The sequence below is a fragment of the Mesorhizobium sp. M8A.F.Ca.ET.207.01.1.1 genome (genome assembly GCF_004794715.1).
GTDB lineage: Bacteria > Pseudomonadota > Alphaproteobacteria > Rhizobiales > Rhizobiaceae > Mesorhizobium.
In genome coordinates, this window is record NZ_SRUS01000004.1 from 563,909 (window position 1) to 652,261 (window position 88,353).

Sequence of the window (88,353 nt, forward strand, 5' to 3'; positions counted from 1 at the left end):
ACGGCGACCGTTGCGTGCTGTGGGCCGAAGGCATCGTCCAGCAATCGGCGGTATTCGGCGAGGACCTCCATCTCATCCGCCGCATCGAGGCCGATGTCGGCGGCAACGAGATCCGGCTTTCCGACCATGTCGTCAATCACGGCTTCAACCGCACGCCGCATATGTATTTCTATCATGTCAATATCAGCCATCCCTTGCTGGATGAGGGCTCGCGTTATCTGGCGCCGATCCACGACGTCGTCTGGGCCGGCCATGCCGGCGAGCGCTACGCGGCGCAGAAGGTCGGCTATCGCACGGCGCCTGCGCCGCAACCGGGCTTCAGCGAACAGGTCTGGCAGCATGAGATGGCTGCCGATGCCAATGGCGAGGTGCCGGTGGCCGTCGTCAACGACCGCATCGGGCTCGGTCTCGAACTGGTGACGCGCAAGGACCAGTTGCCGTGTGCCTACCAGTGGCAGAATTTCCAGGCCGGGCAGTACGCGCTGGGGATGGAGCCTTCGACCCACCATGTGCTGGGCGATCTCGCCGCCCGCGAGCGCGGCGAGATGATCTGGCTGGAGCATGGCGAAAGCCGGGCCTACGACGCGGTGTTCCGGGTTCTCGACGGCGCCGGTGAGATCGCGGCGGCCGAAGCCAGGATCGCGGCTATCGCCCGACAGCCCGAGCAGGATTATCCTGAGCCTTCCGGAAACTTTCCAAGACTGGCCGGCAGGACATGAGCGCGACATTCATCCAAAGCAAGCCCTCCGGCCGGCGGACCGGATTGCCAGCGGTGCGCGACGATTGGAGGTCAGTGTGACGACGATGGCAAAGAAGCGCGACTACAGCCTGGTCGGCGAAAGCACCCGGGCCGCGATCGAGACCGGCCTGGCCTCGGCCGAGTGGTACCACACCGACGTGCCGCGCAAGGCGATGAAGGAGCTTATGCAGCGTTCCGACGGCCCGGCGATCCGCGACACCATCATCTGGCTCGCTGTCATCGTGGGCTCGGCCGCCGGCATCGTCGGGTTCTGGGGTTCGTGGTGGGTGGTGCCGTTCCTGTTCGTCTATGGCGTGCTCTACGGCTCGTCGAGCGACTCGCGCTGGCACGAGTGCGGCCACGGCACGGCGTTCCGCACGCGCTGGATGAACGATGTCGTTTATCACATCGCCTCGTTCATGCTGATGCGCAATCCCGTGCAATGGCGCTGGAGCCATGCCCGCCACCACACCGACACCATCATCGTCGGCCGCGACGCCGAGATCGCCGTCATGCGTCCGCCGGATCTGATGAAGGCGGGGCTGGCGTTCACCGGCATTCTCGATTTCCGCTATTCGCTGCCGACGCTGGTGCGACAGGCCTTCGGCAGGCTGTCGGATGAAGAGAAGAGCTATATCCCCGAGATGGAACAGCATAGGGCGGTCGTCGCCGCCCGCTGGCACGTCGCCATCTATGTCGGGACGATCGCGCTTGCCATCGCGCTGAGGTCGTGGATACCGCTGGTGCTGATCGGCCTGCCGCGCCTCTACGGCACCTGGCACATGGTGACGACCGGCCTGCTGCAGCATATCGGTCTGGCCGACAATGTCGTCGACCACCGGCTCAACACCCGCACCGTCTACATGAACCCGATCAGCCGGTTCATTTACTGGAACATGAACTACCATGTGGAGCACCACATGTTCCCGATGGTGCCCTATCACGCGCTGCCCAGGCTGCACGAACTGATCAAGCATGATCTGCCCCAGCCGAACCCGTCGATGTGGCATGCCTACCGCGAGGTTTGGCCGGTGCTGCTCCGGCAGCTGAAATACGAGGATTATTACCTCAAGCGCGAACTGCCGCCGACGGCCAGGCCCTATCGCGGCGAGTTCCACGAGGTCGATATGTCGGCGGCGGCCGAATAGGGATCGATAATGTCCGCAGGAGATTGAGATGGCCGAGTGGCTGGAAGCGTGCGCCGTGGACGATGTCGAGGAAGAGGATGTCATCCGCTTCGACCATGGTGGGCGGAGCTTCGCGATCTATCGCTCGCCGGATGACGAGTTCTTCGCCACCGATGGTTTTTGCACGCATGAAAAGGCGCATCTGGCCGACGGGCTTGTCATGGACGACATCATCGAATGTCCCAAGCACAATGGCCGCTTCAACTACAAGACCGGCCAGGCCAAGGGCGCGCCGGTTTGCGTCAACCTCAAGACCTATCCAGTCCGGATCGAAGCTGGCAGGGTGATGATCGAGATCGGCTGAAGAGCCGCCATCCAGAAACAGGGACAAGAGTTCAATGAGCCGAAAGAGACTGACCGTCGCCGATCTGCGCGCCATGAAGGGCAAGCGGCAACTGACCATGCTGCGCGTGCTGACCCTGGACGAGGCGGAAGCCGCCGAGCGGGCAGGGGTCGACATCGTCTCGGTGCCGCCCGAACTGGTGCTCAATCCGCAATACCGCGACGCGGCACCCAGCCTGTTCACCATGCCGGGCGACAATTTCTACGAGATCGGCACGTCGGACGATTTTCTGCGCTGGGCCTTCCGGCTCTACAAGGCCGGCGCCGACGCGGTCTATTGCAGCGCCGGCTACGCCACCATCCAGCGGATGGCGGACGATGCCATTCCGGTCATCGGCCATGTCGGCCTCATTCCATCGCGCGCGACCTGGACAGGCGGCTTCAAGGCTGTCGGCAAGTCCGCCGACACGGCCATGCAGGTGTTCGAGGCGGTGAAGCAACTGGAGGCAGTGGGCGCCATCGGCGCCGAAATAGAAGTTGTGCCGGTCGAAGTGGCGAAGGCGATCTCGGAGCGGACGTCGCTGATCATGCTGTCGATGGGCGCGGGCACCGGCTGCGACGCGCAATATCTATTCGCCGACGACATCCTTGGCCAGAACAGAGGCCACATGCCGCGCCACTCCAAGGTCTACCGCAACTTCGCCGCCGAGTATGACCGGCTGCAGGCCGAGCGGGTGGCGGCGTTCTCCGAATATGTCGCCGACGTCAACAGCGGCGCCTATCCCGAGGACAGGCACATCGTGCACATGGACCCGACCGAGCTACGCCTGTTTCTCGACAAGGTCGGCCGGAGCTAGGGCCGGCCGCCACGCATTGCCGGCCAGTGCGGCGTGGAGTGCTTCCGCATCGACGCCGAGCGGCCGGTCCTCCTTCAGGGAAGGGACCAGCGCGCGTATCGCCGTGTGGACGGCTGACGTGCCTGGTGCCAGCGTCAACCCATCACGCAGGTCGACGGCCTGGGCGGACGCCATCAGTTCGAAAGCGATCAACCGCCGCCACAGCACGATCATGTCAGCGCATTTCGAAACCGCCAGCGGCGTCTGCGTGGCGTGATCCTCGACGCCTTCCGAGACGGGCAGGAAGTCGAGCATCACCGGATTGGCCTTGTGACGGATGGCAGCCAGGATCGATGTCACCGTCTTCTGCAGCGGCACGAAACCGGCCGAGGCGCCGCCGACCGGCGACAGATATTTCGGCAGGCTGTTGCGGCCCGAGCCGGTGAGCTGGACGAAGCGGGCTGCACTGGCGGCCGCGCATTGAGCGATTGCCAGGCTGAGCGCCTCGAAGGCGAGCGCCAGCGAAGCGGTGTGGAAGTTGCCGGTCGACAGCACCAGCCCGTCGTCGCTCAGAACCAGCGGGTTGTCGGCGGCGGCATTGAGTTCGATCTCGACGGCGCGTTTTGCCTGGCCGATCGCCTCGATCAGCACGCCATGGATCGAGGGCATGCAGCGGATCGACAGCGGATCCTGTAGGGTGGTGGGCGCCGGCGCTTCGTCGCGGGCGAGAAGATCGTGCAGCGCCTTGGCGGCTTCCTGCTGGCCAGCGGCTGGCCGCGCCATGTGCAGGCGCGGGTCGAGGATGGTGCGGTTGGCGCCAAACCCTTCCATGGTCAGCGCGCCGGCCTGCTGCTGCTGGTCAAGGGCCGAAAACGCGTCCGTGACCACAAGCGAGCCGCCGCCGGCGGAGACGGCGGAAGCGTTGATCAGCGACAGCCCATCCTTGGGCGCCAGGCCGATGGGGCCGAGACGGGCCATCATCAGCGCCTTGACCGCCGGCATGCGCCTTCCCTGATAATCGGCTTCGCCTTCGCCGATCAGCAGGCGGGCGATCGCGGTCATCAGCACCAGGTCGCCGGCGCCGATGGAGCCGAGCGACGGCATCACCGGATGGACGCCGGCGTTGAGGACATCGACCAGGGCAACGAACACGGCGGGCGACAGGCCGGAGCCGCCCGCCGACAGCATCGTCAGGCGGGCGAGCATGGTTGCCCGCACGGTTTCGACCGGCAGGGCCCCGCCGACCGCGCCGCTGCGGCCTTCGAGCAACTGGCGCTGGAAGGCGCTGGCGTCACCCTCGACCGATGTGCCGAGATTGGCGCCGAGACCGGTGTTCAGGCCGTAGATCTGCTGGCCCGAGGCCGCGGCCTGGTCGAGCACCTTTCGCGCCTTCTCCAGCCTGCCGATGACATCGGCTCCGATTTCCACCTTGCGCGCCTCGCGGGCGACGGCGGCGACATCGCCGACGCTGACGCCGGCCCCGGTGAGGACGAGGGCGCTCATGCGAAGCGCAGCCTCTGGCCGATGCCTTGCGCCTGTGCCTTGGACAGCATCGCCTTGCCAAGCGCGATGTCGGACAGCGACAGGCCACGATGCCAGAACAGGATGGTCTCGTCGTCGCTCTGCCGTCCCGGCCTCAGGCCGGCGGCGATCTGGCCGAGTTCGGCATGCAGCGTCGTCTCGCTCAGCCGCCCGGTCTCGACATGGGCGCGCAGCGAGCCGAACTTGCCGCCCTTGCACTGGCCCCAATCGTCGACGACCATCTTCTGCATGATGTCGGTCAGCGACAGCTCCACCGCGCTCATCGTGCCATAGGGCACCACCAGCGCGCCGGGCTTGATCCATTCGGTCTTGAGCAGCGGTTGCGGCTCCGGCAGGCGCGAGGCCTCGACGACAATGTCGGCCCCTTCGACGCAGCTTTTCCAGTCGGCCACGGCGGTGACCGTCTTGCCGAGGTCGGCCGACAATTTGGCGGCAAAGCCGTCGCGGCTTTCCGGCCGGCGCGAGTGGACGCGGATTTCGTCGAAATCGAAGAGATGGTCGAGCAGGCGCACGTTCCAGTAGGCCGTGCCGCGCGCGCCGATATGGGCCAGCACCTTCGAGTTCTTGCGCGCCAGATGTTTGGCGCCGATGGCGGTGACGGCGCCGGTGCGCATGTCGGTGATGACGGTGGCGTCGAGGATGGCGCGTGGGGTACCGGTGCGCGGATCGAACAAATTGAGGATGCCGAATTCCGAAGGCAGGCCGTGAAGGTAGTTGTCGACATAGTCGCCGACGATCTTGACGCCCGCGGTATCGAGGGGCGCGACGTAGCCGCGCAGGACATTGAAATGGCCGTGGAAGGACGGGTCGGGTTCGAGGTGGACACGCGGCTCGATCACCGTCTGGCCCTTGCCTTGTGCGATGAGCCCGGCCTCGACGGCGCCGATGATCTCGGCATCGGTCATGGCAAGGGCTTCGATGTCGAGGGCATTGAGGTAGTCGATATAGATAGGCTTCATGCGTCTGCGTTCCTCGGCCACCCCGCTCATCCATAACAGGCCGCGACGCGACACGAAAGTTTGTTGGCTGTTGTCTGGACGCCATCGGCCAAATGCTGTTCAAGCGGTCCGTCATGACTGCCATTTCCGAGACCGAAGCTTCAGCCGACCCAGCCGGGAATTCGCGGCGCGTGGCGCTGATCGTCGCCATCGCCTTCTTCATGCAACTGCTGGATTCGACGATCATCTCGACCTCGCTGCCGCAGATGGGGGAATCGTTCGGCGTGCCGGCGGTGGCGATGAGCATCGGCATCACCGTCTACATGCTGACCATGGCGGTGTTCGTGCCGCTGTCGGGCTGGCTCGCCGACCGCTTTGGCGCGCGGAACATCTTCCTCGTCGCCATCGCGCTGTTCACGCTGGCTTCGCTTGCCTGCGGCTTTTCGCAGAACCTGACCGAATTCGTCATTGCCCGTGCCGTGCAGGGGCTGGGCAGCGCGCTGATGACGCCGGTCGGCCGCATCCTGGTGCTGCGCAACGCGTCGAAATCCGAATTGCTCAACGCCACGGCGCTGATCACCTGGCCGGCTCTGTTCGCGCCTGTCGTCGGGCCGGTGCTCGGTGGCTTCATCACCACCTATCTGTCCTGGCACTGGAATTTCTTCATCAACATTCCGCTCGGCATGATCGGGCTGGCGCTGGTCGCCCGCTTCATCCCCGGTGACCGTGAAGCCGATCCCAAGCCGCTCGATTGGCCGGGTTTCTTCCTGACGTCGCTGGGGCTCGCCTGCCTGCTCTATGGCCTGGAGCGCATCGCGCATCCGGAGGATGGCGCCTTGCCGACGGTGGGGCTGATCGCGGCGGGGATCGTCGTCGGATGGCTGGCGGTGCGTCATCTCCATCGCGCGCCGCATCCGCTGCTCGACCTGTCGTCGTTCAAGGTGCAGACCTTCGCCATCTCGACGCTTGCCGCCGGCACCATCTTCCGGGTTGCGATCAACGCCACGCCGTTCCTTTTGCCGCTGTTGTTCCAGGTCGGCTTCGGCCTCTCGCCCGTCGACGCCGGCATGATGATCCTGGCCTATTTCCTTGGCAATCTCGGCATGAAGACGGTGACGACGCCGATGCTGCGTCGCTTCGGCTTTCGCTCGGTGATGGTCGTCAACGGCATCATCGCGTCGGCATCGATCATGGCTTGCGCGGCGATCTCGCCGCAGACGCCGCAGGCGCTGGTGGTGGCGCTGATGCTGATTGCCGGCCTGTCGCGCTCGATGCAGTTCACCGCGCTCAACACGCTGGCCTTCGCCGATATCGCCGCCGGGCAGCGGAGCTCCGCAGCGACCTTGTCCTCGATGCTGCAGCAGGTGGCGATGCTGTTCGGCGTTGCCGTGGCGGCGGCGATCCTCAACCTGTCGCAGATCGCGAGAGGCCGGCCGGCACTCGATCTCGTCGATTTTCGAGCAGCCTTCCTGGTGATCGGCGTCATCGGGCTGGTGGCGTCGTTTCGTTTCCTGGTGTTGCCGAGGACCGCCGGCGCCGAGGTCTCGGGCCATATTGCCGGGAACTGAAATCGAATTTTCCCGCCCATGGCGGGGTTAAATTCCGTCTTCGCCTTTCGCCTTGGTGTGACGCTTTCGCGAATGGCTGCGATGGTGCAAACAATTGCCAAAAGCGTTTAAGTTTCCGGGCATTGCGCCAGATTCGGCAATCAATGCGTCCACTTTGCGAATCTCATCGCAAGCCCACGTTTTGACCGCGGATTCATTTGACGAAGCGACGCTGAGCCGATTAGTTTTCGACCCAGGGGTGGCAGCGCTGCCATCGGGGTGAAAGCAGACAATGAACATGGCCGGCTGGCTGAACTTCAGGAGCCTGAATCAGGAAGGCATTGTCTTTGCCATAGCGGTGGTGCTGTTCGTCGCCGCCGCAATTGGCCTGCCGGGTTTCATAGATCCCAACAATCTCGTCGCCATTGTCCGCTCGGTGTCGGTGCTGGGCATACTGGCGCTCGGCATGGCCGTCGTCATCATCGGCCGCGGCATCGACCTGTCGGCGGTGGCGATCATGGCGATGTCGGTCGCCTGGTACCTGCAACTGCTCAACATCGGAACGCCGGACGGGCTGGCCTTCGCCTATGTGCTGGCCGGCGTGCTCGCCATCGGCCTGCTCAACGGCTTTCTCGTCGCCTATGCCGATGTGCCGGCGATCTTCGTCACGCTGGCGACCGGCTCCTTCGTCTTCGGCTATGTGCGTTCGCAATTGATCACCCAGGATGCGGTGCCGGTGCCTCAGGGCCATTGGGTGGAACTGCTCGGCGGCCTGCGCTTTCTCGACGTTCCGATCGAGGTGTTCGTCTTCGCCGGGCTCGCCTTCCTGTTCTTCCTGTTCCTGCGCTACACCAAATGGGGCCGCTACATCTATTTCGCCGGCGACAATCCGGTGGCGGCGCGCAACATCGGCATTCCGGTGCGGCCGATGCTGGTGCTGCGCTATGTGCTGTCCGCTTTCGTGGCGCTGATCGCGGGCCTTTTGACGGCGGCCAGCCTGCACTCGATCAACACGCGGGTCGTCAACTCGACGCTGCTCTACGACATCGTGCTGGTGGCGGTGATCGGCGGCATCGGATTGTCGGGCGGGCGAGGCGGCGTGCGCAACGTGCTGGTGGGCGCAGCACTGATCGGCATCCTGCTCAACGCCATGACCATCATCGACATTCCGCTGCTCTACCAGAACCTGATCAAGGCGGCGATCCTGCTCGGCGCCATCATCGTCGACGGCATCATCAATCCGCGCGACGAACAGACCGCGCAGCAGGGCGATATTTAGGGCAGATGGGCTAGCCCATCTTGCTCGGGGTACCCGGTGCGATCGGAACGATCGGCCGGCAATGAAAACCGAACCAGAGGATGACACATGAAACTGATCAGAACACTCATGGCGGCTGTCACGGCCCTTGCCGTCACCGCCTTCGTGGCGCCGACCTTCGCCGCTGACGATCCAGGCCCTGCTGCCTATGCACAAGCGCTGAAAGGCAAGCGCGTCATGCTGGTACCGCTGGCGATGGGGTTCGACCTGGCGCAGGGCTGGGCGCATTACCTGAAGAAGGAGGTCGAGGCCTGGGGCGGCACGTTCGAGACGCGCGATCCGAACTGGGTGGTCGATGCCGGCGCGCAGGCGATCACCGATGCGATCTCGTCGGACACAAGGCCAGATGTGCTGATCATCCATGCACCGGACCTCAACTCCTATTCCAAGCTGATGAAGAAGGCGCAGGCGGCCGGCACCTATGTAATCCTGGTCGACAATCCGGCGAATTTTCCCGCCGACGCCTTTGTCGGCAGCGACTGGGACCGGCTCGGCCAGCTCGAGGCTGAAGCGGCGATCAAGGGTTGCGGCGAGGACTCGTCCAAGAAAATCGGATTGGTGCAGGGCGACCAGGCCAACTCTTCCAGCCTCTACCAGTATGCCGGCATCATGAAGGTGCTGGACAAGCATCCCGACTTCAAGGTCGTGGCAAAGCCCGACTCCAACTGGGATGCCACGACCTCGCGCAATGTGACCACGACCATGCTGCAGCAGAACCCCGACATCTGCTCGATCATCGATTTCTGGGATGGTGACGCGACCGGCGCATCCGCCGCGATCCGCGACGCCAAGCTCGACGGCAAGGTGTTTTTGGTCACCACCGGCGGCGGCGAAAAGGCGGCCGATTGCGACAAGCTGAACGACGGCACCTATGGCGCCGTGGTGATGACCGATCTTGCCCGCCAGTCGGGCGACATGAACGCCATCATAAAATTCCTGCTGCAGAGCGGCCAGCCGGCCGGCACCTCGCACACCTACATCTACACGCTGGAGAAGGCGACGACCAAGGCCGACCTCAAGCCCGACAGCTGCTGGGACCTGAAGGCGCTGCAGGCCGAGGCGGCGGCGAAATAGTGTCGCGCGGTTAATGTCAGCGAGGTGGCTTGGGCCATCTCTAATCGCTAGCGGTTTGCGCTGCCCTCACCCTTACCCTCTCCCCGTGAAGAACGGGGAGAGGGGGACGCCGACGTTGGTGCGCTTCCCTTCTCCCCGTCTCTATACGGGGAGAAGGTGCCGGCAGGCGGATGAGGGCAGCGGCGAGATCGAGAATTACCCGAAGCCATGCCTCGGGAACAACCCGGCCCTTTTTCTCATGGAATAGCAGCAGCCGATGACCTTTCGCGAACGCCTTCAGTCCTGGCGCTACAATCTCGTGCCCGACCATCTGGTCGGCGAGATCCTGACCAAGCGCTGGACCGACAACGCCATTCCTTTCCTGGCGCTGGTGGTGACATTGGCGACCTTCGGCTCGATCATTCCGGGCTTCTTCAAGCTCTCCTCGCTGCAGGAATCGACCCGTCAGCTCGGCGAGTTCTCGATGGTGGTCACCGGCATGACCGTGGTGATGCTGGGCGGCGGCATCGATCTCTCGGTCGGCTCGATCTTCGCGCTGTCCTGTTTCTCCGCCGTCTATGTCTTCTTCATCCTGGAACAGTCGATCTGGCTGGCGCTGGCCGCCTCGCTCGCCACTGGGTTGATCTTCGGTGCCATCAATGGATACCTCGTCGGGTACCTCAGGCTGCGCGCCTTCCTCACCACGCTGGTGACCTTCATCTTCGGGCGGGCGCTGTTCGACATCCTGGTCACCACCTATGCAGCCGATGTGCAGCTTTCGACGGCCACATCGGATGTGCTCGACTTCATCGGCGACAGCACCTTCTGGGGGCTCTCCGTCTCGGTGTGGCTGGCAATCATCCTCGCCATCGTCACCCATATCGCGCTGACGCGCTCGCGGCCCGGCTGGCATGTCCTGGCGGTCGGCGGTTCCCGCCGCTCGGCGCACAATGCCGGCATCCGGGTGCGCCGCACCGTGTTCATGACCTATGTCTTTTCCGGCTTCTGCGCCTCGATCGGCGGCTTTCTCATCGCCTGCCGGTTGAGTGGGGCAGGGCCAGGCACCGGCCTCAACCTGGAGATCATGGCGCTGACCGCTGCGGTGGTCGGCGGCGTCAGCCTCGGCGGCGGGCGCGGTTCGGTGATCAAGGGCCTGATGGGCGCCATCATTGTGCTCACCATGACCAACGGGCTGATCCGGCTCGGCTACGGCACCGGCACCAACCAGATGGTTCTGGGCATCATGCTTGCGGTGGCTGTGACCATCGACATCCGCTGGCTGAAGAACCGCCACAAGGTACTGAACGAGGTCTATGTCGCGCCGGTCTATCTCAAGATGGGCGAAACACAGTCCGCGGTGCCGGGCTCCGGCACGCCTTACGCGCTCGACAACCGGTTGTCTTCAGCCGACCATATCGGGCTTGGCGAACTGGAGGGGCCTGAAGACGTCATCCTCGACCGCGACGACAATCTCTATTGCGGCACCCGCCATGGCGAGATCGTCCGCTTCTTCGCGCCCGATTATGTCAGGTCGGAAGTGTTTGCCCATATTGGCGGCTTTCCGCTGGGGCTCGCCTTCGATAAATCGGGCAACCTGATCAGCTGCGTTGGCGCCATGGGGCTGTATTCGGTTTCACCGCAGCGCGAGGTCAAGCGTCTATCCGCCGAGACGTCGCGTTCCTGGACGTCGATCGTCGACGATGCACGGCTGCGCGATCCCAATGATTGCGATATCGCGCCGGACGGGCGCATCTACTTCACGGATTCGACGAAGCGCTATGATGCCCATGACTGGGCGCTGGACTCGATCGAGAACCGCGCCACCGGCCGCCTGCTGGTCTACGATCCCCGGGATGGCTCGACAAAGACGCTGCTCGACGGCTATCGCTACACCAATGGTGTGTGCATGGCGCATGACGGCAAGTCGCTGTTCTTCGCCGAAAGCTGGGCCTGCCGCGTGCATCGCTACTGGCTGGAAGGGCCGAAGGCGGGCACCGCCGAATGTGTCATCCGCGACATGCCGGGGTATCCCGACAACATCAACCGGGCCTCGGACGGCAATTACTGGATGGCGTGGCTGGGTATGCGCACGCCGAGCTTCGACCTCTCGCTGCGCCATCCCGACATGCGCAAGCGCATGACGCGCCGGCTGCCGCAGGACGAATGGCTGTTTCCCAACATCAACACCGGCGGCGTGGTGAAATTCAACGAGAAGGGCGGCATCGTCGAGGCAATGGGCGACTTGACGGGCGGCGCGCACCCGATGGTCACCTCGATGCGCGAGCACAAGGGATATCTGTTCGTCGGCGGCATCCTCAACAACCGCATCGGCCGCTACAAGATCAGGGGTGCCGACCCGAACTGGACCAGCCCCGCTTCCTATTGGGGGGCGCAACTGTGATTCTCGATCCGATCCTGGATATGTTTCGCGGCAAGGCGGTCACCATTCCGCCACTCGACGGCGCCTTCCGGCCCAACACGCGGCTCGATGATGCGCCGGCGTTCGCCGAACTGACCGAGCCGGACAATCTGCTGGTTGCCGGCGGCCGGCTGCTCGCCTCCAGTGGCAACGCCGTCTACGCGATCGCTGTCGGTGTGGAACCTGTCGTGGTCGAGACCTTTCCGTCTTCCGTCACGGCGCTGGCGCTGGCGCCTTCAGGCGAACTCACGGTGGGGCTGGAGAGCGGCAAGCTGTTCATCGCGGGCAGGGAGGCGTCGCTGCCAGCCGAAATCGGCTGCATCACCGCTCTTGGCTATGCCGAGGACGGCACGCTTTGGCTGGCTAATGGGTCGGCCGAGCATACGCCGTCGCAATGGGCGGCCGATCTGATGAAGAAGGGCGCCTCCGGTTCGCTTTGGAAGCGGGATGCGGCAGGCGGTGAGTTCCGCAAGCTGGCCGGCGACATCGCGTTCCCTTACGGGCTGCATCCGATCGGCAGGGATGTGCTGGTGAGTGAAAGCTGGCGCCATCAGCTCGTGCGCTTCGATGGCGCGACCGGCAATCGCTCGACCGTGCTGACGCATCTGCCCGGTTATCCCGCGCGGCTGTCGCCGGCCGGCGATGGTGGCGCGTGGCTGGCCCTGTTCGCGCCGCGCAACCGGCTGATCGAATTCGTGCTGCAGGAAACGCACTATCGCCAGGACATGATCGGACAGGTGCCGCCGGCCTACTGGATCGCGCCGGCGTTGGCCTCAAACCGCAGCTTCCTCGAGCCGCTGCAATGCGGCGGCATCCGAACCATGGGCATCCACAAGCCGTGGTCGCCGAGCCGCTCCTACGGGCTGGTGGTCAGGCTCGACCAAAACATGCAGCCGCGGTTCAGCCTGCACAGCCGCGCCAACGGCACGCGCCACGGCATCTGCAGCGTGGCGGAAAGGGACGGAGGGCTGTTGATCGCCTCGAAGGGCGGCGACTGCGTGCTGGCCGTCGACCTTGCCTCGGGAGGTTTCTGATGCAACCGATCGTTCGCCTCGAGAACGTCACCAAGAATTACCGCGGCGTGCCCGCGGTGAAGAACGTCACCTTCGAGCTACGCAAGGGCGAAATCCATGCGCTGCTCGGCGAGAACGGTGCCGGCAAGTCGACGCTGACCAAGATCATCGCCGGAGTGGTCGATGCCACCTCGGGCAAGATGTTCCATAAGGGCCAGGAGATCGCCTACGCCTCACCGCATGCCGCGCTCGAAGCGGGCATTGCCATGGTGTTCCAGGAGACCAGCCTGGTGCCGTCGATGACGGTGGCGCAGAACCTCTATCTCGGTACTGAAAAATTCCTCAACCGGCTGCGCGGCACGTATATCTCAGCACAGCAGTTCCTGCAGTCGCTGAATTTTCCGGTCGATCCGAACGCCATGGTGGCGACGCTGGGCGCCGCCAAGCGGCAGATGGTCGAGATCGCGCGCGCCGTGCACCACAATGCCGAGATCATCATCTTCGACGAACCGACAGCGACGCTGACGCCGGAGGAGAAGCGCCACTTTTTCGCGCTCATCCGGCGGCTGAAGGCGAACGGTGTCTCGATCGTCTTCATCAGCCACGCGCTGGAAGAGGCATTGATGATTGCCGACCGCATCACCATCCTGCGCGATGGCGAACTGGTCGTCACCGACGATACGCCGGCCTTCGACCGCGACAAGATCGTCGCCGCCATGGTCGGGCGTACGCTGTCGGGACAGATTTACCGCCAGCGCGATGAGGCCAGGCTGCGCAAGGCCGGCAAGAAAGTGCTGTCGGTGCAGGACATCTCGATGAGCAATGTCGTGCGCAACAATTCCTTCTCGATCTTCGAGGGCCAGATCACCGGCGTGTTCGGGCTGATCGGCTCGGGGCGCACCGAGACGTTCAAGATCGTGTCGGGCATCTACAAGCGCGATTTTTTGCGCGGCGGTGCGATCGAACTGGACGACAGGCCCGTGCGCTATCTCGTGCCGAGCCAAGCGGTGGCCGACGGCATTGTCTATGTCACCGAGGACCGCAAGAGCGAAGGCATCTTCGAGACGATGGGCATCGCCGAGAACCTGTTCGGCGGGCTGCTGGCGGCGGGCCGTGAAAAGGCCTGGGTGATCAACCAGCAGGAGATGCGGCAGCTTTCGGCGGAATGGACCAAGACGCTGAACATCAAGGCGATCAACGACAATGCGCGAGTCGTCGAACTCTCCGGCGGCAACCAGCAGAAGGTGGTGATCGGCAAGGGGCTGGTGCAGAAGCCGCGCATCGTCATCTTCGACGAGCCGACGCGCGGCGTCGACGTCGGCGCCATCGCCGAGATCCACCAGATCATCAACCGGCTGGCCGACGAGGGGTTGGCCGTGGTGGTCATCTCGTCCTATTTGCCGGAGATCATGAACCTGTCCGATCGCATTTTGGTTTGCCGGCAAGGGCGCATCGTCGAGGAGTTTTCACCGGCGGAGGCGACGGAGGAGAGGATCATGTACGCGGCGGTGCATTAGGTGGCGAGATAAAGTGGATGATCGCACCATTGGATCGAACACGGAGGCTAGCCGAGGCGTCCGTTATTTCGTCATCCTCGGGCTGAGCAAGGAGCGCAGCGACGCGGCGCAGACCCGAGGATCCATGCTGGGACTCAGGTGCACTGCTACGGTGCAGGATTATGCTCCGCTGCACTCCACGGTGAAAGTCGCGGCATGGATCCCAGGGTCTCCGCGACGGCGCTTCGCGCCTGCTTCGCCCAGGGATGACGAAGTTTAGGTGCTTCGGCCAACCTCCAAGGCGCCACGCCATTGAGCGCCAAAAACTGAGTCAAAAAAGTTGGTTAGCCGCCGCATTTGCTCGAAACTTGTTTCAACGACCTTATTCATCCAAACGAAAGGACCCGATCATGGCCACCACAAAGCTCCTCAGCGATGCCGAGGTCGAGAAAATCCCGGCGGTGAAGGCGGTGTTCGACGACATCAGGGCGACGCGCAAATCGGATTTCGTCAACAATTTCTGGCGTGGGCTGGCCAATGATCCGTCGGCGCTGAAGCGGATCTGGGAACAGTTGAAGGCGGTGATGGTGGCGGACAGCGCCATCGATCCGCTGACCAAGGAAATGATCTACATCGCGGTGTCGACGGCCAATGGCTGCTCCTACTGCGTCCACTCGCACACGGCGGCGGCGCGCGCCAAGGGCATGACCGACGCGCAGCACGGCGAGTTGGTGTCGATCATCGGGCTCGCCGGCCAGACCAATCATCTGGTTACGGCGATGCAGATTCCAGTCGATCCGCAATTCGAGGTGAAAAGCTAGAGCCATTCCGGGAAACGCGCATAGCGGCTTTCCACCTGAAATTACGCAAAAACAAAGAGTTGGAGCGGTTCGGCAATTCTATAACGCGCTGAACCGCGCCGGCGGCCAGCCGGCCGATCGGCGCGCAGCGCACATTTGTCCCCACGCTGTTAAGGAAGTGACATGTAACGGCACTAAGGAAGCCACACGCGAGGTCGCTCGGTGGTTTTCCGGCAGCCGGCTCTCGCAATGGAGCCGGCATGAAAATCGTCCAGATCACCGATACCCATTTCAGCCCGACCAAGCCGCATTTCAACGGCAATTGGCAGCCGCTCGCCGCCTGGATCGAGCAGAGCGGCGCCGACCTCGTCATCCATACCGGCGATCTCAGCGTCGATGGCGCCGACAAGGATGCCGACATCAGCTTCTGCATGGACCTGATGCGGGAAATCTCAGTCCCGATGCTGCTTGTGCCCGGCAATCACGATGTCGGCCATCTGCCCGGCTCCTTGCAGCCGGTCAATGCGGAACGTCTCGAGCGCTGGCGCCGGCTGGTTGGTCCCGACTATTGGATGGAGGACGCCGGAAACTGGCGGCTCATCGGCCTCGACAGCCTGCTGATGGGCTTTGATGATGCCGAAGAAGAGAACCAGTTCGAATGGCTGCGTGCGGCGCTGGAAAGCCGAGGCGGCCGGCGCGTCGCGCTCTTCGCCCACAAGCCCTTGTTCATCGATGAGCCGGGCGAGGGCGACACCGGTTACTGGAGCATCCGCCCGGCACAGCGGCAGCGTCTCTACGATCTGATCGCCGCCCATGATGTCGCGCTGTTCGCCAGCGGGCACTTGCACCGGGCATGGCAAGGCAAATACCAAAACACTTCGCTGATATGGGGTCCGTCGGCTGCCTTCGTCGTCGGGGACATGGAGCGCGACATGCCGGGCGAGCGGTTGCTCGGCGCCGTCGTGCTTGAGTTCGGCGACACGGTCACCAGCGAGATCGTCGCAATTCCCGGCATGACCGTCCATGTCCTCGATGACGTGGTCGAGGAGGTCTACCCGCACGAGGCGCACAAGGTCCGCAGGAAGGTCGCGTCATGAGCGCGCTCTCGCTTCGCGGCCTGAACAAGGCCTTTGGCGGCAACGCCGTCCTGAACGGCGTCAGCCTCGATGCCGAAGCGGGCGAGTTCATCGCTCTCGTCGGCCCCTCGGGCTGCGGCAAGAGCACCTTGCTGCGCATCCTCGCTGGGCTCGATCATGCCGACAGCGGCGAGATCTTCGTTGGCGGCAAGGACATGTCGGCGGTCGCCGCGGCCGACCGCAACATCGCCATGGTGTTCCAGTCCTACGCGCTCTATCCGCATTTGACGGCCGGCCAGAACATCGCCGTTCCACTGGCCATGAAGCGGCTGAGCCGGACGCAGCGCCTGCCGCTGGTCGGCTCGGCCCTGCCGGGCCAGAAGGAGATCCGGGCCGGGATTTCGCGCGATGTCCGCGAGATGGCGACGGTGCTCAAGATCGACCATCTGCTTGACCGGAAGCCTGGTCAGATGTCGGGTGGGCAACGGCAGCGCGTCGCGCTGGCGCGCGCCATGGTGCGCCATCCCAGCATCTTCCTGATGGACGAACCTCTGTCCAACCTCGACGCCAATCTGCGCGTCCATGCCCGTGGCGAGATCGTCGAACTGCACCGGCGCGCCGGCGTACCGACGCTCTATGTGACGCATGACCAAGCCGAGGCGCTTTCGATGGCCGACCGCGTGGCGGTGATGATCGGCGGCAATCTGCTGCAACTCGCCGCGCCCGAGGCGATCTACAACGATCCCGCTCATATCGAGGTCGCCCGCTTCGTCGGCCAGCCGAGGATCAACATCATCTCGGCGCTCGCCGAGAATGGCCGCGTCGATTTCTCGGGCATCCGGCTTGCCCTGCTGGAGAAAGTGGCGAACGGCCCGGTCAGCCTCGGCATCCGGCCTGAATTCGTCAAGCTGTCGCCCAGCGGCCGGAGCGGGCTTGCCGGACGGATCGAGCGCCTGGAATTCCTCGGGTCGGAAGTCATTGCCCATTGCCGGCTCGACGCTTCCGGCGACGTCGTCATCGCCAAGCTTGCGCCGCATGAGGCGAGGGACCTGATTGCAGGAATGCCGGTGGGTATCCTTCTGTCCCCCGAACAGGCCATGGTCTTCGGGCCGGAGGGACGGCGGCTGCGTACGGCAAGCGCCGCGCCCGCACGCCAGGAGCCGGCCTATGTCTAGCGTCGCGCTGGCGGGCCGCGCTTCGGATGCAGCGGCACTTCATCGGCGCAGCGATGACCGCACCGCCTGGCTGCTGGCAGCTCCGGCGATCGTGCTGTTGCTGCTGTTCGTGCTGCTGCCGGTGGTTGCCGTCATCTTTCTCGGCTTCACCGATTTCGAACTCGGCTACGGCAAATTTCGCCTGGTCGGCTTCGAGAACTACGCGCATCTGATCACCGATCGAACCTTCCGCAAATCATTGTGGAACACATCGGTCTATACGGCGATCGTGGCGCCGGTCTCGATCATGCTCGGCCTCGGCGTCGCCTTGCTGATCGAAGGCGAACCGCGTGCGCGCGGCTTCTTCCGCACCGTCTATTTCCTGCCGGTGGCGTCGCTGATCGTCGCCATGGCGACCGTCTGGCAATACCTCTTCCATCCGACGATCGGGCCGCTCAACGCGCTGCTTTCGCTCGCCGGCATTCCCGGTCCGAACTGGCTCGGTGCCTCAAACACCGTGCTCTACAGCCTGTCGATCATCGGCATCTGGCAGTCGGTGGGCTTCAACATGGTGCTGTTCCTGGCGGGCCTGACGGCTATCCCGCGCGAACTCTATGCCGCCGCACACGTCGACGGCGCGAAATCGGCGCTCGACCGGTTCTTCCTGGTCACCTGGCCGATGCTCGGACCGACGACGCTGTTCGTCGTCACCATCAGCATCACCAATGCGGTGAAGGTTTTCGAGACCGTGAAGATGCTGACCGATGGCGGCCCCAACAAGGCGTCGGAAGTGCTGCTGTTCACCATCTACCAGGAAGGTTTCGTCTATCTGCGTGTCGGCTACGCCTCGGCAATGACCGTCGTCTTCCTGGCGATCCTGGTCGTGCTGATGCTTCTCCAGTATCGCGTGCTCGACCGACGGGTGCACTACACATGACCAGCATCCCGGCCGGCCGCCTCATCCGCTTCGCGCTGCTTTCGCTCGGCGCGCTGATGATCCTTGCCCCCTATATCTTCATGATCTCGACGGCGGGCAAGACGCAGAGCGACATCTTCACCTCGTCGCTGTCGCTCATCCCCGAGCATTTCTACTTCGCCGAGAATTTCGCCAAGGCGTTTGCCAAGGTGCCGATGGCAACGCTGCTGTGGAACGGCGTCATCGTGTGCGGCCTGATCTTCTTCTTTCAGGTGCTGGTCGCCATCCCTTGCGCCTACGCCATGGCCAAGCTGAAATTCCGCGCGGCGCGATTGATGATGGTGCTGGTCATGCTCGGCCTGCTGGTGCCGATCCACGCCACGGCGCTGCCGCTCTATGTCGCCTTCGACCGGATGTCGCTGTTGAACAGCTACACATCGCTGGTGGCGCCTTTCACCATTTCGGTGTTCGCGATCTTCATGTTCCTGCAGTTCTTCCGCGCCATGCCCGACGATCTCATCCACGCGGCGCGGCTCGACGGCATGTCAGAACTCGGCATCGTCGCGCGCGTCATCGTTCCCAACGCCTGGCCGGCCGTCACCGCCTTCGCGATCTTCTCGGTGGTCGCGCACTGGAACGATCTCTACTGGCCGCTGATCGTCGTCAGCAAGCAGGCCTACGCCACGCCGCCGCTCGGCCTGATGTATTTCCGCGCCGCGGAGGCCGGCGACGACTACGGCGCACTGATGGCCGCAACGCTGATCATCACCCTCCCACTCGTCGTCGCCTTCCTGTTCGCACAGAAGCGCTTCGTCGAAGGCATCACCATGACCGGTCTCAAAGGCTGACCGGGTCGAACCAGGAGTACGAGCACATGAAGCAACTTCCCAGGATTCTTGCAGCGGCGGCGGTCTCGCTGACCTTCGCCCTTCCGGCCTATGCCGACACGACGCTGACGGTTCATTATCCGATGCCCGGCTTCTTCAAGAACGTGATGGACACGATCTCGAAGAAGTTCATGGCAGAAAACCCCGACATCAAGATCCAGTTCGCCAGCCCGTCCGCCACCTATGAGGAAGGCATCCAGACCATCCTTCGCCAGGCCGGCACCGACGAGATGCCCGACATCACCTTCATCGGCCTCAATCGCCTGCGCATGCTGAACGAGCGCGACGTTGCCGTCGATCTTGGCCCGCTGGTCAAGAAGGAAGGCAACATGGCGGAACTCGGTTTCTCCGACACGATCCTGAAGCTGGCGCAAGTCAACGACAAGCAGATCGGCCTCGCCTTCGCCACCTCGAACCCGATCATGTATTACAATGCCGACCTGGTGAAGGCCGCCGGCGGCGATCCGGATAACCCGCCCAAGACCTGGGACGAGGTCATCGCGCTCGGCGGCAAGATCAAGGCGCTCGGCAATGGCGTCGACGGCATCGACTTCCGCTGGCAGGGCGACGACTGGATGTTCTCGGCGCTGCTGTTCGGCGCTGGCGGCAAGATGCTGAACGAGGACGAAAGCAAGGTCGCCTTCAATGGGCCGGAAGGCGAGAAGGCCGTCGAGACCCTGGAGCGGATGGTGAAGGAGGGCGGCATGCCGGTCTTCACCAAGCCGGCTGGCGAGCAAGCGTTCGCGGCCGGCAAGGTCGGCTTCGAATTCCAGACCACCGGCGCCCTGGTCAACACCATCAAGAATGTCGGCGACAAGTTCACGCTGCGCACGGCCAAGATCCCGCTGATCGATCCGGTCAACGGCCATCTGCCGACCGGCGGCAACGCCGTGGTCATCCTGACCAAGGACGCGGCCAAGCAGGACGCCGCCTGGAAGTTCGCGAAGTTCGCCGCTGGTCCTTATGGCGCGTCGGTCGTCGTGCCCGGCACGGGCTATGTCCCCAACAACGAACTGGCGGCGAAATCGCCGGAATATCTCGGCGATTTCTACAAGAAGAACCCGCTGTTCCAGGCTGGTCTGAGCCAAATGCCGCTGATGGTTCCGTGGTATGCTTTCCCCGGCACCAACGGTGTGAAGGTGACACAGACCATCGTCGACAATCTGTCGCGGATCGTCGACCAGTCGGCAACGCCCAAGGAGGCGCTCGGCGACGCTGCAAGCGACGTCGAAGGCATGCTGCCCACGCAATAAGGAAGCACGGCGGCTCTTCCTTCTCCCACAAGGGGGGAAGGAAGACCGCTGCGTTAAGCCGGCCGATACACCCGCTCCGCCGTATTCCAGAAGATATCCGCCTCGGCGGCCGGACCGTGCTTCGCCACCGCATCGCGGTGCGCCTTGATCAGTTCGGCGTGGCTGGTCCACAGCTTTTCGATCGGGAAGTTCGAGCCGAACATCAGGTGATCGGTTCCGAGAATGTCGATCGCGTTGTCGACGATATAGGCGATGAGAGCCGGGTCGTTGCGGTGGACGAAAGTGCCGAGACCGGAGAGCTTGGCATAGAAATTGGGCGCAGCCGACAGCGTGCGCAGGCCGGCCTTCCAGGCCTCGGTGGTTTCCGTGTCCATGCCGGTCAGCATGCCGGCATGGGTGAGGATGAATTTGGTTTGCGGATTCTCGCCGACCAGCGCCAGTCCGTCCTTCATCTGGGCGGGGAAGAGCTGCAGGTCGAAGGACAGGTCGTAATCCTTCAGCCGCGCGACATTGGCGCGCACTCTCGGGTCGATCACCTGGTCGGCCGAGGCAGCGAAGCGGAAGGCCGGCGTCTCGTGCCAGTGCAGCTGCATGCGCACGCCGCGCAGCAGCGGATATTTTTTCAAGCGGTCGATCTGCGGCCTGACATCGTCGACCGTCATGTCGGCATAGCCGACGATAGCGTGCGGCCAGCCGGTCTCGTCAGCCGTTTTCTGCAGGAAGGCGACTTCCTTTTCGAAATCCTCCTTGGCCCAGTTGGTCTGGACATAGACCGCTTTTTCTACGCCGGAACCCTGCTGGTCGGCGAGAAACTCCTCGATAGGATAATCGCGGCGGATCGGCTCGTAAGGGCCGAAGATGCGCGGCACCATCGGCCCGACCAGCCAGGGCTGGTCCTGCTGGCGCCAGATGTGGAAATGCGCGTCGATGGCTTTCTGCATCACGATACCCTCTTCCAGATTGCCGCCGCCACGGGCGCGGGGCGGGCAAGCGACAGGATGAAATCGGTCAGACCGGCAAGTGACGAGCCGTCAACCAGATCGTCAAGCACTGGCAGGATGGCGCCGAGCGCGGCGGTCTCCGGCCGGAAGCGAGGGTCGCCGGCCAAAGGGGTCGCCAGCGACAGCCGGAAGGCGCGGGCACTCAGCCGGCGGATGGCCGTTTCCAGTTCGGCATGATCGCCGCGCTCCAGCGCGTCGGACAGGATGACGACGGCCGCACCGCGCGCAAAGGAGGAGAAACGCGGCACGGAGAGGAAGGCAAGCAGCGTCGGCCCCATGCGGGTGCCTCCGTCCCAGTCGTCGACCTGGGCGGCCGCGCGCGCCAGCGCCTGGTCCCGGTCGCGGACGCGCAACGCCGTGGTGATGCGGGTCAGACGCGTGCCGAAGGTGAATATTTCTGCCCGGTCAGCACCCTGCACGGCGGCATGCGCCAGCTTGAGATAGTCCGCTGTGTGCAACTTCATCGAGCCTGAAACGTCGATGAGGATCAGCAGCTTGCGCGGCACGGTCTGGCGGCGGCGCAGCAGCGGCGAGGGGACATCGCCATCGGCGCTGACGATTTCCCTGAGCGAACGGCGCAGGTCGAGCTTGCCGCGTGAATGGGTGCGCACCATGCGGAAGGAGCGGCGGGCGGGGAGCGCGGATGACAGTTGGCGGCGAAAGGCGGTCAGCCTGTCATCGTCGCGCTGGAAGGCGCGGGTGCTCAACTGCTCCAGCGCCGAGGACAGTTCGCCGCCTTCCTGTTGCTGCTCGGCCTCGATCCGTTCGTCGTCGGCGCCGCCATCATCCTTGATGCGGGTCTCGTCGTCGGCGTCGCCTTCGACAACGGCTGATGTGTTGCCGTAAAAATAGCGTTGGAAGTGGGCCTCGAATTCGTCGCGGCGATCCGGCGGCGGCGCCAGCGTGGCAAGGGCCGCCTCGCGGATATCGGCCATCGAGCGGGGGCCAAGCAAGGTTATCGCCTGCATGAAGCCGGAGGCTTGTTCGGGGGCAATGGCGAAACCGTACTGGCGCAGCAGCCGGGCGAAGCCGAGGAAGGGTGCCGAGGCCGGAGGTAGGCTACGGTCGCGCGGCATGGCAGAAATATTCCGACCGTTGCGTTCCTTCGCGCCCCCCTCTGTCCTGCCGGACATCTCCCCCACGAGGGGGGAGATCGGATGTCATCCCGGCTTTCGCCAATCTCCAACGTAGTAGGGTTGAGCGAAGCCCCGAGGTTGCTAATCTCCCCCCTCGTGGGGGAGATGTCCGGCAGGACAGAGGGGGGCGCTGTCCCGCCGACGTTAGAGACAGAGGCTTGTTGACTCCCCGCATCACGCCAGCGCCTCCTTGACGATGCGGCCGAGCTCCGGAGCAATGTAGGACAGGTCTTCCTCGTCCTTGATCAGCACGCCGATGGCGCGGCGGAAGGCTTCCGGCCATGGGCTGCCGCCTTTTTCGAGGATTGTCGAGGCATTGGCCCATTCGACGGCTTCGGCGATGCCGGGTGGCTTGGCGAGCGGCCGGGCGCGGATGGTCTGTACAGCCGCCGCCACGGCGCGAGCAGTGGCCTGCGCCACATCGCCGGCGCGCAGCATGATGATGGCGGCCTCGCGTTCGGCGTCGGGATAGCCGATCCAGTGATAGACGCAGCGGCGGCGCAGCGCTTCGGCGAGTTCGCGGGTGCGGTTCGAGGTCAGCACGACGATCGGCTGTGCCTCGGCACGGATGGTGCCGCGCTCGGGAATGCTGATCTGGAAGTCGGAGAGGAATTCCAGCAGCAGCGCTTCGAATTCATGGTCCGAGCGGTCGATCTCATCGACCAGCAACACGCGCTGCTGCGGCGCCTTCAGCACTTGCAACAGGGGACGGGCGATGAGGAAACGGTCGTCATAGATGTCGATCTCGTGCTCGCCGGCATGACGGATGGCGAGCAACTGGCGCTGATAATTCCATTCGTAGAGCGCGTGCGCGGCGTCGATGCCTTCGTAGCATTGCAGCCGCACCAGATCGCGCCCGAGCAGCGCGGCGATCGCCTTGGCCGCTTCCGTCTTGCCGACGCCCGGCGCGCCTTCGAGCAGCAGCGGCTTGCCGAGCCGGATAGCAAGAAAGATGGCGGTGGCGAGGCTTTCGTCGGCCAGATAGCGCGAGGCGGCGAGATGCTGTGCCACCGCCTCCGGCGAGGTCGCGACAGTCTCGGTGTTCACCTCGGGCATTTTCGGCACTCAGTTCGCTTGCGCCTTCAGCGCCCGCAAAATGCGCTCCGGCGTGATCGGCAGCGTGTCGATGCGCACGCCCACGGCGTCGAAGACGGCATTGGCGACCGCCGGTATTTGCGGGTTGGCGCACATTTCGCCCGGCCCCTTGGCGCCATACGGTCCGTCGCCGGACGGACGCTCCAGAACGATGATTTCGGTCTCGGCGAGGTCGCCGGGACCGGGCATCAAATACTGGTTGAAATCGGTGCCGCCATGGTCGCGGTTGGGATAATAGGGCTCGGTCGCCTCGTAGAGTGCGTGGCTGATGCCCATCCAGGAGCCGCCGACCAGCTGCTGCTCGACCATTTTCGGGTTCAGCGCGCGGCCGATCTCGAAGACGTTCTTCACGGTGAGCACGGTCACTTCGCCGGTCTCATCGTCGACCTCGACTTCAGCGACCGTGCAGGCATGCGCGTAGCAGGTCGACGGCTTCATCGCGCCGGTTTCCTTCTCCGGATAGGAGCGCGGGATCAGGAACATGCCGCGCCCCGATATGGAGCGCCCGCGTTTGAAATGCGCCGACAGCGCGACGTCGAAGATCGAGATCGATTTCTGCGGCGCACCCTTGACCAATATGTTGCCCTGGCCGTCGGTTTCGAGGTCCGAGGCGTTCACTTCCAGCTCTTCGGCGGCCACTTCCAGCATCACCTGACGGGCCTCCATGGCGGCCTGGATCACGGCATTGCCAGCGCGGTGGGTGCCGCGCGAGGCGAAGGTGCCCATGCAGTGCGGGCCGGTGTCGGTGTCGGCGGTGTCGACGACGACGCGGTCGGTCGGCACGCCGATTGTCTCGGCGCAGATCTGCGCCATGATCTGCTTCATGCCCTGGCCGAGATCGACACTGGAAAGCGTCACCATGAAATTGCCGGTCGGGGTCGAATGCACCAGCGCCTGGGTCGGATCGCCGCCGAGATTCATGCCCGTGGGGTAGTTGATCGCGGCGACGCCGCGTCCGCGCCGGATCGCCATCTCAGGCTCCCTTCTTGTAGGAGGACATCGCCATGTATTTCTCCGCCACCGGCCAGTTGGCGGCGCGCGCTGCTTCCTGCATGCACTCGATCAGTGCCGCGCCCTCGGTCGGCTGGCGATGCGCTTTCATGTCGCCGTCACGATAAGCGTTGATGAAGCGGAATTCGAGCGGGTCCATGCCGATCAGCCGGGCCAGCTTGTCCATCTGCACTTCCAGCGCGAAGTCGCCGATGGTGACGCCGAAGCCGCGCATGGCCGACGACGGTGTGCGGTTGGTGTAGACGCAGTAGGTGTCGATCCAGACATTGGGGATGGTGTAGGGACCGGGATAATGGCCCGCGCCCTTCTGCGCGCCATAGGGCGAGTGGCGGGAGTAGGCGCCGGCATCGGTATAGCCTGTGACTTTCCGCGCTACGATGCGGCCGTCCTTCATGACGCCGTCCTTGATGACGATTTTTTCGGCCGCGCGCGGCGAGGAGATCTGCATCTCCTCCTCCCGGCTGTAGATAAAACAGACCGGTCGTCCGGTTAATTTTGCGCCGAGGACGGCGATCGGCTCGACGATGACATCGACCTTGCCGCCAAAGCCGCCGCCGACGGTGCCGCCGACGAAATGCAGCTTCGAGCCCGGCATCTGCAGGATGATCGAAGTGTTGTCGAGGGTGAAGAACATCGCCTGGGTGTTGGTGTAGCAGGTGAAGCGATCATTGCCTTCGGGCGCCACCACGCAGCCGGTGGTCTCGGTCGGCGCGTGCTCGATGGGCGAGGATTGATAGCTTTGCTCCAGCACGTGATCGGCCCCGGCAAACCCCGCCTCGACATCGCCGAAGCGCACCTTGCGGCACTCGCCTCTGTCATACAGGTAATAATTCTGGCCGTGATATTCGTTGACGATGGGCGCGCCGGGCTTCAGCGCTTCCTCCATGTCGAAGACCGCCGGCAGCACTTCGTAGTCGACCTTGACCTTGGCGGCGGCTTCCTGGGCGGCCCGTTCGGTTTCGGCCAGCACCGCCACCACGGCCTCGCCCTTCCAGCGCACCTTGCCGTCGGCCAGCACCGTCTCATCCTCGGGTCCGATCTGGATCAGGATCAGGATGGTGTAGACATTGTGCGGCACGTCCTTGGCCGTCAGCACCTTGACGACGCCCGGATGCATCTCTGCCTCGGAGGTGTCGATCGAGCGGATGCGGGCATGGTGGTGCGGGCTGCGCACCATCTTCAGATGCAGCATGCCGGGGAAGTTACGGTCGGCGAAGAAGGTGGTCTTGCCGGTGACATGGCCGGGCGAATCCGAGCGTGGCCGGGCCTGGCCGATCTCGTGCAGATCGTCCTTGCGGACATCGGCGAAGTAGCTCTTGCGCAGTTCCATTCTTTTGGTCCTCAGGCCGCGTTCTGCGAGTTGGCGCGGGCGGCGGTGAGCACCGCCTGGATGATCGGCTCGTAACCGGTGCAACGGCAGATGTTCCCGGACAGCGCTTCGACGACCTCGTCGCGGCTGGGGTTGGGCGTGTGGTCGAGCAGCACCTTGGCGGCCATGATCATGCCCGGCGTGCAGAAGCCGCATTGGCTGGCGAAAGTGTCGAGGAAGGCGCGCTGCAGCGGGTGCAACACGCCGCCTTCGGCAAGGCCCGATGTGGTGGTGATCGTTGCGCCGTTGCAGGTTTCGGCCAGCGTCAGGCAGGAGAGCCTCAACTCGCCGTCGACGATGACGGAGCAGGCGCCGCACGTGCCCTGGTGGCAGCCGCCCTTTGGCGAGGTGTCGCCGATCTTGTCGCGCAACGCATTGAGCAGCGTCGTGCCGCTGTCGACGAATTCGGCCTTTTCAGAGCCATTGAGCGTGAATTGAACCGGGACCTTTGCCATTCTTCCTCCTTGCGCGCCTGCCCCGCAGGGCAAGCGCGCGCCCCCCGACGTGTTCATTTTTGTGCTTGTCGTTCTCCCAGAACCGCTTCACACTTTTGGGCGACAGGCATCAGCCGAGCAGCAGCCGGCCGAGATGGACCGGCAGCACTTCGGCGCGGTACCAGGCGCTGGCGATGGGATCGGTGATCGGCGCGGCGCCTTCGGTGCAGGCGGCCAGCGCTGCCGCGATGCCGTCTTGATCAAGCGTTTTTCCCAGCAGTGCGTTTTCCGCCGCCTTGGCGCGCACCGGCCGATCGGCCATGCAGCCGAGCGCGATCCGCGCCGAGGAGACGGTCCCGTTTCCAGCCTGTTCCAGAACGATCGCAATGCTCAGCACCGAGACCCCCTTGGGCTTGACCCGAGACACTTTGAGGAAGCGGAAACTGCCGGCCCTCGGAAGCATGAAACTGACCGACGTGACGATGGCGCGGCTGTTGTCCCGCCCGGCCAGGAAGGTTTCGATGGGCGTGTCGCCGTCATCGGTGCCGACCGTTGCGTCGAGCGCCAGCAGGGCTACGGCAAAATCACCATAGGGCGACGGCGCGAACAGATTGCCGCCTACAGTCGCCATGTTGCGGATCGCCGGACCGCCGACGGCGCGCGCGGCCTTGGCAAGGGTACCGAGATCCGGGTGGCGGGCGATCTCCGCCATGGTCACCGAGGCGCCGATGCGGACCTTGCCGCCGCTGACCTCGATGGCCGACAGGGCCGGTTCGGTCGACCTGACAAGCCCGGAGACCGAGACGTCGCCTTCATTGGCCGCGCGGACCACGAGTGTGCCGCCGCCGAGATAGCGCGTGCCGGCGGATTTCAGCGCGGCGTTCGCGTCCTTTACCGTTGCAAAAGTCTGCAGCGCCAGCGCCATGGTCCGCTCCTTCAGCTCTGGCCGGCGAAATGGCTCTTCAGGGCATTGAAGCCGCCCTGGAAGACATTGGCGCCCATGCCCTCGGCCAGCTTGTCCGCATCCTCGGGGGCGGCGTCGAAGCTGGCGGTCCATTCGGCATAGGTGCGGTCGCCGTCGGTGACGCGCCTGAGCTGCAGCGTCGCCTTGTGGTTGGTGAGCGGCTGCGGCGTCTCCAGGATGGAATAGCTGACGAGGAAATCGTCATCGGAAAAGTCGAGCAGTTTTTCGCGCAGGCGGGCACCGCTGGCGAGCTGGAAGTTGCGTACGCAGCCGATCGTGGTCGCATCCTTGCCGTCCTCGATATGGCTCTCGACCATGCGCGGGTGCCAGCCCGGCAGCCCGTTGAAGTCGCGTATGCGCGCCCAGACCTTTTCGACCGGCGCGTCGATGACGCTGGAGATGGTGACTTTGGGCATATGGTGTTCCCTTGCGGAGTTCGTTGCGGCAAGGGTAGGGCGCTGGAGCGGGCAGCGCTTATCAATGCGTCTTGAGCGCGTATCAACCAGTCTGAAAAACAGATGGCGCCGACTCAGGCCGTGGCCCGCGCGGCCTCGCGGTAGAGCGTCGGCGGCACCCCGACATGGTCGCGGAAGAAGCGCGAGAAATTGCCCTGCGTGGTGAAGCCAAGATTGCAGGCGACCGAGATCAGCGGCTCCTGCGACCATTGCAGCTGCCGCACCGCTTCCTCCATTCGCAGCGTGTTCCAGTAGACGTTTGGCGTCAGATTGGTCTGTTCCTTGAACAAGGCGAAGAAATGCGGCCGCGACAGGCCGACGCTGCGGGCTACATCGTCGAAGGAGATGCGCTCGCAGACATTGGCCTTCATCAGCTGGATCGCCTTGCGGACGCGGAAATCCTGCATGGTGCTGATGCGGCCGCGCGCTTCCTGCGGCGCCGAGGCGTCGGCGGCATCGAGCACCGAGTCGATGAAGCGCTCGATCTCGTAGTTGGCGACGTCGTCGACGCTTTCATTGTCGGTGAGATGATCGAGCAGGCTGGCGGCGGCCTGGTGCAGCCACGGCTCGAGCGCGATCGCCGCCTGTGAGAACAGCGGCGCGCTGGACGGCAGGTCGCGGCGCCGGCGCGCCCAGTCCGGGTCGATGTAGAAGGCCAGGAACAGGCCCGGCCGTCCGTCCTGGGACAGGACGTGGCTATGCGGCTGGAGCGAGTTGATGCCGGCGGCGGTACCCGGGCCGAGGCGGACCGTCTCACGGCCGATGGTCATCTCGCCGGCGGTGCCTTCGAGCCAGATGATCAGATGCGCCTCGACATGGGCATGGGTGACGAAGTCGCTCGCGACATTCAGGACAGAAACATGTCCGAACCGGCCCCAGTAGAGCCTGATCGCTTCCGTCATGGGTATATCCTCCCGCAGGCGACTGGCCTCCCTTCGCCTGCAGGGGGATTGTGCGGCCGGTTTTCGGTATCCGTCAAGGCATCGGTTGTTGGCCGGAACCAATGGCGGTCGGCTTCAGCCGATTTTCAGACTGAGCGATAGGAACCAGAACGAATAGCGCTTCGACGACGTGCTCTCAGTCGCTGCGCCTGAAATTGCGGATGCGGTCGAACAGAACCGCCAGCAGGATGGCGCCGCCGATGAAGGTGCCTTGCCAGAAGGCGTTGATGCCAAGCAGGCCAAGGCTGTTTCGGATCACCTCGATGAGGGCAGCACCGACAATGGCGCCGAAGGCGGTGCCGACGCCGCCGGCCAGATTGGCGCCGCCGATGACGGTGGCGGCGATCACTTGCAGTTCCATGCCGTTGCCGAGATTGGTGGTGACGGCGCCGAGCCACCCGGTCTCGATGATGCCGGCAATGCCGGCTGACAGCGCCGAGATCATGTAGACGGCGACCTTGATCTGCTTGACCGGTACGCCGGTCAGCGTCGCCGCGTGCTCGTTGCCGCCAATGGCGAAGATATGGCGGCCGAACTTCGTCCAGCGCAGGATGAAGCCGGTGATCAGCGCCAGGATGATCATGTAGAGCACCGGATTGGCGATGCCGAACACCCAGGCGCCGCCGCCGAGCGCCAGCAGCTTGTTGTGGTCCGGCCCGAACTGGAAGACGACGGTGTTGTTTGAGGCGACCATGGCAAGGCTACGGGCGATCGACAGCATGCCGAGCGTCACCACGAAGGGCGGAAAGCCCAGGTAGGCGATAAAAATGCCATTGAAGGCGCCGATGACGAGCGCGGTGGCGATAGTGGCCAGAATGCCGATCTCTATCGAATAACCGGCATGCATGGTGACCGCCAGCACCATCGAGCACAGGCACAGCACCGAACCGACAGACAGGTCGATGCCGCCGGTGATGATGACGAAGGTCATGCCGAGCGCGACGATGGCGACGAAGGTGATGTTGCGGGTGATGTTGTAGAGGTTCTTGGAGGTGGCGAATGCGTCGGTGGCGAAGGACAGGAAAATACAGGCCAGGATGACGGCGATCACCACCCAGAAAGTCTGGCTGGAGAACAGGCGCGACAGGAAGGTGTGCTGCTTCTGCGCGATCGTCTGGTCAAGGGTGACTGCCATTATCGACCTTTCCTGCGCTGCCGATGCGCGGTGAAATCCGGGTTCGCCATTCTCATGCCACCTGCTCGATGGCGCCGGTGATCAGCCCGGTGACTTCCTCGGGCGAACTCGACGCGATCGCCTTGTCGGCGACCTTCCTGCCGCGCCGCATGACGATGACGCGGTCGGCGACGTCGAAGACGTCGGGCATGCGGTGGCTGATCAGCACGACAGCGATGCCCTGGTCGCGCAGATGACGGATGAGGTTCAGCACTTCGGCGACCTGCCGCACCGAGATCGCCGCCGTCGGCTCGTCCATCAGCACGATCTTGGCCTGAGACAGCATGGTGCGGGCGATCGCCACCGCCTGGCGCTGGCCGCCCGACATCTGCTTGACGAGGTCGCGCGGGCGGGTCTCGGATTTCAGTTCGGCGAAGATCTGGCCGGCGCGCTTGTACATGGCGGCGTAGTCGAGGATGCGGAACGGGCCGACGCCGCGGCGCAATTCGCGGCCGAGATAGACATTGGCCGCCGCAGTCAGATTGTTGCAGAGCGCCAGGTCCTGGTGAACGATCTCGATGCCGTGCTGGCGCGCCTCGACCGGCTTATGCAGGATCAGCTCCTTGTCATCCATCCGCATCGTGCCATGGCTCGGCCGGAAATTGCCGGCTATCATCTTGACCAGCGTCGATTTGCCGGCGCCATTGTCTCCCATCAGGCCCACAACCTGTCCGGGCTCGATCGACAGCGACACGTCGTTGACCGCCTGGATGGCGCCGAAATGCTTCGAGATGTTGGTGAGTTCGAGAACCGCCACCAGTCTTTGCCTCCCATATCAGGCCCATCCGCCCGCGGACAGGCGACGGCATCCATTCGCCTTCCCAACTCCTCCCGGGACAGCGATGCCGTCATTTACGCGAATGGCGTCGCGGGCGTCAATTGTCGACGGGCAATTGTCAGACGAATAGTGGCGCGCTGTTTTTGAAAAATCAGTTTTGTAGGACAAATAGCAATTGACGTTGGCGGCAAGCCGTTATTAGTTGAGCGTCGGAGGAAGACATGCCGGCCTTGACGACGCCATCGGCGGCGCCACCGTTCGGAAGGTTTTGGCGATCGTGCGGCGTCATCGCTGAACTGGTCGCATCTGAAAATGCTTATCGGCCTGGCCGGATTGAATGAGCGCACGCGTCTCAGTCATCTCGCATCCTGGCTGGTTTGTGTGGCGGGCACGCCGTGTCCGTCTGTTTCCAAGGGAGGACTGACATGAGGAAAACAGTATTGCTCGCCGCCGTCGCCGCCATGGCGCTGGGCGCCGGGCCGGCTTTGGCCAAGAAGCAGCTCGTCATCGTGGTGAAAGGTCTCGACAATCCGTTCTTCGAAGCCATCCACCAGGGCTGCGAGAAGTGGAACAAGGAAAACGCCAGCTCGGAATATGAATGCTTCTACACCGGCCCGGCATCGACTTCCGACGAGGCCGGCGAGGCGCAGATCGTGCAGGATATGCTGAGCAAGGCCGACACGGTGGCGATGGCGATCTCGCCGTCCAACGCGCCGCTGATCGCGCAGACGATCAAGAGCGCCAATCCGTCGATTCCGATCATGACCGTCGACGCCGACCTCGCCAAGGAAGACGCGGCGCTGCGCAAGACCTATCTCGGCACCGACAACTATCTGATGGGCAAGAAGATCGGCGAGTACATCAAGAAGGCCAAGCCGAACGGCGGCACGATCTGCACCATCGAGGGCAATCCGGCGGCCGACAACATCCTGCGCCGCGCGCAAGGCATGCGCGACGCGCTGACGGGCAAGGAGGGCCTCGCGGCCCTTGCCGGCGAAGGCGGCTGGACGGAAGTCGCCGGCTGCCCGGTGTTCACCAATGACGACGGCGCCAAGGGCGTTCAGGCGATGACCGACATCCTCGCCGCAAATCCCAAGCTCGACGCGTTCGGCATCATGGGCGGCTGGCCGCTGTTCGGCGCGCCGCAGCCCTATCGCGACCTGGTCGGACCGCTGAAGGACCGGCTGGCCAAGAACGACTTCGTCATCGGCGCCGCCGACACGATCGGCGACGAGGTGGCGATCGCCAGGGACGGCCTTGTCACCGCGCTGGTCGGCCAGCGGCCCTTCGAAATGGGCTACAAGGCGCCATCGGTGATGATCGACCTGGTCACGGGCAAGAAGGTTGACGATCCGGTGTTCACCGGTCTCGACGAATGCACCAAGGACACGGTCGACACCTGCATCCAGAAGTAGGGTTTCGATCAGGGGCGCCCGCCAAGCGGGCGCCCCTCCACCTCGTCGGATGATTGGCGCAGACGCTTCAGGGGCCAGCGGCTCCGGCTTTGTCGCGCCCATGGTTTGGTTTTTCGGCAACGGGATCGGCGCGCCGCGCGGCTCCGGATCAATCCGGGCGACAGACGGCCGACCTATTGGAACGTGGATGCCGGACGAAAAGGCAAAGAAACAGGCTGGTCGGGCGAAGGCGCAAGCCAACCGCGATACGACGGTCGTCCGCAGGGCGGATGCGGCGCACTTTCCCGGATCCAGCGTTCATGCATCGCTCGCCAGCGAGATCGGGCTCAGAATCGTGCGCGGCGACTATCCGCCCGGCAGCATCCTGCCAAATGAGGCCAAATGGGCCGAAACCTTCAATGTCAGCCGTTCGGCGGTGCGCGAGGCGATCAAGATGCTGATGGCCAAGAGCCTTCTGGCATCGCGTCCCAAGATCGGCAGCTGGGTCGAGCCGAAGGAGCGCTGGAACCTGCTCGACCGCGACGTGCTGGCCTGGTACGCGACCGCACCGGATCGCGAGGCGTTCCTGCGCACCGTGCAGGAGTTCCGTCACATCATCGAACCGGAGGCCTCCGCCTTTGCCGCGATGCGGCGCAGCGACGAGGAGATGGCCGAGATCAGCCTGGCGTGCCGCGAGATGGGGGAGGCGGCCAACCTGGCCGAGCGCATCCGTGCCGATACGCGCTTCCACCTCGCCATCCTGCGGGCGTCGGGCAACGACCTGCTGGTGCCGCTCGGCGTGCTGATCGAATCGGCGCTCGACCATCTCTTCGCTTTCACCACGCGCCAGGTCGGCGATCAGCGGCGGGCGCAGAATCTGCACGAGGCGATCGAGAAGAGCATCCGCCTGCAGCGGCCGGCAGCCGCCCGCAACGCCGTGCACAAGCTGCTCGCCGACACCGATGAGGGGATCGGAAGGGGCCGGCGGTAAGGCCAGCCGTCCGGGGCCTCAGATCGTCTGCTTCTTGCCATCCTTCATCGGCATCAGGTCGATACCATTCACCTTGGCGATATGGGTCGCCAGCATCGGCACGAACTGCTCGGCCGGCCCGGTGGCATGGGCGCCGGCGAAGGAATTCTTGGTGGCGTTGCCGAGCGGGTTGGCGATGCCCGCCGCGCCCGCCATCGATTCCAGATAGGTCAGGTCCTTGAAGGCATTGGCGATGGTGAATTTGTGGGCGTCGCGGTCGCCTTCCAGCGTCCAGCGCATGAAGGTCTGGTAGAAGCCGCAATCCATGCGGCCGTTGCGGATGACGCTGTCGAAACGCGGCGGCGAGATGCCGACCTTCTCGGCCAGCGCCAATGCCTCGGAATAGATGGCGGCGTAACCGAGCGAGATGAAATTGTTGAGCAGCTTCATGCGATGGCCGTCGCCGGTGTCGCCGATATGGACGATGCGGCCAGCCCAGGTGTCGATCACCGGCTTGACCCTGGCGAAGACGGCGTCGGGCGCGCCGACCATGGCGTCGAGCGTGCCTTCCCACGCTTCCTTCGGCGTGCGGCTTAGCGGCGCGTCGACATAGTCGACGCCGAGCGCCTTGAGTTCGGCCGCGAGCGCCACCGTCGAGACCGGATCCGAGGTCGAGCAGTCGACGACGACCGACCCCTTCTTCAAACCCTCCTTGAGGCCGCCGGGACCGCGAATGATGGCCTCCACCTCGCGCGAGCCGGTGACGCAGATGAAGACGATATCGGATGCGGCCGCCACGTCTCGGGAGGTCGATGCCTCACGAGCGCCCCGGCCGAGAAGATCCTCCGCCGGCTTGCGGTTCTTGCGGCCGAGAAAGGTCAGGGAATAGCCCTTGTCGACGATGTTCTTGGCGATGCCGTGACCCATCAGGCCAAGGCCGACAAAGCCGATTGTCTCGCTGGTGGCGGTGGTGTTCATGCTGTCTGTCCTGTCCTGTGATTATCGATAATGTTGCCGCTGTTTTAGCCATAGACGGTTGCAGAAAGCAATATTGTCTGACAATAGACGTAAATCCCAGGACTTTCGTGGAGACCAGAAATGACCAAGCGGATCATGTTCACCGGCGGCAGCGGCAAGGCTGGACGCCACGTCGTGCAATATCTGGTGGAGCAGGGCTGCCAGGTGCTCAACATCGACACCAAACCGCTCGACAATCCCAAGGTGCGCACGCTGATCACCGACATCACCGACAGCGGCCAGGTGTTCAACGCGCTGTCGAGCTATATGGGGCTGCACGAATTCGATCCGTCGCTGCGGCCGCAGCCCGTCGACGCCGTGGTGCATTTCGCCGCCATCCCACGCATCATGATCACACCCGACAACGAGGTGTTCCGCATCAACGCGATGGGCACCTACAACGTCATCGAGGCCGCGGTGAAGCTCGGCATCCGCAAGGTGATCATCGCTTCCAGCGAGACGACCTACGGCCTGGTGTTCGCCAACGAGCCGCGCGACCCCACGCATTTCCCGCTCGACGAGGAGTATGACGTCGATCCGATGGACAGCTATGCGCTGTCCAAGATCGTCAACGAGAAGACGGCGCGCGCCTTCGCGCAGCGCAATGGCACGGACATCTATGCCTTGCGCATCGGCAACGTCATCGAGCCGCATGAGTATTCGCTGTTTCCGAAATGGTTCGCCGATCCGGGCTTCCGCAAACGTATCGCCTGGAGCTATATCGACGCGCGCGACCTTGGCCAGATCACGCTGCGCGCCATCGAGAAGGATGGGCTGGGCTACCAGGTATTCAACGCCGCCAATGACGACACCTCGTCCGATCTGCCGACCGCCGAACTCCTGAAGCGGTTCTATCCCGGCGTGCCGGTCAAGGGCGAACTCGGCGAATACGAGACGCTGCTATCGAACCGCAAGGCGCGCAACATGCTCGGCTTCCGGCCGGAGCATAGCTGGCGCAAATACGTCAAGACCGCCTGAGCGAGGTCGAATCGCGCTGGGTTGTGCATAGAAGCCGGCTTTGCCGCCCAATGGCCGCACCGCGCTTGACAGCTTCCCTAAACCGGCCTTTCTGGAATTCATGCGGGACGCGAGGCCGAACAAGGAAAAATCGCCCAAAAAGGCTGTAGCCGCCGAACGCCCGGCCGGTGTTCGCCGGCCCGACGCGGCGCGCATTCCCGGCTCCAGCGTACACACGTCGCTGGCCAGCGAGATCGGGCTCAGGATCGTGCGCGGCGACTATCCGCCCGGCACCATCCTGCCCAATGAAGCCAAGTGGTCGGAGACCTTCAGCGTCAGCCGGTCGGCGGTGCGCGAGGCGATCAAGATGCTGATGGCCAAGAGCCTCCTGGCATCGCGCCCCAAGATCGGCAGTTGGGTCGAACCGAAAGAACGCTGGAACCTGCTCGACCGCGATGTGCTCGCCTGGTACGCGACGTCGCCCGACCGCGAGGTGTTCCTGAGGACGGTGCAGGAATTCCGCCACATCATCGAGCCGGAAGCGACCGCCTTTGCCGCCATGCGGCGGACCGACGAGCAGATGGCCGAGATCAGCCAGGCTTGCCGGGAGATGGGCGAGGCGAAAAGTCTGCAGGAACGGACCCGCGCCGACACCCGCTTCCACCTCGCAATCCTGCGTGCCTCCGGCAATGACCTGCTGGTCCCGCTCGGTGTGCTGATCGAATCCGCCTTCGATCACCTGTTTGCCTACACGACCCGCGAACTCGACGATTTGCAGCTCGCCCAGAAGATGCACGAGGCAATCGAAAAGAATATTCGCCTGCAGCGGCCGGATGCGGCGCGCAATGCCGTGCGCAAGCTGCTGGCCAATACCGATAACGTCATCCGTTCGCGATAGGTTTCCGCGAGACCGCCGTTGGGCGTAGGTGTTTCCGTCTTGCCGGATCGAAGCAATTTCGGAGCCGCCACCGTCAAAAAACTCAAAAGCCTGTGTCGGATCGGCCGTGTGATAACCGTCCTTGGGGTATCGAACAGAGACCACGAAGGAGTATCGACATGCCCAGCACCGTTCGTCTGCATCGCGTTCTGACCACCAGCCCGGAGAAGGTCTACCGTGCGTTCCTCGAGGCCGATGCGCTTGCCAAATGGCTTCCGCCGAACGGCTTCACCTGCACGGTCCATCACTTCGAGGGCAAGGTCGGCGGCACGTTCAAGATGTCGTTCCGCAACTTCACCACTGGCGACAGCCACTCATTTGGCGGTGAGTATGTCGAGCTCGTCGCGGGCGAACTCCTGCGCTACACCGACAGGTTCGACGATCCCAACTTGCCCGGCGAGATCGAGGTGACCGTGACGTTGAAGAAAGTGTCCGTGGGCACCGAAGTGAACATCACCCAGGCCGGTATCCCGGATGTCATTCCGGCGGAAGCTTGCTATCTCGGCTGGCAGGAATCGCTGCGGAACCTGGCCAGGCTCGTCGAACCCGAAATCAAGCAATAGGACGCCCTAATCAGTCAGGAGCCATTGGCGGGCGAAGGCGGCTAGTCCTCCTTTGGCCGCCCGAATGCGGTGCGCAGTTCATCCTTGGCGTCCTCGAGGACCTTCTTGCGCGCCGCGGGCAGGTTCTTGCCGGCCCTGTTGATGTAGAAATTCAGCATCGACATGGCGGATTGGAAGGGCTCGGCCTTGCGACGGTGGCTGTGTTCGGCCGACCGCTTGAGCGAGGCGGCGATCTTCCTGGCGTCGTCGGATTCGAAGACATGCCGCTCGAGATCCATCGCATCGCTGTGCTCGGTTACCTCGGCCGACCATTTCTGCTTGGTGGCGGTCATGGCTGGACTCCTTTGCGGGGTTGCTGATCGGAAACTCCACACATGGATGTCGGTTCCCACCTGCCTTTCCGCTCTGGAGCCACGGATTTGCCTGTCGTGGCGCTGCTATGGACGGGGAATGCGCGGATAGTGGCGACAACGGCGACCGGTTTTCGAGACCGCCGACAGGAAACGCCTTTGACCCGAACCGACTTGAGCCGGCCCAGTCCCGGTATCGACAGTTCCTACGCCTGGATGCGGCTGGCCATCTCGATGCTGCTGGCGACAATCGGCGCGGTCGGCATGTGGGCCGTTGTCGTGGTGCTGCCGGCGGTACAGGCCGAGTTCGGCGTCGACCGCGCCGCGGCATCCATGCCCTACACCGCGACCATGGTCGGCTTTGCCGCCGGCAATGTGCTGGTCGGCCGCGCCATCGACCGCATGGGTTACTGGATTCCGGCGCTGTTCTCCTCGATCGCGCTCTCCGCCGGCCTCCTGCTCGCGGCGCTGTCGACCTCGATCCTGCAATTCACCCTTGCCCAAGGGGTGCTGATCGGTCTCGGCACATCGGTGATCTTCGGACCGTTGATCGCCGATATCTCGCACTGGTTCAATCGTCGCCGCGGCGTCGCCGTCACGGCGGCGGCGGCCGGCAATTACCTCGCCGGAGCGATCTGGCCCACCATCATGCCGACGCTGATCAAGGCGGAAGGCTGGCGCTTCACCTATGCGGCAATCGGCGTCTTCTGCCTGGTCACCATGGTGCCGCTGGTGTTGTTGCTGCGGCGCGGCGCGCCGGAAGCGGCTGCCGCCGGCTCGCCCGGAAGCCGGTCGGTGCAGCCGATTCCTATATCGCCGGGGGCCATGCAGGCGCTGCTGGTGGTCGCCGGCTTGGGTTGCTGCGTGGCGATGTCGATGCCCCAGGTTCACATCGTCGCCTATTGCATGGATCTTGGCTACGGCATGGCGCATGGCGCCGACATGCTGTCCATCATGATGGCGGCGGGCGTCGTCAGCCGGCTTGCCTCGGGCTTCGTCGCCGACCGCATCGGCGGCGTCAAAACCCTGCTCATCGGCTCGGTGCTGCAATGCCTGTCATTGCTGTTCTATATCCCGTTCGACGGGCTCGCCTCGCTCTATGTCGTGTCGCTGGTCTTCGGACTGTCACAGGGCGGCATCGTGCCTTGCTACGCGATCATCGTGCGCGAATACCTGCCAGCCAAGGAGGCCGGCCAGCGCATCGGCATCGTCATGATGGCGACGATTTTCGGCATGGCTATCGGCGGCTGGATGTCGGGCTGGATCTACGACCTGACCGGCTCGTACGCCGCCGCGTTCCTGAACGGCATCGCCTGGAACCTTTTGAACATACTGGCGATCGGCCTGTTCATGTGGAAGGCGAGGCACAGGGCCGCCTTAGCCGCCTGAGGAAGGCCAGGCACAGCCACTCAGTGGCTCGGCTTGACAACAGCCAGTCCCTGCGCGACGCCAGGGGCCGATGGGTGCGGCAACAGGCCGGTGAGATGGCGACAGCTGGAAATATCGCATTGCGGGCGCGCTTCGATGGCCATGCGCATGGGCCAAGGCCTTGATCAAGCCGCGCTCGCGCCGGGGCGGAGGCCGCCCGACCATATCGGATGTGGCACGCAAGGCAGGCGTCGGCGCCATCACCGTTTCGCGCGCGTTGCGCGAACCGGAGCGCGTTTCCGAGGAACTGCGCCGCCAGATCCTGGCCGCCGTCGAAGAGCTTGGCTATGTGCCGGACCCGAACGCACGCGCGTTGGCCTCGGCGCGAGCGGAAGTGTTCGGTGTGCTGGTGCCTTCGCTGACCAACAACGTCTTCGCCGAGGTGGTGCGCGGCATCTATGACAGCCTGTCGGACAGCCCCTTCCGCATCCAGCTCGGCAACACGCATTATTCCGGACTGGAGGAAGAGCGGCTGCTGCAGCTGTTCGGCTCCCAGCGGCCGGCAGCGCTGATCGTTGCCGGCATCGACCAGACGCCCACCTCGCGAAAACTGTTGGAGAATGCCGGTTGCCCGGTGGTTCAGGTGATGGAGACCGGACCCGATCCCGTGGACATGATGGTCGGCTTCTCGCATCTCGACGGCGGCAGGACGGCGACCGAGCACCTGATCGAGGCGGGGTATCGCCGGATCGGTTTCATCGGTGCACGCATGGATCCGCGCTCGCAGCGGCGCCTCGCCGGTTACCGCGCGGCGATGGAGAGGGCCGGGCTGTTCGACCCGCGCCTGGTCACCACCACGCCGGTGCTTTCCAGCGTGCCGCTTGGCCGCGAATTGTTCCGCGACGCCCTTGCCAAGATGCCGACGCTCGACGGCGTGTTCTGCAACAATGACGACATAGCGCTCGGTGTGCTGTTTGAATGCCATCGCGCCTCGATCGAGGTGCCGAAGACCATCGGGATTGTCGGCTTCAACGATCTCGACATGATGGAGGTGGCTTTTCCCTCGATCACCAGCATCCGCACCCATCGCTACGAAATCGGCAGGCGCGCGGTGGCCATGGCGCTGGCGGCGATCGCCGGTGATCGGCCGCAGGAGCGTGTCGTCGACCTCGGCTTCGAACTCAAGCGGCGCGAGAGCACGGCACGTTGAAGCATTTTAGATCCCGCTGAAATCAGCCTTTACAGGCATTCTTGGTAGCGCTACCATTCGAACCGGCATGAAGTCTAATCGCTGTTTATTATACATAAGCGACAGAATTTTCCTTGTTTATTATTGATAATATGATACTTTCGTTGCAGCTTAAGGAAGCAACGAGGAGGGAGAGGTCGGTGCTGGCCACCTGACGTGCGCGGCCGGCCAGGGCGGGAGGTGCTGGGGCGAACACGTCATTCTACTGCAGCTAAACAAACAAGTCAGAACTGCAACTGGGAGGAATATCGATGATCAAGTCACTCGTTGGTGGCATCGTTGCCGCCACTGCATTCGTCATGTTGAGCTCAGCGGCGATGGCCGCAGGCCCGGAAATCGTCAAGGGACCGGCAGCCGAGCCGGACTGCTTTGCCCCATGGGCAGCCGATACGCAATTCTTCAAGTTCCCCAAGAAGGCCGGACCATACCGAGTTGCGCTGGCCAACGGCTATATCGCCAACACCTGGCGTATCCAGATGGTGCAGACCGCGAAGGCGTATGCGGCACAGCCGGATGTCGCCAAAAAGCTGAAGGAATTCAAGGTCGTGTCGACGGGCGAGGACGTCCCGGCGCAGATCTCCGCGATCAACAATTTCATCGATTCCGGCTTTGACGCGATCGTCGTCAACGCGCAGAACCCAACCGCATTCGGACCGGTCATCAAGCGTGCGAAGGAGGCCGGTGTCGTGCTGGTCGCCTTCGACAACATCCTCGACACCAAGGATGCGATCAACGTCAATGTCGATCAGAAGGGCCTTGGAGCATTGTGGGGCAAGTGGTTGGTCTCACATGTCCCGAACGGCGGAAAGGTGCTCGAAGTGCGCGGCGTCGCCGGCACTTCCGTCGACACGGACCGTCATGCCGGCATCCACGAGGTCCTCGACGGCTCCGGCAAGAAATGGGAAGTCACCGAGGTGGTCGGCAAATGGGACGACGGCGTTGCCCAGAAAGCCACGGCGGACGCGATTGCCACAAACGGACCGTTCGACGGCATCACCGGGCAAGGCGGCGACACCGGCATCGTGCAGGCGATGATGGATGCCAAGCATCCATTCGTTCCGTTCGGCGGCGAGACGGAGAACGGTTTTCGCAAGTTCTGTGCCGCGCATGCCGGCGACGGCTTGAAGTGCTCTTCGGCTGGCACCGGCCCCGCCCAGGTGGCGGTGGCAATCAAGACGGCAATCGCGGCCCTCGAAGGCAATGTCGTGCCGCAATCGGTGAAGCTGCCGCTGGCTATTGTGGAGGATCCGAACTTCAAGGCTGGCCAGGATTTCTTCCCCGACCAGTCCGACAATTTCTTCGTCGGCAACTCCTTCCCAACCTGCGGCATCAATTTCAGCGCCCAGGAAATCATGGGGCAGACCAAGGAAAACCAGTAGGCTCACTGCTATCGCCGGCGCCGCGGGTCAACCCGCGGCGCCAGCCCTGAAATCCCATGATTGCCCCTGGGAGGGTTGATGGACGGTGCGGCTCCACTCTTTCGCATGGAAGGCATTTCCAAGCGCTATGGCGGCGTGCGGGCGCTGGAAAAGGCCGAGCTGACGGTCGAGACCGGCAGCATCCATGCCATCCTCGGTGAAAACGGGGCTGGCAAGTCGACGCTGATCAAGGTCATGGCGGGTGTCGTGGCGCCTGATGAAGGCCGCATGATGCTGGATGGGCGCGAAGTGACCTTCGCTTCGCCCGGTGCGGCGAACAAGGCCGGCATCGTTTGCATCTTCCAGGAATTGTCGCTGATCCCCGAACTCAGCGTTGCCGACAACATCGTCATTTCGGATCCACCCAAACGCTTCGGCATGATCGACCGCAAGGCACAGCGCCGCATCGCCGAGGACGCGCTGGCGCGGGCGGGCGCCGCCGATATCCATCCGCTGGCGCTGGTCAAGGACCTGCCGCTGTCGCGGCGGCAGATGGTGGAGATCGCCAAGGCCCTGGCGCGCAAGCCACGTATCCTCATCCTCGACGAGGCGACATCGGCGCTGACGGCTGCGGACGTCTCGAAGATTTTCGCTGTGCTGAAGCGGCTGCGCTCGGAAGGGCTGGCGCTGCTCTACATCTCGCACCGCATGAACGAAATCGCCGAACTCGCCGATCACTGCACGGTGTTCCGCAATGGACGCAACGTCGCCAGCTACAAGGCCGGCTCGAAGAGCGACAACGAGGTGGTCGAACTGATGATCGGCCGCGAGTACAGCCATATTTTTCCGCCCAAGCCGCCGGCGGCACCGGCCAACGCCGCCCCCAGGCTCGAGGCGCGCAAATTGTCCTGGGCCGACCGGTTGGACAACATCTCGCTGACCGTCAGGGCAGGAGAGGTCGTCGGCCTCGGGGGGCTCGACGGCCAGGGCCAGCGCGAACTGCTGCTTGCTTTCTTCGGTGTGCTGCGTGGCCTCTCCGGCGAGGTGCTGATCGACGGCAAGCCGGTGACGATCACCAGCCCGGCGGCGGCCCGCGAGGATGGCATCGGCATGGCGCTCATCCCGGAAGACCGCAAGACCGAAGGCCTGATGCTGCCGATGACGGTGCGCGAGAACCTGTCCTTCGCCGCGCTCGACCGGCTGTCGAAAGGGGGCATCATCGACCGCGCCACCGAGCAGCGGCTGATCGACGACATGGTCGGCCTGCTGGCGATCAAGACGGCCGGTCTCGACATCCCGGTCGGCGCGCTGTCGGGCGGCAACCAGCAGAAGGTGGTCATCGCCAAATGGCTGATGCGCCAGCCGCGCATCATCCTGCTCAACGATCCGACGCGCGGGATCGATGTCGGCACCAAGCAGGAAATCTATCAGCTGATGCGCAAGCTGGCGGACGCGGGCGCGGCGATCCTGTTCTATTCGACCGATTATGACGAGTTGATCGGCTGCTGCGACCGCGTGCTGGTGCTCTATGACGGGGCGGTCAAGCGCGAACTGGTCGGCGCCGAGATCACCGAACGGGCGCTGATATCGAGCGCGCTCAACATCCATGGCGAGGAGAGCCCGGTGGGCCTGGGAGCGGAAGCGTGAAAGATTGGCGCTACTGGCTGGCCGAGCAGCGCGGAACGCTGCTGGCGCTCGGCATCTTCATCGTCATGTTCGTCATCTACACCTCCAACCATCCGGCGGGCTTCACCGCCAATGTCGTGCAGACGGCCGCGAACAAGGGCGTGCTGCTTGCATTCGTCGCCATGGCGCAGACACTGGTCGTCATCACCTCCGGCATCGACCTGTCCGTCGGCATGATCTTCCTGCTCACCAACTGCCTGGCCTCCTGGCTGGTGGTGGGCACGCCGATGCAGACCACGCTCGGCGTCATCGCCGTGCTGGCGGCGGGCCTTCTGTGCGGCGCCATCAACGGCGCCATCGTCATCTATGGGCGGCTGCAGCCGATCGTCGCCACCATCGCCACCGGCGCGGTCTATTACGGGGTGGGCCTCCTGCTGCGGCCGTTCCCGGGCGGCTCGGTCAACGAAGACCTGGCCGATGCCATGACAGGACGTTTGTTCGATCTGGTGCCGGCAAGCCTGGTCGTGCTGCTGGCGGTCGTGCTGTTGATCTGGGTGCCGTTCAGCCGTTCGGTACTCGGCCGTGCCGCCTACGCGGCCGGCTCTTCGGAAACGGCTGCCTACATGTCTGGCGTGCCGATCCGGCGCGGCAAGTTTGCCGCCTACACACTGGCCGGCCTGCTGGCCGCGATCGGCGGGCTGTTCCTCACCTTCTTCACCTATACGGGGGAGGCAGCCTATGCCAGCGGCAACGCCTACACGCTGTTTTCGATCGCGGCCGTGGTGCTGGGTGGCGTCTCCTTGTTCGGTGGCAAGGGCAGTGCCATCGGCGCCATCTTCGGCGCGCTGGCCTTCCGCACGATCGGCGATCTTCTGTTCGTCTTCGACTTCGATCCGCTCTGGCAGCCGCTGTTCCAGGGCGTTATCCTGCTGGTCGCCGTCAGCCTCGGCGCCTTCGCCCTGTTTCGGGTCCGCAACCGGCTGGAGTGGTTCCTGTGAGCGAGACGACTTTGGGCGGCATTGCCGGCCGCATGCCGAAATTCATCCGCCGCGCCGATCCGGCGGTGCTGACGGCCTTTGCCTGCATCGTGGTGCTGCTGTTGGTGGGCAGCCTCTATTCGCGCAGCTTCCTGTCGCCTGAATATCTCTTGCAGCAGCTCAAGGTGGCTTCGTTCCTTGGCGTCATTGCCACCGGCATGATGCTGGTCATCCTGCTCGGCCAGATCGACCTGTCGGTGCCGTGGTCGGTGGCGGCGGGCGCGATGATGGCCTGCGCGGCGGCGGCCTATGGTCCGGCCGGCGTGGCGCTGGCGATCCCGTTCGGCATCTTCTGTGGCGTGCTGATCGGCGTCGTCAACGGCATTGGCGTCGCCTATCTGCGCATCCCCTCGATGATCATCACGCTGGCCACCAACGCCGTCGCGCAAGGGCTGATGGTGGTCTACACCGGGGGATTCTCGCCGCAGGATTCGGCCACTGGCGCCATGCGCTACCTGGCCACCGGCTTCACCATTCCGGGCGTCCCCAACGCGGTCATCATCTGGGCGCTGATCGGGGCCGCGATGGTGTTCGTGCTGACCCGCAGCGGTTTTGGCCGCGCGGTCTATGGCATCGGCAACCGCGAGCGCGCCGCCTATCTCTCCGGCATCGACACAAGACGCGTGGTGATGATCGCCTTTGCCGTCTCCGGCGGGCTCTCCGCCTTTGGCGGCGTGCTGCTGGCGGGTTACGCCTCCAAGGCGGCGCAATCTATGGGGGATGCCTATCTGCTGCCGTCGATCGCGGCCGTCGTGCTCGGTGGCACCTCGATCCTGGGTGGGCGCGGCTCCTATCTCGGCACGGTCGCGGGCGTGATCCTGATCACGCTGCTGCAATCCATCCTGTCGGTCATGCAGATGCCCGAGGCGGGACGGCAGATCATCTATGGCGTCGTCATCGTCGCCATGCTCCTTCTCTACGGCCGCGCGCCGGCGAGCCGCTGACGGTGGACGAAAAGGCAGCGCAGGCGCCGACGGGCGCTTCCGGTTTGGCACCTCCGGCTATCGTGGTGATGGGCGTCGCCGGCTGTGGCAAGTCAGCCTTCGGTCTCGCGCTGGCCGCCGCGCTGGGTGCCGTCTTCATCGAGGGCGACAGGCTGCATCCGCCCGAAAACGTCGCCCGCATGGCGCGGGGCGAGCCGCTCACCGATCAACTGCGCGAGGGCTGGCTCGACGCGATCGGCGAGCAGATCGCGGCGTCGATAGGCAACGGCCAAGGTGTGGTCGCCGCCTGCTCGGCGCTGAAGCGCGGCTATCGCGAGCGGCTGCGCGGCTTTTGCCCCGATATCGTCTTCCTCTATCTGGAGATCGATCCGGCCACCGCGCGGCGGCGCGTCGGCAATCGCAAGGGCCATTTCATGCCGGCAAGCCTGGTCGACAGCCAGTTCGCCATCCTGGAGCCGCCGGGCCAAGACGAGCGGGCATTGACGCTCGACGCGACGCAGCCGGTCGACGAACTCGTCACCCAGGCATTGCGCTCGATGCGCCGCTCATGAGCCTTCTTCTCCGCTGATGCCGATGCCGTCCTGAGCTTCGGTCAACCGCTCATGGCGCGACCAGGACATCATCTGCTCGGGGCACTGCTTCAGCGCCTCCAGCAAGCGGTCGCGTTTCAGCAGGATGTAGTGTGCTTGCAGGGCCATGTTCTTGGCTCCGTCCCTGGTTGTGTTCACTGCCGTGACCGCCGGTGCTGGCGGCACCAGTTCGGGGCTCAAGACGGCCCGGTATTGCCGGAAGGGCACGTCCTCGAAAGTCGACATGGCAAACAGGGCCGTCTTGCCTCGGGCGGCGAAATTCGCCGGTGCCGAGGCAAGGTGGGTCCAGCCGCTTTCGCCCAGTGCGGTTTCGGTGAAGGTCGAGCCGGCGTGGATGGTGTTGGTCATCAGCACGACGCCGTTCTGCTTCAGCATCTTCTGAATGCGGATGGTGACCTGATAGGCGTCGTCACGGTCGAAGACGATTCGGCTTTTCAGGAACCGGTTCTCGACATGAATCATTGGCGGGTTGAGGAAGCGCTGGCCGAACACCGTCTCGGACACGCCATGCGTGTTGACGCTGACCTGATGCGCTTCGATGCCGGCCTCGTGTATGGCGCGCTTGCCGATCATCGTCTGGGCGGTGAACTGATCGCACCAGAGGATCGCGCCGTGGCCGCGTTGCAAGGCTGCCTGCAAGCCTTCGAGGCCCTCCAGCCGGATCGTCGGCGTCCAACGGCCGGCGACCAGATGCGCGGCAAGTTGCATGCGGCGGCGATGGCGCGCCGTGAGCATTGCCTCGAACAGCTTGCGCGCATCGATGCCGTCGCCGAGCACCGCGCGCGTTGCGGCGGCATAGGCGCGGAAGTCCTTGCGCATATGGCGCTTCAAGCGAAACCTCGACGCCCAATCGCAGATCGGCGACCACCAGCGCACCGGCAGCGCTGCCGCGACCGCGAGGTAGAAGAGGGTAATCAGGCTTTCGCGAAGATCCCTGGTGGAGAAGCGGCGGAGCCTGCCGGGATTGGCCAGCTTGCGGCTGAAGAAGCGCACGTCCTCGGCATATTCGGGAACAAAGACGTCGGCGATGATTTCGGTGCGAAAGCTGGCTGCCGATGGCTGCTTGCGGGCGGCTTTTCGGGATTTCGTAAACCTCGACAGCCTCATCCACCCGGCTCTAGATTTGTGAAGTCAACTCGACCGGGAAATCGTCATTATCGGCATCGCGCATGGCGGCGAGGCTACGGTTGTCCAGCACCTCGGCGATCGCCTGGCGCACTTCCAGCATCATGTGCCGGACCTGGCAGGTCGCTTCGTCGCAATCCTCGCAGCGCTGATACTGCGTGCGGCTGGCGCAAGGTATCGGCGCCAGCGGCCCGTCGAGCACGCGCACGACATGGCCGATCTTGATCTCGGAAGCCGGGCGGGCGAGGCGATAGCCGCCTTCCTTGCCCTTGCGGCTCTGGACGAAGCCGGCGTTGCGCAATTCGCCCAGTATGGCATCGAGGAATTTCTTCGGGATGTTGTTGGCGACGGCGATGTCGTTGACGAAGGCCAGTTGGCCAACCGGAAGATTGGAAAGATGCACGAGGGCCTTGAGGCCGTATTTGCCTTTTTTCGTCAGCATGCCCTGATAACCCGTTGAAGCCCCAACCACCCCGCATCTGGCGGCTGTTTGTGTGCAAATGATGACGGCATTGCTTCCTCACGCCGCCGTTTCGCGAAAACAAAGCCATTGGAACGCATGTTAGGCACAAACGCGTTGATTCTTTGTAACGTTTTGCACGGAGGGCGCCGGATTTGCCTTATCGCCTGCATAAACAAGAAAAGCCGGCCCACGGCCGGCTTTTCTGATCGTTCTAACGGTCCGCGGAGATTTTAGCGGCTGCCATAGGCCTGGTCGAGCAGGCCGCCGGCGGCGAAATGCTCCTTTTGGACCTTGTCCCAACCGCCGAAGACGTCTTCCACCGTCAGCAGGCGCACATCCGGAAAATCGGCCTTGTATTTGGCCGCGACAGCCGCGTCGCGTGCGCGCAAGCCGTTGTCGGCGGCGATGCCCTGGCCCTCGGGCGTATAGAGAAAGTCGAGATAGCTCTTGGCCAGATCGCGCGTGCCGTGCTCGTCGGCGACCTTGTCGACGATCGCTACCGGGAACTCCGCCAGAAGGCTGACCGAAGGCGTGACCTGCTCGAATTTGTCGTCGCCATATTCCTTGCGGATGCCGCGCGTCTCGGATTCGAAGGTGATCAGCACGTCGCCGATCTCGCGCTGCACGAAGGTGGTGGTGGCGGCGCGCCCGCCTGTGTCGAAGATCGGCACGTTGTTGAACAGCTTGGTGATGAACTCCTTCACCTTGGCGTCGTCGCCCTTGAAGGCTTCCTTGGCGTAGGCGGTGGCCGCGAGATAGGTGTAGCGCGCATTGCCCGACGTTTTCGGGTTGGGGAAGATCACCTGCACGTCGTCGCGCACGAGATCGTTCCAGTCCTTGATGTGCTTGGGGTTGCCGGCACGGACGAGAAACGACGGCAGCGAATAGAAGGGCGAGGCATTGTCGGGAAAGTCCTTCTGCCAGTCGGCGGAGACAAGGCCCTTCTTGACCAGGAAGTCGACGTCGGTAACCTGGTTGAAGGTGACGACATCGGCGCCGAGGCCCTCGGCGATGGCGCGCGCCTGCGCCGAAGTGCCGGCATGCGACTGGTCGACGGTGACGCCCGGATGCTCTGATATGAAGGCCTTGTTGACCTGCACGAACAGTTCGCGGCCGACGTCATAGGAGGCGTTCAGCAGCTTGTCGGCCGACCAGGCTTGGGAGGATGCGAGGAGGAGACCGGCGGCGGCAACGCCGAGGAAAAATCGCTTCATGAAAAGGCTCCGGATGTAATGCTCTATTGCCAGACCATAGCCGGGGCGCGAAGGAGCGGCGAGGCATGGATTCAGGACTAGACCAGTGTTGCTAGAAAACTGTTTCCCAAACAGACATATCGTAGTTTTTTCTTTCACCTTTTGAGGTCGGTCCTCTTCAGCCTGTTTCTGATAAAAGCCACAAATAGATACACATTGTGTATGCGCGATGTTATGGTGGCGGAAAGGAGTCTTCCATGACGAAAGCCGCGCCCGAAACCCACGCCAAGCCTGTCAATCTGCGCATCCGAGAGGATATGCGCATACTGATCGACCGCGCCGCGAAAATACGTGGGAAAACCCGCTCCGACTTCATGATCGACGCCGCCTATCGTGCGGCCGAGGACACGCTACTCGACCAGACCCTGATCAAGGTGGATCCGGAGAGTTACCGGCATTATCTCGACATCCTCGATAAACCGCCGAGCGGGGAAGGTTTTGGGCGCCTCATGAACGTGCCCAAGCCATGGCGGGACTGATGCTATCGGCGCCCACGCCCCTGGCAGAAAACCACGATCTCGGCCTTTTCCAAAACGGAACAGAAAGTCTCGACCAATGGCTTCGCCGCAGGGCACGGGCCAACCAGGTCAGTGGCGCATCGCGTACTTATGTGGTGGCGGAAGGCACACGCGTTGTCGGCTACTACTGCTTGTCTTCGGGCGGGCTTGATCTGGCGGAAGCGCCCGGCATTGTTCGCCGCAACATGCCAGATCCCATTCCGATGGTCGTGCTCGGGCGTCTCGCGGTGGATGGAAGCTGGCAACGGAAGGGGCTGGGCGCGGCGCTTCTGCAAGATGCCGTCCTGCGCGCCGGTCAAGCCGCGACGATCCTCGGTATTCGCGGAATTTTTGTTCATGCCATATCGGATGAAGCGAAAGCCTTTTACGAGCACTACGGCTTTGCGGCCTCCCCGAAAAACCCGATGACCCTGGTGTTGTCGTTGAAGGCCAGGTGAAAGACCGCCACCGACCGGGACATCCCTGGGGCGGATTCACCGTGGTCCGATCGCTATGCAGCCGGGAACAGCTTCCAGCGCCCCGGGCGGAACGCCACGCGGCTCTTCTGCGCTGCCGGATGGTCGACCGGCAGCTCAATCTCGACCCGCTGGCGTTCGCCGCCGATTTCAAGTTCGACGCGCCTTGTGCCGGCGACGCGGCGGCTGGCCGCCACGGTGCCGGCGATGCAGCCGCTGCAGCCGTCCAGCAGTTCGACATCATGCGGACGGAAGTAAAGCATCGCATCGCCCTCGGACGCGTGCGGCGCCGACAATCCGATTGGACGGTCGGCCAGCCAGATCTCGCCATTCTCGACCTTGACCGGAAGGGAACTCGATTCGCCGATGAAGCCGTAGACAAAGGGCGAATTCGGCGTGTCGTAGATGTCGTCGGCGGTGCCGACCTGCTCGATACGGCCCTGGCTCATCACCACGACACGGTCGGCCAGTTCCAGCGCCTCTTCTTGATCGTGGGTGACGAAGACGGTGGTGTGGCCGGTGGCGTCATGGATTTCCCGCAGCCAGCGGCGCAGTTCCCGGCGCACCTGCGCGTCGAGCGCGCCGAACGGCTCGTCGAGCAGCAGCACCTTGGGTTCGATGGCCATGGCGCGGGCGAGCGCCACGCGCTGGCGCTGGCCGCCCGAAAGCTGCGCGGGATAGCGCTTCTCCAGCCCTGAAAGCTGGACGAGATCGAGAAGCTCGGAAGCACGGCGGCGGATCTCCGCTGCTGGCGGCCGCGACGGTCCGTGCCGCACCTTGAGGCCGAAGCCGATATTGTCAGCCACCGTCATATGACGGAACAGCGCGTAGTGCTGGAAGACGAAGCCGACATTGCGCTCCTGGATCGATTTCTGCGAAGCGTCCTCGTCACCAAAGAAGATTTTCCCGCGTGTCGGCCGCTCCAGCCCGGCGATCAGTCTGAGCAAGGTCGTCTTGCCGGAGCCGGATGGTCCCAGCAACGCAATCAATTCGCCCGACTTGATGTCGAGCGACACGTCGTGAAGCGCCGGAAACCGCTCGAATTCCTTGCGCACGTTGGCAACGCGAACTTCCATACAATGAACCTTCTAATGTCCGCGCGTCGCGGCGAGTTCGGCGCCGTATCGCATCTCGAGCAGTGTTTTCAAGACCAGCGTGACGAGCGCCAGCCCGGCAAGCAGCGAGGCGACGGCGAAAGCGCCGACGGCGTTGTACTCGTTGTAGAGGATTTCGACATGCAGCGGCATGGTGTTGGTCAGGCCGCGTATGTGGCCCGACACCACCGAAACCGCGCCGAACTCGCCCATGGCGCGCGCATTGCACAAAAGCACGCCGTAGAGCAGGCCCCATTTGACGTTGGGCAAGGTCACAAACCAGAAGGTCTGCCAGCCATTGGCGCCGAGCGAAAGGGCGGCCTCCTCGTCGCCATTGCCCTGTTCCTGCATCAGCGGGATCAATTCGCGGGCGACGAAGGGGAAGGTGACGAAGACGGTGGCCAGCACAATGCCCGGGACGGCAAACAAGATCTGGATGCCATGTGCCTTCAGCCACCCGCCGAGCAACCCCTGGGCGCCGAACAGAAGCACGTAGACCAGACCCGAAATGACGGGCGAGACCGAGAAGGGCAGGTCGATCAGCGTGGTGAGAAACGCCTTGCCCTTGAATTCGAACTTGGCGATCGCCCAGGCGGCGGAGATGCCGAAGACGACATTGAGAGGCACCGAGATCGCCGCGACGAGCAGTGTCAGGTGGATGGCCGAGCGTGCGTCCGGTTCGCCCAGTGCTTGCGTATAGGCACCGACGCCTTTCGCCAGCGCCTCGTGGAAGACGATGATCAGCGGCAAAAGCAGGAAGATGCCGAGGAAAGCGAAAGCGATGGCCATCAGCACGGCCTGCGCCGGGCGGCTTTCGGTCACCGCCGCCGAGCGGCTCTCGTGATACGGTTCGTAGGATTTGATCTCGGGATCAGCCATAGCGCTTGCGGCTCCATGTCTGCACCAGATTGACGACCAGCAGCATGACGAACGACAGCGCCAGCATGATTGCCGCGATCGCGGTCGCCGCTGGGTAATTGTATTCCTCCAGCCGGATGACGATCAGAAGCGGTGCGATCTCGGATTTGTAGGGCAGGTTGCCGGCGATGAAGATGACCGAGCCGTATTCGCCGACGCCGCGCGCGAAGGCGAGCGAGAAGCCGGTGATGATGGCCGGCGCCAGGCCCGGAAAGAGCACGCGGGTGACGATCTGGAAGCGGCTGGCGCCAAGCGTGGCGGCTGCTTCCTCCACCTCCTTGTCGATTTCCTCCATGATCGGCTGCACGGTGCGCACGACAAAGGGCAAGCCGATGAAGACCAGCGCGATGACGATGCCGAGCGGCGTGTAGGCGACCTTGATGCCGAGCGGCATCAGCAATTTGCCGATCCAGCCGTTCGGCGCGTAGAGCGTGGTCAGCGCGATGCCGGCCACCGCCGTCGGCAGCGCGAATGGCAGGTCGACCATGGCATCGACGATGCGGCGGCCGGGAAAGCGGTAACGCACCAGCACCCAGGCGACGAGCGTGCCGAAAACGACATTGACGACAGCCGCGATGAAGGCGGTGCCGAAGCTGATTTCAAGTGCGTTGAGGGTGCGGCGATCGGTGGCGATGGCCCAGAAATCGATCCAGCCGAGAGCGGCCGAACGCCAGATCAGCCCGGATAGCGGTATGAGGATGATGAGGGTGAGGTAGGCAAGCGAGAAGCCGAGCGTCAATCCGAAACCCGGAATGACGCTCGGCTGTCTGAACCGCCACCCCGCCTGCGCGGGTGCTGTGGTCATATCGTCCTGATCTAGGTTTTAGCTCACTGGGCCGGTTTGTAGATCTGGTCGAATATACCACCGTCGCCGAAATGATAAGGCTGTGCCTTCTTCCAACCACCGAAAAGCGGGTCGTCGATGGTGATCAGCTTGATAGGCGGCAGCTTGGCGAGATCCTCGGGCGGAACCAGTTCGGGCTTGGACGGCCGGTAATGGTTCTTGGCGATGATGGTCTGGCCTTCCTTGGAATAGAGGTAGCTCAGATAGGCCTCGGCCACCTTGCGCGTGCCCTTGGCGTCGACATTGGCATCGACCACGGCCACCGGCGGCTCGGCCAGGATCGAGGTCGGCGGATAGACGATGTCGAAATTGTCGGCGCCAAACTCGTCGAGCGCCAGATAGGCATCGTTTTCCCAGGCGATCAGCACGTCGCCAAGGCCTTTTTGCGCGAAGGTCACTGTCGAGCCGCGCGCACCGGTGTCGAGCACGGGAGCATTGGCATAGAGCTTGCCGACGAATTCCTTGGTCTTGGCTTCGTCGCCGCCATCATTGGCGTTGGCATAGGCCCAGGCCGCGAGATAGTTCCAACGCGCGCCGCCCGACGTCTTGGGGTTGGGCGTGATCACCTGGACGCCGTCCTTGACGAGGTCGTTCCAGTCGTGGATGCCCTTGGAATTGCCCTTGCGGACAAGGAAGATGATGGTCGAGGTGTAAGGCGCTGAATTGTTTTCGAATTTCTTGCGCCAATCGGGATTGATCTTTTTCGATTTGGAGACGATGGCATTGATGTCGCCTTCGAGAGCCAGCGTCACCACATCGGCGTCGAGGCCGTCGATCACGGCGCGGGCCTGGGCGCCCGATCCGCCATGTGACTGCTGGATCGTCACCGTCTCGCCGGTTTCTGTCTTCCAATGCGCGGCGAAGGCCTCGTCATAAGCCTTGTAGAGCTCGCGCGTCGGATCGTAGGACACGTTGAGAATGGTGGTGTCGGCAAACGCGAAACCGAGCGTGCCGAACTGGACAGATGTGGCGACCAGTGCGCCGAGCAGTTTCCTGAAATGAGGTTTGATCATTTCTGCCTCCGTTGAACCCGCGCCAAATCTACCGAAATTATAGAAATTAGATGCATTGAATGTTGCCTTTTTTGCCTCCCTGGAGAAAATCTCCGGCGTTCTGCCGCGGCTATGAGAAATATTTTCCTCGCGGTTGCTCCGCGCCGGAGTCGGTCCGCCCTGTGGCCTATCTAGGGACGCGCGGTTGCCGGGCAAGTCTGCTCTGGGCGGGTTACTCGGCGGTCACCGGGAAATCGAAGCGCTGCTTTTGAAATGGCTCTTGGTCGAGCGTAAAATGCCACCATTCTCGCGCGTAGTTCCTGAAACCTCCCGCACGCATGGCATCGACAAGGAGCTTGCGGTTTGCCGCCGCTTCGGCGCCGAGCGGGCGATGCGCGGTCTCACTCGTCCGGTCGAAGCAGTCGAAGCCGGTGCCGAAATCGAGGGTGTTGGCATCGACCGCGCCGCAGGCCGGTTTCGGCACGGACATACTGTCGGCCGGTGCGATGGCGATATCGACGGTCGAGCCGCGCGAATGTGCCGACTGGCGGGCGACATAGCCCTCGGCGATGAGGTCGCCGCGCTTGACCTGCGGATACCATTGCGGGTCAGGCGGCCCGCCCGCGGTCGTCCAATCGCCCATGTCGGCCACGGAGCGGGCAGGGCGATAGCAGTCGAACACGATCAGCGTCATGCCCCTGGCGACCATTGCCTTCTGGACCCCGGCAACGGCTAAGGCCGCCTGCCGGGCGAGGATGCAGACCGGCGCATCATAGCCGCTTACCTTGCGATGCAGAAAATTGTCGGCGCCGGAATAGCGGATGTCCTGGCGGATCGAGGCATCGATGGCGGCCAATCGGACGAAGCCGGTGGGCAGGGGATCGGCCGAGGCGGAAAGAGTGACTGCGAAGAAAGCCGCTAAAATGGCGGCTATACTGCGTAAGGTATGGCGTGGCACGCCCCCCTCTGCCCTGCCGGGCATCTCCCCCTCGAGGGGGGAGATTGGCAGCTTTTGCGTCGCGCGCCGCCGTTGGTCATTGCCGAAAGCGGCCTGGCCATCCGATCTCCCCCCTTGAGGGGGAGATGGCCGGCAGGCCAGAGGGGGGCGCCTCGCACCGGACATCAGGCAATTTATCCCTTATTCCCGGACCTCGAAAGGCCAGTCTCCTGAATCCCTTGACGCAGCCTATTCAACGAACACTTTCACACTGGCCGCCCGTCCCGCCGCGTCGATGACGGTCAGCGTCGAGTAACCCGCGCCGTCGGGCTGCCATGTCGCGGTGCGGCGGCGATCGAGGCCGATGAGCGGCTTGCCGTTGGCCAGCCAGCGGAACGGCGCCCGGCCGCCTTGGAGCTTCAGCACCAGTGGCGACGCATCGGCCGAGTTGGTGGCGAGATCGACGCGGGCGCCATCCGGCGGGAAGATGATGGTCGGCGCGGGTTCGGTCGGGGTCGCCTGCACCAGGCCATCCGCGCCGGCGCCGAAGCGGGCAAGCGTCACCGGCAGGTCCTCGCGCTTGGGGGTGAAGGCGCCGGGCGGTTTGCCCGGCAGCGGTACGGTCGCCAGCCCCGAGCGGACAAAGCCTTCGAACAGGATCGGGGCGGCTGAGACATAGCCGGAAAGACCAGGCACCGCACCGGCATCGGGCCGGCCGACCCAGACACCCAGCACATAGCGGCCGTCGAAGCCGACCGACCAGGCGTCACGGTAGCCGTAAGAGGTGCCAGTCTTGTAGGCAATGCCGCGCTGCAGGGCGCCTTCGGGTGGCTTCACACCCGACAAAATGTCGACGATCTGCCAGTTGGCCTGGTCGTTGAGGATGGTGGTGGTCGAACTCGCCGCGTTGGCCGGCTCGGTGCCGTCATGCAGCGAATGCGTCTTGCCGCCATTGGCGAGCCCTGTGTAGAGCTGGACCAGGTCGCGCAGCGTGACGCCGACGCCGCCGAGGCCGATGGCCAGGCCGGGCGCTTCATTGACCGGCAGGATCGGGTTGACGCCCGCCTGACGGAAACGCGCCGTCAGCCGCGCCGGGCCGACGGCGTCGAGCACGCGGATCGCCGGCACGTTGAGCGACAGTTGCAAAGCCTGGCGGATCGAGACGTCGCCCTGATAGCCCATGTCGAAATTCTTCGGCCTGTAGCCGCTGAAATCGACCGGGCTGTCCTCGATCAGCGTTTCCTGCGCCACCAGTCCCTGCTCGAAGGCGAGGCCGTAGATGAACGGCTTCAGCGTCGAGCCGGGCGAGCGCACGACCTTGGTCATGTCGATCCAGCCGGAACGGCTGGAATCGAAGAAATTGGCCGAGCCGACTTCGCCCAGAATGTCGCCGGTGCGGGCATCGGCCAGCACCATGGCGACGGACAGACGCGGCCCGAGCTTGGTGGCGGCATCGCGCGCCACCTGTTCCAGTCCTTGCTGGACGCTTTTGCGGATCGTCAGCTTGAGCGGCTGACCCGGAACGGCCTTGGGAAGCATCGCATAGGAGGCATGCGCGGCAAGCGCCGGCAAGGTGCGGCGCAGGCCCGAGACATCGTCAAGTGCGGCGCGTGCCGCCTCGCGTTCGCCGATCAGGCCTGACGAGACCATGCGGCTCAGCACACGATCGCGCGCGGCGTGGGCGATCTGGAGGTTGCGGTCGGGCCGGCGCTTTTCCGGCAATTGGGGGAGGGCGACGAGAAGGGCGGCCTCGGAAACGGTGAGCCGCTTCGGTTCCTTGCCGAAATAGGCGAGCGAAGCGGCGCGCACGCCTTCCAGGTTGCCGCCATAGGGCGCCAGCGTGAGATAGCGCTCGAGGATGTCGCGCTTCGACAGCCGCCGCTCGATCTGGATGGCGCGCAGCATCTGCTTGATCTTGGAGCCGAGGCTGCGGCTTTCGCGCGGCTCGATCAGCCGGGCAAGCTGCATCGACAGGGTCGAGCCGCCGGAAACGATATGGCCGCTGGTGGCGAATTGGCCGGCGGCGCGGGCGAGAGCCAGCACATCGACGCCCTCATGGTCCCAGAAGCGCTTGTCCTCATAAGTGACCAGCATGTCGACGAACTGCTTGTCGACCTGGTCGAGCCGGGTCTCCAGCCGCCAGTAGCCGTCGGGTGTCGCGAAGGCGCGCAGCAGCTGGCCGTCGCGGTCCTGGACTTCGGTGGAGACGGTCAGAGTTGCGGGCAATGGTGGGGGGAAGGCGCGGTCGAGTTCCCAGAGGGCGGCGGTGGCGATTGCCGCAACGACGGCTAGCGATGCTCCCGCAATGGCGGCCCGCCGAATGAATTTCTTGGAGAGCATGGCGCTGCCCCTCATCCGCCTGCCGGCACGACGGCCCTTCGGGCGTTCGCCGTTCGAAAAGCCAAGCAATTGGCTTTTCGTCCGCTGCGCGGACCACGGCTCACCTCCCCGTATAGTGACGGGGAGAAGGGAGCTGTCGCGGCGGTCGGCGCTAGCCCCTTTCTCCCCGTCACTATACGGGGAGAAATGCCCGGCAGGGCAATGAGGGGCAGCGCAAGCCTCACGTTCATATCCGCCAAGGCACCTTACGGCGCCTTGATCTCCATCATGCCGGTGGCGGTGCGGGCCGAATATTGCGGCCGGTACATGTCCTCCACCGTTGCCGCCGGATGGGCATAGGTGCCCGGCGTGACGGCGCGCACGACATAGGCAAGCGTCAGATTGTGGTCGTGGTCGCCGTCGGCCGGGTTGAATGCCGCGACGAAGCGGTCGTCGCGGAATTCCAGATGCGCGGCGTCGGTCTGCGCCAGCCAGGAGAAGTTCGTCAACTGGGCGCTGGAAACCAGTCCCGGATTGTCGATCTCGAAGCCGGCCGGCAACAGGTCGGTGACCAGCAGGCGCGACGGCCAGCTGTTCTGCTCGGTGACCTTGAGCACGACGACATAGCGTTCGTTCTGGGTGGCCTCCGTCACATTGGCTTCGGTGCCGTCCAGCTTGTAGTAGGTGCGGCTGATGGTGAAGCCGTCGCCGGCGGCCGGCAAGGGCTGGATCGGCGACGCCACGGTGGTGACGACGGCCTGCAGCGGGGTCTTGCCGGTGTTGGTGATTTCGAGCGGGCTGTCGACCAAGTCTGAGCCGTTGACCTGGTTGGAATAGCCGCCGGAATGCGGCGCGCCGTTGACGGTCAGCGCGATGGAGTCATTGCCCTCCTTCAGCGCACGCGCCGCCAGCAGCATCCAAGAATCGTCCTGGGTGCTGGTCCAGCGGGCTTCGGCGCGTTTCCTTGTCACCAGCTTGATCAGCTCGGGCACGATCGTCGATACCGGCTTCGATTCCGCCGCCAGCGACAGCATCGCCGCGCCGTCACGCAATGCCGAGCCGTAGTCGGAACGGTACCAGTCGTAGTCGGTGCTCGACTTGGCGAGCTGCAGCGCGGTCTTGAACGTCGCCTCCGAACGCTGCGTGTCGCCATAGAGCGCAAGGCTCGCCGCCAACTGGGCGACGGCCATCGGGCTCGAGAAGGCTTCGAGCTGGGTGTCGGCGTAGTAGCGCAGATCGCCGATCGAGGCCTTCTTGTTGCGGGCCAGCACGTAGAGGGCGTAGGCGATCTCGCTGCCGCGGTCCTGTACGCTCTGGTCGTAGCCGAGCGAGTTCTGCAGGTTGTTCAGAGCCTGGTTCATCGCCAAAGCCGGCACATCGTATTTCTGCTCCCGTGCCCTGGTCAGGAACTCGCTGACATAGGCGTCGAGCCACAGATCGCCGGAGCCCGGACCCCACAGGCCGAAGCTGCCGCTCGAGGACTGGTAGCTCAGGACCTTGTAGATCGCATCCTGGATGCGGCCGTGCAGTTCAGGGTCGCTTTCCATGCCGACGCCTGATGCCATCTCGTTGACGTAGAGAAGCGGCATGGCGCGGCTGGTGGTCTGCTCGGCGCAACCATAGGGGTAACGATCGAGCGTCATCAAGAGCGACGGCACGTCGAAGGCCGCAGCCTGCGAAACGCCGACGCTGACCGATGCGCCTTCGAGCAGGCTGGCAGCCAGCAGCTCCTTGTCGACGCGAAGCGCGCCGCCATTGCCCTTGAGGTCGACTACAAGGCGCGTGGTGACCGGCAATTGGGCCGGACGCACCGGGACATAGAGCGTCTGCTCGACCTTGGTGCCGTCCGCATGCGCCAGCTTGATGGTCAGCGAGGCATTGCCCGCCGTCTTTGCGATCAGCGGCACGGTCAAGGTCTGGCGCTTGCCCTGGGCGAGCGTCAGCTTCTGGGGCAGGGGCTTGTCACCTGTCGACAGGTCCCCCGTCGTATCGATCGACAGCGCATAGTCGCCGGCCGGTCCGTCGGTGTCGGCAACGTCGAGACGCATGACGGCGTTGTCGCCAGGCGCCAGGAAGCGCGGCAGGCCGGCGGTGATCACAACGGGATCACGCACGATCACGTCCGACTGGGCATGGCCGATCGCCTCCTTGGTCCAGGCGACAGCCATGACGCGCACGGTGCCGTTGAACTGCGGGATGTCGAAGTCGATCCGCGCCTTGCCGTCGGCGTCGAGCTGGACGATGCCGGAGAAGAAGGCGACCAGTTTTTCAGTGGGCGGGCTGCCTTGCGTCTGCATGTTGGCGCCGTCACCGCCGGTCCTGAGCTTGCCGGTGGTGCCCAGCGAGCCATCGATCAGGCGGCCGTAGATGTCGCGGATCTCCATGCCCAGCATGCGCTGGCCAAAGAACCAGTTCTCCGGATCCGGCGCCTTGTAGTTGGTCAGGTTGAGGATGCCGACATCGACGGCGGCAACGGTGACATAGGCGTTGGTGCCCGGCTGCACGCCGGCCACGGAAACCGGGATCGACAGCTGCTGGCGCGGCATTGTCTTGTCCGGCGGCGTGAGCGTGACGGCAAGCTTCTTGGCGCCCGGATCGACGGTCAGCCATTTCACGCCGATGGCGCGGGCGGGCATGCGCGTTTCCTGCGCGTCGCCCGGCCGGAAAAGGGTTGCCGTGACATAGGCGCCGGCGCCCCAGTCGTCGCCAACCGGGATGTCGACGGTGCTGCCGCCGGCCGGCACGGTCGCCGTGATGGTTTTCAGCAGCTTGTCGGAGCCGATGTTGATCAGTAATTCGCCGGCAAAATGCGGCGAGATTTTCAGCTTTGCCACTTCGCCCGCGGCATAATTGTCCTTGTCCAGGGCAATCTCCAGGCCGTCAGGCGTTTCGGTGGTGGTCGAGGCGACATACCAGCCGGCGTCGAATTCATAGCTGGTCGCCGGCCCCTCGGGATCCGATGTCTCGACCTCGAGCCTGTACTGGCCCCAGTCGACAGGTACGGAGACGGCGGCATCGCCATCGGCGTTGAGATCGATCTGGCCGTTGGCGATCGATTTGGTGAAGCTCACCGGCTCGTAGTTCCAGGAGTTGTTGGAGCGGTACCACTGGTAATTGCGTTCGACCTTGACCAGCGACCACTGCGCGCCTTTCAGCGCCTCGCGCTTGCCATCGGGATCGACGGCGATCAGGCTGAACTTGGCCGTGCCCCCCTGCGGCACTTCACCATCGGCGAAATCCGGGCGGATGCCGATCATATGGCCTTGCGGGCGGATGCCGATGTTGAGCGAACGCTCGATGGCGCGGCCACCGGTTTCGCGCATGCGCACCGTCACCTTGCCGTCGACCAGCTTGGTGGTCGAGGGCAATTGGTCGACGGAGATCGGGAAGGTCGCTTTGCCGTCGTCGCCGACCACCGGCAGATCGGTGAGCGGCGTGACCGTGGGCTCCGCCGACTGCTCGTCGGCGAGGCCGAAGGAAAAGTCGGGGAAGCGGTCCCAGTCCCGGGACGTCGACAGGGTCAGTTCGCCTTCCAGCGCCAGGCCCGCCGCCGGCGCGCCATAGAGGAAGCGGCCGTCAATGTTGATGTTGGCGGTTTCGCCCCGCGCAATCTCCTGCTTGTCGGCCTTCATGTCGAACTCGATGCGATCCGGCACGAAGTCCTCGACCAGGAACATCTGGCTGGCAACCGCCGGCTGCTTGGGGTCGGTGTGGATCGACACCGACCATGTGCCGCGCATGGCGTTGGGTTCAAGCGGCAGGTCGACGGCGTGACCGCCGGCCGATGCGCCGTCGCTGACGATGCGGCGGTCCTCGACGCCATCGGGACGCGAGAAGATGAAGGTCAGCGGCAGGTTCTCGACCGCCTTGGCCGCGCCGTCGCGGGCAAGCGCGGCGACATGGACGTCCTCACCGGCGCGGTAGATGCCGCGTTCGGTCCAGGCATAGACATCGAGCGCGCCCGGTGCGGCGCGTCCGGTGACGCCGCGGTCCGACAGGTCGAAACCGGCCTTTGACATATCGAGGAAGACGAAATCATTGTCGCCCTGCTTGGCCATCAGCACGGCCGGCACCATGCCGCCGTCACCGCGCGTCAGGCCGGGGTTGAAGACGGCATGGCCGTTCGCATCCGACGTCGCGGTTCCGAGAACTTCGTTGTTACGGGCAACCAGCGTCAGTTCGGCACCGGCAATCGGCTTGGCGCTACCCAGCGAACGGGCAAAGACGTTAAGCCCGTCCTGGCCGGTATAGGTAGACAGGCCGATGTCGGAGACGACGAACCACTGCGTGGCCAGCGAACCGTAATCGTCGCTCTTGTCGTTGACGGCCTTGGCCGTCAGCACATAGACGCCGGGCTTGCGCTGCGGCAGCGCTTCGTCGACCGGGAAGGAGGTGGTGACCTCCTTGTTGAGATCGTTGACGATGTCGAGCTGGCCCTGCCAGACCGGCGCGCCTATCTGCTCGGAAATGTTGGAAATGTCATAGCCGTCGAGCTGGTGCAGGAACTGGTAGCCCGACAGCAGCTGCGCCAGCGAGCGGTCGCCGATGCGGTAGAGCTTCATCTCGGCGGCGTTCATGTTGACGGTGACGACCGGAATGCCGCGGCGCGCGCCGGCCGGCAGCACGAAGCTGTCGCCGGTGAAGCGGGCGGATGGCGCGCGGTCCTGCACATAGATCGACAGCACCACGGGGGCAGCGGTCACTTCGCCGATCGCGGCCGGCAGGCCGGCGCGGAAGGTGACGTCATAGTGCTGGCCGTGTTCGAGCCCTTCGACGCAGATCTGCTTGTCCTTGGCCTCGATGCCCTTGGGCGCGGCGTTGTCGACGGTGACGAACTGCGCGTAGTCGACGCCGGTCTTGACCAGATCCTCGGAGAATTGCGCGCAGATGCGCGGCGCGCTGGTGTCGGCATCGACAGAGTGATCGATGACGCGGAATCCCTTGCGGGCCTTCAGATCGGCATAGTCGGCCTGGACCGCGGGCGAGCTTTCCAGCGCAAGGCTGGCTTCATAGGCCTGCAGCGCCGGCCGGTAGAGATCGCGCTTGTCGAGACCATTGCCGAGCAGCGCCAGCACTTCGGCGCGCGTCTTGGTGGTGCGCAGCAGCTTGTAGGCGTTGAAGGCGGCCGACGTGGCGTTTGACGGCAAAGTTGAGGCTTCGGAGGTGCTCGCGGCGGGCTGTACGGCCAGCGTTTCGCGCGCCAGCTTGAGCCAGAGCTGGCCGTCATCCGGCATGACCGAGACAGCGGCCTCGTATTTCTGCATGGCGGAGCGATGGTCGCCGGTCTGTACGGCTTGTTCGGCCGAGTTGATCAGCGCCGCCATGCCCTCCGTCGGCTTGTCAAAGGCAGGGCCAAGCAGCTTGTTGCGGTATTGCTGGGCCTGGTCGGCCATCCAGTTGGGGAAGAAGGCGAGTTCCGGCGGCGCGCCGATATCTGGATCGCCGTCGATGTTGACGACCTTGCCGGCGACCGCGCCGTTGAAGGATTTCAACTGGTTATAGTCGGATTTGAGAAAGCACCATTTGGCCTTGGTGTTGTAGGTGAAGGCGCGGCAGGTCGGATCGCCGAGGCATGTCGTCTTGCACTGGTCGAGCGTGACGTTCTGGTCGGACCTGAGATCGAAGCCGAAATAATCGGAATTGTCCGTCGTTGCGATTCTTCGCGCTTCCGCCGCTTGCGCGACGCTACCCCAGGCAAAGAAAAGAAGGACGAGAATCGACAGCCCACGAGCCGCGCGCATTGCCATAACACCCTCCAGACAATTGCAGACGTCCGGGCATGTTCAAGCTTCAGTCAGGCTTGTCAACGCGCGGACGCGGCAGGTCTCCGCCTGCCAACGGTTTATTTTCCGGCCAAGGACCGGTATGCGGACAGTAACCTCCATGGGAAGGGGATCACGCTTTCTTGCGGAAACGCAGAAGGTGTGAATTCCAAGCCCACCCTATTTCAGACAATTGGATTGTGGCCCCTTTACGAGCGCTTCAGAACTTCATTCCAATTTTAGTTTTGTAACCTAGGTTGTCTTAATGCCGGCGCATGAAGAGCAGATGTCAGGAGGGACCGCGCCAGGGCGCGTGCTTCCGCGCGCCCTGCTTTTGGCCATGATGTGCGGGACCGCGCTGATCGCCGAATCAAGATCCGTGGCCGCGTTCGAGCTTTTCGGCATCAAGCTGTGGGGATCGTCCAGCGACGAGGACGCGGACATTGTCGATCCGCTGCGCTACGCGGTGACTGTCTCCGCGCCCGACGCCGACAAGGACCTCGTCAAGAAGCTCGAAAACGCCTCGGCGCTGAAAGGCGACGAGGACCGGCCCGTTTCGGGTTCGCTCGGGCTGATGGCCAAGGCGCGCGGCGACCGCGAACAGCTGGTCGCCGCACTTTATGCCGATGCCCGCTATGAAGGCGTCGTCACCATCACCATCGACGGCAAGCCGCTCGACGAACTGCCTCCGGACGCCGAGTTCAAGGGGCCGCAGCCTATCCCTGTGGCGATCAATATCGCCACAGGCCCCAAATTCACCCTTGGCGACATCCGGCTGGAGGGCGACGCGGCGGGGCTGATGAGCGCCGATTATGGGCTGATATCCGGCGGCGACGCCGGATCGGGCGCGGTGCTCAAGGCCGAGGCGCTGATCGTGCGGACGCTGAAGGAGCAGGGCAGGCCGCTGGCCAAGGTGACCGACCGGCATATCGTCGCCGACCATGCCACATCGACGCTCGATGTGACGCTGACGGTCGCAGCCGGGCCGGTCGCCGGCTATGGCGCGACCACCGTGGAAGGCACCGAGAAGGTCGACAGGGACTTCACCGAATACATGACCGGGCTGAAGCGCGGCAGGCAATACTCACCACAGGAGATCAGCGACGCGCGCGACAGGCTGCTGGCGCTCGAGGTCTTCAACAGCGTGACGTTCAAGGAAGCCGACAAGCTCGACGCCGACGGCAACATTCCGATCGGCGTCCAGGTCAGCGAGCGCAAGCCGCGCTTTTTCGGCCTTGGCGGCACCTTCTCGAACACCGAGGGGCTTGGCCTCGAGGGCTACTGGGGGCACCGCAACCTGTTTGGCCGCGCGGAAAAGCTGCGCATCGACGGCGCCATCAGCGGCATCGGCAGCAACAATCTGTCCGAACTGAACTACAATGCCGGCATCATGTTCGAGAAACCCGGCGTGATCGGACCGGCGTCGAAGTTCTTCGCCAGCGTCAAGACCGTGCTCGAGCATCCGGATGCGTACGACCATTTCTCGGTCAAGGGCAGCACCGGCCTGTCCTACGAACTCGACAAGAAGCAGACCGTGTCGGCCGAGGTAGCGCTCGATTATTCGCGCATCCATGACGCCTTCGGCAAGCACACCTACCTGATCGCCAGCATTCCGCTGCAATATGTCTATGACAACAGGGACAGCAGGTTGAACCCGACCAGGGGCTTCAGGGTGCTCGCCTATGCCGAGCCGAGTTACGACATACTGAGTGGTGCGGCCTTCCTCAAGCTGAAGGGCGAGGGATCGGCCTATCAGTCGCTGGATACCGCGTCGAAATTCGTGCTGGCTGAGCGTGTCGCCATCGGCTCGATCGTCGGTACCGGGCTGCAGAACGTCCCGGCCGACCGGCGCTTCTATTCGGGCGGCGGCGGCTCGGTGCGCGGCTATGCCTATCAGGGCATCGGCCCCAAGGATTTCACCGGCCAGCCGATCGGCGGCCTGTCCTTCTTCGAGACCTCGGTGGAGACGCGCATCGCCGTCACCGACACGATCGGGATCGTGCCCTTCGTCGATGCCGGCACGGTATCGACGAAGTCGGTTCCCAACTTCTCCGACGTCAAGGTCGGCGCCGGTGTCGGCCTGCGCTATGTCACGCCGTTCGGGCCGTTGCGCATCGACGCGGCCGTGCCGCTCAACCGTGATCCCGGCGACCCGCATTTCGGCATCTATGCCGGCATTGGCCAGGCCTTCTGACGATGAAAACGGTCTGGCGCATCCTTCGCATTGTCCTCTACACGCTGCTGATCATGGTCGCGGGCGCGATCGGCGCGCTCGTCGTGCTGACCAAGAACGAGCGTGGGCGCGACAATCTCGCCGGCATCATCTCGCGGCTCGCCTCGAGCGACGATCGCAAGGTCACCGTCAGCGGCATCGACGGCATCTGGTCGGGTAATCTCAGCGTCGACCATGTCGTGCTTGAGGATCGCGAGGGCGCCTGGCTGGTGGCGCGCAAGGTGGCCGTCGACTGGTCGCCGACGGCGCTGCTGTCGAAAAGCTTCAGCGCCGACCGGATCGCCGCCGGGCGCATCGAACTGGCGCGCCTGCCGGTGGCCGGTTCGCAGCCGCCGGCGCAGGGCGGCACGACGACGCTGCCTGTCTCCATCGACATCAAGCAGATCGACCTGCCGGAAATCGCGCTCGGCGAGCAACTGGCCGGCAGCGGTATCGCCGAGCTCGCAGCCAAGGGAATGCTCAAGGCCGATGCCGCGCCACTGGCGGTCCAGACGGTGCTCAACGTCACCCGTCACGACGGCAAGCAAGGCAATGTCGATGCCAAGATCCATTTCGCACCCGCCGACAACAAGCTGGACCTCGACCTCAAGGCGTCGGAGCCGGCCGGCGGCATCATTGCCAACCTGCTCAAGCTGCCGGATGCGCCGCCGGTCGACATCGTCGTTTCGGGCAGCGGACCGCGTGCCAACTGGAGCGGTGTCGGCACCTTCCTCGTCGACCATCGGATCGTCACCCAACTTACCGGCCGCCACCAGCTCACCGACAAGGGCAATCATGTCGAGGCCAAGGGCGACGGCGATTTTGCGCGCTTCCTGCCGGAAAACCTGAAGCCGCTGTTTGCCGGCAAGACCAGCTTCGATGTCGCGGGCACCGCCACATCGGCGGGCGGCATCAGCATCGACCGGGCCAGCATCGAGAGCGATGCGGTACACGGCACCGCCGCCGGCATTGCCGATCCTGCCGGTGCCAGCGATCTCTCGGTCGAACTCGCCGCCAAGGGCCCGCCCGTGGTGATCAGCGTCGGCAGCAAGGCGCAGCCGATCACGCTCGCGATCAAGAACGCCACCGCACGCGCCTTCGGCGACGGCAAGGCGCCGATCGTCGACATCGGCGCCTCGTTCGTTTCGATCGTCGTCGGCGGCACGCGGCTGGATGATCTGGCGGCGCAAATCCATTCCGATGGTTTCGATATCCAGAATCGCGCCGGCCCGGTTGCCGTTAAGCTGGAGGCGGGCGGCCTGAAAACCGACGTCGCGACACTGGCGCCGCTGATCACCGGCAAGGTCGACGTCGATCTGGCCGGCTCAATCAGCAAGGACGCCATTATTGCCATCGATCAGGGTACGCTGCGCTCCGATGCGCTCAATGCGTCGCTGACGGCGACGGTGGCGCTGGCCGACATGTCGATGCAGCTCAAAATGAATGCCGATGCGGTGGCGACCGCGTTCCCGCAGCAGATCGCCTCGGTGCTCGGCGGGCGGGTGAAATTCTCGGCCGCTGCATCGCGCGATCCGCAGGGATCTTTCGCTGCGAACTCGATCGAACTCACTTCCGGATCGCTCAGCGCCAGCGGTACGGCCAGCATGCAAGGCACGGACATCCAGGCCGACATCAAGGGCAAATTGGGCGACGTTTCGGTGTTGTCGCCGACGGTCGGTGTGCCGGTTGCCGGCGGGGTCGATTTCGCGTTGTCGGCAACCGGCGCGATCACCGCTCCGGATTTCACCGTTAGCGCCGACAGCGACAGCCTGACCGCTTCGGGCCGCACGGTGAAGGCCATCAAGCTGACCGCGAGCGGCAAGGCCGACATAACGAACCCTTCCGCCAACGTCTCGCTGACCGGCGCCGTCAACGGCCAGCCGCTCGACATCAAGGCGGCCCTGGTGACCAGCGAGGGCAAGCGTTCGATCAACGGCTTCCTGGTCTCGCTGGGCGACAACAAGGTCTCGGGCGACCTGGCGCTCGACGACAAGTTCATGCCCCTGGGCACGCTGACGCTCGCCGCACCGGCAATCGACCAGTTGGCCGCGCTCGCCGGCCAGGCGGTGACCGGCGACATCAACGGCACCATCCTCTTTGCCAAGGACGGCGACGCACCCTCCATTGCCATAGATGCCAAGAGCACATCGGTCGCGCGTGGCGAGGTGACTGCCAAGGCGATCGCCATCAATGCGCTGATCGCCAATTATCTCAAGGCGCCGGCGATGTCGGGCACCATCAAGGCTGATGCGGTCACTTCGGGAAGCACCGAAATCGGCGGTATCGGAGTCGACCTCAAGCGCGACGGCGACTGGACCAATTTCACTGGCGGCGCCACGATCGCGGGCATTCCGGCGACCGCTGCCGGCCGGGTGAAGATCGCCGAGGGCACCACCAGCGTCGAGATTGCCTCAGGCGAAGCCACCGTTCGCGGCATCAAGGCGGCGATTGCCGAACCGTCGGCTCTGACCATCGCCAACGGCACGGCCAACATCGACAAGGTGGCGCTCGATGTTGGCGGCGGCCGGGTGGCGTTGTCGGGCAGCGCCGGCGAGACGCTCGATCTCGCGGCGCAGGTCTCCGCTTTGCCTGCCGCCCTTGCCAATGCGTTTTCGCCTGGCCTGGATGCCGCGGGCACGCTTGACGGTATCGCTGAAGTGAGCGGAGCGCCGGCCGCTCCCGACATCCGGTTCAACGCGAAGCTGGCCGGCGCCGAGACCAGTCAGACCCGAGAGGCAGGGCTCGGACCACTCGCCGTCGATGCGGCCGGCAGCTACACGATTGCCGGTGGCGTCGTCCTCGACCATGCTACCCTCTCCGGCGACAAGGTCTCCGGCCAGGCCGCCGGAACCATCAACCCGAACGGGGCCAGCGATTTCGCGATCGATCTGACCTCGTCCGGCCCCAGCCTGCCGCTGACGGTTGGAAGCACCGAGAGCCCGGTCAAGATCGAGGTCCGGTCAGTGTCGGCCAAAATTGGGGGCGAAAGCACGCATGCCCGGCTGGACCTTTCCGCGATCCTGCCCTCGATCGTCACCAGCCCGGCGAAGGTTGACGGACTTACGCTCACTCTGCACTCGGATGCGTTCGATCTCAGGAATCGCGCCGGGCCGGTTTCCGGAACGGTGTCGGTGGACAAGGTTGGGCTCGACAATCCAACGATCGCGCCGCTCATCGCGGGCAAGGTCACGGCCGCGCTCAACGCCCGGCTGAGCGCCGACGCCGTCGCCATCGACAGCGGCACGCTGAAAAGCGATGCGCTCAGCAGCCAGGTCGCCGGCCAGGTATCGCTGCGTGACGGTGCCATCGACCTCAACCTGAAGGCGGATGCGCCATCGTCGGCCTTGCCGGCGGCGGCACGCGGCTTGCTTGGCGACCGCGCCCAGATAAGCGCCACGCTGAAGCGCGAGCCCAGCGGCAATCTCAACATAGGTGGATTGAAGCTCACTTCGGGCCCGCTGAGCGCCGATGGGCAGGCAAGCCTTGCCGACAACAAGGTGACCGCCGACATCAGGGGTGCGCTGAGTGACATCTCGCGATTGTCGAAGGATGCCACGGGCGCCATCGCTTTCGCGCTGAGCGCGCAAGGGCCGGCCATGGCGCCCGACCTGTCGCTTACCATCAACAGCGACAAGCTCTCGGTTGCATCTCGCGAGATAACCGGATTGAAGCTCACCGCCACCGGCAAGGCGGACGCCGCCAATCCGGCGGCCAATGTCCAGCTTACCGGCAATGTCGCCGGCCAGGCGCTGCAGGGGAGCGCCGTGCTGGCAACGGCGAACGGCAAGAGCGCCATCAATGGCCTGCTCCTGTCGCTGGGCAAGAACAGGATTTCAGGCGATCTGGCACTGGACGACAAGTTCGTGCCCGAAGGCACCATCTCGCTCGACCTGCCCGACATCGGGCCGCTCGCCGCGCTGGCGCTGGAAAAGGCGGAAGGCGACGTGCGCGGCACGATCGCCTTCTCGAAGACCGGGGCGGCACCCCAGGTCGCCATCAAGGCGGCTTCCGCCTCGATCACGCGCGGCGACCTCCAGGCGAAGGCCGTTTCCATAGATGCGCTGATCGCCAACTATCTCGCGGCTCCGGTCATCTCGGGCAAGATCCGCGCCGATACCGTCACATCCGGCGGCACCGTGATCCGCGGCATCGATGTCGATTTGAAACGCGACGGCGACTGGACCGGCTTCTCCGGCGGCGCCACGGTGAAGGGCATTCCAGCCAGGGCAGCCGGACGCGTGAAGGTAGCCGGTGGCACCACCACCATCGAGCTTGCGTCAGGGCAGGCGACCGTCCAGGGCATCAAGGCAGCCATCGCCCAGGCCTCGACCGTCAGCATCGCCAATGGCACGACGACGCTGGACAGGCTGGTGCTCAATCTTGGCGGCGGCACCGCGACGGTAACCGGCAAGGTCGGGCAGGCGCTCGACATCAATGCAGTGCTGGCGCGCGTGCCGATGTCGCTCGCCAACAGTTTCTCACCCGGGCTCGATGCAGCGGGTTCCATCTCCGGCACGGTAAAGGTGACGGGCGCACCGGCGAGCCCCGCCATTGCCTTCAACATCGACGCGGCCGGGGTGCAGACGTCGCAGACCCGTAGCGCCGGCGTCGGTGCGGTGAGTGTTGCCTCGTCGGGTACCTTTGCCGGCAACAAGCTGACCTTCGACGCCAATGTCAGCGACGGCGCCGGGCTTGGCCTCAAGGGCGGCGGCACGGTGACGACGGTGGGCACTCCGGCGCTGGTGCTCGACTTCAATGGCGCCGTGCCGTTCGGCCTTCTCAGTGAGAAACTTGCCGCGCAGGGCTTGTCGCTGACCGGCAACGCCAACGTGAATGTCCAGGTGCGCGGTCCAGCGACATCTCCGGTGATCGGCGGCAGCGTCAAAACCTCCGGCGCGCGGCTGGTCGACGCACGCTCGGGCCTTGCAGTCAACGATATCGCGGCCGATGTCTCGATAGGCAACGGCGTCGCCAGGATCAATCGGTTGACCGGAACCCTGTCGACGCGCGGCAGCCTGTCGGCCAGCGGTACTGTCGGCATCAATCCGGCGCAAGGCTTCCCAGCCGACCTGTCGATCAAGCTCACCGATGGCCGCTACACGGATGGACGCGTGGTGACCGCCAACCTTGGCGGCGACCTGACGATCAAAGGGCCGCTGACTTCGGCGCCGGCGATTGCCGGCACCGTCAACCTGGCCAAGACCGTCATCACGGTTCCGGACAAATTGCCGGGCTCGCTCTCGGCGCTTGACGTCAAGCACAAGAATGCGCCGGGTCCGGTCAAGGCACAGGACAAGGCGCTGCGCCCGGCGACGACCAGCGGCAAGAGCGGCGGCAGCGGCCTTGCGCTCGACGTCACGGTCAATGCGCCGAACCAGATCTTCATCCAGGGCAGGGGTGTCGACGCCGAACTCGGCGGCTCGCTCAGGCTGACCGGCCCGGCCTCGTCGCCGCAAGCCGTCGGCACCTTCACCTTGCAGCGCGGCCGGCTGTCGATCCTTGGCAAGCGGCTGACCTTCACCGAAGGCACGGTCGGGTTCTCCGGCTCGCTGGTGCCTTACCTCAATCTGACGGCGACGACGACCACGACCGGCGCGACCGTCACCATCGTGGTGTCAGGCGAGGCGACAAATCCGAAATTCACCTTCAGTTCGGTGCCGGCGCTGCCGGAGGATGAAGTGCTGGCGCAACTGATCTTCGGGCGGTCGATGTCGAACCTCTCGCCGTTGCAGATCGCGCAGCTGGCAGAAGCGGCCGGGCAACTGGCCGGGGTCGGCGGCTCGACGTCGCTGCTGGAGAATCTGCGCAGCGCCATCGGCGTCGACGATCTCGATGTCACCACCGACGACAAGGGCGGCACGGCGGTCTCGGCCGGCAAATATCTCAACGACCGCACCTATGTGACCATCCAGAAGGGCGACAAGCCAGGTTCCGGCAAGGCGACCATCGACCTCAATGTCGGGCGCGGCGTCAAATTGCGCGGCGAGGCGACGGACGCCGGCGAAGCCAAGGGCGGCATCTTCTACGAGAAGGAATATTGACGGCCTGGCCCCTGCCTTGGCCTGGACTGGCGCTGTCGTAACCGGTGCAAATGTCTCAATTTAATCGCCCGAAGAGATTTTGGCGAAATCTGGGCGCACTAGCAATTTTGCGCCAAGACTGTCGCTATCACGCGAACTGCCCCCCGTTCAAAGTTGCACATTCGCTCACATGTTCCCAATCCATGCCGTCTTTGACATCATGGCCCGGATGCGGAATGTTAATCGGCGGAAAGCCAACAATGGGAGTTAGTCATGACAATTTATAAGAGCAACGGCGACAGCGTTCCGGATCATATCCTGGCCATGGCCGAAGAAGCCAAGGCAGGTAAGGTTGATCGCCGCGAATTCCTGGCCATGGCAAGTGTCTTCGGCGCCTCGACGGCGATGGCTTATGGCCTTCTCGGTCTCGCCGATCCGACGCCGGCAAGGGCAGAAGAGGTAAAAGGCAAGAAAGGCGGCACGCTGAAGGTCGCGCAGTGGATCAAGGATCCCAAGGATCCTCGCAAGGCCGACTGGTCGGAAATTGCCAATGCCGAGCGCCAGGCGCTCGAGCCGCTGGTCAAGTATACGAGCGAATATACGTTCCGCCCTTATCTGCTGGAAAGCTGGGACGTCAACGACGACGCCACCCAGTATACGCTGCATGTGCGCAAGGGTGTGACCTGGTCCAACGGCGACCCCTTCACAGCCTCTGACGTCGTCTTCAACCTGAAGCGCTGGGCCGACAAGAAGGCCGAAGGCAATTCGATGCCCGGCCGTCTCGGCTCGCTGGTCAAGGATGACAAGCTCGACGAAAGCGCCGTGACCATGCCGGACGACCACACGGTCGTGCTCAAGCTCGGCAAGCCTGACATCGCGCTCATCCCCAACATGTGCGACTATCCCGGCCTGATCGTCCACAAGACTTTCGACGAGAAGGGCGGCGACTTCAAGAACTGCCCGATCGGCACCGGTCCATTTGAGCTCGTCTCCTACGACGTCGGCCAGAAAGTCGTCTACAAGCGCCGCGAAGACAACAAGTGGTGGGACGGCGAAGTGTTCCTCGACGGCATCGAATTTATCGACTACGGCACCGATCCGGCAGCCATGGTCAGCGCTTTCGAGGCTGGAGAAGTGCACACCAATTTCGAAACGTCGGCCGACTATGTGTCGATCCTCGACAAGATGGACCTGGTCAAGTCGGAGATCGTCACGGCTTCGACCATCGTCTGCCGCACCAACGTCAACAACAAGCCCTATGGCGACCAGAAGGTGCGCAATGCGTTGCAGCTCGCGGTCGACAACAATGTCGTCCTGCAGCTCGGCTATGGCAATGCCGGCTCGGTCGCCGAAAACCACCATGTCTGCTCGATCCATCCGGAATATTACGAACTGCCTAAGGTTGCCCGTGATCCGGCCAAGGCGAAGGCGCTGATGGCGGAAGCCGGCCAAGCCGACTTCGAACACGAGCTGATCACCGTCGACGAAGACTGGCACAAGAACACCGGCGATGCGATCGCCGCCCAGCTGCGGGAGGCCGGGATCAAGGTGAAGCGCACGGTGCTGCCGGGCTCGACGTTCTGGAACGACTGGACGAAGTATCCGCTGTCAATGACCAACTGGAACATGCGTCCGCTCGGCGTCCAGGTTCTGGCCATCGCCTATCGCACCGGCGAGGCCTGGAACGAGGCTGGCTGGTCGAACCCCGACTGGGATGCCAAGCTCAATGCGGCACTCGCCGTTGCCGACGCTGCCAAGCGCAAGGAAATGATGAAGGACATCGAGGAGATCCTGCAGGCTTCCGGCATCATCATCCAGCCCTACTGGCGCAAGCTCTACAGCCACTCGGTCAAGGCGGTGCAAAACTACAAGATGCATCCGACCTTCGAGCGCGACTACGGCAAGGTCTGGCTCGATCAGGCCTGATCGATCGGGCCGGGGAAAGGGGCATTGCCTCTTTCCCTCCCTCTCTGCGTCGCCATTGCAGGTTCGTCCGCAAAAAATACGGACTCACCCGGGAAGGCCATGCAATAAAAACAGGGTTGATCGCATTCGAGGGCCTGTTTGACGGCCAGTCCGCCGGTGACGGCAGGCGAGGCTTTGAAGCCGGCTCAAAACCCAACCCCATCGGCAGGGGGCCGCCATGCTTTCTTTCGTTCTCAGGCGTCTCGGCACCATGGCATTGACGATGCTGTGCCTGACGATGATCGTCTTCTTCCTGATCAACCTCGAACCCAATCTGAAGAAGCTGGCCATCAGCCAGACGGAAATGCACACTTCGGCCGAACAGCTGGAGGACTGGCTGATCAACCATGGCTACCGGCAGAATTTCTTCGTCCGCTACGGACAGTGGCTGGGCCTGCTGCCCAAGCAGCCGGTGACCGACCCGGCGACCGGCAAGCCGACGCAGCGTTTCACTTTCTGCAACGATCCGGCCGTACCAACTTTCTCCGGCGTCCTCGAAGGGGATTTCGGTTGCTCGACCAAGTTCAAGACGACCGTCGCCTCCAAGCTGTTCCCGGCACTTGGCGCGACCGGGATCCTGATGTTCTGTGTGTTGGCGGTGATGGTGCCGGTATCGCTCTTGATCGGCATCCTGGCCGGCATGCGCGAGGGGTCGCGAACCGACCGCGTGCTTTCGGTGGCCTCGATCGCCTCGACGGCGACGCCGGAATATGTGTCGGGGGTCATCTTCACCGTCATCTTCGCCTCATGGCTCGGCTGGTTGAACGGCTCGGCCGCGTCGGCCAGCCAGGGCATCACCTTCTACAATTTCACCCTGCCGGTGATGACGCTGGCGATCTACGGCATCGGCTACATCGCCCGCATGACTCGTGCCTCAATGGTCGAGGTGATGACGCAGCAATATATCCGCACCGCCCGGTTGAAGGGTATTTCCTTCGGCGGCGTGGTGGTGAAACATGCGCTGCGCAACGCGCTGATCGCACCATTCACCGTCATCATGCTGCAATTTCCCTGGCTGCTCACCGGCGTCGTCATCGTCGAGGTGATGTTCCGCTACCAGGGCTTCGGCTATACGCTGGTCGAGGCCGCCGGCAACAACGACATCGATCTTCTGCTGGGCTGTTCGCTGGTCTCGGTGTTCATCGTCTTGATCACGCAGCTCATTTCCGACGTCGGCTACGCATTCCTCAATCCGCGCATCCGGGTTCAGTAGGGAGAAGGCGCATGCAAGCTCAATATATCGGCGCCTCCACCATCATCCTCGAAGTGCTGTGGCGCTTCTGGCCGGTCTGGGTCGCGCTTTTCATCGTCATGGGAGCGAGCTTCCTCTACAGGAAGAAGCTGGCGCTCTACGGCCAGCTGTTCGACAGCGGCGTCGGCATCGTCGGCGTCGGCATCTGCCTGTTCTGGCTGTTCACGGCGATCTTCGCCTCGACCATCTCGCCCTTCGATCCGCTTGGCCAGATCCCGATCATGAAGGACACGCTGCCCGGCGCCATCGAACCGCAATCGGGGCTTGTCTATCTCTTCGGCGGCGACAAGCTGGCACGCGACGTGTTTTCGCGTATGGTCTATGGCAGCCAGATCGTGCTGATCATTGCGCCGGCGGCGACCGGCTTCGCGCTGATGGTCGGTATCACGCTTGGCCTGCCTGCCGGCTATTACGGCGGCAAGATCGACACGGTATTGTCGTTCCTGGCCAACCTCGTGCTGGCCTTCCCGGTGATCCTGCTGTTCTACCTGCTGGTGACGCCGGGCATCATGGACACGCCGATCCCCTATGCCATGGCCGGCGTATTCTTCCTGTTTCCGATCATCTTCTTCAGCGTGTTGTTCTGGACACGCTACAAGAACCGGCCGGACCGGCTGTACATCCTGCTCGGCATCACCCTCATCGTCGGCGGCTGGATCTATCTTGGCCTCGTGTTCGACAAGGACCCGCTGCACATCGTCCACATCGATCCCAACCAGCTCAACATCTTCGTGGCGGTGGTGTTTGCCTCCAGCCCGGGCGTGTTCCGCATCGTGCGCGGCCTGGTGATGGATATCAAGACGCGCGACTATGTGGCCGCGGCGCAAACGCGCGGTGAATCCCCCTGGTACATCATGCTGTGGGAGATCCTGCCCAATGCACGCGGCCCGCTGATCGTCGATGCCTGCCTGCGCATCGGCTACACCACCATCCTGCTCGGCACGCTGGGCTATTTCGGCCTCGGCCTTGCGCCCGAGAGCCCGGACTGGGGCACCGCGATCAAGGACGCCAGCCGATTGCTGCGCTCTTTCATCCATCCGGCGCTGCCGCCGACAATCGCGCTGATGTCGTTCGTGCTGGGGCTCAACCTGTTGGCCGATTCGCTGCGCGAACAATCGATGAAAGACTGATTGACGGGCCTTGACCCGCGTCTGGTACAATTTGGATTGGAGCGACCCATGAACGAGGCAGTTCGAAATCCCGCCAAGCCGACCAATGGGCCGATCATCGAGATCGAGAACCTGTCGATCTCCTTCTTCACCCGCAAGGGCGAGATACCGGCGGTGATGGATTTTTCCTGCACGGTCATGCCCGGCGAGGCGATGGGCATCGTCGGTGAATCCGGCTGCGGCAAGTCGACCGTGTCGCTCGGCATCATGCGCGACCTGTCCAACATCGGGAAGATCGTCGGCGGCAGGATCAAGTTCCAGGGCAAGGACATGGGCGAGCTCTCCGACGAGGAGCTGCGCGCCATCCGCGGCAACAAGATCGCCATGATCTACCAGGAGCCGATGGCCAGCCTCAATCCGGCGATGAAGGTCGGCCAGCAGTTGATGGAAGTGCCGCTGATCCACGACAAGGTGTCGAAGGAAGAGGCCTACAAACGCTCCCTCGAAATGGTGCGCGCGGTCAAGCTGCCCGATCCCGAGCGCATGATGCGCTCCTATCCGCACCAGCTCTCCGGCGGCCAGCAGCAGCGCATCGTCATTGCGATGGCGCTGCTGTCGAAGCCGGCGCTGCTTCTGCTCGACGAGCCGACGACGGCGCTCGACGTGACGGTTGAAGCGGGCATTGTCGATCTGGTCAAGGGTCTGGGCGAGAAGTTTGGCACCTCGATGATCTTCGTGTCGCACAATCTCGGCCTCATCCTGGAAACCTGCGACCGCATCACGGTGATGTATTCGGGCGAGGCGGTCGAGACCGGGAAGATCAAGGACGTGTTCGACCGGATGCGCCATCCCTATACGCAAGGGCTGTTCCGTTCGATCCCGCTGCCGGGGGCCGACAAGAACTCGCGGCCGCTGATCTCGATCCCCGGCCAATTGCCACTGCCGCACGAGCGGCCGAAGGGCTGCAATTTCGGTCCGCGCTGTCACCATTTCGTCGAGGGCGTCTGCAACGCCGCCGAAATCCCGATGGTCGAAGTAGCCGGACACGAGGGCCATTTCTCGCGCTGCGTACGCTTCAACGAGATCGACTGGGAAGCGCTGCCGCCCGGCGCCAAGAAGGTCAACGAAAAGGTCGTGCCCGGCGCGCCGGTGCTCAAGATCGAGGATCTCAGGAAATACTACAAGGTCGGCGGCAGCGAGGTGTTCGGCTCGAGCGAGGGCCGCGTCGTCAAGGCCAACGAGACGATATCGTTCATGGCGCGCGAATCCGAGACGGTCGCCATCGTCGGCGAATCCGGCTGCGGAAAATCGACGCTGGCCAAGGTGCTGCTCGGACTTGAGACGGCAAGTGCCGGCACCGTGACGCTGGGCAACAAGCAAATCCAGTCGACCGGCATCGAGAGCCGCAGCGTCGACACCGTGTCGTCGATCCAGATGGTGTTCCAGAATCCGTTCGATACGCTCAACCCCAGCCATTCGGTCGGGTCGCAGATCATCCGCACGCTGGAAAAATTCAATGTCGGAAAGACGGTCGCCGACCGGCGCAAGCGCATGCTGGAGCTGCTCGACCTGGTGAAGTTGCCGCGCGCCTTCGAGACCCGCAAGCCGCGCCAGCTTTCCGGCGGCCAGAAGCAGCGCATCGGCGTGGCGCGCGCCTTTGCCGGCGACGCCAAGGTTGTCGTGGCCGACGAGCCGGTTTCGGCCCTCGACGTTTCGGTGCAGGCGGCGGTGACCGAATTGCTGATGGACATCCAGCGCAAGAACAAGACGACGATGCTGTTCATCAGCCACGATCTGTCCGTCGTGCGCTACATCGCCGACCGCGTCGTCGTGATGTATCTCGGCTATATCGTCGAGCAGGGCACGACAGACCAGATCTTCGCGCCGCCCTATCATCCCTATACCGAGGCGCTGCTGTCGGCGATCCCGATTGCCGACACCAGCGTGGTGAAGAAGCACATCGTGCTGGAAGGCGACATCCCCTCGGCGATGAACCCGCCCACCGGCTGTCCGTTCCAGACCCGCTGCGGCTACAAGAAGCTGGTGCCCGACAATCTCTGCGAAACCAAGGTGCCGCCGGTGAAGAATCTCGGCGACGGCCATATGAGCCTGTGCTGGCTTTCCGACGACGTGCTCAAGACCATGGAGCCGGTCATCAAGTTCGACAAGGAACATGCCGCGCATGAGGGCGTGCCGGACGATGCGCACGGCACCGGACCGGGCTTGGCGGGGACAGCGCCCAACCGACCGCGTGGCAAAAAGGGCAGCGCGGAAGCCGACCAGATCGGGGACGCCGCGGAGCAGGGCGAGGCGGGCATGCGAGCCCGTCGCCACGAAGTGCGCGACGAGGTTTCGGAGACCGGTGTTTCGAAGCCGAAAGACACGACGCGGCGGCACTAACCTGAAGCAGGTATCAGGAGCCGCATTGCCGTAGCTGCGCGTCATAGTCGCGGGCCATCTTGTCGGTGGCCCGGGCGTAACCCTGCACGCCGGCGTCGCCACGGTTGCCGCGGCCATAGGCGCTCCAGCCGAGATAGTAGGCGAGGTAGAGGTTGTAGGTGTCGTTGCGCGCGACGCCATAGCTGTCGGCTGTCTTGGAATGATACCAGCCGACGAAATCGACGGCATCGGCGAATTTCGTCCGCCGTGCCGCCCAGTTGCCGGTTTCGCGCTGATATTGCGACCAGGTTCCGTCCAGTGCCTGCGAGAAGCCGGTAGCCGAGGAGACGTGCTTCCAGGGGATGAAGCCAAGCAGCTTGGTGCGCGGCGGCCGGGCGTTGCTCTTGAAGCCGGATTCCTTGCGTACGGTGGCCATCAGCACCGGCACCGGCACGCCGTATTTCCGCGACGAGCGCTCGGCGGCCGACTGCCAATTGTCGAACCAGCCGTCATTCTGGTCGAAGACGGCGCAGACATTGTTGATGTGGCTGGGCGCGGTGGCGCAAGCCGAAAGCGCCAACAGCGCGCAAACCGCTACAATTTTACTAAAACTCGACCTACGCATGGGAGGAGCAATAGGCCGAAATCATAAAGGGAATCTTGCTGCGGCCGTTAACGCTTCGTCGGCACGAGCAGATGAGAAAACATCATGTCAATATTCCGACGCACACGGTCGCCTTTTATAAACTGGTGTCGAGAAAATGCCGCCTTGGCTAAAATCACGCCGGCAAACGGCGTATTTCTGACAGACCGGCCGCACTGCCGAAGCTTTGATGCCGGCATGACCGAACCAAGACGCAAGCGCGGCGCCGAGCGCACCAGCAACAGGGGGCCAGCGCCCATCGCGCAGCTGCCGCCCAGACGGGTGACGAATCCCTATCCGCCGATGGCGCTGTTGTCGTCCGACCAGATCGAGGCGATCCATCAGGCGTCGATGCACATATTGGAGAATTTCGGCATCGAGGTGATGAGCCGGAGGGCGCTGTCGCTGTTCGAGAAGGCCGGAGCCACGGTCGACCATGCGACGGCGAATGTGCGCGTCGATCGCGGCATGGTCGAAGAGGCGCTGAAGACGACGCGGACCACTTACACGCTGACACCGCGCAATCCGGCCAAGTCGATCCACCTCGGCGGCAATACCATTAATTTCACCTTGGTCGCCGGGCCGCCGAACGTGCACGACATGGAGCGCGGCCGTCGTGCCGGCAACCTGCGCGACTATGCCGATCTCACCCGGCTGGCGCAGCATTTCAACTGTATCCACATGCTCGGCAATCAGGTCTGCGCGCCGGTCGAGCTGCCGGCCAACTCACGCCATCTCGACACCTACTTCACCAATCTGACGCTGACCGACAAGAGTTTTCATGTCTCGGCGATCGGCCGGGGCAGGGCGCTGGATGGCATCGAGATGATGGCGATTTCGCGCGGGCTGACGCTGGATCAGATGCGCGACGATCCCGGTATCGCCACCATCATCTCGGTCAACTCGCCGCGCCGTTTCGACGAGATGATGGCCGAGGGGCTGGTGACGATGGCCGAATACGGCCAGTCGGTGGCGGTGACGCCGTTCACGCTGATGGGGGCGATGAGCCCGGTGACGCTGGCCGGCGCCCTGGCGCAGCAGAATGCCGAGGCGCTGTTCGGCGTGGTACTAACACAGCTGGTACGTCCGGGCGCGCCCGTCATGTACGGCGCCTTCACCTCCAATGTCGACATGAAGTCGGGCGCGCCGGCCTTCGGCACGCCTGAAAACACGAAGGCCAACATCGCCTCGGGGCAATTGGCGCGGCGTTACGGCCTGCCATACCGGACGACGCCCGGCTCGGCTTCCAACGCCGCCGACGCGCAAGGCGCCTATGAGACGCTGATGGCGCTCTGGGGCGCGGTGCTCGGCCACGGCAATCTCGTCTACCACGCCGCCGGTTGGCAGGAGGGCGGGCTGACGGCATCGTTCGAGAAATTCATCATCGACGTTGAGATGATCCAGCACATGATGGAGTTTTTGCGTCCGATCGTGGTCGACGAGGCCGAGCTTGCCGTCGAGGCACTGGGTGCGGTGCCGACAGGCGGCCATTTCTTCGGCGAGCCGCACACGCTGGAGCGCTATGCGACCGCCTTCTACCAGCCGATGCTGTCCAACTGGCAGAATTTCGAGGCCTGGCAAGAGGCCGGCGGCCTCGACGCGACGGCGCGCGCGACGCGGCTGTGGAAGAAGGCGCTTGAAGACTATGTCGAGCCGGCGATGGACATCGCCGTGCGCGAAGAGCTCGAGGCCTATGTGGCCAGACGCAAGGAAGCGATCGGGCAGGGCGAGCCGTGATTTCAGCGTCCGCTCTTCCCGTCTCGATTCATCTCACCCATCCAACTCATTGATATCAGAGAAAAATCCATGAAATCGCATGCAAAGGTCGTGGTCATTGGCGGCGGCGTCGTCGGATGTTCCGTGCTGTTCCATCTCGCCCGTCATGGCTGGACGGACATCGTGCTGCTGGAGCGCGACGAGCTGACGTCCGGCTCGACCTGGCACGCCGCCGGCGGCATGCATACGATCAATGGCGATCCCAACGTCGCCAAGCTGCAGAAATACACCATCAACCTCTACAAGGAGATCGAGGAACTGTCGGGGCAAGCGACCGGCGTCCACCTGACCGGCGGTGTGCTTCTGGCTGCCACCGAAGCGCGGCTCGACTGGCTGCGCGGGGTCGTCGCCAAGGGCCGTTATCTCGGCATCGAGCTGGAGGAAATCTCGCCGAAAGAGGCGGCCGAACTGATGCCGCTGCTCGACCCCAGCCAGTTCGTCGGCGCCGTCCGCAACAAGGAGGACGGCCATCTCGATCCCTCGGGCGTCACGCACGCCTATGCCAAGGCGGCGCGGAAGCTGGGCGCCGAGATCGAACGGTTCACCAAGGTGGAAGACATTGTGCGCCGTGCAGACGGGATGTGGCGCGTCATTACCAACAAGGGCGAGGTGGTGGCAGAGCATGTCGTCAATGCCGGCGGCCTGTGGGCGCGCGAGGTCGGCCGCATGGTCGGGCTCGAACTGCCGGTTCTGGCGATGGAGCACATGTACCTGATCACCGAGGACATGCCGGAGGTCGCCGCCTGGAACGAGAAAACCGGCACCGAGATCATCCATGCGGTCGATTTCGACGGCGAGCTCTATCTGCGCCAGGAGCGCGGCGGCATGCTGATGGGCACCTACGAGAAGGCCAACAAGCCTTGGTCCGAATTTTCCACGCCGTGGAATTTCGGTCATGAATTGCTGGCGCCGGACATCGACCGCATCGCGCCGTCGCTCGAGGTCGGTTTCCGGCATTTCCCGGCTTTCCAGAACACCGGCATCAAGCAGATCATCAACGGGCCTTTCACCTTCGCGCCCGACGGCAATCCGCTGGTCGGGCCGGTGCGCGGCCTGCCGGGCTTCTGGGTCGCCTGCGGCGTGATGGCCGGCTTCAGCCAGGGCGGCGGCGTCGGCTTGGCGCTGTCCAACTGGATGATCGAGGGCGATCCCGGCGCCGACATATGGGCGATGGACGTGGCCCGCTACGGCGACTGGGCGACCATGGCCTACACCAACGCCAAGGTGCGCGAAAACTATTCCAGGCGCTTTTCGATCCGCTTCCCCAACGAGGAACTGCCTGCCGGGCGGCCGCTGAAGACGACGCCGGTCTACGACCTGTTGTCGGCCAAGGGCGCGCAGTGGGGCGTCGCCTATGGGCTGGAGGTGCCGCTCTGGTACGCGCCGGAAGGCGTCAAGGACGAGTTCTCGTGGCGGCGCTCGAGCGACTTCACCCATGTCGCCGCCGAAGTGGCGGCGGTGCGCTCAGGCGTCGGCCTGTCGGAGATATCGAGCTTCGCCAAATACAAGGTGACCGGCGAGGGGGCCCCGGCATGGCTCGACCGGATACTCGCCTGCAAGCTGCCGAAGCCCGGCCGCATGACCCTGGCGCCGATGCTGAAGGAAGACGGCAGGCTGATCGGCGATTTCACGCTGGCCAATCTGGGCGCCCAAGATCGGGAAGAAGCGGGCTGGTTCCTGGCCGGTTCCGGCATTGCCGAGCAATATCACATGCGCTGGTTCGAACAGCATCTGCCCGATGACGGGTCCGTCCACATCGAGGCGCTGGGGCAGAAGCTCACCGGCCTCTCGATCGCCGGTCCCAGGGCGAGGGACGTGCTGGCGAAAGCCACCCGCTCCGACATATCGAATGCGGCGTTTCCGTTCATGGCCATAGCCAAGATGGATGTCGGCATGGCGCCGTGCCTGGTCGGCCGCGTCAGTTACACCGGCGATCTCGGCTACGAGATCTGGGTGGCGCCGGAATATCAGCGCGCCGCCTATCAGGCGCTGATGGCGGCGGGAGAAGAGTTCGGCATCGGCCTGTTCGGCTCGCGCGCGCTCAACGCGCTGCGTCTGGAGAAGAACTACGGCTCATGGGGGCGCGAATACCGGCCGATCTACGGGCCGCTGGAGGCCGGGCTCGACCGTTTCGTCGCTTACGGCAAGGACGCGGATTTCATCGGCAAGGCGGCGGCGCTGGCCGAGCGCAAGCAGGGCGGCAAGCTCAGGCTGCGCGCCTTCATCGTCGACGCCGACGATGCCGACGTCATCGGCGATGAGCCGATCTGGTTCGGCGGCGTGGTGCGCGGCTGGGTGACGTCGGGCGGCTATGCCCATCATTCGAAGAAGTCGGTCGCCGTAGGCTATGTGCCGAAGGAGATCGCCGACGAGAGCGACGGCTTCGAGATAGAGCTACTCGGCAAGCGCCATGCGGCGCGCATCCAGGCGGCTGCGCTGTTCGATGCGAATTTCGAACGGATGCGGGGGTGAGGGCTCACCCCCGCATTGGGGATCAGGCGTTGCGGCGGTTGTCCAGCGCGAAGGCGCCGGCGCCGGCGAAGACCAGATAGAGGAAGATGAAACAGAACGAGATCGCCGAATCGCCGCTGTTGTTGATGGGGAAGAAGTCGCGCGGATAGTGGGCCATGAAATAGGCGATCGCCATTTCGCCGGCCAGAAGGAACGCGACCGGGCGGGTAAGTAGCCCCAAGGCGAGCAGAACGCCGCCGGCGAATTCGAGGATACCGGCGGCTAGCGGCAGTCCGCTCAATGCGGCGGCGGCGTGGTCGCTGGCTGGGAAATTGAACAGTTTCTGCGTGCCGTGCTCGATGAACTGCAGCGCGGTCATGATGCGCAGCACGGCAAGCGCCTGCGGCTGGTATTTGGAGAGGCCATCGAAAAGCTTCATCTAAAACTCCATTTCAGCTTCCCGGCCGGCCATAGATTATCACCGGGCAACGGACCATTCACTTCCCCCGGCCTGCCATCAACAATTGGTGATTGGAAATGTTCCCCGGTCCGGCTTTTGCTGTTGTGCTCGCCAGGGTTGCAATTATATCGCTATGGTTGTATTGATTGTGAGTACTCCAGACATGTGGGTCCCTTGCCATGAAAAAAGTCGTCATCAGCCTGTTCGCAATCCTTATGGGCACCAGCCTCGCCATGGCCGAGGACGCGGGCTGCGAGGCTTTTAAATGGCCGGTGACGCGCGAACAGGCGCTGTTTGCAGAGGCACCCTCGACACCGTCCGGAGCGACGCTGGCGGTGGGGGCCGCCGCGGACCTGGCGCTGCTGCCGGCCGAAAAGGCCGGCTTCGCGGTGCCGCCCGAACGCGCCCCTGCGGAGGGCACGTTCGGCGCCGTTGCCAGCGTGGCGGTGCCGCCGGACGGCGCCATCCAGATCAGCCTGTCGGGCGAGGCCTGGATCGATGTCATCCAGGACGGCAAGGCCGTGAAATCGTCTGGCTATAGCGGCGTCAAGACTTGCCCAAGTGTCCGCAAGAGCGTGCGCTTCAAGCTGGCCGCCGGCACAGCCACTGTCCAGTTTAGCGGTGCCAAGAAGGCTGACCTGAAGGTCGCGGTATTGGCGCCGGAATGAGCCGACGCCAGCAAGCGTGATTTCAGCGGGTGGCGCGGACGCTTACCGCACCGGCGCCATCAAAGCGAAATGCGCGCTTTGCGGATCCTGGCATTGCACGACCCAGCTGCCTCCGGGGACCTCCATGGGTCCCATCAGGATCTTGCCGCCATTGTCGGTCACGCGTTTGGCGGCCGCGTCGATGCCGGTGACATTGAAATAGAACTGCCAGACCGGGACCGGAATCTGGTCGGGCTTGTTCATGATGCCGCCACCGGATTCAGGGCCGGCGGTAAAGGTCTGGTAGATGCCCATCGGCCCCATGTCGAATTCGCCGGCATTGGCCCAGCCGAACTGGCCGGAATAGAAATCGAACGCTGCCTTCCAATCGCTCGCGTAGAGTTCGTGCCAGCCGATATGGCCAGGCGTGCTGGCCGGCACGACGGGCTGGTCCGGACCGTTCGGCTGCAGGAACATGAAGGTCGCGCCCTGCGGATCGGCGACGACGGCGAAGCGGCCGACGCCTGGAATATCGTCGGGCTGGCGGTGAACGGCACCGCCCGCCTTTTCCAGTGACGCTGTTGCCGCGTCGACATCCCTGGCGTGGATATAGCCCAGCCATGCGGGCGGCATGCCCATCTTGGCCGCATCCTCGGGCATCGTCATCAGGCCGCCGACACCACGCTCGCCGACATTCATGACGATATAACGCGGCATGCCTGCGGCCTTGTCGAAGGGCTCGGCCCTCCAGCCGACCACGGCGGTGTAGAAAGCCTCGGCGGCGTCGAGATCCGACGTCATCAGTTCGTACCAGAAGAAGGGCATCGGGGATTTTGGCATGGTCGGTCTCCTCACCGTTGTGCGCCGATCGTCGTTCGATCCATCCTAGGACGATCTCGACGACAGAAATCCGACATCTGGGCTAGAAATCGGGAACGGCAAGGCGCAGCCTTCTGGCAATCTTGCGTGCCTTGCGATTTTCGCCTTTGCTTGGCTTCGAAAAGGGGGGCTCGATCCATGCGGCAGATGTCACTTACAGCTGAGCTTGTTGCACTGTGCCATCGCGAGGAGGCCGATCCCGGGCCTAGCGGCAGCTGGACGCAACTGAGCGACGAGGATTTTCGGGACCTTTCGGCGCGGCTGTTCAATGAAGCCGATGCGGGGCCGCTATGGGTGTTCGCCTATGGCTCGCTGATCTGGAAGCCGGCTTTCGAGTCCGTCGAACGCCAGCGCGCCACCGCTCATGGCTGGCACCGCTCCTTCTGCATCGACATGGTCCGCTGGCGCGGCAGCGCCGCGCAGCCTGGACTGATGATGGCGCTCGAACGCGGCGGCCGATGCGATGGTGTGATCTATCGGTTACCGGAAGGGGAGAAGACTGCTCAGATCGAAAGACTATTGCGGCGCGAGATCGACGATCATGAGAGCGTCGCTTCGGTCCGGTGGGTTCCGGTGCGTACCGCGCAAGGGCCGTTGCGGGCGCTGGGTTTCTGGGTCGGGGTGACGGGCAGAGGCACTTCGCTCGGGCAGCCGCTGGAAGCCGTGGCACGGGTGCTGGCGCGCGCCTGCGGCCATGTCGGCTCAGGCGCGGAATACCTTTACAACACGGTCAGCCATCTCGAGGAATTCGGCATCCGCGACCGCAATCTCTGGACGTTGCAGAAATTGGTCGCCGATGAGATCAGGTCGATCCATGGCATTGGCATGGACGGCGGCCATATCCTCGCGTCACCGCCACCAATAACTTGACCGCAATTATCATGTTTTTATCCAGTCTTTTCAGCAACTTGCCTCAAAAATTGACCAATTGATAAAAAAATAAAACGTGCTAGCCTTCCCCAAAACGAAAACATGGGGAACTGAAAATGCCAGAGGGTCAGTTCAAAGAGGGTATTGTCGGCGGCCGCCTTGCGGCTGACCAATACGCGGACAATTTTTCCGACCTGCATCCGCCGCTCGATCATCACGAGGCGCTGGTCGAATCCGACCGCTGTTATTTCTGCTACGACGCACCGTGCATGAATGCATGCCCGACTTCGATCGACATTCCGCTGTTCATCCGCCAGATCTCGACCGGCAACCCGATCGGTTCGGCCAAGACCATCTTCGACCAGAACATCCTGGGCGGCATGTGCGCCCGCGTCTGCCCGACCGAGACGCTGTGCGAGGAGGTGTGCGTGCGCGAGGTGGCGGAAGGCAAGCCGGTGCAGATCGGCCGTTTGCAGCGCTACGCCACCGATGTCGCGATGGCCGAGAACAAGCAGTTTTATCCGCGCGCGACAGCGACGGGCAAGACGGTCGCCGTGGTCGGCGCCGGCCCGGCCGGCCTTGCCGCGGCGCACCGGCTGGCCCGCCATGGTCATGACGTGACCATCCTGGAGGCGCGTCCGAAGGCCGGCGGCCTCAATGAATACGGCATCGCCGCCTACAAGAGCGTCGACAACTTTGCCCAGGCCGAGGTCGACTATGTCACCGCGATCGGCGGCATCGACATCCAGAACGGCAAGGCGCTCGGCCGTGACTATCAACTGTCCGACCTGATCCGCAATTACGACGCGGTGTTCCTCGGCATGGGGCTGGGCGGTGTCAACGCGTTGCGCGCCGATGGCGAGGATGCGGCCGGCGTCACCAACGCGGTCGAGTTCATTGCCGAACTGCGCCAGGCCAGCGACCTCTCCGGGCTGCCGGTCGGCCGCCGCGTCGTCGTCATCGGCGGCGGCATGACGGCGATCGATGCCGCCGTGCAGTCGAAGCTGCTTGGCGCCGAGGAGGTGACGGTCTGCTACCGGCGTGGCCAGGAGCATATGAACGCCTCCGAATTCGAGCAGGACCTGGCGGCCGCCAACGGCGTCACCATCCGTCATTGGCTGCAGCCGAAGCGGGTGATTGCCGAAGGTGGTAAGGTGTCGGGCATTGAACTCGAATACACCGCGCTCAATGGCGACAGGCTTGCCGGCACCGGCGAGACGCTGACGCTGGTTGCCGACCAGGTGTTCAAGGCCATCGGCCAGAGTTTTGTCCCGGCTGCCCTCAATGGCAGCGGGGCATCGATCGACCTCGAAGCTGGCCGCATCAAGGTCGATGGTGAAGGGCGCACGTCGCTCGCCAAGGTCTGGGCCGGCGGGGACTGCATTTTCGGTGGCGACGACCTGACCGTGTCCGCCGTGGCGCAAGGGCGCGACGCGGCTGAGAGCATCCACAGGAGTCTGACCCAGGGATAAGGATCATGGCCACGGTGGAACCGGGCATTGCCCGTCACTACGAGATTTCAGGCCTGGAGGAGCGGATCATTGCGGCGCTCGCCGATACGGGCGTCGATGTTGCCCATTTGCGCGCCGGCGATCTCGAAGCGGTCGACGAATTCCACATTGGCGGCGTGGCCGCCACCAGGGACCTTATCAGCCAGCTTGGGTTGAAGCCAGGAGCCAGGCTGCTGGACATCGGATCGGGGATAGGGGGACCGGCCCGCTTTGTCGCCAACAATGCCGGCGTCGACGTCACCGGCATCGACCTGACGCAAAGCTATGTCGATATCGCGACCAGCCTGTCGAGGCGGACGGGAATGGCCGGCAAGACCCACTTCGTGCAAGGCAGCGCGCTGGACATGCCGTTCGCCAAGGCCGGCTTCGATGCGGCAATGATCCTGCATGTCGGCATGAACCTTCCCGACAAGGCGAAGCTGATGAGCGAGGCCGCCCGTGTGCTGAAGCCCGGCGGCGTCTTTGCCGTCTACGACGTGATGCGGCTCAAGGATGGAGCTCTGACCTACCCGCTTCCGTGGGCATCCAACGAGACCATATCCTTCGTCGCCACGCCCGACGATTACCGCTCGGCCGCGGCGGCGGCGGGCTTCTCGGTGGCCGCGGAGCGGCCGCGCGGCGCCTTCGCCGTCGAGTTTTTCGCCGCGATGCGTGCCCGGCTGGCCGCCGCGCAAGCCGAAGGCAGGAAGCCATCGCCCGGCCTCGGCCTCGTCATGGGCGAGGACGCCCGCACCAAGATGGCCAACCTCATCGCCGCCCTCGAGGGCGGCATTCTCGCACCCGTCGAACTGCTTCTTCGTCTCGGTTGAAAGGGACCCCTGTCATGGCTGATATCAGAAACAATTTCGTCGGTATCAAATCGCCCAACCCGTTCTGGCTGGCGTCGGCGCCGCCGACCGACAAGGCCTACAATGTCATCCGCGCCTTCAAGGCGGGTTGGGGCGGTGTGGTCTGGAAGACGCTGGGCGAAGAGGGGCCGCCGGTGGTCAACGTCAACGGCCCGCGCTACGGCGCGATCTGGGGCGCCGACCGGCGTCTGCTCGGCCTCAACAACATCGAACTGATCACCGACCGCGACTTGCAGACCAATCTGCGCGAGATGAAGCAGGTCAAGATGGACTGGCCCGACCGCGCGCTGATCGCATCGATCATGGTGCCTTGCGAGGAAGAGAGCTGGAAGGCCATCCTGCCGCTGGTCGAGGAGACGGGGGCGGATGGCATCGAGCTCAATTTCGGCTGCCCGCACGGCATGTCGGAGCGCGGCATGGGCGCGGCCGTCGGCCAGGTGCCGGAATATATCGAAATGGTGGTGCGCTGGTGCAAGCAATACACGCGCATGCCGGTCATCACCAAGCTGACGCCCAACATCACCGACATCCGCAAGCCGGCGCGCGCTGCCCATGCCGGCGGCACCGACGCGGTGTCGCTGATCAACACCATCAATTCGATCACCGGCGTCGACCTGGACAGTTTCGCGCCGATGCCGACCATCGACGGCAAGGGCTCGCATGGCGGCTATTGCGGCCCGGCGGTGAAGCCGATCGCCATGAACATGGTGGCCGAGATCGCCCGCGACCCCGAAACGCGCGGCCTGCCGATCTCCGGCATCGGCGGTATCACCACATGGCGGGACGCCGCCGAATTCATGGCGCTTGGCGCCGGCAATGTGCAGGTCTGCACGGCGGCGATGACCTATGGCTTCAAGATCGTGCAAGAGATGATCGCCGGTCTCGAAAACTGGATGGACGATAAGGGCCATCGCTCGCTCGACGACGTCATCGGGCGCGCCACGCCCAATGTCACCGACTGGCAGTATCTCAACCTCAACTATGTCGCCAAGGCGCATATCGACCAGGACGCCTGCATCAAATGCGGCCGCTGCCACATCGCCTGCGAGGATACCTCGCACCAGGCGATCACCAACGTCGTCAACGGAATCAGGCATTTCGAGGTGATCGAGGCCGAATGCGTCGGCTGCAATCTGTGCGTCAATGTCTGCCCGGTTGACAATTGCATCACCATGGAGCCGCTGGCAGCGGGCGTGATGGACCAACGCACCGGCAAGCCCGTGTCGCCGGTCTACGCCAACTGGACGACGCATCCGAACAACCCGATGGCCAAGGTGGCCGCGGAGTAGGGTTTGCTCCAGCATAAGAAGGGCTGCTTGGCAGAACTTAGGTTCCTCGCCCCACGAAAGTGGGGAGAGCGACTATCTGGGGTGTCAAGTTGCATTTGCGAATTCGCTTCTCGCGTCGCGTGCTTTTGCGTTGAGGATGACGAGAAGTTTTCTGGCGAGTGCGATGCGGATGAGCATTTTGGGCTTTC

General features: G+C 63.9%; 71 protein-coding genes and 1 pseudogene (1 of these 72 running past the window's edge). 43 read left to right on the forward strand and 29 right to left on the reverse strand.

Going from position 1 to position 88,353, the window contains the following annotated elements:
• The 4 genes from EN850_RS15155 to EN850_RS15170 form a co-directional block, all read left to right on the forward strand.
• A protein-coding gene (locus EN850_RS15155) for an aldose 1-epimerase family protein (RefSeq protein WP_136091655.1) crosses the window boundary here: on the forward strand, positions 1-719 show its 3' portion. It extends 463 nt beyond the left edge of the window; the window shows 719 of its 1,182 coding nt (coding positions 464-1,182); its start codon lies off the left edge, out of view; the stop codon is at positions 717-719.
• Between the two features lie 85 nt (positions 720-804).
• Positions 805-1,887, forward strand: coding sequence for a fatty acid desaturase family protein (locus EN850_RS15160; RefSeq protein WP_136091715.1), 1,083 nt, complete (start codon positions 805-807; stop codon positions 1,885-1,887).
• A 28-nt stretch (positions 1,888-1,915) separates the two neighbouring features.
• On the forward strand, positions 1,916-2,230 hold the full coding sequence (locus EN850_RS15165; protein WP_136091656.1) for a MocE family 2Fe-2S type ferredoxin: 315 nt from the start codon (positions 1,916-1,918) through the stop codon (positions 2,228-2,230).
• 34 nt (positions 2,231-2,264) lie between these two features.
• On the forward strand, positions 2,265-3,065 hold the full coding sequence (locus EN850_RS15170; RefSeq protein WP_136091657.1) for a 3-methyl-2-oxobutanoate hydroxymethyltransferase: 801 nt from the start codon (positions 2,265-2,267) through the stop codon (positions 3,063-3,065).
• Here EN850_RS15170 and hutH read toward each other — a convergent pair.
• Positions 3,030-4,547, reverse strand: a complete 1,518-nt coding sequence (gene hutH, locus EN850_RS15175) for a histidine ammonia-lyase (protein ID WP_136091658.1) — start codon at positions 4,545-4,547, stop codon at positions 3,030-3,032. The genes EN850_RS15170 and hutH overlap by 36 nt on opposite strands.
• Entirely contained in the window at positions 4,544-5,545 is a 1,002-nt protein-coding gene (locus tag EN850_RS15180; protein WP_136091659.1) for an ornithine cyclodeaminase family protein, read from the reverse strand. Before EN850_RS15180 ends, hutH begins: the two co-directional genes overlap by 4 nt.
• A gap of 113 nt (positions 5,546-5,658) precedes the next feature.
• Between EN850_RS15180 and EN850_RS15185 the strand changes: the two genes are divergently transcribed.
• The 12 genes from EN850_RS15185 to EN850_RS15240 all read left to right on the forward strand — a co-directional run bounded on the left by EN850_RS15185 (position 5,659) and on the right by EN850_RS15240 (position 20,456).
• On the forward strand, positions 5,659-7,092 hold the full coding sequence (locus EN850_RS15185) for a DHA2 family efflux MFS transporter permease subunit (protein WP_135928283.1): 1,434 nt from the start codon (positions 5,659-5,661) through the stop codon (positions 7,090-7,092).
• A gap of 271 nt (positions 7,093-7,363) precedes the next feature.
• Complete coding sequence (locus EN850_RS15190; protein ID WP_135928284.1) at positions 7,364-8,350, forward strand: ABC transporter permease; 987 nt, start codon at positions 7,364-7,366, stop codon at positions 8,348-8,350.
• A gap of 87 nt (positions 8,351-8,437) precedes the next feature.
• Positions 8,438-9,463 (forward strand): sugar ABC transporter substrate-binding protein, encoded by a 1,026-nt coding sequence (locus EN850_RS15195; RefSeq protein WP_136091660.1) that lies wholly within the window; start codon positions 8,438-8,440, stop codon positions 9,461-9,463.
• A 256-nt stretch (positions 9,464-9,719) separates the two neighbouring features.
• Positions 9,720-11,843 carry an SMP-30/gluconolactonase/LRE family protein gene (locus EN850_RS15200; protein ID WP_136091661.1) on the forward strand — a complete coding sequence of 708 codons (2,124 nt, stop codon included), beginning with the start codon at positions 9,720-9,722 and terminating at the stop codon, positions 11,841-11,843.
• Complete coding sequence (locus EN850_RS15205) at positions 11,840-12,895, forward strand: hypothetical protein (protein ID WP_136091662.1); 1,056 nt, start codon at positions 11,840-11,842, stop codon at positions 12,893-12,895. Before EN850_RS15200 ends, EN850_RS15205 begins: the two co-directional genes overlap by 4 nt.
• The gene (locus tag EN850_RS15210; protein WP_136091663.1) at positions 12,895-14,391 is read left to right on the forward strand and encodes a sugar ABC transporter ATP-binding protein; all 1,497 of its coding nucleotides are present in this window, start codon (positions 12,895-12,897) and stop codon (positions 14,389-14,391) included. Before EN850_RS15205 ends, EN850_RS15210 begins: the two co-directional genes overlap by 1 nt.
• A gap of 389 nt (positions 14,392-14,780) precedes the next feature.
• Positions 14,781-15,191 carry a carboxymuconolactone decarboxylase family protein gene (locus EN850_RS15215; protein ID WP_136091664.1) on the forward strand — a complete coding sequence of 137 codons (411 nt, stop codon included), beginning with the start codon at positions 14,781-14,783 and terminating at the stop codon, positions 15,189-15,191.
• Between the two features lie 239 nt (positions 15,192-15,430).
• Positions 15,431-16,267: a metallophosphoesterase gene (locus tag EN850_RS15220; protein ID WP_136091665.1), complete on the forward strand. Its 837-nt coding sequence runs from the start codon at positions 15,431-15,433 to the stop codon at positions 16,265-16,267.
• Positions 16,264-17,421: an ABC transporter ATP-binding protein gene (locus tag EN850_RS15225; RefSeq protein ID WP_136091666.1), complete on the forward strand. Its 1,158-nt coding sequence runs from the start codon at positions 16,264-16,266 to the stop codon at positions 17,419-17,421. Before EN850_RS15220 ends, EN850_RS15225 begins: the two co-directional genes overlap by 4 nt.
• The gene (locus EN850_RS15230) at positions 17,414-18,337 is read left to right on the forward strand and encodes a sugar ABC transporter permease (RefSeq protein ID WP_127280742.1); all 924 of its coding nucleotides are present in this window, start codon (positions 17,414-17,416) and stop codon (positions 18,335-18,337) included. The genes EN850_RS15225 and EN850_RS15230 overlap by 8 nt, the downstream gene beginning before the upstream one ends.
• Positions 18,334-19,164 (forward strand): carbohydrate ABC transporter permease, encoded by an 831-nt coding sequence (locus EN850_RS15235; protein ID WP_127280743.1) that lies wholly within the window; start codon positions 18,334-18,336, stop codon positions 19,162-19,164. Before EN850_RS15230 ends, EN850_RS15235 begins: the two co-directional genes overlap by 4 nt.
• A gap of 26 nt (positions 19,165-19,190) precedes the next feature.
• Positions 19,191-20,456, forward strand: coding sequence for an ABC transporter substrate-binding protein (locus EN850_RS15240; protein ID WP_136091667.1), 1,266 nt, complete (start codon positions 19,191-19,193; stop codon positions 20,454-20,456).
• Positions 20,457-20,509: 53 nt separating this feature from the next.
• Here EN850_RS15240 and EN850_RS15245 read toward each other — a convergent pair whose 3' ends face one another.
• The 11 genes from EN850_RS15245 to EN850_RS15300 all read right to left on the reverse strand — a co-directional run bounded on the left by EN850_RS15245 (position 20,510) and on the right by EN850_RS15300 (position 30,793).
• The gene (locus EN850_RS15245; protein ID WP_189521737.1) at positions 20,510-21,397 is read right to left on the reverse strand and encodes an amidohydrolase; all 888 of its coding nucleotides are present in this window, start codon (positions 21,395-21,397) and stop codon (positions 20,510-20,512) included.
• Complete coding sequence (locus EN850_RS15250) at positions 21,397-22,533, reverse strand: VWA domain-containing protein (protein ID WP_136091668.1); 1,137 nt, start codon at positions 22,531-22,533, stop codon at positions 21,397-21,399. The genes EN850_RS15245 and EN850_RS15250 overlap by 1 nt, the downstream gene beginning before the upstream one ends.
• Positions 22,534-22,767: 234 nt before the next feature.
• Positions 22,768-23,649 carry a MoxR family ATPase gene (locus EN850_RS15260; RefSeq protein WP_136091669.1) on the reverse strand — a complete coding sequence of 294 codons (882 nt, stop codon included), beginning with the start codon at positions 23,647-23,649 and terminating at the stop codon, positions 22,768-22,770.
• 9 nt (positions 23,650-23,658) lie between these two features.
• Positions 23,659-24,660 carry a molybdopterin cofactor-binding domain-containing protein gene (locus tag EN850_RS37725; protein ID WP_136091670.1) on the reverse strand — a complete coding sequence of 334 codons (1,002 nt, stop codon included), beginning with the start codon at positions 24,658-24,660 and terminating at the stop codon, positions 23,659-23,661.
• A gap of 1 nt (position 24,661) precedes the next feature.
• Positions 24,662-26,029 (reverse strand): xanthine dehydrogenase family protein molybdopterin-binding subunit, encoded by a 1,368-nt coding sequence (locus EN850_RS37730; RefSeq protein WP_136091671.1) that lies wholly within the window; start codon positions 26,027-26,029, stop codon positions 24,662-24,664.
• A gap of 11 nt (positions 26,030-26,040) precedes the next feature.
• Complete coding sequence (locus EN850_RS15275) at positions 26,041-26,523, reverse strand: (2Fe-2S)-binding protein (protein ID WP_127278867.1); 483 nt, start codon at positions 26,521-26,523, stop codon at positions 26,041-26,043.
• 109 nt (positions 26,524-26,632) lie between these two features.
• The gene (locus EN850_RS15280; RefSeq protein WP_136091672.1) at positions 26,633-27,427 is read right to left on the reverse strand and encodes a xanthine dehydrogenase family protein subunit M; all 795 of its coding nucleotides are present in this window, start codon (positions 27,425-27,427) and stop codon (positions 26,633-26,635) included.
• Between the two features lie 11 nt (positions 27,428-27,438).
• On the reverse strand, positions 27,439-27,882 hold the full coding sequence (locus tag EN850_RS15285; protein ID WP_136091673.1) for an SRPBCC family protein: 444 nt from the start codon (positions 27,880-27,882) through the stop codon (positions 27,439-27,441).
• A 113-nt stretch (positions 27,883-27,995) separates the two neighbouring features.
• On the reverse strand, positions 27,996-28,823 hold the full coding sequence (locus EN850_RS15290) for an AraC family transcriptional regulator (RefSeq protein WP_127278864.1): 828 nt from the start codon (positions 28,821-28,823) through the stop codon (positions 27,996-27,998).
• A gap of 175 nt (positions 28,824-28,998) precedes the next feature.
• Positions 28,999-29,997, reverse strand: a complete 999-nt coding sequence (locus EN850_RS15295) for an ABC transporter permease (protein ID WP_127873191.1) — start codon at positions 29,995-29,997, stop codon at positions 28,999-29,001.
• 52 nt (positions 29,998-30,049) lie between these two features.
• Complete coding sequence (locus EN850_RS15300; RefSeq protein ID WP_127280595.1) at positions 30,050-30,793, reverse strand: ATP-binding cassette domain-containing protein; 744 nt, start codon at positions 30,791-30,793, stop codon at positions 30,050-30,052.
• A 446-nt stretch (positions 30,794-31,239) separates the two neighbouring features.
• On the opposite strand from EN850_RS15300, the gene EN850_RS15305 reads away from it, so the two are divergent.
• On the forward strand, positions 31,240-32,229 hold the full coding sequence (locus EN850_RS15305) for a sugar-binding protein (protein ID WP_127280594.1): 990 nt from the start codon (positions 31,240-31,242) through the stop codon (positions 32,227-32,229).
• A gap of 187 nt (positions 32,230-32,416) precedes the next feature.
• Complete coding sequence (locus EN850_RS15310) at positions 32,417-33,199, forward strand: FadR/GntR family transcriptional regulator (RefSeq protein ID WP_135881975.1); 783 nt, start codon at positions 32,417-32,419, stop codon at positions 33,197-33,199.
• A gap of 18 nt (positions 33,200-33,217) precedes the next feature.
• On the opposite strand, the gene EN850_RS15315 is transcribed toward EN850_RS15310, so the two are convergent.
• Positions 33,218-34,156 (reverse strand): NAD(P)-dependent oxidoreductase, encoded by a 939-nt coding sequence (locus tag EN850_RS15315; protein ID WP_127873189.1) that lies wholly within the window; start codon positions 34,154-34,156, stop codon positions 33,218-33,220.
• Positions 34,157-34,276: 120 nt separating this feature from the next.
• On the opposite strand from EN850_RS15315, the gene EN850_RS15320 reads away from it, so the two are divergent.
• The 3 genes from EN850_RS15320 (at position 34,277) to EN850_RS15330 (ending at position 36,652) form a co-directional block, all read left to right on the forward strand.
• Positions 34,277-35,173 carry an NAD(P)-dependent oxidoreductase gene (locus EN850_RS15320; protein ID WP_127279251.1) on the forward strand — a complete coding sequence of 299 codons (897 nt, stop codon included), beginning with the start codon at positions 34,277-34,279 and terminating at the stop codon, positions 35,171-35,173.
• A 100-nt stretch (positions 35,174-35,273) separates the two neighbouring features.
• Complete coding sequence (locus EN850_RS15325; protein WP_127279252.1) at positions 35,274-36,050, forward strand: FadR/GntR family transcriptional regulator; 777 nt, start codon at positions 35,274-35,276, stop codon at positions 36,048-36,050.
• Positions 36,051-36,208: 158 nt separating this feature from the next.
• Positions 36,209-36,652: an SRPBCC family protein gene (locus tag EN850_RS15330; protein ID WP_127279253.1), complete on the forward strand. Its 444-nt coding sequence runs from the start codon at positions 36,209-36,211 to the stop codon at positions 36,650-36,652.
• Between the two features lie 41 nt (positions 36,653-36,693).
• Here EN850_RS15330 and EN850_RS15335 read toward each other — a convergent pair whose 3' ends face one another.
• Positions 36,694-36,984 carry a DUF3175 domain-containing protein gene (locus EN850_RS15335; protein WP_136091674.1) on the reverse strand — a complete coding sequence of 97 codons (291 nt, stop codon included), beginning with the start codon at positions 36,982-36,984 and terminating at the stop codon, positions 36,694-36,696.
• Positions 36,985-37,161: 177 nt separating this feature from the next.
• On the opposite strand from EN850_RS15335, the gene EN850_RS15340 reads away from it, so the two are divergent.
• From EN850_RS15340 to EN850_RS15370, 7 genes are all read left to right on the forward strand, one after another.
• Entirely contained in the window at positions 37,162-38,391 is a 1,230-nt protein-coding gene (locus tag EN850_RS15340; protein ID WP_136091675.1) for an MFS transporter, read from the forward strand.
• Between the two features lie 160 nt (positions 38,392-38,551).
• Positions 38,552-39,580 (forward strand): LacI family DNA-binding transcriptional regulator, encoded by a 1,029-nt coding sequence (locus tag EN850_RS15345; protein WP_127873186.1) that lies wholly within the window; start codon positions 38,552-38,554, stop codon positions 39,578-39,580.
• 290 nt (positions 39,581-39,870) lie between these two features.
• Complete coding sequence (locus tag EN850_RS15350) at positions 39,871-40,998, forward strand: sugar ABC transporter substrate-binding protein (RefSeq protein WP_136091676.1); 1,128 nt, start codon at positions 39,871-39,873, stop codon at positions 40,996-40,998.
• Positions 40,999-41,076: 78 nt separating this feature from the next.
• Entirely contained in the window at positions 41,077-42,624 is a 1,548-nt protein-coding gene (locus EN850_RS15355; RefSeq protein ID WP_136091677.1) for a sugar ABC transporter ATP-binding protein, read from the forward strand.
• Positions 42,621-43,601 carry an ABC transporter permease gene (locus EN850_RS15360; RefSeq protein ID WP_135931879.1) on the forward strand — a complete coding sequence of 327 codons (981 nt, stop codon included), beginning with the start codon at positions 42,621-42,623 and terminating at the stop codon, positions 43,599-43,601. Before EN850_RS15355 ends, EN850_RS15360 begins: the two co-directional genes overlap by 4 nt.
• Entirely contained in the window at positions 43,598-44,584 is a 987-nt protein-coding gene (locus EN850_RS15365) for an ABC transporter permease (RefSeq protein WP_127873182.1), read from the forward strand. The genes EN850_RS15360 and EN850_RS15365 overlap by 4 nt, the downstream gene beginning before the upstream one ends.
• 2 nt (positions 44,585-44,586) lie before the next feature.
• The gene (locus tag EN850_RS15370; protein WP_127280762.1) at positions 44,587-45,135 is read left to right on the forward strand and encodes a gluconokinase; all 549 of its coding nucleotides are present in this window, start codon (positions 44,587-44,589) and stop codon (positions 45,133-45,135) included.
• On the opposite strand, the gene EN850_RS15375 is transcribed toward EN850_RS15370, so the two are convergent.
• From EN850_RS15375 to EN850_RS15385, 3 genes are all read right to left on the reverse strand, one after another.
• Positions 45,130-46,281, reverse strand: a complete 1,152-nt coding sequence (locus EN850_RS15375; protein WP_136091678.1) for a hypothetical protein — start codon at positions 46,279-46,281, stop codon at positions 45,130-45,132. The genes EN850_RS15370 and EN850_RS15375 overlap by 6 nt on opposite strands.
• Positions 46,282-46,291: 10 nt before the next feature.
• A complete protein-coding gene (locus EN850_RS15380; RefSeq protein WP_023769580.1) occupies positions 46,292-46,741 on the reverse strand; it encodes an Rrf2 family transcriptional regulator in 450 nt (149 codons plus the stop codon).
• Between the two features lie 251 nt (positions 46,742-46,992).
• Complete coding sequence (locus tag EN850_RS15385; RefSeq protein WP_127280601.1) at positions 46,993-47,976, reverse strand: sulfate ABC transporter substrate-binding protein; 984 nt, start codon at positions 47,974-47,976, stop codon at positions 46,993-46,995.
• A 236-nt stretch (positions 47,977-48,212) separates the two neighbouring features.
• On the opposite strand from EN850_RS15385, the gene EN850_RS15390 reads away from it, so the two are divergent.
• Positions 48,213-48,494, forward strand: a complete 282-nt coding sequence (locus tag EN850_RS15390; RefSeq protein WP_135916677.1) for a DUF1778 domain-containing protein — start codon at positions 48,213-48,215, stop codon at positions 48,492-48,494.
• Positions 48,494-48,970 (forward strand): GNAT family N-acetyltransferase, encoded by a 477-nt coding sequence (locus tag EN850_RS15395; RefSeq protein WP_136091717.1) that lies wholly within the window; start codon positions 48,494-48,496, stop codon positions 48,968-48,970. The genes EN850_RS15390 and EN850_RS15395 overlap by 1 nt, the downstream gene beginning before the upstream one ends.
• 53 nt (positions 48,971-49,023) lie before the next feature.
• Here EN850_RS15395 and EN850_RS15400 read toward each other — a convergent pair whose 3' ends face one another.
• From EN850_RS15400 to EN850_RS15440, 7 genes are all read right to left on the reverse strand, one after another.
• Positions 49,024-50,064: a sulfate/molybdate ABC transporter ATP-binding protein gene (locus EN850_RS15400; RefSeq protein WP_127280599.1), complete on the reverse strand. Its 1,041-nt coding sequence runs from the start codon at positions 50,062-50,064 to the stop codon at positions 49,024-49,026.
• A gap of 12 nt (positions 50,065-50,076) precedes the next feature.
• Entirely contained in the window at positions 50,077-50,961 is an 885-nt protein-coding gene (gene cysW / locus EN850_RS15405; RefSeq protein ID WP_127873179.1) for a sulfate ABC transporter permease subunit CysW, read from the reverse strand.
• The gene (gene cysT, locus EN850_RS15410; protein ID WP_135881967.1) at positions 50,954-51,805 is read right to left on the reverse strand and encodes a sulfate ABC transporter permease subunit CysT; all 852 of its coding nucleotides are present in this window, start codon (positions 51,803-51,805) and stop codon (positions 50,954-50,956) included. The genes cysW and cysT overlap by 8 nt, the downstream gene beginning before the upstream one ends.
• 23 nt (positions 51,806-51,828) lie before the next feature.
• Positions 51,829-52,857, reverse strand: coding sequence for a sulfate ABC transporter substrate-binding protein (locus EN850_RS15415; protein WP_136091679.1), 1,029 nt, complete (start codon positions 52,855-52,857; stop codon positions 51,829-51,831).
• Positions 52,858-53,068: 211 nt separating this feature from the next.
• On the reverse strand, positions 53,069-53,818 hold the full coding sequence (locus tag EN850_RS15420; RefSeq protein ID WP_136091680.1) for a M15 family metallopeptidase: 750 nt from the start codon (positions 53,816-53,818) through the stop codon (positions 53,069-53,071).
• Between the two features lie 204 nt (positions 53,819-54,022).
• Complete coding sequence (gene pbpC / locus EN850_RS15430; protein ID WP_245525102.1) at positions 54,023-56,113, reverse strand: penicillin-binding protein 1C; 2,091 nt, start codon at positions 56,111-56,113, stop codon at positions 54,023-54,025.
• A gap of 245 nt (positions 56,114-56,358) precedes the next feature.
• Entirely contained in the window at positions 56,359-61,839 is a 5,481-nt protein-coding gene (locus EN850_RS15440; RefSeq protein ID WP_136091681.1) for an alpha-2-macroglobulin family protein, read from the reverse strand.
• Between the two features lie 280 nt (positions 61,840-62,119).
• On the opposite strand from EN850_RS15440, the gene EN850_RS15445 reads away from it, so the two are divergent.
• The 6 genes from EN850_RS15445 (at position 62,120) to EN850_RS15470 (ending at position 76,812) form a co-directional block, all read left to right on the forward strand.
• Positions 62,120-64,048: an autotransporter assembly complex family protein gene (locus EN850_RS15445; protein WP_136091682.1), complete on the forward strand. Its 1,929-nt coding sequence runs from the start codon at positions 62,120-62,122 to the stop codon at positions 64,046-64,048.
• Positions 64,049-64,050: 2 nt separating this feature from the next.
• Positions 64,051-70,107, forward strand: coding sequence for a translocation/assembly module TamB domain-containing protein (locus EN850_RS15450; RefSeq protein ID WP_136091683.1), 6,057 nt, complete (start codon positions 64,051-64,053; stop codon positions 70,105-70,107).
• Between the two features lie 252 nt (positions 70,108-70,359).
• Entirely contained in the window at positions 70,360-72,012 is a 1,653-nt protein-coding gene (locus EN850_RS15455; protein WP_127277964.1) for an ABC transporter substrate-binding protein, read from the forward strand.
• Positions 72,013-72,229: 217 nt separating this feature from the next.
• Positions 72,230-73,264, forward strand: a complete 1,035-nt coding sequence (locus tag EN850_RS15460; RefSeq protein WP_127277963.1) for an ABC transporter permease — start codon at positions 72,230-72,232, stop codon at positions 73,262-73,264.
• 11 nt (positions 73,265-73,275) lie between these two features.
• Positions 73,276-74,433 carry an ABC transporter permease gene (locus EN850_RS15465; RefSeq protein ID WP_127277962.1) on the forward strand — a complete coding sequence of 386 codons (1,158 nt, stop codon included), beginning with the start codon at positions 73,276-73,278 and terminating at the stop codon, positions 74,431-74,433.
• Positions 74,434-74,481: 48 nt separating this feature from the next.
• Positions 74,482-76,812, forward strand: coding sequence for an ABC transporter ATP-binding protein (locus tag EN850_RS15470; protein WP_136091684.1), 2,331 nt, complete (start codon positions 74,482-74,484; stop codon positions 76,810-76,812).
• Positions 76,813-76,825: 13 nt separating this feature from the next.
• Here the strand turns inward: EN850_RS15470 and EN850_RS15475 are convergent, their stop codons facing one another.
• Positions 76,826-77,416: a transglycosylase SLT domain-containing protein gene (locus EN850_RS15475; protein WP_127277960.1), complete on the reverse strand. Its 591-nt coding sequence runs from the start codon at positions 77,414-77,416 to the stop codon at positions 76,826-76,828.
• A 216-nt stretch (positions 77,417-77,632) separates the two neighbouring features.
• Between EN850_RS15475 and EN850_RS15480 the strand changes: the two genes are divergently transcribed.
• Positions 77,633-79,171, forward strand: coding sequence for a trimethylamine methyltransferase family protein (locus EN850_RS15480; RefSeq protein ID WP_127277959.1), 1,539 nt, complete (start codon positions 77,633-77,635; stop codon positions 79,169-79,171).
• A gap of 69 nt (positions 79,172-79,240) precedes the next feature.
• A complete protein-coding gene (locus EN850_RS15485; RefSeq protein ID WP_136091685.1) occupies positions 79,241-81,682 on the forward strand; it encodes an FAD-dependent oxidoreductase in 2,442 nt (813 codons plus the stop codon).
• A gap of 22 nt (positions 81,683-81,704) precedes the next feature.
• Here EN850_RS15485 and EN850_RS15490 read toward each other — a convergent pair whose 3' ends face one another.
• Positions 81,705-82,100: a DoxX family protein gene (locus EN850_RS15490; protein ID WP_136091686.1), complete on the reverse strand. Its 396-nt coding sequence runs from the start codon at positions 82,098-82,100 to the stop codon at positions 81,705-81,707.
• A 200-nt stretch (positions 82,101-82,300) separates the two neighbouring features.
• Between EN850_RS15490 and EN850_RS15495 the strand changes: the two genes are divergently transcribed.
• Entirely contained in the window at positions 82,301-82,789 is a 489-nt protein-coding gene (locus tag EN850_RS15495) for a hypothetical protein (protein WP_135931886.1), read from the forward strand.
• Positions 82,790-82,831: 42 nt separating this feature from the next.
• Here the strand turns inward: EN850_RS15495 and EN850_RS15500 are convergent, their stop codons facing one another.
• Positions 82,832-83,608, reverse strand: coding sequence for a VOC family protein (locus tag EN850_RS15500; RefSeq protein ID WP_136091687.1), 777 nt, complete (start codon positions 83,606-83,608; stop codon positions 82,832-82,834).
• Positions 83,609-83,785: 177 nt separating this feature from the next.
• Between EN850_RS15500 and EN850_RS15505 the strand changes: the two genes are divergently transcribed.
• The 4 genes from EN850_RS15505 to preA all read left to right on the forward strand — a co-directional run bounded on the left by EN850_RS15505 (position 83,786) and on the right by preA (position 88,165).
• A complete protein-coding gene (locus EN850_RS15505) occupies positions 83,786-84,517 on the forward strand; it encodes a gamma-glutamylcyclotransferase (protein WP_136091688.1) in 732 nt (243 codons plus the stop codon).
• A 116-nt stretch (positions 84,518-84,633) separates the two neighbouring features.
• Positions 84,634-85,989 carry an NAD(P)-dependent oxidoreductase gene (locus EN850_RS15510; protein WP_135928311.1) on the forward strand — a complete coding sequence of 452 codons (1,356 nt, stop codon included), beginning with the start codon at positions 84,634-84,636 and terminating at the stop codon, positions 85,987-85,989.
• Positions 85,990-85,994: 5 nt separating this feature from the next.
• Complete coding sequence (locus EN850_RS15515; protein ID WP_136091689.1) at positions 85,995-86,837, forward strand: methyltransferase domain-containing protein; 843 nt, start codon at positions 85,995-85,997, stop codon at positions 86,835-86,837.
• Positions 86,838-86,851: 14 nt separating this feature from the next.
• Complete coding sequence (gene preA, locus EN850_RS15520; protein WP_135866302.1) at positions 86,852-88,165, forward strand: NAD-dependent dihydropyrimidine dehydrogenase subunit PreA; 1,314 nt, start codon at positions 86,852-86,854, stop codon at positions 88,163-88,165.
• An 84-nt stretch (positions 88,166-88,249) separates the two neighbouring features.
• On the opposite strand, the pseudogene EN850_RS37845 reads toward preA, so the two are convergent.
• Positions 88,250-88,353 (reverse strand): annotated as a pseudogene (locus EN850_RS37845) (IS110 family transposase); the annotation flags it as partial.

Bases quoted from the DNA above. Each gene is read 5' to 3' on its own strand.
- EN850_RS15160 (WP_136091715.1), top strand. From the start codon at position 805: ATGGCAAAGAAGCGCGACTACAGCCTGGTCGGCGAAAGCACCCGGGCC.
- EN850_RS15165 (WP_136091656.1), top strand. From the start codon at position 1,916: ATGGCCGAGTGGCTGGAAGCGTGCGCCGTGGACGATGTCGAGGAAGAG.
- EN850_RS15170 (WP_136091657.1), top strand. From the start codon at position 2,265: ATGAGCCGAAAGAGACTGACCGTCGCCGATCTGCGCGCCATGAAGGGC.
- hutH (WP_136091658.1), bottom strand. From the start codon at position 4,547: ATGAGCGCCCTCGTCCTCACCGGGGCCGGCGTCAGCGTCGGCGATGTC.
- EN850_RS15180 (WP_136091659.1), bottom strand. From the start codon at position 5,545: ATGAAGCCTATCTATATCGACTACCTCAATGCCCTCGACATCGAAGCC.
- EN850_RS15185 (WP_135928283.1), top strand. From the start codon at position 5,659: ATGACTGCCATTTCCGAGACCGAAGCTTCAGCCGACCCAGCCGGGAAT.
- EN850_RS15190 (WP_135928284.1), top strand. From the start codon at position 7,364: ATGAACATGGCCGGCTGGCTGAACTTCAGGAGCCTGAATCAGGAAGGC.
- EN850_RS15195 (WP_136091660.1), top strand. From the start codon at position 8,438: ATGAAACTGATCAGAACACTCATGGCGGCTGTCACGGCCCTTGCCGTC.
- EN850_RS15200 (WP_136091661.1), top strand. From the start codon at position 9,720: ATGACCTTTCGCGAACGCCTTCAGTCCTGGCGCTACAATCTCGTGCCC.
- EN850_RS15210 (WP_136091663.1), top strand. From the start codon at position 12,895: ATGCAACCGATCGTTCGCCTCGAGAACGTCACCAAGAATTACCGCGGC.
- EN850_RS15215 (WP_136091664.1), top strand. From the start codon at position 14,781: ATGGCCACCACAAAGCTCCTCAGCGATGCCGAGGTCGAGAAAATCCCG.
- EN850_RS15220 (WP_136091665.1), top strand. From the start codon at position 15,431: ATGAAAATCGTCCAGATCACCGATACCCATTTCAGCCCGACCAAGCCG.
- EN850_RS15225 (WP_136091666.1), top strand. From the start codon at position 16,264: ATGAGCGCGCTCTCGCTTCGCGGCCTGAACAAGGCCTTTGGCGGCAAC.
- EN850_RS15230 (WP_127280742.1), top strand. From the start codon at position 17,414: ATGTCTAGCGTCGCGCTGGCGGGCCGCGCTTCGGATGCAGCGGCACTT.
- EN850_RS15235 (WP_127280743.1), top strand. From the start codon at position 18,334: ATGACCAGCATCCCGGCCGGCCGCCTCATCCGCTTCGCGCTGCTTTCG.
- EN850_RS15240 (WP_136091667.1), top strand. From the start codon at position 19,191: ATGAAGCAACTTCCCAGGATTCTTGCAGCGGCGGCGGTCTCGCTGACC.
- EN850_RS15245 (WP_189521737.1), bottom strand. From the start codon at position 21,397: ATGCAGAAAGCCATCGACGCGCATTTCCACATCTGGCGCCAGCAGGAC.
- EN850_RS15250 (WP_136091668.1), bottom strand. From the start codon at position 22,533: ATGCCGCGCGACCGTAGCCTACCTCCGGCCTCGGCACCCTTCCTCGGC.
- EN850_RS15260 (WP_136091669.1), bottom strand. From the start codon at position 23,649: ATGCCCGAGGTGAACACCGAGACTGTCGCGACCTCGCCGGAGGCGGTG.
- EN850_RS37725 (WP_136091670.1), bottom strand. From the start codon at position 24,660: ATGGCGATCCGGCGCGGACGCGGCGTCGCCGCGATCAACTACCCCACG.
- EN850_RS37730 (WP_136091671.1), bottom strand. From the start codon at position 26,029: ATGGAACTGCGCAAGAGCTACTTCGCCGATGTCCGCAAGGACGATCTG.
- EN850_RS15275 (WP_127278867.1), bottom strand. From the start codon at position 26,523: ATGGCAAAGGTCCCGGTTCAATTCACGCTCAATGGCTCTGAAAAGGCC.
- EN850_RS15280 (WP_136091672.1), bottom strand. From the start codon at position 27,427: ATGGCGCTGGCGCTGCAGACTTTTGCAACGGTAAAGGACGCGAACGCC.
- EN850_RS15285 (WP_136091673.1), bottom strand. From the start codon at position 27,882: ATGCCCAAAGTCACCATCTCCAGCGTCATCGACGCGCCGGTCGAAAAG.
- EN850_RS15290 (WP_127278864.1), bottom strand. From the start codon at position 28,823: ATGACGGAAGCGATCAGGCTCTACTGGGGCCGGTTCGGACATGTTTCT.
- EN850_RS15295 (WP_127873191.1), bottom strand. From the start codon at position 29,997: ATGGCAGTCACCCTTGACCAGACGATCGCGCAGAAGCAGCACACCTTC.
- EN850_RS15305 (WP_127280594.1), top strand. From the start codon at position 31,240: ATGAGGAAAACAGTATTGCTCGCCGCCGTCGCCGCCATGGCGCTGGGC.
- EN850_RS15310 (WP_135881975.1), top strand. From the start codon at position 32,417: ATGCCGGACGAAAAGGCAAAGAAACAGGCTGGTCGGGCGAAGGCGCAA.
- EN850_RS15315 (WP_127873189.1), bottom strand. From the start codon at position 34,156: ATGAACACCACCGCCACCAGCGAGACAATCGGCTTTGTCGGCCTTGGC.
- EN850_RS15320 (WP_127279251.1), top strand. From the start codon at position 34,277: ATGACCAAGCGGATCATGTTCACCGGCGGCAGCGGCAAGGCTGGACGC.
- EN850_RS15325 (WP_127279252.1), top strand. From the start codon at position 35,274: ATGCGGGACGCGAGGCCGAACAAGGAAAAATCGCCCAAAAAGGCTGTA.
- EN850_RS15330 (WP_127279253.1), top strand. From the start codon at position 36,209: ATGCCCAGCACCGTTCGTCTGCATCGCGTTCTGACCACCAGCCCGGAG.
- EN850_RS15335 (WP_136091674.1), bottom strand. From the start codon at position 36,984: ATGACCGCCACCAAGCAGAAATGGTCGGCCGAGGTAACCGAGCACAGC.
- EN850_RS15350 (WP_136091676.1), top strand. From the start codon at position 39,871: ATGATCAAGTCACTCGTTGGTGGCATCGTTGCCGCCACTGCATTCGTC.
- EN850_RS15355 (WP_136091677.1), top strand. From the start codon at position 41,077: ATGGACGGTGCGGCTCCACTCTTTCGCATGGAAGGCATTTCCAAGCGC.
- EN850_RS15375 (WP_136091678.1), bottom strand. From the start codon at position 46,281: ATGAGGCTGTCGAGGTTTACGAAATCCCGAAAAGCCGCCCGCAAGCAG.
- EN850_RS15380 (WP_023769580.1), bottom strand. From the start codon at position 46,741: ATGCTGACGAAAAAAGGCAAATACGGCCTCAAGGCCCTCGTGCATCTT.
- EN850_RS15385 (WP_127280601.1), bottom strand. From the start codon at position 47,976: ATGAAGCGATTTTTCCTCGGCGTTGCCGCCGCCGGTCTCCTCCTCGCA.
- EN850_RS15390 (WP_135916677.1), top strand. From the start codon at position 48,213: ATGACGAAAGCCGCGCCCGAAACCCACGCCAAGCCTGTCAATCTGCGC.
- EN850_RS15395 (WP_136091717.1), top strand. From the start codon at position 48,494: ATGCTATCGGCGCCCACGCCCCTGGCAGAAAACCACGATCTCGGCCTT.
- EN850_RS15400 (WP_127280599.1), bottom strand. From the start codon at position 50,064: ATGGAAGTTCGCGTTGCCAACGTGCGCAAGGAATTCGAGCGGTTTCCG.
- cysW (WP_127873179.1), bottom strand. From the start codon at position 50,961: ATGGCTGATCCCGAGATCAAATCCTACGAACCGTATCACGAGAGCCGC.
- cysT (WP_135881967.1), bottom strand. From the start codon at position 51,805: ATGACCACAGCACCCGCGCAGGCGGGGTGGCGGTTCAGACAGCCGAGC.
- EN850_RS15415 (WP_136091679.1), bottom strand. From the start codon at position 52,857: ATGATCAAACCTCATTTCAGGAAACTGCTCGGCGCACTGGTCGCCACA.
- EN850_RS15420 (WP_136091680.1), bottom strand. From the start codon at position 53,818: ATGCCCGGCAGGGCAGAGGGGGGCGTGCCACGCCATACCTTACGCAGT.
- pbpC (WP_245525102.1), bottom strand. From the start codon at position 56,113: ATGCTCTCCAAGAAATTCATTCGGCGGGCCGCCATTGCGGGAGCATCG.
- EN850_RS15440 (WP_136091681.1), bottom strand. From the start codon at position 61,839: ATGGCAATGCGCGCGGCTCGTGGGCTGTCGATTCTCGTCCTTCTTTTC.
- EN850_RS15445 (WP_136091682.1), top strand. From the start codon at position 62,120: ATGCCGGCGCATGAAGAGCAGATGTCAGGAGGGACCGCGCCAGGGCGC.
- EN850_RS15450 (WP_136091683.1), top strand. From the start codon at position 64,051: ATGAAAACGGTCTGGCGCATCCTTCGCATTGTCCTCTACACGCTGCTG.
- EN850_RS15455 (WP_127277964.1), top strand. From the start codon at position 70,360: ATGACAATTTATAAGAGCAACGGCGACAGCGTTCCGGATCATATCCTG.
- EN850_RS15460 (WP_127277963.1), top strand. From the start codon at position 72,230: ATGCTTTCTTTCGTTCTCAGGCGTCTCGGCACCATGGCATTGACGATG.
- EN850_RS15465 (WP_127277962.1), top strand. From the start codon at position 73,276: ATGCAAGCTCAATATATCGGCGCCTCCACCATCATCCTCGAAGTGCTG.
- EN850_RS15470 (WP_136091684.1), top strand. From the start codon at position 74,482: ATGAACGAGGCAGTTCGAAATCCCGCCAAGCCGACCAATGGGCCGATC.
- EN850_RS15475 (WP_127277960.1), bottom strand. From the start codon at position 77,416: ATGCGTAGGTCGAGTTTTAGTAAAATTGTAGCGGTTTGCGCGCTGTTG.
- EN850_RS15480 (WP_127277959.1), top strand. From the start codon at position 77,633: ATGACCGAACCAAGACGCAAGCGCGGCGCCGAGCGCACCAGCAACAGG.
- EN850_RS15485 (WP_136091685.1), top strand. From the start codon at position 79,241: ATGAAATCGCATGCAAAGGTCGTGGTCATTGGCGGCGGCGTCGTCGGA.
- EN850_RS15490 (WP_136091686.1), bottom strand. From the start codon at position 82,100: ATGAAGCTTTTCGATGGCCTCTCCAAATACCAGCCGCAGGCGCTTGCC.
- EN850_RS15495 (WP_135931886.1), top strand. From the start codon at position 82,301: ATGAAAAAAGTCGTCATCAGCCTGTTCGCAATCCTTATGGGCACCAGC.
- EN850_RS15500 (WP_136091687.1), bottom strand. From the start codon at position 83,608: ATGCCAAAATCCCCGATGCCCTTCTTCTGGTACGAACTGATGACGTCG.
- EN850_RS15505 (WP_136091688.1), top strand. From the start codon at position 83,786: ATGCGGCAGATGTCACTTACAGCTGAGCTTGTTGCACTGTGCCATCGC.
- EN850_RS15510 (WP_135928311.1), top strand. From the start codon at position 84,634: ATGCCAGAGGGTCAGTTCAAAGAGGGTATTGTCGGCGGCCGCCTTGCG.
- EN850_RS15515 (WP_136091689.1), top strand. From the start codon at position 85,995: ATGGCCACGGTGGAACCGGGCATTGCCCGTCACTACGAGATTTCAGGC.
- preA (WP_135866302.1), top strand. From the start codon at position 86,852: ATGGCTGATATCAGAAACAATTTCGTCGGTATCAAATCGCCCAACCCG.